107 protein-coding genes, 3 tRNA genes and 2 rRNA genes (1 of these 112 running past the window's edge) are annotated in these 115,343 nt (G+C 54.8%); 57 read left to right on the forward strand and 55 right to left on the reverse strand.

Annotated elements, in window-relative coordinates:
- Window positions 1-73 precede the first annotated feature (73 nt).
- From rrf (BFG58_RS12335) to rrf (BFG58_RS12345), 3 genes are all read left to right on the forward strand, one after another.
- A 5S ribosomal RNA gene (gene rrf, locus BFG58_RS12335) occupies window positions 74-189 on the forward strand.
- 14 nt (window positions 190-203) lie between these two features.
- Window positions 204-279, forward strand: a tRNA-Thr gene (locus BFG58_RS12340).
- A gap of 43 nt (window positions 280-322) precedes the next feature.
- Window positions 323-438 (forward strand): 5S ribosomal RNA (gene rrf / locus BFG58_RS12345).
- 106 nt (window positions 439-544) lie between these two features.
- Here the strand turns inward: rrf (BFG58_RS12345) and BFG58_RS12350 are convergent.
- The 7 genes from BFG58_RS12350 to BFG58_RS12380 all read right to left on the reverse strand — a co-directional run bounded on the left by BFG58_RS12350 (window position 545) and on the right by BFG58_RS12380 (window position 9,962).
- Window positions 545-1,303, reverse strand: a complete 759-nt coding sequence (locus BFG58_RS12350; RefSeq protein ID WP_014171880.1) for an amino acid ABC transporter ATP-binding protein — start codon at window positions 1,301-1,303, stop codon at window positions 545-547.
- A gap of 7 nt (window positions 1,304-1,310) precedes the next feature.
- The gene (locus BFG58_RS12355; protein ID WP_023309439.1) at window positions 1,311-2,414 is read right to left on the reverse strand and encodes an amino acid ABC transporter permease; all 1,104 of its coding nucleotides are present in this window, start codon (window positions 2,412-2,414) and stop codon (window positions 1,311-1,313) included.
- 9 nt (window positions 2,415-2,423) lie between these two features.
- Complete coding sequence (locus BFG58_RS12360) at window positions 2,424-3,605, reverse strand: amino acid ABC transporter permease (RefSeq protein WP_069719888.1); 1,182 nt, start codon at window positions 3,603-3,605, stop codon at window positions 2,424-2,426.
- 67 nt (window positions 3,606-3,672) lie between these two features.
- The gene (locus BFG58_RS12365; protein WP_047071242.1) at window positions 3,673-4,698 is read right to left on the reverse strand and encodes an amino acid ABC transporter substrate-binding protein; all 1,026 of its coding nucleotides are present in this window, start codon (window positions 4,696-4,698) and stop codon (window positions 3,673-3,675) included.
- Between the two features lie 473 nt (window positions 4,699-5,171).
- Window positions 5,172-5,393, reverse strand: a complete 222-nt coding sequence (locus tag BFG58_RS12370) for a lipoprotein (protein WP_008502867.1) — start codon at window positions 5,391-5,393, stop codon at window positions 5,172-5,174.
- A 304-nt stretch (window positions 5,394-5,697) separates the two neighbouring features.
- Complete coding sequence (locus BFG58_RS12375) at window positions 5,698-8,811, reverse strand: efflux RND transporter permease subunit (RefSeq protein ID WP_069719889.1); 3,114 nt, start codon at window positions 8,809-8,811, stop codon at window positions 5,698-5,700.
- Window positions 8,812-8,822: 11 nt separating this feature from the next.
- Window positions 8,823-9,962, reverse strand: coding sequence for an efflux RND transporter periplasmic adaptor subunit (locus BFG58_RS12380; RefSeq protein WP_069719890.1), 1,140 nt, complete (start codon window positions 9,960-9,962; stop codon window positions 8,823-8,825).
- Window positions 9,963-10,352: 390 nt separating this feature from the next.
- Here BFG58_RS12380 and envR point away from each other — a divergent pair, with 390 nt between their 5' ends.
- Window positions 10,353-11,072 carry an acrEF/envCD operon transcriptional regulator gene (gene envR / locus BFG58_RS12385; RefSeq protein WP_048028792.1) on the forward strand — a complete coding sequence of 240 codons (720 nt, stop codon included), beginning with the start codon at window positions 10,353-10,355 and terminating at the stop codon, window positions 11,070-11,072.
- On the opposite strand, the gene BFG58_RS12390 is transcribed toward envR, so the two are convergent.
- The 14 genes from BFG58_RS12390 to BFG58_RS12455 all read right to left on the reverse strand — a co-directional run bounded on the left by BFG58_RS12390 (window position 10,988) and on the right by BFG58_RS12455 (window position 23,907).
- Window positions 10,988-13,069 carry a bifunctional diguanylate cyclase/phosphodiesterase gene (locus BFG58_RS12390; protein WP_045910142.1) on the reverse strand — a complete coding sequence of 694 codons (2,082 nt, stop codon included), beginning with the start codon at window positions 13,067-13,069 and terminating at the stop codon, window positions 10,988-10,990. The two genes, envR and BFG58_RS12390, sit on opposite strands and share 85 nt — an antisense overlap.
- A gap of 139 nt (window positions 13,070-13,208) precedes the next feature.
- Window positions 13,209-13,373 carry a DUF2556 family protein gene (locus BFG58_RS12395; RefSeq protein WP_008502862.1) on the reverse strand — a complete coding sequence of 55 codons (165 nt, stop codon included), beginning with the start codon at window positions 13,371-13,373 and terminating at the stop codon, window positions 13,209-13,211.
- A gap of 177 nt (window positions 13,374-13,550) precedes the next feature.
- A complete protein-coding gene (gene fis, locus BFG58_RS12400) occupies window positions 13,551-13,847 on the reverse strand; it encodes a DNA-binding transcriptional regulator Fis (RefSeq protein ID WP_000462905.1) in 297 nt (98 codons plus the stop codon).
- A gap of 23 nt (window positions 13,848-13,870) precedes the next feature.
- Window positions 13,871-14,836, reverse strand: coding sequence for a tRNA dihydrouridine synthase DusB (gene dusB / locus BFG58_RS12405; RefSeq protein WP_008502861.1), 966 nt, complete (start codon window positions 14,834-14,836; stop codon window positions 13,871-13,873).
- Window positions 14,837-15,166: 330 nt separating this feature from the next.
- Window positions 15,167-15,907 (reverse strand): carbonic anhydrase, encoded by a 741-nt coding sequence (locus tag BFG58_RS12410; protein WP_069719891.1) that lies wholly within the window; start codon window positions 15,905-15,907, stop codon window positions 15,167-15,169.
- 128 nt (window positions 15,908-16,035) lie between these two features.
- Window positions 16,036-16,917: a 50S ribosomal protein L11 methyltransferase gene (gene prmA, locus BFG58_RS12415; RefSeq protein ID WP_045910140.1), complete on the reverse strand. Its 882-nt coding sequence runs from the start codon at window positions 16,915-16,917 to the stop codon at window positions 16,036-16,038.
- Between the two features lie 11 nt (window positions 16,918-16,928).
- Window positions 16,929-18,380, reverse strand: a complete 1,452-nt coding sequence (panF, locus tag BFG58_RS12420; protein WP_032650448.1) for a sodium/pantothenate symporter — start codon at window positions 18,378-18,380, stop codon at window positions 16,929-16,931.
- Window positions 18,370-18,612 (reverse strand): YhdT family protein, encoded by a 243-nt coding sequence (locus BFG58_RS12425; protein WP_069719892.1) that lies wholly within the window; start codon window positions 18,610-18,612, stop codon window positions 18,370-18,372. The genes panF and BFG58_RS12425 overlap by 11 nt, the downstream gene beginning before the upstream one ends.
- A 108-nt stretch (window positions 18,613-18,720) precedes the next feature.
- Complete coding sequence (gene accC / locus BFG58_RS12430) at window positions 18,721-20,070, reverse strand: acetyl-CoA carboxylase biotin carboxylase subunit (protein WP_024906319.1); 1,350 nt, start codon at window positions 20,068-20,070, stop codon at window positions 18,721-18,723.
- Between the two features lie 10 nt (window positions 20,071-20,080).
- Window positions 20,081-20,545 carry an acetyl-CoA carboxylase biotin carboxyl carrier protein gene (gene accB, locus BFG58_RS12435; RefSeq protein WP_013098992.1) on the reverse strand — a complete coding sequence of 155 codons (465 nt, stop codon included), beginning with the start codon at window positions 20,543-20,545 and terminating at the stop codon, window positions 20,081-20,083.
- Between the two features lie 21 nt (window positions 20,546-20,566).
- Complete coding sequence (aroQ, locus tag BFG58_RS12440) at window positions 20,567-21,019, reverse strand: type II 3-dehydroquinate dehydratase (protein ID WP_024906320.1); 453 nt, start codon at window positions 21,017-21,019, stop codon at window positions 20,567-20,569.
- Window positions 21,020-21,253: 234 nt separating this feature from the next.
- Entirely contained in the window at window positions 21,254-21,853 is a 600-nt protein-coding gene (gene msrQ / locus BFG58_RS12445) for a protein-methionine-sulfoxide reductase heme-binding subunit MsrQ (protein WP_024906321.1), read from the reverse strand.
- A complete protein-coding gene (gene msrP, locus BFG58_RS12450; protein WP_045910138.1) occupies window positions 21,854-22,855 on the reverse strand; it encodes a protein-methionine-sulfoxide reductase catalytic subunit MsrP in 1,002 nt (333 codons plus the stop codon).
- A gap of 77 nt (window positions 22,856-22,932) precedes the next feature.
- The gene (locus BFG58_RS12455) at window positions 22,933-23,907 is read right to left on the reverse strand and encodes an MDR family oxidoreductase (RefSeq protein ID WP_069719893.1); all 975 of its coding nucleotides are present in this window, start codon (window positions 23,905-23,907) and stop codon (window positions 22,933-22,935) included.
- 182 nt (window positions 23,908-24,089) lie between these two features.
- Here BFG58_RS12455 and csrD point away from each other — a divergent pair, with 182 nt between their 5' ends.
- From csrD to tldD, 8 genes are all read left to right on the forward strand, one after another.
- The gene (csrD, locus tag BFG58_RS12460) at window positions 24,090-26,030 is read left to right on the forward strand and encodes an RNase E specificity factor CsrD (protein WP_063622563.1); all 1,941 of its coding nucleotides are present in this window, start codon (window positions 24,090-24,092) and stop codon (window positions 26,028-26,030) included.
- Window positions 26,031-26,311: 281 nt separating this feature from the next.
- Window positions 26,312-27,355, forward strand: coding sequence for a rod shape-determining protein MreB (mreB, locus tag BFG58_RS12465; RefSeq protein WP_000913396.1), 1,044 nt, complete (start codon window positions 26,312-26,314; stop codon window positions 27,353-27,355).
- A gap of 62 nt (window positions 27,356-27,417) precedes the next feature.
- A complete protein-coding gene (gene mreC, locus BFG58_RS12470) occupies window positions 27,418-28,434 on the forward strand; it encodes a rod shape-determining protein MreC (RefSeq protein ID WP_032650442.1) in 1,017 nt (338 codons plus the stop codon).
- Window positions 28,434-28,922 (forward strand): rod shape-determining protein MreD, encoded by a 489-nt coding sequence (mreD, locus tag BFG58_RS12475; protein WP_023309399.1) that lies wholly within the window; start codon window positions 28,434-28,436, stop codon window positions 28,920-28,922. The genes mreC and mreD overlap by 1 nt, the downstream gene beginning before the upstream one ends.
- Window positions 28,923-28,931: 9 nt before the next feature.
- Window positions 28,932-29,525, forward strand: a complete 594-nt coding sequence (locus tag BFG58_RS12480) for a nucleoside triphosphate pyrophosphatase (RefSeq protein ID WP_045910135.1) — start codon at window positions 28,932-28,934, stop codon at window positions 29,523-29,525.
- Window positions 29,515-30,984, forward strand: coding sequence for a ribonuclease G (gene rng, locus BFG58_RS12485; RefSeq protein ID WP_008502847.1), 1,470 nt, complete (start codon window positions 29,515-29,517; stop codon window positions 30,982-30,984). Before BFG58_RS12480 ends, rng begins: the two co-directional genes overlap by 11 nt.
- A gap of 41 nt (window positions 30,985-31,025) precedes the next feature.
- Window positions 31,026-34,829: an AsmA2 domain-containing protein YhdP gene (gene yhdP / locus BFG58_RS12490; RefSeq protein WP_069719894.1), complete on the forward strand. Its 3,804-nt coding sequence runs from the start codon at window positions 31,026-31,028 to the stop codon at window positions 34,827-34,829.
- Window positions 34,830-34,913: 84 nt separating this feature from the next.
- On the forward strand, window positions 34,914-36,359 hold the full coding sequence (tldD, locus tag BFG58_RS12495; protein ID WP_045910133.1) for a metalloprotease TldD: 1,446 nt from the start codon (window positions 34,914-34,916) through the stop codon (window positions 36,357-36,359).
- A gap of 47 nt (window positions 36,360-36,406) precedes the next feature.
- Here tldD and BFG58_RS12500 read toward each other — a convergent pair whose 3' ends face one another.
- Complete coding sequence (locus tag BFG58_RS12500) at window positions 36,407-37,021, reverse strand: YagU family protein (RefSeq protein WP_023331418.1); 615 nt, start codon at window positions 37,019-37,021, stop codon at window positions 36,407-36,409.
- A gap of 219 nt (window positions 37,022-37,240) precedes the next feature.
- The gene (aaeR, locus tag BFG58_RS12505; RefSeq protein ID WP_023309395.1) at window positions 37,241-38,167 is read right to left on the reverse strand and encodes an HTH-type transcriptional activator AaeR; all 927 of its coding nucleotides are present in this window, start codon (window positions 38,165-38,167) and stop codon (window positions 37,241-37,243) included.
- 179 nt (window positions 38,168-38,346) lie between these two features.
- On the opposite strand from aaeR, the gene aaeX reads away from it, so the two are divergent.
- The 5 genes from aaeX to BFG58_RS12530 all read left to right on the forward strand — a co-directional run bounded on the left by aaeX (window position 38,347) and on the right by BFG58_RS12530 (window position 43,326).
- Window positions 38,347-38,550: a p-hydroxybenzoic acid efflux pump operon protein AaeX gene (aaeX, locus tag BFG58_RS12510; protein WP_003860416.1), complete on the forward strand. Its 204-nt coding sequence runs from the start codon at window positions 38,347-38,349 to the stop codon at window positions 38,548-38,550.
- A gap of 7 nt (window positions 38,551-38,557) precedes the next feature.
- Entirely contained in the window at window positions 38,558-39,490 is a 933-nt protein-coding gene (aaeA, locus tag BFG58_RS12515) for a p-hydroxybenzoic acid efflux pump subunit AaeA (RefSeq protein WP_023309394.1), read from the forward strand.
- A gap of 5 nt (window positions 39,491-39,495) precedes the next feature.
- Window positions 39,496-41,463 (forward strand): p-hydroxybenzoic acid efflux pump subunit AaeB, encoded by a 1,968-nt coding sequence (gene aaeB / locus BFG58_RS12520; RefSeq protein ID WP_045910132.1) that lies wholly within the window; start codon window positions 39,496-39,498, stop codon window positions 41,461-41,463.
- Between the two features lie 90 nt (window positions 41,464-41,553).
- Window positions 41,554-43,008 (forward strand): NAD-dependent succinate-semialdehyde dehydrogenase, encoded by a 1,455-nt coding sequence (locus BFG58_RS12525; RefSeq protein WP_032664520.1) that lies wholly within the window; start codon window positions 41,554-41,556, stop codon window positions 43,006-43,008.
- A gap of 45 nt (window positions 43,009-43,053) precedes the next feature.
- On the forward strand, window positions 43,054-43,326 hold the full coding sequence (locus tag BFG58_RS12530) for a barstar family protein (RefSeq protein ID WP_008502839.1): 273 nt from the start codon (window positions 43,054-43,056) through the stop codon (window positions 43,324-43,326).
- Window positions 43,327-43,387: 61 nt separating this feature from the next.
- Here BFG58_RS12530 and yhcN (BFG58_RS12535) read toward each other — a convergent pair whose 3' ends face one another.
- From yhcN (BFG58_RS12535) to argR, 3 genes are all read right to left on the reverse strand, one after another.
- Window positions 43,388-43,654, reverse strand: coding sequence for a peroxide/acid stress response protein YhcN (gene yhcN / locus BFG58_RS12535; protein WP_008502838.1), 267 nt, complete (start codon window positions 43,652-43,654; stop codon window positions 43,388-43,390).
- A 110-nt stretch (window positions 43,655-43,764) separates the two neighbouring features.
- Window positions 43,765-44,028, reverse strand: a complete 264-nt coding sequence (yhcN, locus tag BFG58_RS12540) for a peroxide/acid stress response protein YhcN (RefSeq protein WP_045910130.1) — start codon at window positions 44,026-44,028, stop codon at window positions 43,765-43,767.
- 374 nt (window positions 44,029-44,402) lie between these two features.
- Window positions 44,403-44,873 (reverse strand): transcriptional regulator ArgR, encoded by a 471-nt coding sequence (gene argR / locus BFG58_RS12545; RefSeq protein WP_008502836.1) that lies wholly within the window; start codon window positions 44,871-44,873, stop codon window positions 44,403-44,405.
- A 397-nt stretch (window positions 44,874-45,270) separates the two neighbouring features.
- On the opposite strand from argR, the gene mdh reads away from it, so the two are divergent.
- A complete protein-coding gene (gene mdh, locus BFG58_RS12550) occupies window positions 45,271-46,209 on the forward strand; it encodes a malate dehydrogenase (protein WP_045910129.1) in 939 nt (312 codons plus the stop codon).
- A gap of 56 nt (window positions 46,210-46,265) precedes the next feature.
- On the opposite strand, the gene degS is transcribed toward mdh, so the two are convergent.
- From degS to zapG, 3 genes are all read right to left on the reverse strand, one after another.
- Window positions 46,266-47,333 (reverse strand): outer membrane-stress sensor serine endopeptidase DegS, encoded by a 1,068-nt coding sequence (gene degS / locus BFG58_RS12555; protein WP_008502834.1) that lies wholly within the window; start codon window positions 47,331-47,333, stop codon window positions 46,266-46,268.
- A gap of 91 nt (window positions 47,334-47,424) precedes the next feature.
- A complete protein-coding gene (gene degQ, locus BFG58_RS12560; protein WP_045910128.1) occupies window positions 47,425-48,792 on the reverse strand; it encodes a serine endoprotease DegQ in 1,368 nt (455 codons plus the stop codon).
- Window positions 48,793-48,963: 171 nt separating this feature from the next.
- On the reverse strand, window positions 48,964-49,362 hold the full coding sequence (zapG, locus tag BFG58_RS12565; RefSeq protein ID WP_008502832.1) for a Z-ring associated protein ZapG: 399 nt from the start codon (window positions 49,360-49,362) through the stop codon (window positions 48,964-48,966).
- Between the two features lie 189 nt (window positions 49,363-49,551).
- Between zapG and zapE the strand changes: the two genes are divergently transcribed.
- The 10 genes from zapE to BFG58_RS12625 all read left to right on the forward strand — a co-directional run bounded on the left by zapE (window position 49,552) and on the right by BFG58_RS12625 (window position 59,065).
- Entirely contained in the window at window positions 49,552-50,676 is a 1,125-nt protein-coding gene (zapE, locus tag BFG58_RS12570; protein WP_069719895.1) for a cell division protein ZapE, read from the forward strand.
- Between the two features lie 302 nt (window positions 50,677-50,978).
- Window positions 50,979-51,407: a 50S ribosomal protein L13 gene (gene rplM / locus BFG58_RS12575; RefSeq protein WP_003860434.1), complete on the forward strand. Its 429-nt coding sequence runs from the start codon at window positions 50,979-50,981 to the stop codon at window positions 51,405-51,407.
- A 15-nt stretch (window positions 51,408-51,422) separates the two neighbouring features.
- Window positions 51,423-51,815 (forward strand): 30S ribosomal protein S9, encoded by a 393-nt coding sequence (gene rpsI, locus BFG58_RS12580; RefSeq protein ID WP_003860436.1) that lies wholly within the window; start codon window positions 51,423-51,425, stop codon window positions 51,813-51,815.
- Between the two features lie 308 nt (window positions 51,816-52,123).
- The gene (gene sspA, locus BFG58_RS12595) at window positions 52,124-52,762 is read left to right on the forward strand and encodes a stringent starvation protein SspA (protein ID WP_025756674.1); all 639 of its coding nucleotides are present in this window, start codon (window positions 52,124-52,126) and stop codon (window positions 52,760-52,762) included.
- Between the two features lie 5 nt (window positions 52,763-52,767).
- Window positions 52,768-53,265: a ClpXP protease specificity-enhancing factor gene (gene sspB, locus BFG58_RS12600; protein WP_045355426.1), complete on the forward strand. Its 498-nt coding sequence runs from the start codon at window positions 52,768-52,770 to the stop codon at window positions 53,263-53,265.
- Window positions 53,266-53,712: 447 nt separating this feature from the next.
- Complete coding sequence (locus BFG58_RS12605) at window positions 53,713-54,393, forward strand: DUF1120 domain-containing protein (RefSeq protein ID WP_069719896.1); 681 nt, start codon at window positions 53,713-53,715, stop codon at window positions 54,391-54,393.
- Between the two features lie 120 nt (window positions 54,394-54,513).
- On the forward strand, window positions 54,514-55,218 hold the full coding sequence (locus BFG58_RS12610) for a fimbria/pilus chaperone family protein (RefSeq protein WP_045910125.1): 705 nt from the start codon (window positions 54,514-54,516) through the stop codon (window positions 55,216-55,218).
- Between the two features lie 15 nt (window positions 55,219-55,233).
- Window positions 55,234-57,648, forward strand: coding sequence for a fimbrial biogenesis outer membrane usher protein (locus tag BFG58_RS12615; RefSeq protein ID WP_069719897.1), 2,415 nt, complete (start codon window positions 55,234-55,236; stop codon window positions 57,646-57,648).
- Entirely contained in the window at window positions 57,645-58,205 is a 561-nt protein-coding gene (locus BFG58_RS12620; RefSeq protein ID WP_069719898.1) for a hypothetical protein, read from the forward strand. Before BFG58_RS12615 ends, BFG58_RS12620 begins: the two co-directional genes overlap by 4 nt.
- 185 nt (window positions 58,206-58,390) lie before the next feature.
- Window positions 58,391-59,065: a DUF1120 domain-containing protein gene (locus tag BFG58_RS12625; RefSeq protein ID WP_069719899.1), complete on the forward strand. Its 675-nt coding sequence runs from the start codon at window positions 58,391-58,393 to the stop codon at window positions 59,063-59,065.
- 65 nt (window positions 59,066-59,130) lie between these two features.
- Here BFG58_RS12625 and gltD read toward each other — a convergent pair whose 3' ends face one another.
- Window positions 59,131-60,549, reverse strand: coding sequence for a glutamate synthase subunit GltD (gene gltD, locus BFG58_RS12630; protein WP_069719900.1), 1,419 nt, complete (start codon window positions 60,547-60,549; stop codon window positions 59,131-59,133).
- Between the two features lie 9 nt (window positions 60,550-60,558).
- Window positions 60,559-65,019 (reverse strand): glutamate synthase large subunit, encoded by a 4,461-nt coding sequence (gene gltB / locus BFG58_RS12635; protein ID WP_069719901.1) that lies wholly within the window; start codon window positions 65,017-65,019, stop codon window positions 60,559-60,561.
- A 687-nt stretch (window positions 65,020-65,706) separates the two neighbouring features.
- Between gltB and BFG58_RS12640 the strand changes: the two genes are divergently transcribed.
- Window positions 65,707-66,648, forward strand: coding sequence for a TIGR01212 family radical SAM protein (locus BFG58_RS12640; RefSeq protein ID WP_139125313.1), 942 nt, complete (start codon window positions 65,707-65,709; stop codon window positions 66,646-66,648).
- Here the strand turns inward: BFG58_RS12640 and BFG58_RS12645 are convergent.
- Window positions 66,628-68,130 (reverse strand): helicase HerA-like C-terminal domain-containing protein, encoded by a 1,503-nt coding sequence (locus BFG58_RS12645; protein ID WP_069719902.1) that lies wholly within the window; start codon window positions 68,128-68,130, stop codon window positions 66,628-66,630. The genes BFG58_RS12640 and BFG58_RS12645 overlap by 21 nt on opposite strands.
- A 137-nt stretch (window positions 68,131-68,267) precedes the next feature.
- Between BFG58_RS12645 and BFG58_RS12650 the strand changes: the two genes are divergently transcribed.
- Window positions 68,268-69,908: a dihydroxyacetone kinase subunit DhaK gene (locus tag BFG58_RS12650; protein ID WP_069719903.1), complete on the forward strand. Its 1,641-nt coding sequence runs from the start codon at window positions 68,268-68,270 to the stop codon at window positions 69,906-69,908.
- Between the two features lie 43 nt (window positions 69,909-69,951).
- Here BFG58_RS12650 and BFG58_RS12655 read toward each other — a convergent pair whose 3' ends face one another.
- The 5 genes from BFG58_RS12655 to pepA form a co-directional block, all read right to left on the reverse strand.
- The gene (locus BFG58_RS12655; RefSeq protein ID WP_045910117.1) at window positions 69,952-70,971 is read right to left on the reverse strand and encodes an NAD(P)-dependent alcohol dehydrogenase; all 1,020 of its coding nucleotides are present in this window, start codon (window positions 70,969-70,971) and stop codon (window positions 69,952-69,954) included.
- Window positions 70,972-71,054: 83 nt separating this feature from the next.
- Window positions 71,055-71,558 carry a GNAT family N-acetyltransferase gene (locus tag BFG58_RS12660; protein WP_008502817.1) on the reverse strand — a complete coding sequence of 168 codons (504 nt, stop codon included), beginning with the start codon at window positions 71,556-71,558 and terminating at the stop codon, window positions 71,055-71,057.
- A gap of 123 nt (window positions 71,559-71,681) precedes the next feature.
- The gene (locus BFG58_RS12665) at window positions 71,682-74,537 is read right to left on the reverse strand and encodes a valine--tRNA ligase (RefSeq protein ID WP_069719904.1); all 2,856 of its coding nucleotides are present in this window, start codon (window positions 74,535-74,537) and stop codon (window positions 71,682-71,684) included.
- On the reverse strand, window positions 74,537-74,980 hold the full coding sequence (holC, locus tag BFG58_RS12670) for a DNA polymerase III subunit chi (RefSeq protein ID WP_025912557.1): 444 nt from the start codon (window positions 74,978-74,980) through the stop codon (window positions 74,537-74,539). The genes BFG58_RS12665 and holC overlap by 1 nt, the downstream gene beginning before the upstream one ends.
- Before the next feature lie 119 nt (window positions 74,981-75,099).
- Window positions 75,100-76,611 carry a leucyl aminopeptidase gene (gene pepA / locus BFG58_RS12675; RefSeq protein WP_024906344.1) on the reverse strand — a complete coding sequence of 504 codons (1,512 nt, stop codon included), beginning with the start codon at window positions 76,609-76,611 and terminating at the stop codon, window positions 75,100-75,102.
- Between the two features lie 266 nt (window positions 76,612-76,877).
- Between pepA and lptF the strand changes: the two genes are divergently transcribed.
- From lptF to mtgA, 5 genes are all read left to right on the forward strand, one after another.
- Window positions 76,878-77,978, forward strand: coding sequence for an LPS export ABC transporter permease LptF (gene lptF, locus BFG58_RS12680; protein ID WP_045910115.1), 1,101 nt, complete (start codon window positions 76,878-76,880; stop codon window positions 77,976-77,978).
- Window positions 77,978-79,060, forward strand: a complete 1,083-nt coding sequence (lptG, locus tag BFG58_RS12685; protein ID WP_045910114.1) for an LPS export ABC transporter permease LptG — start codon at window positions 77,978-77,980, stop codon at window positions 79,058-79,060. The genes lptF and lptG overlap by 1 nt, the downstream gene beginning before the upstream one ends.
- Window positions 79,061-79,195: 135 nt before the next feature.
- Complete coding sequence (gene arcB, locus BFG58_RS12690; RefSeq protein WP_045910113.1) at window positions 79,196-81,529, forward strand: aerobic respiration two-component sensor histidine kinase ArcB; 2,334 nt, start codon at window positions 79,196-79,198, stop codon at window positions 81,527-81,529.
- 232 nt (window positions 81,530-81,761) lie between these two features.
- Window positions 81,762-82,415 carry an isoprenoid biosynthesis glyoxalase ElbB gene (gene elbB / locus BFG58_RS12695; protein ID WP_048029292.1) on the forward strand — a complete coding sequence of 218 codons (654 nt, stop codon included), beginning with the start codon at window positions 81,762-81,764 and terminating at the stop codon, window positions 82,413-82,415.
- Entirely contained in the window at window positions 82,412-83,137 is a 726-nt protein-coding gene (gene mtgA, locus BFG58_RS12700; protein ID WP_069719905.1) for a monofunctional biosynthetic peptidoglycan transglycosylase, read from the forward strand. The genes elbB and mtgA overlap by 4 nt, the downstream gene beginning before the upstream one ends.
- A 41-nt stretch (window positions 83,138-83,178) precedes the next feature.
- Here mtgA and npr read toward each other — a convergent pair whose 3' ends face one another.
- From npr to BFG58_RS12755, 11 genes are all read right to left on the reverse strand, one after another.
- Entirely contained in the window at window positions 83,179-83,451 is a 273-nt protein-coding gene (npr, locus tag BFG58_RS12705; protein WP_003861872.1) for a PTS phosphocarrier protein NPr, read from the reverse strand.
- Window positions 83,448-84,302, reverse strand: a complete 855-nt coding sequence (gene rapZ, locus BFG58_RS12710) for an RNase adapter RapZ (RefSeq protein WP_045910110.1) — start codon at window positions 84,300-84,302, stop codon at window positions 83,448-83,450. The genes npr and rapZ overlap by 4 nt, the downstream gene beginning before the upstream one ends.
- A gap of 45 nt (window positions 84,303-84,347) precedes the next feature.
- Window positions 84,348-84,839 carry a PTS IIA-like nitrogen regulatory protein PtsN gene (gene ptsN, locus BFG58_RS12715; protein WP_008501443.1) on the reverse strand — a complete coding sequence of 164 codons (492 nt, stop codon included), beginning with the start codon at window positions 84,837-84,839 and terminating at the stop codon, window positions 84,348-84,350.
- Between the two features lie 82 nt (window positions 84,840-84,921).
- A complete protein-coding gene (hpf, locus tag BFG58_RS12720) occupies window positions 84,922-85,209 on the reverse strand; it encodes a ribosome hibernation promoting factor (RefSeq protein WP_013098943.1) in 288 nt (95 codons plus the stop codon).
- A gap of 22 nt (window positions 85,210-85,231) precedes the next feature.
- Window positions 85,232-86,665: an RNA polymerase factor sigma-54 gene (rpoN, locus tag BFG58_RS12725; protein ID WP_045910109.1), complete on the reverse strand. Its 1,434-nt coding sequence runs from the start codon at window positions 86,663-86,665 to the stop codon at window positions 85,232-85,234.
- Between the two features lie 47 nt (window positions 86,666-86,712).
- Window positions 86,713-87,438: an LPS export ABC transporter ATP-binding protein gene (gene lptB / locus BFG58_RS12730; protein WP_008501446.1), complete on the reverse strand. Its 726-nt coding sequence runs from the start codon at window positions 87,436-87,438 to the stop codon at window positions 86,713-86,715.
- A 6-nt stretch (window positions 87,439-87,444) separates the two neighbouring features.
- Entirely contained in the window at window positions 87,445-87,999 is a 555-nt protein-coding gene (gene lptA / locus BFG58_RS12735) for a lipopolysaccharide ABC transporter substrate-binding protein LptA (protein WP_020883526.1), read from the reverse strand.
- On the reverse strand, window positions 87,968-88,543 hold the full coding sequence (lptC, locus tag BFG58_RS12740; protein WP_024906353.1) for an LPS export ABC transporter periplasmic protein LptC: 576 nt from the start codon (window positions 88,541-88,543) through the stop codon (window positions 87,968-87,970). Before lptC ends, lptA begins: the two co-directional genes overlap by 32 nt.
- On the reverse strand, window positions 88,540-89,106 hold the full coding sequence (gene kdsC, locus BFG58_RS12745; protein WP_008501449.1) for a 3-deoxy-manno-octulosonate-8-phosphatase KdsC: 567 nt from the start codon (window positions 89,104-89,106) through the stop codon (window positions 88,540-88,542). Before kdsC ends, lptC begins: the two co-directional genes overlap by 4 nt.
- 14 nt (window positions 89,107-89,120) lie before the next feature.
- Window positions 89,121-90,107, reverse strand: a complete 987-nt coding sequence (gene kdsD / locus BFG58_RS12750; protein WP_008501450.1) for an arabinose-5-phosphate isomerase KdsD — start codon at window positions 90,105-90,107, stop codon at window positions 89,121-89,123.
- A 13-nt stretch (window positions 90,108-90,120) separates the two neighbouring features.
- Complete coding sequence (locus tag BFG58_RS12755; RefSeq protein ID WP_045334591.1) at window positions 90,121-91,098, reverse strand: calcium/sodium antiporter; 978 nt, start codon at window positions 91,096-91,098, stop codon at window positions 90,121-90,123.
- A 227-nt stretch (window positions 91,099-91,325) separates the two neighbouring features.
- Between BFG58_RS12755 and mlaF the strand changes: the two genes are divergently transcribed.
- From mlaF to murA, 7 genes are all read left to right on the forward strand, one after another.
- Complete coding sequence (gene mlaF / locus BFG58_RS12760; RefSeq protein WP_008501452.1) at window positions 91,326-92,138, forward strand: phospholipid ABC transporter ATP-binding protein MlaF; 813 nt, start codon at window positions 91,326-91,328, stop codon at window positions 92,136-92,138.
- Window positions 92,139-92,145: 7 nt separating this feature from the next.
- Complete coding sequence (mlaE, locus tag BFG58_RS12765) at window positions 92,146-92,928, forward strand: lipid asymmetry maintenance ABC transporter permease subunit MlaE (RefSeq protein WP_010436044.1); 783 nt, start codon at window positions 92,146-92,148, stop codon at window positions 92,926-92,928.
- A gap of 4 nt (window positions 92,929-92,932) precedes the next feature.
- Window positions 92,933-93,481 carry an outer membrane lipid asymmetry maintenance protein MlaD gene (gene mlaD / locus BFG58_RS12770; protein WP_008501455.1) on the forward strand — a complete coding sequence of 183 codons (549 nt, stop codon included), beginning with the start codon at window positions 92,933-92,935 and terminating at the stop codon, window positions 93,479-93,481.
- Window positions 93,482-93,499: 18 nt separating this feature from the next.
- The gene (gene mlaC / locus BFG58_RS12775; protein WP_045910107.1) at window positions 93,500-94,135 is read left to right on the forward strand and encodes a phospholipid-binding protein MlaC; all 636 of its coding nucleotides are present in this window, start codon (window positions 93,500-93,502) and stop codon (window positions 94,133-94,135) included.
- Window positions 94,135-94,428, forward strand: coding sequence for a lipid asymmetry maintenance protein MlaB (gene mlaB, locus BFG58_RS12780; RefSeq protein WP_048028841.1), 294 nt, complete (start codon window positions 94,135-94,137; stop codon window positions 94,426-94,428). Before mlaC ends, mlaB begins: the two co-directional genes overlap by 1 nt.
- A gap of 126 nt (window positions 94,429-94,554) precedes the next feature.
- Window positions 94,555-94,809: a BolA family iron metabolism protein IbaG gene (gene ibaG / locus BFG58_RS12785; RefSeq protein WP_008501458.1), complete on the forward strand. Its 255-nt coding sequence runs from the start codon at window positions 94,555-94,557 to the stop codon at window positions 94,807-94,809.
- Window positions 94,810-94,859: 50 nt separating this feature from the next.
- Window positions 94,860-96,119: a UDP-N-acetylglucosamine 1-carboxyvinyltransferase gene (murA, locus tag BFG58_RS12790; RefSeq protein ID WP_045910105.1), complete on the forward strand. Its 1,260-nt coding sequence runs from the start codon at window positions 94,860-94,862 to the stop codon at window positions 96,117-96,119.
- 61 nt (window positions 96,120-96,180) lie between these two features.
- Here the strand turns inward: murA and sfsB are convergent, their stop codons facing one another.
- Together sfsB and ispB are read right to left on the reverse strand one after the other, a co-directional pair.
- Entirely contained in the window at window positions 96,181-96,468 is a 288-nt protein-coding gene (gene sfsB / locus BFG58_RS12795) for a DNA-binding transcriptional regulator SfsB (RefSeq protein ID WP_048028843.1), read from the reverse strand.
- 229 nt (window positions 96,469-96,697) lie between these two features.
- Window positions 96,698-97,669, reverse strand: a complete 972-nt coding sequence (gene ispB, locus BFG58_RS12800) for an octaprenyl diphosphate synthase (protein WP_008501461.1) — start codon at window positions 97,667-97,669, stop codon at window positions 96,698-96,700.
- Between the two features lie 257 nt (window positions 97,670-97,926).
- On the opposite strand from ispB, the gene rplU reads away from it, so the two are divergent.
- From rplU to cgtA, 4 genes are all read left to right on the forward strand, one after another.
- Window positions 97,927-98,238, forward strand: a complete 312-nt coding sequence (gene rplU, locus BFG58_RS12805) for a 50S ribosomal protein L21 (RefSeq protein WP_003025032.1) — start codon at window positions 97,927-97,929, stop codon at window positions 98,236-98,238.
- A 19-nt stretch (window positions 98,239-98,257) separates the two neighbouring features.
- Window positions 98,258-98,515 (forward strand): 50S ribosomal protein L27, encoded by a 258-nt coding sequence (rpmA, locus tag BFG58_RS12810; RefSeq protein ID WP_004385076.1) that lies wholly within the window; start codon window positions 98,258-98,260, stop codon window positions 98,513-98,515.
- Window positions 98,516-98,611: 96 nt separating this feature from the next.
- A complete protein-coding gene (locus BFG58_RS12815) occupies window positions 98,612-99,577 on the forward strand; it encodes a DMT family transporter (protein WP_069719906.1) in 966 nt (321 codons plus the stop codon).
- A 15-nt stretch (window positions 99,578-99,592) separates the two neighbouring features.
- Window positions 99,593-100,768, forward strand: coding sequence for an Obg family GTPase CgtA (cgtA, locus tag BFG58_RS12820; protein WP_021242261.1), 1,176 nt, complete (start codon window positions 99,593-99,595; stop codon window positions 100,766-100,768).
- Between the two features lie 33 nt (window positions 100,769-100,801).
- On the opposite strand, the gene pmrB is transcribed toward cgtA, so the two are convergent.
- The 3 genes from pmrB to dacB are packed head-to-tail and all read right to left on the reverse strand — an operon-like array spanning window position 100,802 to window position 103,940.
- Window positions 100,802-101,845 carry a two-component system sensor histidine kinase PmrB gene (gene pmrB / locus BFG58_RS12825; protein WP_069719907.1) on the reverse strand — a complete coding sequence of 348 codons (1,044 nt, stop codon included), beginning with the start codon at window positions 101,843-101,845 and terminating at the stop codon, window positions 100,802-100,804.
- Complete coding sequence (pmrA, locus tag BFG58_RS12830) at window positions 101,842-102,504, reverse strand: two-component system response regulator PmrA (protein WP_024906362.1); 663 nt, start codon at window positions 102,502-102,504, stop codon at window positions 101,842-101,844. Before pmrA ends, pmrB begins: the two co-directional genes overlap by 4 nt.
- Before the next feature lie 2 nt (window positions 102,505-102,506).
- On the reverse strand, window positions 102,507-103,940 hold the full coding sequence (gene dacB / locus BFG58_RS12835; protein ID WP_021242259.1) for a serine-type D-Ala-D-Ala carboxypeptidase: 1,434 nt from the start codon (window positions 103,938-103,940) through the stop codon (window positions 102,507-102,509).
- Window positions 103,941-104,170: 230 nt separating this feature from the next.
- On the opposite strand from dacB, the gene greA reads away from it, so the two are divergent.
- Entirely contained in the window at window positions 104,171-104,647 is a 477-nt protein-coding gene (gene greA / locus BFG58_RS12840) for a transcription elongation factor GreA (protein WP_014171793.1), read from the forward strand.
- A gap of 151 nt (window positions 104,648-104,798) precedes the next feature.
- On the opposite strand, the gene yhbY is transcribed toward greA, so the two are convergent.
- The gene (yhbY, locus tag BFG58_RS12845) at window positions 104,799-105,092 is read right to left on the reverse strand and encodes a ribosome assembly RNA-binding protein YhbY (protein WP_003861814.1); all 294 of its coding nucleotides are present in this window, start codon (window positions 105,090-105,092) and stop codon (window positions 104,799-104,801) included.
- 127 nt (window positions 105,093-105,219) lie between these two features.
- On the opposite strand from yhbY, the gene rlmE reads away from it, so the two are divergent.
- From rlmE to BFG58_RS12875, 6 genes are all read left to right on the forward strand, one after another.
- Entirely contained in the window at window positions 105,220-105,846 is a 627-nt protein-coding gene (gene rlmE, locus BFG58_RS12850; protein ID WP_003861812.1) for a 23S rRNA (uridine(2552)-2'-O)-methyltransferase RlmE, read from the forward strand.
- A 102-nt stretch (window positions 105,847-105,948) separates the two neighbouring features.
- A complete protein-coding gene (ftsH, locus tag BFG58_RS12855) occupies window positions 105,949-107,883 on the forward strand; it encodes an ATP-dependent zinc metalloprotease FtsH (protein ID WP_013098921.1) in 1,935 nt (644 codons plus the stop codon).
- 98 nt (window positions 107,884-107,981) lie between these two features.
- Complete coding sequence (gene folP / locus BFG58_RS12860; RefSeq protein WP_069719908.1) at window positions 107,982-108,830, forward strand: dihydropteroate synthase; 849 nt, start codon at window positions 107,982-107,984, stop codon at window positions 108,828-108,830.
- Window positions 108,823-110,160, forward strand: a complete 1,338-nt coding sequence (gene glmM, locus BFG58_RS12865; protein WP_021242257.1) for a phosphoglucosamine mutase — start codon at window positions 108,823-108,825, stop codon at window positions 110,158-110,160. The genes folP and glmM overlap by 8 nt, the downstream gene beginning before the upstream one ends.
- A 223-nt stretch (window positions 110,161-110,383) precedes the next feature.
- Entirely contained in the window at window positions 110,384-110,716 is a 333-nt protein-coding gene (secG, locus tag BFG58_RS12870) for a preprotein translocase subunit SecG (protein WP_023309338.1), read from the forward strand.
- A 9-nt stretch (window positions 110,717-110,725) separates the two neighbouring features.
- A tRNA-Leu gene (locus BFG58_RS12875) sits at window positions 110,726-110,812 on the forward strand.
- Window positions 110,813-110,998: 186 nt separating this feature from the next.
- On the opposite strand, the gene argG is transcribed toward BFG58_RS12875, so the two are convergent.
- A complete protein-coding gene (gene argG / locus BFG58_RS12880; RefSeq protein WP_014833433.1) occupies window positions 110,999-112,345 on the reverse strand; it encodes an argininosuccinate synthase in 1,347 nt (448 codons plus the stop codon).
- A 287-nt stretch (window positions 112,346-112,632) separates the two neighbouring features.
- On the opposite strand from argG, the gene BFG58_RS12885 reads away from it, so the two are divergent.
- From BFG58_RS12885 to infB, 4 genes are all read left to right on the forward strand, one after another.
- A tRNA-Met gene (locus BFG58_RS12885) sits at window positions 112,633-112,709 on the forward strand.
- 207 nt (window positions 112,710-112,916) lie between these two features.
- Entirely contained in the window at window positions 112,917-113,369 is a 453-nt protein-coding gene (gene rimP / locus BFG58_RS12890; protein WP_014833432.1) for a ribosome maturation factor RimP, read from the forward strand.
- Between the two features lie 28 nt (window positions 113,370-113,397).
- Complete coding sequence (nusA, locus tag BFG58_RS12895; protein WP_003861798.1) at window positions 113,398-114,900, forward strand: transcription termination factor NusA; 1,503 nt, start codon at window positions 113,398-113,400, stop codon at window positions 114,898-114,900.
- Window positions 114,901-114,924: 24 nt separating this feature from the next.
- Window positions 114,925-115,343, forward strand: the 5' portion of a protein-coding gene (infB, locus tag BFG58_RS12900; RefSeq protein ID WP_045910098.1) for a translation initiation factor IF-2. 2,269 nt of this gene lie beyond the right edge of the window; 419 of the gene's 2,688 nt are visible here — the first part of the coding sequence; the start codon lies at window positions 114,925-114,927; the stop codon falls past the right edge of the window.

The raw sequence follows: 115,343 nt of genomic DNA on the forward strand, positions 1-115,343 counted from the left end.
TTACAACGCCGAAGATGTTTTGGCGAAGAGACGAACAATCAAAATTCAGCCTGATACAGATGAACAGAATTTGCCTGGCGGCTTTAGCGCGGTGGTCCCACCTGACCCCATGCCGAACTCAGAAGTGAAACGCCGTAGCGCCGATGGTAGTGTGGGGTCTCCCCATGTGAGAGTAGGGAACTGCCAGGCATCAAATTTAGCGTGCTGATATGGCTCAGTTGGTAGAGCGCACCCTTGGTAAGGGTGAGGTCCCCAGTTCGACTCTGGGTATCAGCACCACTTTATACTTAGGTTAAAGTTCGGCAAGAAGTAAAAGAATTTGTCTGGCGGCTTTAGCGCGGTGGTCCCACCTGACCCCATGCCGAACTCAGAAGTGAAACGCCGTAGCGCCGATGGTAGTGTGGGGTCTCCCCATGTGAGAGTAGGGAACTGCCAGACATCAAACAAGTGAAGAGGCCATCCGAAAGGATGGCCTTTTTGCGTTATGATTCTCGTGAAAACGGTAGGCCCGGTAAGCGCAGCGCCACCGGGCAAAAACACCAGATTAATGAATCACCTGCGACAGGAATGCTCGCGTACGTTCTGACTTCGGATGCGCAAAGAACTCATCCGGCGGCGCCTGCTCAACAATCTCCCCACGGTCCATAAAGATCACCCGGTCGGCTACAGTTCGCGCAAAACCCATCTCATGCGTCACACACAGCATAGTCATGCCGGATTGTGCCAGCCCAATCATGGTATCCAGAACCTCCTTCACCATTTCCGGATCGAGAGCTGATGTCGGTTCATCAAACAGCATAATTTTCGGTTTCATACACAGTGAACGGGCGATAGCCACACGCTGCTGCTGGCCACCCGATATCTGGCCTGGGAACTTATTCGCATGCTCAGCGATACGTACACGCTCCAGGTAGTGCATTGCCAGCGCCTCGGCTTCCTTTTTCGGCATCTTCCGTACCCAAATCGGTGCAAGCGTACAGTTCTGCAGAACGGTCAGGTGCGGAAACAGATTAAAGTGCTGAAAGACCATTCCCACTTCCTGACGCACGCGTTCGATATTGCGGATATCTTCATTTAGCTCGATACCATCAACCACGATGCGTCCTTGCTGATGCTCTTCAAGATGGTTAATGCAGCGAATGGTTGTGGATTTCCCGGATCCGGAAGGGCCGCACAGGACAATGCGTTCGCCCTGCTTGACCTTGAGATTAATGTCCTTCAGGACATGAAACTGTCCGTACCATTTGTTCACGTTTTCCAGCGTAATCATCGCGTCGGCGGGTGTCATAGTTATTTGGCTCATATTTTCCTCAGTGCGGTGTACGCCCGGTGTTAAAGCGCTTTTCCAGATGCTGGCTGTAGCGCGACATGCTAAAACAAAAGATCCAGTAGATCAGGGCAGCAAAGACATATCCTTCGGTGGACATGCCCAGCCAGACAGGGTCAACGGTTGCCTGCTGCACGCTGCTAAAGAGATCGAACAATCCGATGATGATCACCAGGCTGGTATCCTTGAAGAGGGCAATGATCGTGTTGACCAGGCCCGGGATGACCAGCTTGAGTGCCTGGGGAAGAATGACCAGCCCCTGCGTTTTCCAGTAGCCGAGCGCCAGTGATTCTGCCGCTTCGTACTGGCCTTTAGGCAACGCCTGCAGACCTCCGCGCACAACTTCTGCAACATAGGCGGACTGGAAGAGAATTACCCCGACCAGGGCACGGATCAGTTTGTCGATCGTTGTGCCTTCAGCCATAAACAGCGGCAGCATGACCGACGACATAAACAGGACGGTGATAAGCGGTACGCCGCGCCAGAACTCAATGAAGATAACGGAGAGCACGCGGACGATCGGCATTTTTGAACGTCGTCCCAGAGCAAGTAGAATCCCCCACGGCAGAGCACCGGCTATCCCCACTGATGCGATAATCAACGTCAGCGTCAGCCCGCCCCACTGACGAGTTTCAACGCGTTCCAGTCCCAGAAAACCGCCATACAGCAGCACCCAGACAATAATCGGATAAACCACCGCCCAGACGGCAATATAGCGTCCACGGTGAGGCAGCTTTTTCCAGAACATGACTGCGACAGAGAGCAGGCCGATAACCAGCGCCAGATTAATCCGCCAGCGCTGTTCATGCGGATACAACCCATACATGAACTGACCGAAGCGTTCATGGATAAACACCCAGCAGGCACCGGCTTTTGTACAGTCTGCCCGGGTTGAACCGACCCAGTTGGCCTGTAAAAACGCCCAGTTCAGCAGGGGAGGAATCAACTCCCACATGAGCCACAGGCAGACAATCGTCAGCAGGCTGTTACTCCAGCTGGAGAACAGATTCTTGCGCGCCCAGAGAATGAAACGTCCACCTGTCGAGTTGGCAGGGCGCGAGGAGTGCGACAGTATCGCTTTTGTCATCATAAATCCTTAGCGCTCGACCAGTGCTATACGACGGTTATAGAGGTTCATCAGCAGTGAAATTACCAGGCTGATGATGAGATAAACAGACATGGTGATGGCGATGGTTTCAATGGCTTGTCCGGTCTGGTTAAGCACGGTTCCGGCGAAGAGTGACACCATATCGGGATAACCAATGGCAGCGGCCAGCGACGAGTTTTTGACAATATTAAGATACTGGCTGGTCAGCGGCGGAATGATGACCCGTAAAGCCTGCGGGATGATGACCTGGCGAAGCGTCACGGTATGCGGTAATCCCAGTGAGCGTGCCGCCTCGTGCTGTCCGTAAGGTACGGCCTGGATCCCGGCACGGATAATCTCGGCAATAAACGCGGACGTATAAATCGACAGCGCCAATGTCAGAGCTGCCAGTTCGGGAATTAATACCATCCCGCCCTGAAAGTTGAAGCCCCGCAGATGGGGAATGTCCCAGTGCAGTGCGGCCCCAAACAGCCAGTGAGCCACCAGCGGCAGGCTAACGAACAGGACGACAGCCGTCGGCCAGGTTCTGCGAAGCTGGCCGGTTTTGATCTGATGCGTGCGGTTAAAACGGAATACCCCAACAGTGAGAGCAAGCGCGATCGCAATCGCGCCGATAAAAGCGTACAGTCCTTCGCCCGGCAGAGGAGAAGGAATGGATAGCCCACGGTTGCTCAGGAAGAAAAGCTCAAACGCGTCGACGGCCTGACGGGGGCCGGGTAGGTTACGCAATACGGCAAAATACCAGAAGAAGATCTGCAGGAGCGGGGGGATATTGCGGAACGTTTCAATATAAACAGTCGACAGCTTCCGCAGGAGCCAGTTTTCAGAAAGACGCGCCAGACCAATAAAGAAGCCCAGTATCGACGCGAAGACGATACAAAGCGCCGATACCAGCAGCGTATTCAGTAAACCGACCACGAACACGCGTCCATACGTGTCACCTTCCTGGTAATCAATAAGATGCTGAACAATGCCAAATCCCGCGCTGCGATCTAAAAACGCGAAACCGGAGGTAATGCCGCGATTATTCAGGTTGGTGATGGTGTTATGGATGAGATACACGGCGATGAGAACAACCGCAACAATAGCAATAATCTGGAATAGCCAGGCGCGGACCGCGGGATGAGAAAAGGATAGCGATCCTTTTACGGCTGAGCGGCGATGGGACATAAAGAAACCTCAGTAACCATGACTCTGGAGTGGGCACTGCCGGAGCAGTGCCCGTTACAGCTATGACTTAACGTACTGGTGGTGCGTACTGAATACCGCCGTTGTTCCAGAGATTGTTCTGGCCGCGTTTGATCTTCAGCGGGCTTTCCGATCCCACGTTGCGTTCAAAGATCTCAGAGTAGTTGCCCACCTGTTTGATGATGTTGTAGGCCCACTTGTTATCCAGCTTCAGATCCTTGCCGAAATCACCTTCTGTACCCAGCAGGTGTGCCATATCCGGGTTGGATGGTTTAGCCGCTTTCTCATCCACGTTTTTCGAGTTGATACCCATCTCTTCTGCGTTCAGCATGGCAAACAGCGTCCAGCGAACAATGGAGAACCAGTCTTCATCGCCACGACGTACCACTGGTCCGAGAGGTTCTTTGGAGATCACTTCAGGCAGAACAATCCATTCTGCAGGATTGCTCAGCTTAATGCGTAAGGCATACAGCTGTGACTGGTCAGAGGCCAGCGTGTCGCAACGGCCGGATTCCAGCGCTTTGGCCGACTCATCCGAGCGGTCGAATGTCACTGGCGTGTATTTCATGTTATTTGCTTTGAAATAATCGGCGACGTTCAGCTCGGTATCGGTGCCCGCCTGAATACAAACGGTGGCGCCATCCAGCTCTTTGGCGCTTTTCAGGCCCGCTTTATTGTGGGTCAGGAAGCCGATACCGTCATAATAGGTCACGCCCGTGAATGACATCCCCATCCCTGCGTCGCGGGAGGAAGTCCAGGTGGTATTACGGGAGAGCATGTCAACCTCACCGGACTGCAGCGCCGTAAAGCGTTCTTTCGCCGTCAGCGGGGTATATTTTACTTTGCTGTCATCACCAAAAACGGCGGCAGCAACGCCACGGCAGACGTCCACATCGATACCGGTAAATTTGCCGTTCGCATCGGCATAAGAGAAGCCAGGCAAACCGTCACTGATACCGCATTGAACAAAACCTTTCTTTTTAACGGCATCCAGTGTCGTTCCCGCATGGGCTTGACCGGCTACGGCAAACATCATGCCTGCAGCGGCCAGGCTGGCTATCATCGTCTTTTTCATAATGCATCCTGTGTGGCGAAATTTATCGTTATAGAGGCGTTTTTAAACGCTTTACCTGTCTGTGGCGTTGGCCAACGTTTATAAAGCAAACGTAATGCCAGTTTTGCGTTCGACAAAATAAGAGATGAGTGAACGCTTAATGCTGAGTGTAGACAGGCTTAAATAAAACGAGCGCCCTGAAACGGTGCGAAATTACAACCTGTGCCACAAATTGGAGCAAAAGTTTTGAGTCGCGTCAGGAAAAAGACAAGATAGTTTCCAGCGTGAATATTGGCAGGGTAGTCAATAATATTAATGTGTGAAAATCATCACAATAGAACCGGTAATTTAAATGAGTATACGAAAAAGATGTGACTGGTTTCAGGATGAAATGAACAGCGCGAATAAATACGGGGCTATTTTTTTACTTATTTGAAAATAGTGCACTGATTAAAAGCAAAAGCGCGGCCAGAGCCGCGCTTTCTTAACAGCTGTTACTTCGTCAGGGCAACAATACCCAGCGTCAAACCTGCCACTGCGGCAGCACCGCCGGCGATAGCACCCGCAGTTTCCCAGTTATCCTGGGTGGTGCCTTTCATGCAGGTATTGGTATGAACCAGTCGGCCCTGGTCGTCGTAAACCGGTACACATGGAGAGTCGTGCGCGCAACCAGCAAGCAGCGCAGCGAGTAGTGCAACGGAAATGAATCTTTTCATGATGTTACCTCAATATTATTTCTCATCCGCTATAAAGCCAGGAGGGCAATTAACGAACTGGAGGTTATTTTACCACCGGGGTAAGTCCGCGTTACACGAGGAATAATCTCAAATTATGTAGTTTGTAAAAATCGTGGAGAAAAGTCGGTTTCAGGACGAATTAATGGAGACATTATGAAGCTGCAAGAGAGTATTTTTACTTAATGCAAATCATCGTATTTTTAACATTAGTTTTGCTTAATGCCTAATTCATTGTTTATGTTAAAAATAAAAAAGGCACGCGAGGTGCCTTTTTAGGGAAATGTTAATCTTTATGACGGGTAAAGCGTCGACGGACCACCACAAAGAAGACGGGTACGAAGAAAATCGCCAGCAGCGTTGCGGAAAGCATTCCCCCCATCACGCCCGTACCGACGGCGTTTTGCGCACCGCTCCCGGCTCCGGAGCTGATCACCAGCGGCATGACGCCCAATATAAAGGCCAGAGACGTCATCAGGATCGGTCGAAGGCGCATCCTTGACGCTTCAAGCGTGGCCTCAATGATGCCTTTACCCTCTTTCTCCATCAGGTCCTTAGCAAATTCGACGATCAAAATGGCGTTTTTCGCTGACAGACCAATCGTGGTCAGCAGGCCGACCTGGAAATAGACGTCATTGTTTAACCCGCGCAGCGAGGCTGCGAGAAGCGCCCCGATGACCCCCAACGGCACAACCAGCATGACGGAGAACGGAATGGACCAGCTTTCATACAGCGCCGCCAGACACAGGAACACCACGATCAGTGAGATGGCGTACAGTGCAGGCGCCTGGTTACCCGAAAGTCGCTCCTGGTAAGACATTCCCGTCCAGTCATAACCGATGCCGGAAGGCAGTTTTGCCGCGAGGCTTTCCATCATAGCCATGGCTTCGCCGGTACTTTTACCCGGGGCTGATTCGCCGAGGATCTCCATCGAAGGCATTCCGTTATAGCGCTCCAGACGAGGTGAACCGTAAACCCAGTGAGCGTTGCTAAAGGCTGAGAACGGCACCATTTCCCCGTTCGCACTGCGCACGTAAAGGTTGTTAATATCTCCTGGCAACATACGGAATTTTGCATCAGCCTGGACGTAGACCTTTTTCACGCGCCCATGATCGATAAAGTCATTCACATAGGTGCCGCCTAAGGCTGTCGAAATCGTCTGGTTGACGTCAGAAAGACTGATGCCCAGCGCCTGGGCTTTCTCCTGGTCGACGTCCAACTTGAACTGTGGCGTATCCTCCAGACCGTTAGGACGCACGCGTACCAGCAGGTCGGGGTGCTCTTTCACCATGCCGAGCAGCTGGTTACGCGCCTGCGTCAGCTGGGTATGTCCGAGGTTAGCCTGATCGATCAGTTCAAAGTCGAAGCCCGTGGCGGTACCCAGCTCAATAATGGCGGGCAGGTTAAACGGGAAAACAAGGCCGTCTTTAATCTGACTGAAGGCTTTCGTCGCACGACCCACAATCGCCTCGACCCCATTTTGTGCCCCAGGACGCTCCTCCCAGGGTTTCAGGCTGATGAAGGCAATACCGGAGTTCTGGCCCTGGCCACTAAAGCTAAAGCCGTTTACGGTAAAGACGGATTCAACATTCGCCTTCTCTTTATTCAGGTAGTAGTCCTGAACCTGGTCGAGGACCTGCTGAGTACGCGTCTGGGTTGCCCCCGCAGGAAGTTGAACCATCGTCATAAACACCCCCTGATCCTCTTCGGGGAGGAAGGAGGTGGGTAAGCGCAGGAAGAGCACCGCCATCCCACCGACAATAATGACGTATACCACCAGATAGCGCCCGGTTTTGCGCAAAATACCGCTCACGCTATTACTGTAGTGCTCCACGCTCTTATCAAAAAGCGCATTAAACCAGCCGAAGAAGCCCCCTTTTTTCTCATGATGATCGGCGGATACGGACTTAAGCAACGTTGCACAGAGTGCAGGCGTCAGGATTAGCGCAACCAGTACGGACAATGCCATCGCGGAAACGATAGTTAGCGAGAACTGGCGATAGATCGCCCCCGTCGAGCCGCCAAAAAAGGCCATCGGGATAAAGACCGCCGAGAGCACCATGGCGATCCCCACCAGCGCACCCTGAATCTGCCCCATCGACTTCTGCGTGGCCTCTTTCGGCGGCAGCTTGTCCTCGACCATGACGCGTTCAACGTTCTCGACGACGACAATAGCGTCATCAACCAGCAGGCCTATCGCCAGCACCATGCCGAACATTGTCAGGGTATTGATGGAGAAACCGAACGCCGCCAGAACCGCGAAGGTACCCAGCAGAACGACCGGAACCGCAATCGTCGGGATGAGCGTTGCCCGCAGATTTTGCAGGAACAGGTACATGACCAGGAAGACGAGAACGATCGCCTCAAACAGGGTCTTCACCACTTCGTGGATGGAGATTTTCACAAACGGCGTGGTGTCATAGGGGTAGACGACTTTGAGCCCCTGCGGGAAGAACGGCTGCAGTTGTGCCAGCTTGCTCTTGATGGCTGCTGCCGTATCCAGCGCATTGGCCCCGGTTGCCAGCTTAATCCCCAGGCCGGTTGCTGCCTGCCCGTTGATTTTCGTCACCATGTTGTAGTTTTCGCCACCCAGCTCAATGCGAGCCACGTCCTTCAGATGCACCATCGAGCCGTCCTGGTTCACCTTGAGCGTCACGCGACCAAACTCTTCCGGTGATTTCAGGCGGGTTTGCGCGATGATCGAGGCATTCAGCTGTTGTCCCGGGATGGACGGCGTCCCGCCCAACTGGCCTGCCGCTATCTGGTCGTTCTGCGTTTTCAGCTGGTTGATGATATCCAGCGGCGTCAGCTGGTATTTGTTCATAGCATTGCTGTCGAGCCAGATACGCATCGCATACTGGGCGCCAAACAGCTGCACGTCACCGACGCCAGACGTTCGGCTGATGGCATCTTTGACGTTCGAGGCGACATAGTCGGAGATGTCATCCTGCGTCAGGTTTTTGTTGTCTGATACAAAACCGGCAACAAGCAGGAAGCTGCTGCTGGACTTCTCAACGCCAATCCCCTGCTGCTGCACCTCTTGCGGCAGCAGCGGCATGGCGAGCTGCAGCTTGTTCTGCACCTGCACCTGGGCGATGTCCGGATCGGTTCCGGACTCGAAGGTCAGGGTGATCGTGACGTTACCCGCTGAATCGCTGGTGGAGGACATATACATCAGGTTATCAATACCGTTCATGTTCTGTTCGATAACCTGGGTCACGGTATCCTGTACCGTCTGGGCATCTGCTCCCGGGTAGGTCGCGGATATCGCCACGGCGGGAGGTGCAATGGTCGGATACTGTGCGACGGGAAGTTTGAGAATGGCCAGTCCGCCTGCAATCATCAAAATGATGGCAAGTACCCAGGCGAAAACCGGTCTCTGAATAAAGAAATTAGCCATGTCGTCGTCCCTTAACTGGCCGGAGCGGTGGTGGTATCAGGCGTAGCGACGACGGTTACGCCCGGTCTGACCTTCTGTAGTCCGCTGACAATCACGCGGTCACCGTTTTTCAGCCCTTCCGTTACCAGCCAGCGGTCGCCAATCGCCTGTGGCGCAACGACGGTGCGAGACTCAACCTGATTTTTATCGTTCACCACCATCACGGTGGCATCGCCTCGCGGTGTGCGGGTCACGCCTTGCTGGGGAACCAGAATCGCATCCGGCTGCGTACCTTCATCAATGCGGGCGCGAACGAACATACCGGGTAACAGCAGATGTTGAGGATTCGGGAAAATGGCGCGTAGGGTAATCGAGCCGGTACTTTCATCCACCGTGACGTCGGAGAACTGCAATGTGCCTTTCAGTGGATAGGGCTGCCCGTTCTCCATCAGTAGCTCAACGCTGCTGGCGGTATCGCCTTTTTGCAGGCTCGTCTGCTTCAGACGCATAAAATCATTACTGGACTGGGTCACATCAACGTAAATCGGATCAAGCTGCTGGACCGTTGCCAGCGCCGCGGTTTGTCCGTTCGTCACGAGCGCGCCTTCCGTCACGCTGGATTTGCCGATGCGGCCATCGACGGGAGACGTCACTTTGGTATAGGCAAGATTGATGCGTGCACTTTCAACGCCCGCTTTGGCGGCGACGACGCTGGCATCTGCCTGCTGGGCCGTGGCGACGGCCTGGTCATACTCTTGCTTGCTAACATACTGTGTGCCGACCAACGGGAGATAACGTTTCACCGTCAGGTGCGCAATATTGGCCGCCGCCTGGGCCTTCGCCAGCTCGCCTTTCGCGTTATCGTAAGCCGCCTGATAGGTTGCAGGATCAATCTGATAAAGCGAATCCCCGGCTTTTACATCGCTGCCTTCCGTGAAGTTGCGGCGCAGGATGATACCGCTAACCTGCGGACGAACCTCTGCTACGCGGAACGCATCAGTTCTGCCCGGGAGTTCAGTGGTGACAGCCAGCGGTGCGCTTTTCACAATATGCACGCTGACCTGGGGGGCCTGCGGATGTTGCGGTTGGTTTTCCTGGCCATCGCATCCTGAGAGCAGTACAGCGCAGACAATGAAACCGGCTAAAGGTAAGCGTCTGAAATGATTCGTCATTACTGGTCCTTTAAATACCCGGAAACCGATATTTGGCGTGAATCGGTAGCAGGGGCAGCGGGATAAAAAAATAAAATGTAGCTGCGTATAATAATGAGGGTATTTAATGTTTTTTAATTTATAAGTGCGAATGACAAGGTCTGAGCGGAAAAATAAGAATCAGGCTCGGTTTATTTCTCCGTCATCTTCCGGCAAGCTAATCAGTTAAATAGCGCTTAACGTGATTTAATTATTCATGTTGTGAATTTAAACTTAAATATGTATTTAGCTAAGCTATAAATTAAGAAGATTGACTTTTTTTGTGCAAAATTAAAACGGAATTTGGTGAATACTTTCTTTCTCCTGACCCCTGTGTTACGTATAAATCTTGTGAGTAGCGAGTAGTTGTCTATGGCGCGTAAAAAGAAAGAAGAAGCTCAACAAACCCGGCAGCAGCTGATTGAGGCGGCTATCGGGCAGTTTGCGACGCGTGGCGTAGCCAACACGACGCTGACGGACATCGCGGATGCCGCAAAGGTTACGCGCGGTGCCATTTACTGGCACTTCACCAGTAAAGCCGAAATATTTAATGCCATCTGGGAGCAGCAATTACCGCTTCGCGACATTATTCGCGACCGGCTTTCCCTTTCCGAAGGTGATGATCCATTGTTAATACTTCGTGAGCAATTTATTACTGCGCTGCAGTATATTGCGCGTGAGCCCCGACAATGTGCCCTTTTACAAATTCTGTATCACAAATGTGAATTTAGCAGTGATATGATTTCTGAGAGTGAGATAAGAAAACGGATTGGATTCAATTATGACACGCTGCGTGCCACGCTGGAGGCCTGTATTTCACGTAACATCATTTCGCCAAAGGTAAATGTTGATCTGACCCTGATCATATTCCACGGTTTTTTTAGCGGAATCATTAAAAACTGGTTAATGAATAACGACAGTTTCAATCTTTTTCAGCAGGCTCCCGCCCTGGTCGATAGCATTCTGGCGACACTGCCTGTCATTCGCGTATCGCCTCATGATGATGCTTACAGCTCAGCGCCAGGTAACATTTCTCCTCGCGCGCAAAGTGCCTCAATGGTTTGCGCGCTGACGGGTTTACCTAACAGATAACCCTGAAGGGTGTTGCAACCCAGCTCGGTTAAAAAGGCTTGCTGTGCTTCGGTTTCCACACCTTCAGCCACGACTTTCAGGTTGAGTGTTTTGGCGAGGGCCACAATCGCTGAGACAATGGTGGCATCCTCGCTTTCCCCGCTTAGCTCTTTCACAAACGCCCTGTCGATTTTCAATTCACAGGCCGGTAAGCGCTTGAGGTACAGCAGGCTCGAATATCCGGTACCAAAGTCATCAATGGAGGCCTTTACGCCCGCTTCCGTCAGCTCTGTCAGCACCCGTACACTTTCATCCGGGTTGCTCATTGCCGTGGTTTCCGTCACTTCCAGGATCAACATTTCTGGTGGCACATGATGAAGTGCCAGGCAGTTGAGAACCGTGTTGACCAGCGAAGGCTGTTCAAACTGCAGCGTCGACAGGTTTACCGCCATTGACCAGCTTTGATGTCCCTGAAGATGCCATTCACGCAGCTGGCGACAGGCTTCATTAATTACCCAATTGCCGATAGGGATAATCAGCCCCGTTTTCTCCGCCAGCGGCAGGAAAAGGTCCGGGGTCAGTAACCCCTGCTTGGGATGCTGCCAGCGCAATAACGCCTCAAATCCAAGGATTGGGCCGGCGGGAGCGTGGAATTTTGGCTGGTACAGCAGGCGTAGCTCATTGCGATCGATCGCCATCCACAGATCGTTCATCAACTGAAGATGGGTCTGCGCCAGCGTATTCATCGAGGGCTGGAAAAAGTGGTAACCGTTCCGGCCCATGTGCTTGGTATGGTACATCGCCGCGTCGGCGTTAAACATGAGCTCACGTTCGGTTTTGCCGTCGTGAGGATACAGCGCGATCCCAATGCTGAGGGTCACCACCAGTTCATAGTGGTCGAGGTTGAACGGGCTATCGATCGCGCGCACCAGCGAATTCGCCAGCGATGCCGCATCGTCCGGGCCTTCTCCCTCGGCCAGCAGAACAAACTCATCACCGCCGATACGTGCCAGGGTGAACTGGCCCTTCAGGAGATGCAGCAGACGCTCCGTAACGGCAATCAGCAGCTTGTCACCGACATCATGGCCGTAAGCGTCATTGATGGCTTTAAAACCGTCGAGATCCATGAACATCAGGGCGAAATGGGTCCCTTCACGATCGGCTTTGCTGATGGCCTGATCGAGTCGATCTTCCAGCAGGATACGGTTGGGCAGACGCGTCAGGGTATCGTGCAGGGCCAGTTGTGCGAGTTCCCGGTTAGCTTCTGCAAGTGACGAGGCCAGAAGGGCGGTACGTGCCTGAAGGCGGGCATCCAGCATCGATACCAGCAGGGTAATCCCAAGAATAGAGAGCGCGACGACGCTAACCAGCACCGCCAGCCAGCTCCCGTTGATACCCTCATGGTGAACCATTGTGGACATCGGAAACTGTGCGGCTTTCATCCCGGCGTAATGCATCCCGGCAATGGCAATGCCCATGGTGATGGCGGCACCCGTGCGCATCAGCACGACCTGAGCGGCATCGTGACGCAGGCGGAAGGTCAGCCATAATGCAGCGAGTGAAGCGGCAAGCGCAATGGCGACCGAAATGGCCACCCAGACCTTGTCCCAGATAATCCCGGGCATCACCTCCAGCGCAGCCATGCCGGTGTAATGCATGGCAACAATACCGCTTCCCATCACCAGCGCACCGGGCAGCAGACGGCGCAAGCGTAACCGATCGCAGCTAACGAGCCAGAGCGCAAATAGTGACGACCCCACGGCGATGACCATCGATAACACCGTCAGGGTGGCGTTGTAGCTCATGCTCATGGAGAGGTCCATCGCCAGCATGCCGATAAAATGCATGGCCCACACGCCTATGCCCATTGCAATACCGCCACCAGCCAGCCAGACGCGGGCAGCGACGCCCTGACTCCCGGCGACACGTGCCGCCATATTCAGTGCGGTATATGCGGCAAGAATGGCGACAACAAAGGAGAGGACAACAAGGATATGGTTGTATTGGCTGACCAGCATGGACGGTTCTACTCGAGTGTGAGGTTACGCTAGAGCGGTTGAGAAGGGCGAGACATTATCACCGTCGGGTAATGGCTCAAAGGGATTTAAATCCCCGTTTTTAGTGGGTAATAACGGGGGGACTTGCGCAATCAGGCGATTAGTCGAGCTCTGAGCAGTTCACGAGTTTCAGGGGATTCACGGAGTTCATATTGCGACACTTATCGGTTTCGGTGCTCATCAGTTCAATCCACTGCATCAGGAGTGCATCGAAAATCAGAACGGAGATTGCAAAGACAACCAGCCACCAGTATTTACGAATCATTGTGTCATTCCGCGAGAAGAGCGCCAGTAGAGTGGGGGAAATATACACCAAAAGCAGCGGTTTTAAAGCGGGATAAGCGAAGGTTTACAAAGCGTTGACGGACTGAAGCAGGAAATAAAAAAGGCGCTTCCCCATGCCGAAGAGCGCCTTTTTAAACAAGCATTTAACTGATTAGTATCAGTTCATGCCGTATTTTTTCAGTTTCTTACGCAGAGTACCACGGTTGATACCCATCATCAGCGCAGCGCGGGTTTGGTTACCGCGGGTGTATTGCATCACCATGTCCAACAGTGGCTGTTCAACTTCAGCCAGTACCAGCTCATACAGGTCATTAACATCCTGACCGTTCAGTTGAGCAAAATAGTTCTTCAGTGCCTGTTTAACCGAGTCACGCAGGGGCTTTTGAGTTACCTGGTCCTGAGAGTTAACGGTAGAAACGGTCAGTACGTCAGAATTTACGCGTTGTTCGAACATAGTTCTGTCAGCTCTTTATTTCATTACGCAAGATTTTCGAAGTATGCCTCCAACGCCTCCAGCTGTTCGCTGGCATCCTCTATGGCGTTGAATGTGCGCCGAAACTGGTCATCTGGAGCGTGCTCCTGGAGATACCAGGAAACGTGTTTACGCGCAATTCGGTACCCTTTCGCCTGACCGTAGTGGTCATGCAGTTCCCGAACATGCGAACAAAGCAAGCGCTTAACCTCTGCCAGAGGCAGTGGAGCAAGCAGCTCTCCAGTGTCCAGATAATGCTGGATTTCCCGAAAGATCCAGGGTCTTCCCTGAGCGGCACGTCCTATCATCAGAGCATCAGCTCCCGTATAGTCGAGCACAGCTCTGGCTTTAAGCGGGTCAGTTATGTCGCCATTCGCGATAATCGGAATGGAAACTTTCTGCTTAACTGCCCGAATGCTGTCGTATTCAGCTTCACCGTTGAACAAACAGGCGCGCGTGCGTCCATGAATGGTCAGGGCCTGAATGCCACAGTCTTCGGCCAGTTGGGCAATCTCTACACAGTTACGGTGTTCCGGCGACCAACCCGTGCGAATCTTTAACGTAACAGGAACGTCCACTGCGCTGACAACCGCCGTCAGGATAGCTTTCACCTGGTCGGGGTATTGCAGAAGGGCTGAACCTGCAAGCTTGCGATTCACTTTTTTGGCCGGGCACCCCATATTGATATCAATAATCTGGGCACCACTTTCCACGTTGATACGCGCGGCATCTGCCATCTCTTCAGGCACGCTTCCGGCAATTTGCACGGTGCGAATACCCGGTTCATCAATGTGCACCATCCGAAGGCGGGATTTATCGCTTTCCCAAACCTGCGGGTTAGACGACATCATCTCGGATACGGTTAAACCGGCTCCCATCTCATAGCACAGCGTCCTGAACGGCCGGTCGGTAATACCTGCCATAGGGGCTGCGATCAGGCGATTTCTAAGCTGGTGGTGTCCGATGCGCATGAGTTAAGAAATGACCATACTGTGACTGCAAGGCGGCGTATATTACGCATTTTTTGCACGAGATGAAAGGCCAAACTTTGAACAATCCACTGTTGTAGATCAAGGAATCGCCGCTCAATCTTTCCGTTAAGAATTATTCACTATTTAAATCATTATGTTATGTGGGAATGGCTATTTTATGGGCGCTTACAATTTCCCGTAACTTCTCATCATTTCTGAATAAACGGCTTACCTCAGCGGGATAATCTGCTGTTTTTAGCAGCAGATTTTCCCTCTTCTTTGCGATCTGCGTCGCATTTTAGAACATGATCTTAAGGCTCAGGATGGGCGTTATTCGACCACAACACGCCCATGCAGAGACTGTACCGGACGGTTATTATCGTGATGCATGGTATGAGTAAATTTCTCAAGCTGTTCTGCTGAGACGGTTAACGGCTGTTTGAGCACGATCCAGGTGACCCCTTCAGAACACGGTGGCGTGGTCAACGAGCCACTAAAGCGCCAGTAGGTTTTCACCTTTGGCAGCAGTTTGTTCAGGTTGAGATCCTTCTCAAGGGTTACGTTCTGTTCAGCCTGCTGCGGCATCACGCTCCACAGCTTTTCCAGCTCCGGATTTGCAGCACCTTTATCAAACATGACGGCCACCACGGCCAGCTCACCCGCGCTGTTTTTATGTACCAGATGCATCTCCATCGCGTACTTTTTGCCGTGCACGGTGTTTTCGCTCGGCGCATGGAAGTGGAACTGCTGTAGCGTCCAGGTTTGCTTGTCCAGGGTGATCGTGTTGCGGGTATCTGCCTTTTCGCTGGCCTGGATGGTATGGCCATTGTTTGTCAGCCCCACGGGGCCATCAATGTAGTGCGTTTTAAGCGGGGAGAGATGGGCGTTAGCGGTTGAATCAATATTAATTGGAGACTGGTTCATTCCGCTTTGACAGGTCTTGTAAGCCTCGTCCAGTTCGCCCCAGTGTTCCGGTGAATCTTCCCCTTCGTAGCTCCAGTGTGACGCAAATGCTGAAGCCGAAACCATGCTCAGCGCCAGCAGCGCTGCCTTGCCTGTAATGTGTTTCATCATATTCTTCCGGTGAATTTTTATAATACAAATCAACATGATTTGTGTGGTTATTTTACCGAAGAATGGCAGAGGGAGAGAGGATTATCAGTGGGAGAAAGGCGTGGTCAGATGACCACGCCAAATGCTTATTTTTTACGACCGGTAATACGACACCACTCTTCTTTCTCCACCACCGGGTCGAGAGTGAAAAGATCGGCGTAGGCGTCGCACACGCTGTCCGCCTGGCTTGCCAGGATACCCGAAAGCCCCAGCAGACCGCCCTCAACGGGCAGCACGCTGATTAACGGGGCCAGCTCACGCAGTGGGCCTGCCAGAATGTTTGCGACCACCACGTCGGCTTTCATGGCTTCTGGCTGCGCATCCGGCAGATACAGCTCCAGACGATCGGAAACGCCGTTACGCTCGGCGTTGTCGCGGCTGGCCTGAATGGCCTGCGGATCGATATCGATCCCGATGGCTTTAGCCGCACCCAGTTTCAGGGCGGCAATCGCGAGGATCCCGGATCCACAGCCGAAGTCGATCACCGTCTTACCGTCCAGATCGAGACCATCCAGCCACTGCAGGCACAGGGACGTCGTGGGATGGGTGCCGGTACCAAACGCCAGACCCGGATCGAGCATGACGTTAACCGCGTTTTCATCAGGAACCTCACGCCAGCTCGGGCAGATCCACAGGCGTTTGCCGAACTGCATCGGGTGGAAGTTATCCATCCACTCGCGTTCCCAGTCTTTGTCTTCCAGCTGTTCGATTTTGTGCGCAAACCCAGCGCCCAGCAGAGGGTGGTTTTCCAGAATCGCGACGACCTCTTTCATGTCGGTTTCAGCATCAAACAGGCCGATAACGTCGGTATCACCCCACAGGCGTGTTTCGCCCGGCAGAGGCTCAAAGACCGGCGTGTCATGCGTGTCCTGGAAGGTGATAGAGACCGAGCCGGCCTCCATCAGCGCATCGCTCAGTTCCTCGGCGTTAGCGCCGGTTGTGTTCAGTTTTAGTTGGATCCACGGCATGGCAAAACTCTTTATTTATCAGTAGAAATCATAGCGGGCTGTGGGACGGGCTGACCAAAACGGTTCCCCACCACAAACGCCAGTAAACTTAGCAGTAACGAAGGCACAATCGGATGGAAGCCCAGGTACTGAATCTTAAACGTTGCGAGGACGGCGTACAGCACACCGCCGACAATCATGCCGCTCAGCGCGCCCGCCGCGTTTGCACGCTCCCAGTAGAGCCCTAACACCAGCGGCCACAGGAATACCGCTTCAAGCCCACCAAACGCCAGCAGGTTCAGCCAGATGATCATCTCCGGCGGGCGCCATGCGGCTAACATCATCAGAATGCCGAGCACCAGCGTGGTCCAGGTCGAGATGCGTTTCAGCTTTTGCTCATTATGCATTTTAGCCGGACGCGCGCTAAGCCACAGATCTTTGATGATAGTGGCGGAAGCCTGCAGCAGGTGCGCGTTAACGTTAGACATGATGGCCGCCATCGGTGCAGCAAGGAACAAACCTGCGGCCCACGGGGGCAGGACCTGCACCATCAGCGTAGGGATCACCTGATCCGGCACGGTCAGGTGAGGTAGTACGGCCCGCCCCAGCGCGCCCGCCAGATGCATACCCAGCATCAGCAGCGCGACAACGACGGTACCAATCACAATTCCCCGATGAACGGCTTTGCTGTCTTTATAGGAGATACAGCGCACGGCGGTGTGCGGCAGACCGATAACCCCGAAGCAGACCAGCACCCAGAAGGAGGTCATAAACGCGGGCGTCAGGATATCATCAGCACCATGAGGGCTGACCAGTTTAGGATCGATCTGCTCCAGCGTTTGCACCGCATTGTGTAATCCACCGGCCGCGTAGATGACGCCGACCAGCAGCACAAGGGTGCCTATCAGCATCACCATGCCCTGCATGGTGTCGTTCAGCACACTGGCGCGGAAGCCGCCAAACGCGGTGTACAGCGCAATTGTGATCCCGAAGATGAGCAGCCCGGTCTCGTACTTAATACCCGCTGCCGTTTCCAGCAGGCGCGCGCCGCCAATAAACTGAACGGCAATGGCGCCGACGAAGGCGACAATCAGGCTGATACTGGCAATCCAGACCACCGCGCGGCTCTGATAACGCGCCTGCAGCATATCGTTTAGCGTAATGGCGTTATAGCGGCGAGCGAGTATGGCAAATTTTTTGCCCAGAATACCCAGTGACAGCCAGATCGTGGGCACCTGGATCATGGCCAGCAGTACCCAGCCCAGCCCGTATTTATACGCCGCGCCCGGCCCGCCAATGAACGAACTGGCGCTCACGTACGTGGCGGTCAACGTCATCGCCAGCACAAACCCGCCCATCGAACGGCTGCCGAGGAAATATTCGCTCAGGAACGATCCGGTACTGCGTTTGCGCATGGCATAGAAAGAGAGGCCAAAAACCACGATCAAATAGACAACCAGTACGGTGATGATTTCAGTTTGCATCACTGTCCTCCAGCGGGAAATCGCGGAAGATAAAGCGCACCATTAGCCAGCTCAGCAAAATGAAAATCAACGGTACCAGCAGACACGCCATTTCAAACCAGTGCGGCAGGCCGGTGATACCGGAGGCTGAGCTCGGTAAGTAAGCAGTTACTAACCATGCGGCGAGATAGAGAAGGGTCAGCCACAGCGCCCAGCGCGCTTCTTTATGGGCCTGAACAAAACGTTTGTCCATTTTTTGTCCCTTGTGGATGAAGAAAGCGGGGATTGTACATGATGAGGCTTTCCAGGCCCCAGAAATAAAAAAGGCCGGATAATCCGGCCTTTTCGTGCGCGCGCAGTCTTACTTCTCGTTAAGACCGAGTTTCTTCTCGAGATAGTGGATGTTGGTTCCACCATTCTGGAAGTGCTCGTCGCTCATGATACGCATCTGCAGATCAACGTTGGTTTTGATACCGTCGATGATCAGCTCCTGCAGGGCGTTCTTCATGCGGGCAATTGCCACGTCACGGTTTTCGCCGTAGCAGATGAGCTTGCCGATCATTGAGTCATAGTACGGCGGTACGGTGTAACCGGCGTAGATATGAGACTCCCAACGCACACCAAAACCACCCGGCGCGTGGAAACGCGTGATTTTACCCGGGCTTGGCAGGAAGGTGTTCGGGTCTTCGGCGTTGATACGACACTCGATCGCATGGCCTTTCACCACAACTTCTTCCTGCTTGATGGAGAGCGGCTGGCCTGCAGCGATACGCAGCTGTTCTTTGATCAGGTCAACGCCGGTGATCATTTCGGTAACCGGGTGTTCAACCTGAATACGGGTATTCATTTCGATGAAATAGAACTCGCCGTTTTCGAACAGGAACTCAAAGGTACCCGCCCCGCGATAGCCGATATCGACACACGCTTTGGCGCAACGCTCGCCGATGTAGCGACGCAGTTCCGGGGTAATACCCGGTGCTGGCGCTTCTTCGACCACTTTCTGGTGACGACGCTGCATGGAGCAGTCACGCTCTGCCAGATAGATCGCGTTACCCTGACCGTCAGCCAGCACCTGAATTTCGATGTGGCGTGGGTTTTCCAGGTATTTTTCCATGTATACCATGTCATTGCTGAAAGCGGCTTTCGCTTCAGCTTTGGTCATGGAGATGGACTGCGCCAGGTCGGCATCGCTACGCACAACGCGCATACCGCGACCGCCGCCGCCGCCGGACGCCTTGATGATAACCGGGTAGCCAATGCGTTTAGCATGAGCACGGTTAGCATCCATGTCGTCGGTCAGAGGGCCGTCAGAGCCTGGTACGGTTGGCACACCGGCTTTTTTCATCGCGGTGATTGCAGACACTTTGTCGCCCATCAGGCGGATGGTGTCGGCTTTCGGACCGATGAAGATGAAGCCAGAGCGTTCAACCTGCTCAGCAAAGTTGGCGTTCTCAGAGAGGAAGCCGTAACCCGGATGAATTGCCACCGCGCCGGTGATTTCAGCGGCGCTGATGATAGCCGGGATGTTCAGATAGCTTTTTACGGACGGAGCCGGGCCAATACAGACCGTCTCATCCGCCAGCAATACGTGTTTTAAATCGCGATCCGCGCTTGAGTGCACCGCGACGGTCTTGATGCCCAGTTCTTTACAGGCACGAAGAATACGCAGAGCAATCTCGCCGCGGTTGGCGATAACAATTTTATCCAGCATGTTCGCCTCGTTACTCGATGACGACCAGCGGCTCGTCAAATTCAACCGGCTGACCACTTTCGACCAGAATCGCTTTCACAGTACCTGATTTGTCTGCTTCGATCTGGTTCATCATTTTCATCGCTTCAACGATGCACAGGGTATCGCCTACGTTGACTTTCTGACCCACTTCGATGAACGCCTTCGCGTCCGGGCTCGGGGTGCGGTAGAAAGTACCAACCATTGGGGAACGTACGATGTGACCACTGATTTCTGCTGCAGCGGCAGGTGCGGCTTCAGTTGCTGCTGGCGCAACGGCTGCGGAGAGCGCAGGCTGCTGCACTGGCGCAGCATAAGCCTGCTGCATTACCGGGAAGCTAGCGGCTGGGGCTGCACGGCTGATGCGTACAGACTCTTCGCCTTCAGAAATTTCCAGTTCGGAGATGCCTGATTCTTCAACCAGCTCGATCAGTTTTTTAATCTTACGAATATCCATGAGTGGGTTCCGTACTCTTGTTTAGTGTGATTGTGACAAGCGTTTTACCGCTGTCTGTAAAGCGTATGAATAGCCGTCAGCGCCCAGTCCACAGATAACGCCAGCAGCGATATCTGACAGATACGAATGGTGGCGGAACGGCTCTCGGGCGTGCACGTTACTCAGGTGGATCTCGATAAACGGGATACTCACCGCGAGCAGTGCGTCGCGGATAGCAACACTGGTGTGCGTAAACGCGGCCGGATTGATCAGGATATAGTCCACATTGTCTTTAGCCTGATGAATACGGTCGATGATTGCGTACTCCGCATTCGACTGAAAATGATCCAAATCCACATTCAGTGACGCTGCTTCCGTTCCCAGACGGTTAACAATTTCACTCAATGTCAGCGTGCCGTACTTCTCTGGCTCACGGGTTCCGAGCATGTTCAGGTTCGGTCCGTTCAAAACTAAGATATGGAACTTATCAGTCATTATGCCGCTATCTCCTGCGATTTTCGGGTAAAAAACAAAATATACCTTCGAAACGCAAATGTCACCTTTTCAGAGGCTTAAAACCGCTGTCAGGCGAACCAAGGTCGCACATTATAACGATTTCATAGCATTTAGCAGCTAAATACTGGTCTTATCAGGGAAGATTATCAACCGCTATCCGAAAAAGATTTGCGGTTGACGGGGAATATGCGGGAAAACGCACAGTTTCGCGCACTATCGCAACCACTGGCGGAACTTCTTGTAACGCCATGCTAAAAGCGCCACGGCGGCCAGTGCGTACAGGACCGGCTGCGGGGAGAGGATCTTCACCGACCACAGGTAATGAATGGGAGCGAGGATCGCGACAAGATAGACGAAGTTGTGCAGCAGCTGCCAGCGCCTGCCCAGTTTTCGCTGTGCATATTGCGTGGAGGTCAGCGCTAACGCCAGTAAAATCACCCAGCTCACAATACCCAGCGTCAGATAAGGGCGTGTCACCAGTTCGCGGCCAAGCAGTGCCAGATTGTTAATTCCCAGCTCCAGCAGGGCATAGCTGGTGAGATGCAGCGTCGCCCAGGCAAAACACCATAGCCCTAACAGCCGACGGGTGCGTATCAACAGTGGCTGTTTAGCGTAGCGCGCCAGCGGCGAGACGAGCAAGGTGGCCAGCAAAAATTTCAGAGCCATCCGACCGGTAAAATGCTGGATATCCTTGGCCGGGTCGGCGCTAAAGAGCCCCTGGCTGGCGGCCCAGAACAGCCATATAAAAGGAAGCAGCCCGGCCAGATGCAGAAGCACTTTCAGCCAGGTAATCTGTTTTGCCGTTAAACGCACTCAGAAGTTCTCCCGTAAATTGAGGCCACGGTACAGCGAGGCCACTTCATCCGCATAACCGTTAAACAGCAGCGTGGGCTGACGCTTCACGTCCAGCGCACCGCCGGAACCGATAAACCGCTCGGTCGCCTGCGACCAGCGCGGGTGATCCACATGCGGGTTCACGTTGGCGAAGAAACCGTATTCGTCCGGGGCCGCCAGATTCCAGGTGGTAGGCGGGCGCTCGCGGGTGAGCTTAATGCTGACGATGGACTTAATTCCTTTGAAACCGTATTTCCACGGTACGGTTAAACGAATGGGGGCACCGTTCTGCGGCGGAAGCGCCTTGCCGTACACGCCGACGGTCAGCAGGGTAAGCGGGTGCATCGCCTCATCGAGGCGTAACCCTTCCACATACGGATACTCAAGCCCGCCGCCAATAAACCGGTCTTTTTGTCCAGGCATCTCGTCCGGCGCATAGCGCGTCTGGAAGGCGACATATTTTGCGTTGCTGGTGGGCTCAACCATCGCCAGTAATTTATGCAGCGGGAAGCCAATCCAGGGCACCACCATCGACCAGGCTTCCACACAGCGCATACGGTAGATACGCTCTTCGAGCGGGAAACGGGTGGTCAGATCGTGATGATCCAGCGTCAGAGGTTTCGCCACTTCGCCATCAATCTTCAGCGTCCACGGATCGGTTTTGAGGCTACCGGCGTTGGCGGCAGGATCGGCCTTGTCGAGACCAAATTCGTAGAAGTTGTTGTAGCCGGTGACTTTATCTTCTGGCGTAAGCGCGAGTTTGTTCTGCCATTGGGCGGGTTTCGTAAAGGTGAGCGGGGCGCCGGAAGGGGCCTTCGGCCGATCGTTGCCTTTAAACCAGTCGAGCAGGTCGGCGTGTGCTGCCGGCGAGAGCGAGAGCGCGGTGGCGCTGATGCCAAGCATTTTCAGGATCTGGCGGCGCTGTAACATAAAGACAGACTCAGACGTTACGTCGGCTTCCGTCAGTTTTCGGTTTTTCATGGCATCCTCCGTCATGCGTTTTCCTAAGCATGACGGAGGAGAGGGATTCGCGCGAATATGTCACGAAAATTTGAAGATTAGGCGATTTTCACCAGCGCGCGACCGTGGAACTGGTTGTCCATGATCTTACTGGCATAGTCCGGTGCCTGGCTGAGCGTAATCTCCGTGGCGCTCCGGGTGTAGAAGGATTCCGGCAGGTCGCGTACCAGACGTTCCCATGCCTGCGCACGGCGAGCCGCTGGGGTCATCACGGAATCCACACCCTGCAGGCGGACGTTACGCAAAATAAATGGCATCACGGTGGTGGGCAGGGCAAATCCGCCCGCCAGTCCGCAGGCAGCCACGCAGCCGCCGTAGTTCATCTGCGCCAGGACTTTTGCCAGCACCTTATCACCGACGGTATCTACCGCGCCTGCCCAGACCTGTTTTTCCAGCGGACGGGGTTCAGCGAATTCGTCACGGCTGAGAATGCGGTTTGCACCGAGCTGGCGCAGGTAATCGTGGGTGCTTTCACGACCGGAAACCGCCGCGACCTGATAGCCCAGTTTATGCAGTAGCGTCACTGCCGTGCTCCCCACGCCCCCGCTGGCACCGGTGACGACAATTTCGCCCGATTCAGGGCGGATGCCCGCCTCTTCCAGCGCCATCACGCACAGCATCGCGGTAAAGCCTGCCGTGCCGACGATCATCGCTTTGCGGCCATCCATGCCTTTCGGCATCGGTACCAGCCAGTCGCCCTTCACGCGCGCCTGCGTGGCCAGCCCGCCCCAGTGATTTTCACCTACGCCCCAGCCGGTGAGCAGCACCTGCTGGCCCGGGTGGAAGCGCGGATCCTCGCTGGTATGAACCCGGCCCGCAAAATCAATACCTGGCACCATAGGGAAATTTCGGATGATTTTACCCTTACCGGTAATCGCCAGCGCATCTTTATAATTTAAACTGGACCAGTCGATGTCGACGGTTACTTCGCCTTCCGGCAGGCGACTCTCTTCTACCGCCTGCACTGAGGCAAGCGTTTTGCCGTCCTGCTGTTCTAAGATCAAAGCCTGCATACGGGGTCCTCTCGACTCATATGATTGGAAAATAATTTCTGAAGACTATACTCGCTCAGGGAAACGCAGTGCCGATTTAACGCAATAAATTGCCAGATACACCCGATTTGGTAGTATGCCGCATTCGAAATGCAAGTTAGCGCTTACTCGCTACCCCATCAACCCACGGAGTAATCTCAAGGATGCGATTAACGACGAAGTTCTCAGCTTTTATCACCTTGCTGACGGGGCTTACCATTTTTGTCACCCTTCTGGGCTGCTCTCTGAGCTTTTACAACGCCATTCAGGACAAACTGGTCAACCGGGTGCAGTCCGTCGCGTCGGTGATTGATACGCGTCTGCTGACGACGCCGCTACCGGCGCTCACCCGTGAACTCGATGAGTTGATGGTACCTGTTGATATTGTTCAAATCGACATTCAGCAGGGAAAGCATCGTGTGTTAAGCCATGAACGGCCGGGAGGTTATCGGCCTGCGGGCGTGGTGAGTCAGTACCGGGAAGTGACGGTGCATTCCCTGAAAAATCCGGGGATGACCATCCACATGGTCTACCTCGATCCGATGGCCAGCTATTTCCGTTCCATGATGACCACCGCGCCGCTCACCGTGGCGGTGGCGTTTATCGTCCTGCTGATCTTTCTCGCGGTCCGCTGGCTGCGCCGCCAGCTCTCCGGACAGGAGCTGCTGGAGATGCGCTCCGTGCGGATCCTTAACGGTGAGCGCGGCCCGCAGGTGCGAGGTTCCGTCCACGAATGGCCGTCACGCGCCAGCAGTGCGCTGGATACGCTGCTCTCGGAAATCCAGTTTGCCAGCGACCAGCGCAGCCGTATGGATTCGCTGATCCGCTCCTATGCCGCCCAGGATAATAAAACTGGCCTGAACAACCGCCTTTTCTTTGATAATCAGCTCGCCACGCTGCTCGACGATTCGGAAAAAGTGGGGACGCACGGGGTGGTGATGATGATTCGCCTGCCTGACTTTGATCTCCTGCGCGATACCTGGGGACAGCGGGCCGCGGAAGAAAATCTCTTTACGCTGATCAACCTGCTCTCCACCTTTATTATGCGCTACCCGGGTGCGCTGCTGGCCCGCTATCACCGCAGCGACTTTGCCGTGTTGCTGCCGCACCGAACGCTGAAAGAGTCGGAAAGCATCGCCAGCCAGCTGCTGAAGGCGGTGGATGCGCTGCCGCAGAGCAAAATGCTCGACAGGGACGATATGGTCCACATGGGGATCTGCGCCTGGCGTGGCGGGCAATCGACAGAACAGGTGATGGAACATGCGGAAGCGGCCACCCGCAACGCCGTGTTGCAGGGCGCGAACGGATGGGCGGTTTATGATGACTCCCTGCCGGAAAAAGGGCGCGGTAACGTGCGCTGGCGAACGCTGATTGAGCAAATGCTGAGCCGCGGCGGACCGCGTATTTATCAAAAACCCGCGGTCATGAAAAACGGCAACGTTCACCACCGTGAACTGATGTGCCGTATTTTTGACGGTACGGAAGAGGTTATCTCGGCGGAATATCTGCCGATGGTCCTGCAATTTGGTCTGTCCGAGGAGTATGACCGCCAGCAAATTACCCGGTTAATTCCGTTTTTATCTTTCTGGCCGGAAGAGAGCCTGGCGCTGCAGGTCACCGTGGAGTCGTTAATACGCCCACGTTTTCAGCGCTGGCTACGTGATACATTAATGCAATGCGAAAAATCGCAACGCAAACACATTATTTTTGAACTTGCTGAGGCCGATGTAGGTCAACACATCAGCCGGTTACGTCCGGTGGTACGTTTGATCAATGCGCTCGGTGCGCGTGTCGCGGTGACGCAGGCAGGTTTAACGCTGGTCAGTACCGACTGGATTAAGGCGCTGGATGTGGAGTTATTAAAGCTACATCCAGGGCTGGTAAGGAATATTGAGAAGCGTACGGAAAACCAGCTGCTGGTACAGAGTCTGGTAGAAGCATGCAAGGGAACGCGAACACAAGTATTTGCTACGGGCGTGCGCTCCAGAGGGGAATGGCAGATGTTAACAGAGCGCGGTGTCATGGGTGGTCAGGGGGATTTTTTTGCTGCCTCTCAACCGCTTGACACCAACGTGAAAAAATATTTGCAAAGATACTCTGTTTGACCTGCCGTTTACGCTGTTTTCACGTAGAATATCGCGCCTGTAGCTTTGAGTATGTCGAGCAAAAAGCCAGTGAACGACCTTAACGGGTTACAAACGTCAGTGGGGAACGCTACTGTTTACTCAGCCCTGAGGGAGTCAGGGGATGATTTTGTAACATCAGGAAACGTACTGCACAAATTTTCACCGTTGCAGATGATTTTTGCGCCTTGTCGCTGCTGCGTGTGGTTGGTAAAGTAAGCGGATTTTGTTTTCCGCCCCAGCTTTCAGGATTATCCCTTAGTATGTTGAAAAAATTTCGTGGCATGTTTTCCAATGACCTGTCCATTGACCTGGGTACTGCGAATACCCTTATTTATGTAAAAGGACAAGGCATCGTATTGAATGAGCCTTCCGTTGTGGCCATTCGTCAGGATCGTGCAGGCTCGCCGAAAAGCGTGGCCGCTGTGGGTCATGACGCGAAGCAGATGCTGGGTCGTACCCCTGGCAACATCGCCGCTATTCGCCCAATGAAAGACGGCGTTATCGCCGACTTCTTCGTGACTGAAAAAATGCTTCAGCACTTCATCAAGCAGGTTCACAGCAACAGCTTCATGCGTCCAAGCCCGCGTGTTCTGGTGTGTGTGCCGGTTGGCGCAACCCAGGTAGAGCGTCGCGCAATTCGTGAATCTGCCCAGGGTGCTGGTGCGCGTGAAGTGTTCCTGATTGAAGAGCCAATGGCGGCGGCAATCGGTGCAGGTCTGCCTGTGTCTGAAGCGACCGGTTCCATGGTGGTGGATATCGGTGGTGGTACCACTGAAGTGGCCGTTATCTCTCTGAATGGCGTGGTGTACTCCTCTTCCGTACGTATCGGTGGTGACCGCTTCGACGAAGCCATCATTAATTATGTACGCCGTAACTACGGCTCTCTGATCGGTGAAGCCACCGCAGAGCGTATCAAACACGAAATCGGCTCTGCGTATCCGGGCGATGAAGTGCGTGAGATCGAAGTACGTGGCCGTAACCTGGCTGAAGGTGTGCCACGCGGTTTCACCCTGAACTCCAACGAAATTCTGGAAGCACTGCAGGAACCACTGACGGGTATCGTGAGCGCGGTAATGGTCGCGCTGGAACAGTGCCCACCAGAGCTGGCGTCCGATATCTCCGAGCGCGGTATGGTTCTGACCGGTGGTGGTGCGCTGCTGCGTAACCTCGACCGCCTGTTAATGGAAGAGACAGGTATTCCTGTCGTAGTTGCAGAAGATCCACTGACTTGCGTCGCCCGTGGTGGTGGCAAGGCGCTGGAAATGATCGACATGCACGGCGGCGATTTGTTCAGCGAAGAGTAGTCGAGTTTGAGAGGGTAGCAATTTGCTACCCTTTCTCTCTGACGCGAGAATACGCATAGCCTATGAAGCCAATTTTTAGCCGTGGCCCATCGCTACAGTTTCGCCTCATTCTGGCGGTTCTGGTTGCGCTTGGGGTCATTATTGCCGATAGCCGCCTCGGTACGTTCAGCCAGATCCGAACGTACATGGATACCGCCGTCAGTCCTTTCTACTTTATATCCAATGGTCCCCGTGAACTGCTCGACTCCGTTTCTCAAACGCTGTCTTCACGTGACCAACTCGAACTCGAAAACCGGGCATTACGTCAGGAACTGTTGCTGAAAAACAGCGAACTGCTAATGCTGGGGCAATACAAGCAGGAAAATGCGCGTCTGCGTGAACTGCTCGGCTCGCCGCTGCGTCAGGATGAGCAGAAAATGGTCACTCAGGTGATCTCCACCGTGAACGACCCTTACAGCGATCAGGTTGTGATCGACAAAGGGAGCGTGAACGGGGTGTATGAAGGTCAGCCTGTTATCAGTGATAAAGGCGTCGTGGGCCAGGTGGTTGCCGTGGCCAAACTGACCAGCCGCGTGCTGCTGATTTGTGATGCCACGCATGCGCTGCCGATCCAGGTGCTGCGCAACGACATCCGCGTGATTGCGGCCGGGAACGGCTGTACGGATGACCTGCAGCTGGAACACCTGCCGGCCAACACGGATATCCGCGTGGGCGACGTGCTGGTGACCTCCGGTCTGGGTGGCCGCTTCCCTGAAGGCTATCCGGTTGCGGTGGTCTCTTCGGTGAAGCTGGATACGCAGCGTGCCTATACCGTGATTCAGGCGCGTCCAACCGCCGGTTTGCAGCGTCTGCGCTATCTGCTGCTGCTGTGGGGCGCCGATCGTAACGGGGCTAACCCGATGACGCCTGAAGAGGTGCATCGTGTGGCAAATGAACGTCTGATGCAGATGATGCCGCAGGTTCTCCCGCCTGCGGATTCCATGGGGCCGCCTGCGCCAGTCCCGGCGCCGGCAACCGGGTTAACGCAGCCGCTGCCGGATGCGCCGCCACCGCCTAAACTCTCTTCGGGAGGGCAGTAGTGGCAAGCTATCGTAGCCAGGGACGCTGGGTCATCTGGCTCTCGTTTCTCATTGCACTGTTGCTGCAAGTGATGCCCTGGCCGGATGACATTCTCGTTTTCCGGCCAAACTGGGTATTGCTCATTTTGCTCTACTGGATCCTTGCCCTGCCGCATCGCGTAAATGTCGGCACAGGTTTTGTGATGGGTGCCATACTGGATCTCATTAGCGGCTCAACGCTTGGCGTACGCGCCTTGTCCATGAGCATTATTGCGTACCTCGTCGCACTCAAATTCCAGCTCTTCCGTAACCTTGCGCTCTGGCAACAGGCCCTGGTTGTGATGTTGTTGTCGCTCGCTGCGGATATCGTTGTTTTCTGGGCAGAGTTTTTAGTGATCAACGTCTCTTTCCGACCGGAAGTGTTCTGGAGTAGTGTAGTAAACGGTGTGCTCTGGCCATGGCTGTTCCTGCTGATGCGTAAGGTTCGCCAGCAGTTTGCTGTGCAATAAAAGGTTTCTATGACGTCTTTGTATCTCGCTTCCGGCTCCCCGCGCCGTCAGGAACTCCTGACGCAGCTAGGGGTCTCTTTTGAACGCATCGTGACCGGCATTGAAGAAAAACGTGCTGAGGGTGAAAGTGCTCAACAGTACGTGTCACGTCTGGCGCGGGAGAAAGCGCAGGCGGGCGTGGCCAGTGTGCCACGCGATCTCCCTGTGCTGGGGGCAGATACCATCGTTATCCTGAACGGTGAAGTGCTGGAGAAACCGCACGACGCCGATCATGCAGCGCGCATGCTGCGCAAGCTGTCCGGACAAACGCATCAGGTGATGACGGCCGTCGCGCTGGCCGATCGCCAGCACGTGCTGGACTGCCTGGTGGTGACGGAAGTGACCTTCAGAGTACTTACCGACGACGACATCGCCGCTTATATTGCCAGCGGTGAACCGATGGATAAAGCAGGTGCATACGGTATTCAGGGGCTGGGTGGCTGTTTTGTCAGGAAGATTCATGGCAGCTATCACGCCGTAGTCGGCTTACCGCTGGTGGAAACGTATGAGTTGCTGAGCAATTTTAACTCACTGCGTGAGGGAAGGGATAATTATGACGGCTGAATTGTTGGTAAACGTAACGCCATCGGAAACCCGTGTGGCCTATATTGATGGTGGCATTCTTCAGGAAATTCATATTGAGCGTGAAGCGCGGCGCGGAATAGTAGGCAATATCTACAAAGGTCGTGTCAGTCGTGTACTACCGGGTATGCAGGCGGCTTTTGTAGATATTGGACTCGATAAGGCGGCATTTTTACATGCCTCCGATATCATGCCGCACACCGAGTGCGTCGCGGGCGAAGAGCAAAAGCAGTTTGCCGTGCGCGACATTTCTGAACTGGTGCGTCAGGGACAGGATCTGATGGTGCAGGTGGTGAAAGATCCCCTCGGCACCAAAGGCGCCCGTCTGACCACCGATATCACCTTACCTTCCCGCTATCTGGTCTTTATGCCCGGCGCGTCGCATGTGGGCGTCTCACAGCGTATTGAGAGCGAAAGCGAGCGCGAGCGTCTGAAAAAAGTGGTCAGCGCCTACTGCGATGAACAGGGCGGATTTATCATCCGTACCGCCGCGGAGGGGATCAGCGAGGAAGACCTGGCGTCGGATGCGGCTTACCTGAAGCGCGTCTGGACAAAAGTGATGGAGCGTAAAAAACGCAACCAGACCCGCTATCAGCTCTATGGTGAGCTGGCGCTGGCGCAGCGCGTTCTGCGTGACTTTGCCGACGCGCAGCTCGACCGCATCCGCGTGGACTCTCGCCTGACGTATGAAGCGTTGCTGGAGTTTACCGCCGAATATATCCCGGAGATGCCAGGCCTGCTGGAGCACTACACCGGGCGTCAGCCGATCTTCGATCTCTATGATGTCGAAAACGAGATCCAGCGTGCCCTTGAGCGTAAGGTTGAGCTGAAGTCCGGCGGCTATCTGATCATCGATCAGACCGAAGCGATGACCACCGTCGATATCAACACCGGTGCGTTCGTCGGCCATCGCAACCTGGATGACACCATTTTCAACACCAACATCGAAGCCACGCAGGCGATTGCGCGCCAGCTTCGTCTGCGCAATCTGGGCGGCATTATCATCATCGACTTCATCGATATGAGTAATGAAGACCATCGTCGCCGCGTGCTGCACTCGCTTGAGCAGGCCCTGAGTAAAGATCGTGTGAAAACCAGCATCAACGGCTTCTCACAGTTGGGGCTGGTGGAAATGACGCGTAAGCGTACCCGCGAGAGCGTGGAGCATGTGCTGTGTAATGAATGCCCAACCTGCCATGGACGCGGAACGGTAAAGACGGTTGAGACCGTCTGTTACGAGATCATGCGTGAAATTGTGCGTGTGCATCATGCCTACGACTCCGACCGTTTTCTGGTCTATGCTTCCCCTGCGGTGGCTGAAGCGCTGAAAGGCGAAGAGTCACACGCGCTGGCGGAAGTGGAAATCTTTGTCGGCAAACAGGTAAAAGTACAAATTGAACCGCTCTATAACCAGGAGCAGTTTGACGTCGTGATGATGTAAGCGCAGTACGCTGCGTGACGAATGCTGACAAGGAGAGATGCGTGAGGCGATTGCCGGGGATTTTATTGCTTACAGGGGCAACGCTGGTCGTGATTGTCGCGTTGCTCGTGAGCGGGCTACGCCTCGTTTTACCGCATCTGGACAGCTGGCGTCCGCAGCTGCTGGCGAAAATCGAATCCACTACCGGCGTGCCGGTGAACGTCAGCCAGGTCAGCGCTAACTGGCAGAATTTTGGCCCGACGCTCGATGTCCGGGATATCAACGCCAGCCTGAAAGATGGCGGCTACCTGAAAATCAAACGCGTGACCCTGGCGCTGGACGTCTGGCAAAGCCTGCTGCATCTGCGCTGGCAGTTTCGCGATCTCACCTTTTATCAGCTCCAGTTCCTGACCAATACGCCGCTGTCTGGCGGCGATAGCGGTCAGGGTCTTGAAGCCAACCGCTTCAGCGATCTTTTCCTCCGCCAGTTCGATCATTTCGATCTGCGCGACAGCGAAGTGAGCTTTATTACCCTTTCCGGCCAGCGCGCCGAGCTGGCGATCCCGCAGCTGACCTGGCTCAACGGTAAGGATCGGCACCGCGCCGAGGGGCAGGTCAATCTCTCAAGCCTGAACGGCCAGCACGGCGTGATGCAGGTGCGTATGGATCTGCGCGACGATGACGGCCTGTTAAATAACGGCAAAGTCTGGCTGCAGGCCGACGATGTGGACGTCAAGCCGTGGCTGGGCGACTGGCTCCAGCAAAATATGCAGCTGGAAACGGCCCGCTTCAGTCTTGAAGGCTGGTTGACCCTGACGAAAGGCGAATTTGCCAGCGGCGATATCTGGCTCAAGCAGGGAGGCGCGAGCTGGAAAGGTGAAAACCAGCAGCATCAGCTTTCCGTCGATAACCTCACCGCGCACGTGACGCAGGAGAAAGAGGGCTGGCAGTTTGCCATTCCCGATACGCGCATCACGATGGACGGCAAGCCGTGGCCGCGCGGTGCGCTGACGCTGGCCTGGATGCCGGAGCAGGACGTTGGCGGCACGGCCAGTAAACGCAGCGACGAGCTGCGTATCCGTGCCAGTAACCTGGATTTGGCCGCTATTGAAGGGCTGCGCTCGATGGCGGCAAAGCTCTCTCCTGACCTGGGCGAGATCTGGCTGGCTACGCAGCCGAGCGGAAAGATTGATTCTCTGGCGCTGGATATCCCGCTTCAGGCGACGGAAAAAACCCGTTTCCAGGCGACATGGAAAGATCTTGCCTGGAAGCAGTGGAAGCTGTTGCCGGGTGCGGAGCACTTTAGTGGCAAGCTGGAAGGCAGCGTGGAGAACGGCAGGCTGACGGTTGATATGCACGACGCCAAAATGCCTTACGAGACGGTCTTCCGCGCGCCGCTGGAAATCGAACAGGGCAACGCAGTGCTTAACTGGCTCCGTAACGACAAGGGTTTCCAGCTCGATGGCCGGCATATCGACGTCAAAGCGAAAGCGGTGCATGCGCGCGGCGATTTCCGCTATTTGCAGCCTGAAGGGGATGAGCCGTGGCTGGGGATTCTGGCCGGGATCAGTACCGATGACGGCTCCCAGGCCTGGCGCTATTTCCCGGAAAACCTGATGGGGAAAGCGCTGGTAGACTATCTGAGCGGTGCGATTCAGGGCGGTCAGGCGGATAATGCCACGCTGGTTTACGGCGGTAATCCCCATCTGTTCCCGTACAAACATAATGAAGGTCAGTTCCAGGTTCTGGTGCCGCTGCATGACGCCACTTTCGCGTTCCAGCCGGGCTGGCCCGCGCTGAAAAACCTGGATATCGAACTTAATTTCCTCAATGACGGCCTGTGGATGAAGTCCGACAGCGTGGCGCTGGGCGGCGTGACGGCCAGCAACCTGACGGCCAACATTCCGGACTACTCAAAAGAGAAGCTGCTGATTGATGCCGACATCAACGGTCCCGGCCAGGCGGTGGGACCGTACTTTGAGGAGACTCCTCTCAAAGAGTCGCTGGCCGCGACGCTTCAGCAGCTCCAGCTTGATGGTGATGTGAATGCTCGCTTACATCTTGATATCCCGCTGGACGGTGAGATGACCACCGCGAAAGGCGACGTCCGTCTGAAGAACAACAGTCTGTACATCAAACCCCTTGAGAGCACCCTGAAAAATCTCAGCGGGCAGTTCAGCTTTGAGAACGGTAACCTGAAGAGCGAGCCGCTTACCGCCAGCTGGTTTAATCAGCCCGTGAATATCGACTTCACGACCACAGAGGGTGAAAAGGCGTATCAGGTGGCCGTCAATCTCGACGGCAACTGGCAGCCAGCGCGAATGGACGTCCTGCCGAAGCCGATTGAGGCGTCCGTGGAGGGCGCGGTCGCCTGGAAAGGTAAAGTGGCAATAGACCTGCCTTATCACGCGGGCGCGCAGTACAAGGTCGACATCACGGGCGATCTGAAAAACCTTCACAGCCAGCTGCCTGCGCCGCTGGATAAACAGTCTGGACAGCCGCTGCCGGTGAAGCTGAACGTGGATGGCAACCTGAACAGCTTCGCGCTGACCGGCAGCGCGGGCGGGACGAACCATTTCAACAGCCGCTGGTTGCTTAACCGCAAGCTCACCCTCGACAAAGCCATCTGGACGACGGATAGCCGCTCCACGCCACCGCTGCCGGAGCAGGCGGGCATTGAGCTGAATCTTCCGCCGATGGACGGTGCAGAGTGGCTGGCGCTGTTCCAGAAAGGCGTTGGGCAAAACGTCGATGAAACCGCCCAGTTCCCGCAAGCCCTTACCGTACGCACGCCGTCGCTAATGCTCGGCGGGCAGCAGTGGAACAACCTGAGCATCGTCTCACAGCCTGGCGCTAACGGTACGAAGGTGGAAGCCCAGGGCAGAGAGATCAACGGTACGCTGACCATGCGCAATCACGCGCCGTGGCAGGCGGCGATCCGCTACCTCTACTACAACCCGGCAAGCGCCGCGAGCGGGAAAGACAAACCGGCTGCGACGTCGCCGCTGAGTCAAATCTCCCGCGTCGATTTTAGCGGCTGGCCCGATCTCCAGCTGCGCTGTGCAGAGTGCTGGCTGTGGGGGCAGAAATATGGCCGCATCGACGGTGATTTTGCCATCCAGGGAAACACGCTTACGCTCTCGGGCGGCCTGGTTGATACCGGCTTCGGCCGCATGACGGCGGGCGGGGAATGGGTGAATAATCCGGGCGAGCAGCGGACGTCCCTCAAGGGCGACATTAAAGGCAACAAACTGGATGCAGCAGCCAATTTCTTTGGCATCAGCACGCCGCTGCGCGGTTCATCATTTGACGTTAATTACGATCTTCACTGGCGCGACGCACCGTGGAAGCCGGATGAGGCCTCGCTGAACGGCATTCTGAAAACCCACTTCGGCAAAGGTGAGATCGCCGACGTGAGCACGGGGCGCGCCGGGCAGATCCTGCGCCTTCTCAGTTTTGATGCGCTGCTGCGCAAGCTGCGCTTCGATTTCAGCGATACCTTCAGCGAAGGGTTCTACTACGATTCCATCCGCAGTACGGCGTGGATCAAGGACGGCGTTCTGCATACGGACGATACGCTGGTGGATGGCCTGGAAGCGGACATTGCCATGAAAGGCTCCGTTAACCTCGTGCGCCGCGAGCTGGATATGGAAGCCGTGGTGGCACCGGAAATTTCCGCGAGCGTGGGCGTTGCGGCGGCCTTTGTGGTGAACCCGATTGTCGGTGCGGCGGTGTTTGCCGCCAGCAAAGTGCTGGGGCCGCTGTGGAGCAAGGTCTCCATTCTGCGCTACCGCATTACCGGTCCGATCGATAAACCGCAGATTAACGAGGTGCTGCGCCAGCCGCGCAAAGATGCACAGCAATGATTTGACGTGGGCAGGTAATTGCCTCACTCTCAATAAATACGATCTTTATACCGCCACGGGCGGCAACGAACGAGTAGCAATACGATGAGTCTGAACCTGGTAAGTGAACATTTGCTCGCAGCGAACGGCCTGAGCCATCAGGACCTGTTCTCCATTCTTGGTCAACTGACCGAACGCCGTCTCGACTACGGCGACCTTTATTTCCAGTCGAGCTATCACGAATCCTGGGTTTTAGAAGACAGCATCATCAAAGATGGCTCTTACAACATTGACCAGGGCGTCGGCGTCCGCGCCGTCAGCGGCGAGAAAACCGGTTTTGCCTATGCGGATCAGATTAGCCTCGCCGCACTTGAGCAGAGCGCGCAGGCGGCGCGCACCATTGTGCGTGATACCGGTGATGGACGTGTGAAAACGCTGGGAGAAGTGCAGCACTCTGCGCTCTATACCAGCATCGATCCGCTGCAGAGCATGAGCCGTGAAGAGAAGCTGGATATCCTGCGTCGCGTGGACAAAGTCGCCCGCGCGGCGGACAAACGCGTGCAGGAAGTTTCTGCCAGCCTGAGCGGTGTGTATGAACTGATTCTGGTGGCGGCAACGGACGGCACCCTGGCGGCTGATGTCCGTCCGCTGGTGCGTCTTTCCATCAGCGTGCAGGTCGATGAGGACGGCAAACGCGAGCGCGGCTCAAGCGGCGGCGGCGGTCGTTTTGGCTATGACTGGTTCCTGGGCGACGTTGACGGTGAAGCGCGCGCTGACGCGTGGGCAAAAGAAGCCGTGCGCATGGCGCTGGTGAATCTGAATGCCGTCGCGGCACCGGCGGGGTCATTCCCGGTGGTGCTGGGAGCCGGCTGGCCGGGCGTGCTATTACACGAGGCGGTGGGCCACGGTCTGGAAGGCGATTTTAACCGTCGCGGGACGTCCGTGTTCAGCGGTCAGATCGGGCAACTCGTTTCCTCTGAGCTGTGCACCGTGGTGGATGACGGCACCATGCTTGATCGTCGTGGCTCGGTGGCTATCGACGATGAAGGTACGCCAGGTCAGTACAATGTGCTGATTGAAAACGGCGTGCTGAAAGGCTACATGCAGGACAAACTCAACGCGCGCCTGATGGGCGTTGCGCCGACGGGCAACGGACGTCGCGAATCTTACGCGCACCTGCCGATGCCGCGCATGACCAATACGTATATGCTGCCGGGCAAATCCACGCCGCAGGAGATTATCGAATCCGTTGATTACGGTATCTTTGCGCCAAACTTTGGCGGCGGCCAGGTGGACATCACCTCCGGTAAGTTTGTCTTCTCTACCTCAGAAGCGTACCTGATTGAGAAGGGCAAAGTGACCAAAGCGGTGAAAGGTGCGACGCTAATTGGCTCCGGTATTGAAGCCATGCAGCAGATCTCGATGGTCGGTAACGATCTGAAGCTGGATAACGGCGTGGGCGTCTGCGGTAAAGAGGGCCAGAGCCTGCCGGTGGGCGTGGGCCAGCCAACGCTGAAAGTGGACAACCTGACGGTAGGCGGCACAGCCTGACCTGAATCGGCATAAAAAAATGGCGCTACTGATGTAGCGCCTTTTTTTTAACGTAAGTTACCCAGCGGGATCTCCGGATCCGGCTCGTGTGTGATGCGGTTACGCAAGTCACGACGAATAATTTCGATCGACCAGAACCAGACCAGATGGCCTACGATCTCTGAAACGTGTTCATACCACGGCAGCTCAAACAGCGGCGGCGTCAGCCCCATCAGCGGGAAGGAGATCATATGCACAAAGAGCTGAGCTAACGCACCCGCCAGCAAACCCTGCCAGAGTTTAATTTTCGGGAAGACTTCAGCCACGACACAATAGCCAACAGCGAAGACGATTGAGAAAATAATATGCGTCACGCCAACCCAGTTAAATATATGTCCGGCAAATGTATAAACTGCCGCGTTAGGATCAACAACGCCCAGCCAGTCGCGTAAAAATACATAGGGAGGGTTTAAAAAATTGCGGGAACAGTCAATCTGGCTTGCGGCTCTTATTAATTGCTCGGGTCCACATGCGCCGGTGAATAAGTCGGAGGGGCTGCGTGGCGGAAGCGGTACTTCGGCTCCCCATTTGACAAACGCGGAGACAATCCCTGCAATTAAACCGATGAACGCGGCGAGTCCATAGCGCCTGCGTGAAGGCGGTGTTTGTTCAAATAGATTCATTTCTTTTCCTTGTTTAACGTCATCCTGCGGAATACATTTTATTATTCATATCAGCAACAAATTAATAACAGTCTGACGAGCAGACTGCATATAAAGTAATGGGCTGGCGGCAGCAGTGTCAATTCTCTATTCCTGATAGTGGCGAAGGAATATTCCTGAATCAACAAGGGATTCATCCTGGGAATATTCATTGCCCCTATGCATTCAGAAATAAATTGATTATTCCTTTCTTCTTCCTCGCATCCCCTGAAACAGCTCCGCCACGTCCACAAAATACTCGGTCAGATAGTTAATACATACCTGGACTTTCAGCGGAAGCTTGTCTTTTTCGGTATACAGGGCGTACACCGGACGCGGATCGGACTGGTAGCGCGGGAAGAGGATCTCCAGCACGCCGCTGTTGATCTCGTTGATCACCCACATCAGCGGCACGTAGGCGATCCCGGCGCCGGCTACCAGCCAGCGCGAAATGGTCATCGGATCGTTGGTGACAAACCGTCCCTCCGGCAGCAGCCGGGTGGAGATCCCCTCCGGGGCAATCAGCTCAAATTCATTGTCGGGCCGCACGCTGTACTCCAGCCACGAGTGGTTGGTGAGGTCGGCGGGTTTCTCCGGCACACCGTACTGGGCCAGATAGCTCTTCGAAGCGCAGACGACCATCGGCATGCTGCCCAGCCGACGCGAGAACAGGCTGGAATCCTGCAGCGCGCCGACGCGGATCACCACGTCCAGGCCGTCGGCAATCAGATCCGGCGCCGGGATGCCCGTCACCAGATTAACGGTAAGCCCGGGATACTCTTTCAGCATATCCGCCGTCATGGCAGCGAGAACATTTTGTGCCATAGTTGAAGAACACCCGATGCGCAGCGTGCCGATGGGGGTGTTGTTAAAGGCGTAGAGCTGTTCGTGAACATCCTGCACTTCCAGCAGCATACGGCGACAGCCCTGATAGTAAATTTTGCCCGCTTCCGTCAGCCCAATGCTGCGGGTACTGCGGTTGAGCAGCTTGACCTGAAGCTCATCTTCCAGTTTAGACACCGTCTGGCTGATGGATGAGACGCTCATCTGAAGCTGGCGTGCAGCGGCGGTAAAAGAGCCCAGTTCAACCACTTTGGCGAAGACTGACATGCGTTTTAAACGTTCCATTGTTCACTCTGGCTTAAAAGTGATTTAGATCACATATTATAGATAACAGCATAACAGTTACGTTAATATATTATTTATTACATAACGGCTGCGCCATTCTCGCCCGGCGTTTCTTGCTCTCCTGCGATGGCGTGCGCTAAAAAATTCTGAAGCCTGCACTCTCTCTAATCAAGGTCAACATGAGTCTGTTTCCCGTTATCGTGGTGTTCGGTTTGTCCTTCCCACCGATATTTTTCGAGCTTCTTTTATCACTGGCGATCTTCTGGCTGGTGCGCAAGGTGCTGGTCCCTACCGGGATCTACGATTTCGTCTGGCACCCTGCATTGTTCAATACCGCGCTGTATTGCTGCCTGTTCTACCTGATATCGCGCATGTTTGTCTGAGGTTGATGTGAAAACGCTAACAAGAAAAATCTCCCGCACTGCCATCACCATGGCGCTGGTTATCCTCGCCTTCATCGCTATTTTCCGCGCCTGGGTCTATTACACCGAATCACCGTGGACGCGTGATGCACGCTTCAGCGCCGATGTGGTAGCGATCGCCCCTGACGTGGCCGGTCTTATCACGGCGGTCAACGTACACGATAACCAACTGGTGAAAAAAGATCAGGTTCTGTTCACCATCGACCAGCCTCGTTACCAGAAAGCACTGGAAGAGGCGGAAGCGGACGTGGCCTATTACCAGGCGCTGGCTGCGGAGAAACGCCGCGAAGCTGGCCGTCGTAACCAGCTTGGCGTTCAGGCAATGTCCCGTGAAGAGATTGATCAGTCCAACAACGTGCTGCAAACCGTGCTGCACCAGCTGGCGAAAGCACAAGCAACGCGCGATCTGGCGAAGCTCGATCTGGAGCGTACCGTGATTCGCGCACCGTCTGATGGCTGGGTGACCAACCTTAACGTCTATGCCGGGGAGTTTATTACCCGTGGCTCAACCGCCGTGGCGCTGGTGAAACAGAACTCCTTCTACGTACTCGCCTATATGGAAGAGACCAAGCTGGAAGGCGTACGTCCGGGCTACCGGGCAGAAATCACGCCGCTGGGCAGCAACCGCGTGTTTAAAGGTACCGTCGACAGCGTCGCCGCAGGGGTGACTAACTCCAGCAGCTCGAACGATGCAAAAGGGATGGCAACGGTGGATTCCAATCTCGAGTGGGTGCGTCTGGCCCAGCGCGTGCCGGTCCGTATCCATCTGGACGAACAGCAGGGCAACCTGTGGCCTGCAGGTACCACGGCGACGGTGGTGATTACCGGTGAAAAAGATCGGGATGCCAGCCAGGACTCGTTCTTCCGTAAAATCGCCCACCGTCTGCGCGAGTTTGGTTAATCGCTATGGGCATCTTTTCCATCGCCAGCCAGCACATTCGCTTCGCCGTGAAGCTGGCGTGTGCCATTGTGCTGGCGCTGTTTGTTGGCTTTCACTTCCAGCTTGAAACCCCTCGCTGGGCAGTGCTGACGGCTGCGATTGTCGCGGCGGGCCCGGCCTTTGCTGCGGGTGGGGAACCCTATTCAGGCGCGATCCGCTATCGCGGGATGCTGCGTATCATCGGGACGTTTATCGGCTGTTTCGCGGCGCTCACCATTATTATTCTGATGATCCGCACGCCGCTGCTGATGCTGATGGTGTGCTGTATCTGGGCGGGCTTTTGCACCTGGATCTCGTCTCTGGTGAAAGTGGAGAACTCCTACGCCTGGGGGCTGGCGGGCTATACCGCGCTGATTATTATCATCACCATCCAGTCCGAGCCGCTGCTGGCTCCGCAGTTTGCGGTGGAGCGGTGCAGCGAAATTGTCATTGGTATCGTGAGTGCGATTGTCGCGGACCTGCTGTTCTCCCCGCGCTCCATCAAGCAGGAAGTCGACCGTGAGCTTGACGCGCTGATTGTCGCTCAGTACCAGCTGATGCAGCTCTGCATCAAGCACGGCGACAGCGAAGAGGTGGATAAAGCCTGGAGCGGGCTGGTTCGCCGCACGCAGGCGCTGGAGGGGATGCGCAGCAATCTCAATATGGAGTCGTCACGCTGGGCCCGCGCTAACCGTCGTCTGAAAGCTCTTAATACGGTCTCGTTAACGCTGATTACCCAGGCATGTGAAACCTATCTGATACAGAACACGCGCCCGGAAGCGGTCACCGATACCTTCCGCGAACTGTTCGCCGAGCCGGTGGAAACGGTGCAGGACGTGCACAAGCAGCTGAAGCGTATGCGCAGGGTGATCGCCTGGACAGGGGAGCGCGACACGCCGGTAACCATCTACACCTGGGTCGGCGCCGCGACGCGCTACCTGCTGCTGAAACGCGGCGTGATCGGAAATACCAAAATCAGCGCGGCGGAAGAAGAGGTGCTGCAGGGCGAAGTGGTGATCAAGGCGGAATCCGCCGAGCGCCATCACGCGATGGTTAACTTCTGGCGTACGACACTCGCCTGTATGCTCGGCACGCTGTTCTGGCTGTGGACGGGCTGGACGTCCGGCAGCGGCGCGATGGTGATGATTGCCGTCGTGACCGCACTGGCGATGCGTCTGCCTAATCCGCGTATGGTCGCCATTGATTTCTTGTACGGCACCATTGCCGCCCTGCCGATAGGCGCGCTCTACTTTCTGGTCATCATCCCGTCGACGCAGCAGAGCATGCTGCTGCTCTGTATTAGTCTGGCGGTGATGGCGTTCTTTATCGGCATTGAAGTGCAAAAGCGACGTCTGGGATCGCTGGGGGCGCTGGCGAGTACGATTAACATCATCGTGCTCGATAACCCGATGACCTTCCATTTCAGCCAGTTCCTCGACAGTGCGTTAGGTCAGCTGGTGGGCTGTTTCCTGGCAATGATGGTGATTCTGCTGGTCCGCGATAATTCGCAGGCAAGAACGGGCCGCGTGCTGTTGAACCAGTTTGTGTCGGCCGCCGTGTCGTCGATGACAACCAACACCGCGCGCCGTAAAGAGAACCATCTGCCCGCGCTCTACCAGCAGCTGTTTTTACTGCTGAACAAGTTTCCGGGCGATATCGGTAAGTTCCGGCTGGCGCTGACCATGATCATTGCACACCAGCGTCTGCGTAACGCACCGGTGCCGATCAACGACGATCTGTCGGCCTGGCACCGCCAGCTGCGTCGTACCGCTGACCACGTGCTTTCTGCCAGCAGTGATGACAAACGACGTCGCTACTTTACGCAACTGCTTGAAGAGCTGGATATCTACCAGGAGAAGCTTAAAACCTGGGAAGCGCCGCCTCAGGTGACCGAGCCGGTAGGACGGCTGGTGTTTATGCTGCATCGCTACCAGAATGCCCTCACGGATAGCTGACCGAAGTAAAAAAACCGACGCCAAAAGCGTCGGTTTTTTTGTGGCTATACTTATTCCAGCACGTTCTTACATTTCAGGAAGGGAGGACACATGACGACCCAGGCGCTTCAGGATCACATCCTTTTTCAGACCGGTTATCTGGTCAACGGAATCTGGAAAACGCTGGACACGACCTTCGATGTGCTTAACCCCGCAACCGGGGAAGTCATCGCGAAAGTGGCAAAAGCGGGTAAAGCACAAACCGAAGACGCTATCGCAGCGGCCACCAAAGCCTTCCCGGCCTGGCGTGCCAAAACCGCGAAAGAGCGCTCGGCGATTCTTTATCGCTGGTACGAACTGATCATTGAGAATAAAAGCTGGCTCGGGCAGTTAATGACCACCGAGCAGGGTAAGCCGCTGAAAGAGGCCGAAGGCGAGGTGGAGTACGCTGCCAGCTTTATCCAGTGGTTTGCCGAAGAGGCCAAGCGCGCGAACGGTGAAATTATTCCGCCGATCAAACCCGGCTCGCGCATTCTGGCGACCCGTGAACCCATTGGCGTGGTCGCGGCGATAACACCGTGGAACTTCCCGATGGCCATGCTCACCCGCAAGTTAGGCCCGGCGCTGGCAGCAGGGTGTACCGGGGTGATCAAACCAGCCAATAACACGCCGCTCAGTGCTTTTGCGCTGCTTACCCTGGCAAAACAGGCTGGCGTGCCCGATGGCGTGCTCAACGCCGTGGCCGGGAATACGCATGAAATCAGCGATGCGATCATGGCAAGCCGCGACGTGCGTAAAATCTCCTTTACCGGCTCGACCTCCGTCGGCAAAACGCTGGTGCGTAATGCTGCCGAAACCATGAAGAAAGTCTCGATGGAGCTGGGGGGAAATGCCCCGTATATCGTTTTTGAGGATGCAGACATCGACGCGGCGGTGAAGGGGGCGATTGCCAATAAGTTCCGCAATGCCGGGCAGGTCTGCGTCAGCGTGAACCGTTTTTATATTCAGGAAACCGTCTACGACAAGTTTGTAAATAAACTTGCTGATGCCGTGAAGGCGCTCAAGGTGGGGAATGGCCTTGACGAGGGCGTTGTCGTTGGGCCGCTGATTGAATCTGCTGCGGTCGACAAGGTGCGTGAGCATGTCGACGATGCCGTCTCACGGGGGGCAACCGTACTGGCAGGGGGTAAGCCCCATCCGCTTGGCGGGAATTTCTGGATGCCAACCGTGCTGGGCGACTGCCATGAAGGCATGAAGCTGGCAGAAGAAGAGACCTTTGGCCCGGTTGCGGCATGTTTCCGTTTCACCTCGGAAGATGAAGTTATCCAGCGCGCCAACAACACGCCCTATGGGCTGGCGGCTTACTTCTACACCCAGAATCTCTCACGTGTTTTCCGCGTTTCCCAGGCGATCGAGAGTGGGATGATCGGCATTAACGAATGTGCCGTCTCCACGGAACTGGGGCCCTTTGGCGGCGTAAAAGAGTCTGGCCTGGGTCGTGAGGGCTCCGTGCTGGGCCTGGAAGAGTACCTGGAAGTGAAAACCCTTCACATCGGGGGATTATAATAGACAGGGCGGCATCTGCCGCTCGCCTGGACTGGGTGGCTGGCAATGAAAACCTATACTTTTGATTTTGACGAGATCGACAGTCAGGAAGACTTCTACCGCGAATTTATCCGGGTGTTTGATCTTGAACGGGAAAGCGTGACGAATCTGGATACGCTATGGGACGTGGTGACCGGGAGTCTGCTGCCGCTACCGCTGGAAATTGAGTTCATCCATTTGCCCGATAAGCTACGCAGACGCTTTGGCGCACTGATATTACTGTTCGATGAAGCGGAAGAAGAGCTGGAAGGGCAGCTGCGTTTTAACGCGCGGCACTGAATGAAAAAAGCCCCTGACCATGAGGCCAGGGGCAAGTCGTATGATGAGATACGACGAGGGTTTATTTATACAGTTCTGCAGTTGCATGCCAGTGGTCACCCTGATTCAGTTCGGTGACGCGATAGCTGCTGGCACCCGCTTTTTCAGCTTTGGCAGCCAGTTCGTGACGGATATCCATCGGAGAACCGGTAACAGACGTCACGGAGATGCTGCCCATAGGCTGCAGATTTTGTGCCTGGTCGGCATTCACCTGCTGTACGGCTGCGCTTGCGCCGAAAGAGAGAACAGATGCCAGACCGAGGGTTGCGATGATCAATTTGGTTTTCATAGTCTTTACTCCTGAATAGGGTTTTTGCTCAACGGCGAGAAGGGTTGAACCGCTATTTTTATGCCTGGTGACGTTGAGTGGAGATTTACGTTTTCAGTTATTGCTCAAACTTATTTGTACAGCTCAGCGGTGGCGTGCCAGTGGGCACCAGAACGCGCTTCGATGATGCGGTAGGATGACGCACCCTTTTCTTCCGCTTTTTTGTTCAGCATCTCACGCATGTCCATTGGCGATGTGCCGACCGCGCCGACAGAAACCGTACCGATGGTCTCGCGTGATTGCGCCTGATCAGCATTGATAGCGTCAGCCGCGAAAGCACCGAATGACAGGACAGACAGGACGCTCAGCGCCGCTACAGTTGATTTGATTTTCATGATTTTTACCTCGTCGAATTTTTAGTGGGGTCTTGTTTCGTGACCCTCATCACAAAATTAAGTATACACTAATAACGGTAAAAATTAATACCAGACTAATGGTTTCTATTGTTATTACGTGTTAACCACTCAGTTTTTTATAACCAAATTGCATAATATTGGGCATTTTTTGCGCATTTATGTTGGTTATATCTAATAAAATCATATGGATATCAGCTTTTGATTTTTTGTGCGATTTTTTGATTTAGCATTCACCAGATGAATGTTAATGGGTGGTAAAAAGCACTATTTGTCAAAGTCAGGGGCAGTGGAAAAGAGGGGGAAACGGCGTGGGGGCAGAACGATCCCCGCAGCGGCGCTACGGGGAAAGGGGATTAGAGTTCCTGTTCGAACAGAACCAGAATCGCTTCGTGGAGATCTTTAACGGAGAAACCGCTAGCCGGCGTGGTAAAGATGGTGTCATCGCCGGCGATAGTCCCGAGGATGCCTTCTGTTTTACCCAACGAGTCCAGCATGCGGGCAATCAGCTGTGCGGCCCCAGGGCTTGTGTGGATCACCACAACGGCGTCGTTGTAGTCGATATCCAGAACCAGATTCTTCAGCGGGCTGGAGGTGGTCGGCACGCCAAGTTCCGCCGGCAGGCAATAGACCATCTCCATCTTGGCGTTACGGGTACGCACCGCGCCAAATTTCGTTAACATGCGGGAGACTTTCGACTGATTGATGTTATCGAAGCCTTGTTCCTGCAGCGCCTGAACAATTTCTCCCTGAGAACTGAATTTCTCTTCTTTAAGTAGCGCTTTAAACGCCTTGACTAATTCTTCTTGCTTAGACGAGCTTCGCATAAGTCACCCGGAATATGACGATAGAAACAACATTATTATGCATGTGGATGAATTTTTATGCAAATTATCTACTCAGCGCCAGGCTGAAATAATGTTATGAAAGGGAGTGATTTTATCAGAATTCGTTATCAGAAAACATGCCTGGGTCACGCCGCGCAAATAAGCTTAAAAGTAAATTAAATGTTATCAAAATGATGTTGTTTTGGTGGTGGGGCAGGGTGTATTGTAACCACCTCTTAATTCGTCGCCGTCTGTCGTCAGAGCGTCTTCTGAAGAGAGATAAAGTCGCGTGACCTCAAATTCTTTAGCTACGAAAATTGTAATTATTTACTTGCTGAATTATGGTCGCCGCAACGGATTTACAGATACTTAAGTTAACCATAATAAGGAGTTTAGGATGAAAGTCGCAGTCCTCGGCGCTGCTGGTGGTATCGGCCAGGCGCTTGCCCTACTACTGAAAACCCAACTGCCTTCAGGCTCAGAACTCTCCCTGTACGATATTGCTCCGGTAACCCCAGGTGTGGCGGTTGACCTGAGCCACATACCAACTGCTGTAAAAATCAAAGGCTTCTCCGGTGAAGATGCGCGTCCTGCACTGCAGGGTGCCGACGTGGTGCTGATTTCTGCAGGCGTGGCGCGTAAGCCAGGCATGGATCGTTCAGACCTGTTCAACGTCAACGCGGGCATCGTGAAAAACCTGGTGCAGCAGATTGCAGAAATCTGCCCGAAAGCATGCATCGGTATCATCACTAACCCGGTGAACACCACCGTTGCTATCGCGGCAGAAGTGTTGAAGAAAGCGGGCGTTTACGACAAAAACAAACTGTTCGGCGTAACCACGCTGGATATCATCCGCTCCAACACCTTCGTTGCTGAGCTGAAGGGCAAACAGCCAACAGAAGTGGAAGTGCCGGTCATCGGCGGTCACTCTGGCGTTACCATCCTGCCTCTGCTGTCGCAGATCCCAGGCGTGAGCTTCACAGAGCAGGAAGTGGCTGACCTGACCAAACGCATCCAGAACGCGGGCACCGAAGTGGTGGAAGCGAAGGCGGGTGGCGGTTCTGCAACTCTGTCTATGGGCCAGGCGGCTGCACGTTTCGGTCTGTCACTGGTTCGCGCGCTGCAGGGCGAGAAAGGCGTTGTTGAATGCGCTTACGTTGAAGGCGATGGCGAACACGCTCGCTTCTTCTCTCAGCCGCTGCTGCTGGGTAAAAATGGTATCGAAGAGCGTAAATCCATTGGCAAGCTGAGCGCGTTTGAACAACACGCGATGGAAGGCATGCTGGATACGCTGAAGAAAGATATCACCCTGGGTGAAGAGTTCGTTAACAAGTAATACGAACCGTCTCCCGGCAAAAAAACGGAGCTTATCGCTCCGTTTTTTTATGCCTGTCAGTTCGTTGCCGGGTATTCCTGAATGGTGACTTGCAGCGTCAGTTTCTTATCGTTGCGCATGACTTCAACTGGGATGATAGAGCCCGGGCGAATTTCTGCCACCTGGTCCATCGTCTCCAGCGCAGAAACCGCTGGCGTGCCGTTGACCGACACAATGACGTCATTGACCTGAATCCCCGCGTTGGCCGCCGGACCCCCTGGCGCCACCTCGTTCACCACGATGCCCTGGATCTGATCGATACCGCCACCCTGGGTATGCATCGGCGCAATTTCGCGGCCACCGATACCGATATAGCCGCGGATCACGCGTCCGTCGCGGATCAGCTTATCCATAATTTTGGTCGCCAGCTGGAACGGAATGGCAAAGCCGATCCCTTCCGGCGTCTCACCGTCGTTACTCTTATCGAACGACAGGGTGTTGATGCCCATCAGTTCGCCCAGCGAGTTAACCAGCGCACCGCCGGAGTTACCGTGGTTGATGGAGGCATCGGTTTGCAGGAAGTTCTGCCGCCCGGAGGGGTTCAGACCAATACGGCCGGTCGCGCTGATGATCCCCTGAGTGATGGTCTGGCCCAGGTTGTAAGGGTTACCAATCGCCAGGACGACGTCGCCTATATGCGGGGTACGTTTACGGTTGATCGGGATGACCGGCAAACCGCCCGTGGCGTTAATCTTCAGGACGGCGAGGTCGGTCAGGCTGTCAGAGCCAACGAGTAATGCCTCAAACACGCGGCCATCCTGCAGGGCGACGATGATCTGGTCGGCATCGTTTATCACGTGCTTGTTGGTAATAATGTAGCCGCGCTCGTCCATGATCACGCCGGAGCCGAGGGTGCGGATCTCCAGCTGGTTGTGGGCTGAGGTATTCAGGCCACGGTTATAGACGTTAACCACGGCAGGTGCGGCTCGGCGGACGGCCTGATTATAAGTGGCCGGTGTTTCATCCGTGCTATCGAACTGGGGAGCCGACAGTTTATTGAACTGACGTAAAGACGGCAGCGCCAGCAGCAGCAGGCCAGCGACAATCAAACCGATGACAATAGAACGTAAGAGCTTTAAAAGCATGATGCGCGTGTCGTTAAAAAAGGAACGATTTGCAGCATAACATGAGTTATCCGGACATCACACGCAGCGGTGATGTCCGGGTCGCAAATGCTTAGCGCAACAGAATATAGATAGACTCATTGCCGCGCATGACCTGCAGGGCAATAACCGCTGGTTTACTCTCCAGCACCTTGCGCAGTTCGGCAATGGACTGCACGCGATTGCGGTTTACGCCAATGATCACATCTTCCTGATGCAACCCGGCCTGAGCAGCAGGGCTGCTCTTTTCAACGGTGTCGATGCGAATGCCTTTCGTACCGTCCTTCAGCTGTCCATCGCTCAGCGTCGCACCCTGCAGCGCCGGGGCGATCAGCTCCGCACTGGCAGAGGAGGAGGTGCTCTTATCCAGCGTCACTTCAACGTTCAGCGGTTTACCGTCACGGATCAGACCCAGCTTCACTTTGGCGCCGGGTTCGGTGGTGGCTATCCGCGAGCGCAACTCGGCAAAGCTGCTCAGCGGCTTGTCGTTGAGGCTGACGATCACATCGCCCGATTTAATACCTGCTTTTGCCGAGCCGGAGTTAGGCAGCACTTCACTGACAAACGCCCCGCGCTGTACGTTGATGTTGAACGCTTTTGCGATATCCGCGCTCATCTCCATACCTTTAATACCCAGCAGCCCGCGTTTGATTTCACCAAACTGGATGAGCTGCTGTGCCAGCGTTTTGGCCATATTGCTGGGAATCGCAAAACCGATCCCAATGCTGCCGCCGCCCGGGGCCAGAATCGCCGTGTTGATCCCAATCAGCTCACCGTTAAGGTTGAGTAATGCCCCGCCGGAGTTCCCGCGGTTAATTGAGGCATCGGTCTGGATAAAGTTTTCCAGCCCTTCCAGATTGAGGCCGCTACGTCCCAGCGCGGAGACGATCCCGGAGGTGGCGGTTTGCCCTAAGCCAAAGGGGTTGCCTACGGCGACGGCAAAGTCGCCGACGCGCAGTTTGTCGGAATCCGCGATGGCAATCTGGGTCAGGTTGCTCGGGTTTTGCACCTGCAGCAGCGCGATGTCGCTCTGGTCATCGCCGCCAATCAGTTTGGCATCAAATTCACGGCCATCGTTTAGCTGGACGCTGATTTTATCGGCCTGGCTGATGACATGATTGTTAGTCAGAATATAGCCTTTTGCCGCATCGATAATGACGCCAGACCCCAGGCCTTCAAAAGGCTGGGCCTGCTGGTCGGGAGACTCATCGCCAAAATACTTCTTCAGTTCTTCAGGGACGCGTTGGCTTTGTACCGCCGTGCCTTCAACCTGAACGCTGACGACCGCAGGCAACACTTTTTCCAGCATGGGTGCAAGGCTTGGAATGGCAGCCTGGCCAGGCACCTGGGAGGGAATGGCGGCAAATACAGGAACGGACGCCGAGAGAGATAACCCGACACTTAACGCGATAGCGCTCAACAGCTGATTTTTTTTCTTCATCGATGTTGACTCTCGTAACCTGGAATAAAGGAAAAACGGCCCCAAAAACACGTTGATGTTATTGAATTTTAAACCGCTGAACAATGAGGTGTTTAACTAAATGATAGCTGGGGTCATGAAGAAAGGACGGGCGCAATCGCTGCGCCCGTAAAATAAATTCAGGTTGTGCGATTAATCGCGTTTTACACCGCCACGCAGCAGGCCGGACGCGCCGTCTGAATAGTCGCGAGGCATCTGAACGGGCGCCTGATCGTTACCGGCCTCAGAGTCTGCCAGACGGTTGCGGAACGGGTTGGTTTCCGCCGTCATTTCCGGCAGCAGGCTGCTGGAGCTTTTTGCCATATGCTGATACAGCTGGCGATAGTCGGTCGCCATGTTGTCCAGCAGCTCGGCGCTACGGGCAAAATGGCTGACCAGCTCTTCACGATACTCTTCCAGCTCGGCTTTGTTCTTTTCCAGTTCGTACTGCAGTGACTGCTGCTGACGCAATTTGCGATTACCGAAACGCATGGCCACAGCACCAATGACGATGCCGACGACTAAACCGATTAGCGCATATTCCCAGGTCATGAACTTCTCCCGTTGTCTTGTTGTTCCGTAGGGTGTTGGCTCGGCTCCTGCCTGTGCCTGATAATGCCACTATAACCGCTATTTCCGTAGAAGTGGAATCCTGACGTATCATCGCGTAGTGTAGAACGGCCTTTTTTTCATCAGTCACGTCTGCTGGTGAGCGTTAATTGAAGGAATAACAATAAGATTATGCAAAACCTGTCCCCTGCATCGCGATATCAACTGGCCCTTAACGAGGGTACCCATCAGCCGGATGACGTTCAACGTGAGGCGGTAAGCCGTCTGGAGATGATTTATCAGGAACTCACGGCCAAACCCGCTGAAACCGAACAGAATGGCGGGCTAAAGGCGGCATTTGGGCGGTTGCTCGGAAAAAAAGCGCCACAGGTTCACGCGCCGGTGCGCGGTTTATATATGTGGGGCGGGGTCGGTCGCGGAAAAACCTGGCTGATGGACATGTTCTACCAGAGCCTGCCGGGGGAGCGTAAACAGCGTCTGCACTTCCACCGCTTTATGCTGCGGGTACATGAAGAGTTGACTGCGCTGCAGGGTAAAAGCGATCCGCTGGAGATTGTGGCCGACCGGTTCAAGGCGGAAACGGACGTGCTCTGCTTCGATGAATTTTTTGTGTCTGACATCACCGATGCCATGCTGTTAGGCGGCCTGATGAAGGCGTTATTTGCCCGCGGGATTACGCTGGTGGCCACGTCGAATATCCCGCCGGACGAGCTGTACCGCAACGGCCTGCAGCGGGCACGCTTCCTGCCCGCCATCGACGCCATTAAGCAGCACTGCGACATTATGAATGTTGATGCCGGTGTCGATTATCGTCTGCGCACGTTAACCCAGGCGCACCTGTGGCTCTCGCCGTTAAATGCAGAGACCACCCGCGAGATGGATACACTCTGGCTGGCGCTGGCGGGAGCAAAACGCGAGCACGCCCCGGAACTTGAGATTAACCATCGTCCGTTGCCTACGCTCGGCGTTGAAAACCAAACGCTGGCGGTCTCCTTTACGACGCTCTGTGTCGATGCTCGTAGCCAGCACGACTACATTGCGCTTTCGCGTCTGTTCCACACCGTGATGGTGCTGGATGTGCCGGTGATGACGCGGTTGATGGAGAGCGAGGCGCGGCGCTTCATTGCGCTGGTGGACGAGTTTTATGAGCGCCACGTCAAGCTGGTGGTCAGCGCCGAGGTTCCTTTATATGAGATCTACCAGGGCGAGCGGCTGAAGTTTGAGTTCCAGCGCTGCCTGTCTCGTCTGCAGGAGATGCAGAGCGAGGAATACCTGAAGCTGGAGCATATGCCGTAACAAATGCCACCCTCTCCCTGAGAAGGGAGCCTTGTAGGCCGGGTAAGGCGCAGCCGCCACCCGGCATTTTCAGCCGCCTCGAAAAACCCATTCCAAATCACATTTAAGGGTCGATCTTTGACCTCAACTTCTCTATAATCTTGCGACCCCACGTTACGAGAAGGTTTTTTTCCCGAAACTTTCTATGTGTCGGCATGAGCTATTCGAAGGGGTAGGTTTGCCGGACTTTGTCGTGTGAACCTCAACTGACTAAACGTTTGGGTGTTCACCAACGTGTAACTTATTATTTGGGTAAGCTTTTAATGAAAACTTTTACAGCTAAACCAGAAACCGTACAGCGCGACTGGTATGTTGTTGACGCGACCGGTAAAACTCTGGGCCGTCTGGCTACTGAACTGGCTCGTCGCCTGCGCGGTAAGCACAAAGCGGAATACACTCCGCACGTTGATACCGGTGATTACATCATCGTTCTGAACGCTGATAAAGTTGCTGTAACCGGCAACAAGCGTACTGACAAAATGTACTACCACCACACCGGCCACATCGGTGGTATCAAAGAAGCGACCTTTGAAGAGATGATTGCTCGCCGTCCTGAGCGTGTGATTGAAATCGCGGTTAAAGGCATGCTGCCAAAAGGCCCGCTGGGTCGTGCTATGTTCCGTAAACTGAAAGTTTACGCAGGCAACGAGCACAACCACGCGGCACAGCAACCGCAAGTTCTTGACATCTAATCGGGATTATAGGCAATGGCTGAAAATCAATACTACGGCACTGGTCGCCGCAAAAGTTCCGCAGCTCGCGTTTTCATCAAACCGGGCAGTGGTAAAATCGTAATCAACCAGCGTTCTCTGGAACAGTACTTCGGTCGCGAAACTGCCCGCATGGTAGTTCGCCAGCCGCTGGAACTGGTTGATATGGTAGAAAAACTGGATCTGTACATCACCGTTAAAGGTGGTGGTATCTCCGGTCAGGCAGGTGCGATCCGTCACGGTATCACCCGCGCTCTGATGGAGTACGACGAATCCCTGCGTTCTGAACTGCGTAAAGCTGGCTTCGTTACTCGTGACGCGCGTCAGGTTGAACGTAAGAAAGTGGGTCTGCGTAAAGCACGTCGTCGTCCACAGTTCTCCAAACGTTAATCCATTCTGCTTACGCAGAACGATTGGCGAAAAACCCGCTTCGGCGGGTTTTTTTATGGATAATGCGCAGGTTATCCACAATATCCATGCATATATCTTCTCTTTTTCCACATTTCCAGAATCCCCTCACCACAAAGCCATCAAAATCTGGTAAACTATCATCCAATTTTCTGCCCAAATATCGGTGAATACTCGATTTTTGTTCGATTCTTGAACAATGTGTCTTCTCTGGGATGGGCGATACAACATCTGGCTGGCCCCTGTTGGGCTGGTAGCAGTAAAAATTCTGAATATACCTGGAGGTTTTCATGGCTGTCGCTGCCAACAAACGTTCGGTAATGACGCTGTTTTCTGGTCCTACTGACATTTATAGCCATCAGGTTCGTATCGTGCTGGCCGAGAAGGGTGTCAGTTTTGAGATCGAGCATGTGGAAAAGGATAACCCGCCTCAGGATCTGATCGATCTCAACCCGAGCCAAAGCGTACCGACGCTGGTGGATCGCGAGCTGACCCTGTGGGAATCCCGTATCATTATGGAATATCTGGATGAGCGTTTCCCACATCCGCCGCTGATGCCTGTTTACCCTGTTGCGCGTGGTGAAAGCCGCCTGTACATGCAGCGTATCGAGAAAGACTGGTATTCGCTGATGAACGTGATTACCAGCGGATCCGCTGCCGAAGCCGACGCTGCGCGTAAGCAACTGCGTGAAGAGCTGCTGGCAATCGCCCCGGTGTTTGGTCAGAAGCCGTTCTTCCTGAGCGATGAGTTCAGCCTGGTAGACTGCTACCTGGCACCGCTGCTGTGGCGTCTGCCAACCCTGGGCGTAGAGTTCAGCGGTCCTGGCGCGAAAGAGCTGAAAGGCTACATGACTCGCGTATTCGAACGCGACTCTTTCCTGGCATCTTTAACTGAACCGGAACGTGAAATGCGTCTCGGCCGAGGCTAATGACTGTGGAAATGTCACAACTTACCCCACGCCGTCCGTATCTGCTGCGCGCCTTCTATGAATGGCTGCTGGATAACCAGCTCACGCCGCACCTGGTTGTGGATGTGACGTTGCCGGGCGTGCTTGTTCCAATGGAATACGCACGTGACGGACAGATCGTACTGAACATCGCCCCGCGCGCGGTGGGTAACCTGGAACTGGCGAACGATGAAGTGCGCTTCAACGCGCGTTTCGGCGGCGTACCGCGTCAGGTTTCCGTGCCGCTGGCCGCTGTGCTGGCTATCTACGCCCGTGAAAACGGGGCGGGTACTATGTTTGAGCCGGAAGCGGCGTATGATGAAGAGGTTGCCAGCCTGAATGATGACAATGCATCTGATGAGCGCGAAAGCGACACGGTGATGTCACTTATCGATGGCGACAAACCCGATCATCACGACGACAATGACCCTGATGACGATCCGCCTCCGCGCGGTGGTCGCCCGGCGCTACGCGTCGTCAAATAAATCCCTTTGTTGTCCGTTTATAAAAGCCAGTGATTCACTGGCTTTTTTCTTTATATCCATCAACCGCTGCAACATTTTTAAATAAGCATTGTTTATATCTCTTATTTCTTTATTGTCTGGTTAATAATTAACTAGATTTATAAATGGTGTGAATCAATGAGGTGTAAAGTAATATCAAAGCGCTGAGAAAAGTAAAGTTAAATTCAGAGTAGTATTCTTTTTTTGATGTTAATCTCTTTTTTAAATGGGTAATTCCTTAATAAATTAAGGAAAAGATCAGTTTTTCGTTATCCTTAATAGAATCGTTAATTTTGCTAAATTGCATGTATTTATAAAAACAATACTATGTGCACATGCTGACAAGCATGACGACAATCAGTAACTGGTAAAGGTATTTATCATTACTAGATTAAATATTGCAATTACTCATATGTTAAGGATTAACAAGTGAAAAAAGTTTTACTCGCGACTGCGCTTTCTCTGTGTGTGACATCAGCATTTGCTGCAGACCCTTCAGCGGTACTGAAGGTTAAAGGTACGCTGACCAATGCAGCATGTACACCCGTTCTGAGCAACGGTGGTACTGTTGACTACGGTACAATCAAGCTGGGCGATCTGAGTGCGACTGCAACCAACCAGTTGGGCCAGAAAAATATCGACCTGACCATTAACTGCACTGCGGCAACAAAAGTGTCCTGGAATATGGTAGACGACCGCGTGGATTCTAACGCGAACCTGACTGTAACAAACGGTCAGTTTGGTGGTGGCTCTCAAGGTAGCGGCACTGGCCAAACTTACGGTGTGGGCAAAACCGAAGGTGGCGTTAACATCGGTACTTACGCTATGTTTGTTAAAGCAGACAGCGTAACGGCTGATGGTGCTGCGGCAGATCCAATCTATCAGCAGAACGCAACGGGTAACTGGACCAAAACCACCAATGGTTCTACTCAGGGCAGCCATATTCGTGACTTCACCGTCGCGTCTACGGGTACTCTGGACCCGCTGGCTTTCCAGACCGCGACCTTCCCACTGGTGACCTCACTGGCTGTTCAGAACACCGCAACTCTGGCGATTACCGATGATACTCAGCTTGACGGTCAGTTGACCATCAGCCTGCGTTATCTGTAAGACTTTATTGAGTAAAAGTAATTTTAAAATAATCCAGAGAGTGAATGTTCTGCATTTACTCTCTTTTTAACAGCGCGATAAACATGGAATGTTCTGTTGGGCTATCAAGGAGATAATATTATGCAATGCGTAAAATCGAATATATTTAAAACACTTTTCACCCTCGCTTTATTTTCTACCCATTTTGCAGTACATGCAGAAGGTATGGTGCCGGAAACCAGCCTGCTGATTATTGATGAAGCCACGCACAGCGGTACCATCAACGTAAAAAATACGGATTCACACCCATCCCTTTTATATACGAACGTGGTTGACCTGCCGGATGATCAGGGGCTTAAGCTGATCGTCACGCAGCCTGTAGTTCGCCTTGAACCCGGTCAAACGCAGCAACTTCGTTTTATTTTGCAAAGCAAGCAACCGCTGGACGTTGAGCATTTCAAACGCGTAACGTTTGACGGCATTCCGCCAAAAAATGACGATAAAAAAATTAAAATTGGTATTAACATCCGCCAGGATATTCCAGTGCTAATACGCCCGGCTACGCTGGGGGTTGTGACGGACGCATGGAAATACCTCAAATGGTCAACCGTCGGGTCGTCTGTAAAAGTCACCAACCCAAGTAAGTACGTTGTCCGTCTGGCGCAAAAAGTCGTATTACAGCCTTCAGGCGCAAACGCCACGCTTTCCAAAACTTACCTTCTGCCAGGTGAGACGATGACGGCTGCGTTGAATAAAACAACCAGTGGTGACAGCCACGTTAAATTTTTCCCGGCCAGCCGCTATGGCGTTGAAGTGCCGAGCTTTACCTCTGAATTAAATAAATAAAATAGGGATAAAACGGTGAATAAAAAAAGCCGTATTGCACTTTGTGTCCGCGCAGTTCTCTGCGGCACCTTGCCTCTGATGATGTTTGACTCCGCTTCCGTACTCGCAAGGGAAGTGACGTTTGATACGGGAGTAATGAAAACGCTGGGGTTAACGAGCGATTTGAACCATTACTTCGCTGAAGCACCGCGTTTTCTGCCCGGAACCCATTCCGTGAACGTCAAAGTGAATGGTGAAGATCGCGGCATGGCCGCCGTCCGTTTCGATAAGGACGGCGTGCTGTGTTTTGATAACGATCTGCTTGATTTCGCCGGTCTTATGCCGGTTCCGCTGAAGGCAGGCGAGGCGTGCCATGACATCCGTGACGATTACCCGAAAGCGGTGATCAACGCGTTGCCAAACCAGGAAGCCGTTGAGTTATACCTGCCGCCTGAAGCGGTAAACAGCCTGTCGTCGGATATCCGAAACTTCCAGCACGGCGGTGCCGCCGGGATGCTCAACTATTCGCTGTTTAGTACCCGTAACGAATATGGCGGTAGCGACAATTCCCGCTATTCGCAGGCCAATCTGGAAGCGGGTTTCAACGCTTTTGACTGGTCGCTTCGCAGTAATTACATCCTGACGGATGACAATGGCAAGAAAAATGCCGACAGCATTTACACCTACGCGGAGCATGTTTTTGTCCCGCAGAAGTTAACCATGCAGGTCGGTGAAATTAACGCCCTGTCTAATGTGTTGAGCGGCATACCCATTACCGGCATCCAGCTTATGCCGACCAACGGGCTGACAAGAGACGGTAGCGGCGTCAGCGTGTCCGGCATTGCCCGTTCTTCCCAGGCTCGCGTGGAGATTCGCCAGAATAATCAGCTGATTTTCAGTACGCTCGTGCCCGCGGGGCCATTTACGCTGGATGACGTCCCGATTGCGCGTAACAACGTCGATTTGGACGTTTCCGTCGTGGAGTCTGACGGCTCAACGAATCACTTTATTGTTCCTGCAGCTGCCGTGAAGCAGCGCAACCTTTCACGCCCGCAGGGGCTTACCGTGTCAGCGGGTCAGGTGCGCAGCATCGACAGCGACTACAGCGATCCGCTGGTGATGAACGTGTCCGACGGCTGGCGCATTTTCCCGTGGATGAACCTTCTGGCCTCCGGTACTGCGGCTCAGGATTACCAGGCGGCTGGCGGTCGCACCGATTTTCTGATCAACGACCTCTGGTCTGTTTCCACGACGGTTGCGGCAAGCCAGGAATCGTTTGGTGACAGCAACAGTGGCCTTAAAACCGAGCTGGGAAGCGACCTTACGCTTTCCTCCCATGTCTCGCTTTCCACCAGCGCGACGCACTACAGCGGCGGCTATCGTGAGATGGCAGAAGCAATGGACGACGATTACCAGGGATACGATAACGCCTATTCCGGCAGCGTACATTTTTCATCCGATCTGGCAGGCGTTTTCTCAGCAGGCTTCAACTACAACCAGAGCAGCGGGGACTATGAAGATTCCCGCTATCTGCTTCTGTCGTGGGGTAAGACGTTCAAATATGCCAGTGTGACTGCCAACTGGCAAAGCGCTGTGGGCAACGTCGATGACGACCAGGATGATGAAATGCTGTACATCAACGTCAGCATTCCATTGAGTCCAGGGCAATCTGTGAGCACCTACATGCGCAAGCAGGGCGACAATACCACTTACGGTGTCGCCAACAGCGGCTCGCTGGGCGACAACACGCACTACTATATCGCCGCGGATCGTGACCAGTCCTCCAGTGATAATAGCTTCAACGGTAACATTAACACCAACCTGCACTATACCCAGCTGAGCGTGGGTGGCGGCACCAGCGGTGATAATCAGCGTAACTATAACGCCACCCTGGCGGGCGGCATCGCTATGCACAAAAATGGCGTGACGTTCTCGCCGTATGCGATTCGCGAAACCTTTGCCATTGCCAGACTGAGCGAGAAGAAAAGCGGGGTAGAAATCGCCACGCCACAGGGTACGGTCTGGACCGATGCCTGGGGGCAGGCGGTCGTACCTTCGCTTAACGAGTGGCGCAATTCGCGTATTGAAGTGGATGCCAACAAGCTGCCGCAGAATATGACGCTGGCAAACGGCACCCGATATATCGCCGCAGGTCACGCTTCAGTCAGCGAGCTTGACTTCAGGGTGCTAAACAGCCGTCGCGTGATGCTGCGTATGAAGCAAGCCGATGGTCAGCCGCTGAAAAAAGGGCTGACGATCGTGGATGAGAAGGGCAACTACATTGTTACGGTCGTTGATGATGGTCATGTCTTTATCAACGATGCGGATCAGCTATCGGCGCTCTACGCCATGGATGCCAACAACAATCGTCTGTGCAAACTCGATTTCGCTCTTCCAGAGAAACGCGATGAAGATGCCTTCTATGAAGAAGTAAACGGAGTATGCCGATGAATTATCAACAAACAGTTGGATTAACCGCGCTGGGGATACTTTTCTTCGCGGCGACTGCACATGCGGAAGATTGCCAAATAACGCTCTCGCAGCCAGTGGTGGATTACCACGAAATGCGCCGAGATAATATCGATAAAACCCAGCAGAACTGGCACAAAATGGCGGACCGTACCCTCAACGTTAACGTTTACTGTCCGCAGCCGCAGCAAATGGCGGTGTTGCTGCAGGGGACGGCAGGCGATAAAGGGCGCTTCACATTCGGCCAGTCTGGCGGGATGGCGGTGAAAATCGATGAGATGACCGTCGATGGTAAAAATTTTACCGTCGGTAAAACGGTCGACCAGCTCAATTTTACTCCGCAAAGCGGCACCCCTTCGCCGTTTTATGTGCGTAATAATGAAGCGGTTATTGCGGTTGATAATAATCAGGTGCCTTCAGGCCAGCAGATGAATTTCCGGGTGACGCTATCACCCGTGCTGGATGACAATGCGTTTAGCCGCATCACCGATCAAACCGCACTGGAAAGTGATTTAACCTGGACCCTGCTGACGAAGTAGCGGTTCGGGTAATAAATAAAAATCATGAAGAGAAAATAAGCTTCATTATTTTTATGGTCGATGAAATGAATATTTTTATCCTTTCTGATAAGTGAATGCGTTGGGAGGAAAGATATATATTCATTTAACGGCATGAATGCCGTAATTGGTTTGTTATAAATAGATTAAACGTTAAGGATTAACGAATGAAAAAAGTATGGCTTGCAACTGTTCTGTCTCTTTGTGTCTCTTCTGCATTTGCAGCTGACCCGAGCGCCGTTTTGAAGTTAAAAGGTACGTTAACTAATGCGTCCTGTACCCCAACGCTGAGCGGCGGTGGCACCATTGACTACGGCACCGTCAATCTGGGCTCGCTGAGCGCCACCGCAGTTAACCAACTGGGACAAAAAGACTTCTCCCTGACGATTAACTGCCAGGCGCCTGTCAAAGTGGGCTTTAGCGTGAATGATGACCGTAGCGGCACGGCGGCGAATGTGGTCGTTAAAAACGGTACCGTAGCCGGTGTTGACGTCCTCCAGCCGGTAAACCTGTTTGGCGTGAATACCACGGCAGGCAACGTGAAGATTGGTAACTACAGCATGTTTGTTAAAACCGACAGCATAACGGCGGATGGTAACGCAGTCGGGGCGACCTATAGCTCTGATAATGGAACGTCCTGGTCTAACGTGGGTTCGCTGATGCAGAATAACGCCAGTGAAATTGTGACTGTTGCAACCACCGGAGAAACGGCACCATTGGCCTTTACTCAGGCCGTTGTACCAATGGCTATTTCGCTTGCGATTCAGGACACCACGACGCTGGCAATTACCGATGATACTAGCATTGATGGGCAGGCAACTTTTACGCTGAAATATCTGTAATTTATATTTTAATTACGCTTTATTTAGCAAAGGGAATAAACTGGAAGGTTTATTCCCTTTTTTTCTTACACTTCCAGGTAATTCAGTATACCGTCAGCCGCCTTGCGGCCTTCGGCAATCGCCGTCACCACCAGGTCGGAACCGCGAACGATATCGCCACCGGCGAAGATTTTCGGGTTGCTGGTCTGGAACGCGTTATCGCTACCTTCTGGCGCAATAATACGGCCTTGTGAATCCAGCTCAACGCTATGCTTCGCCAGCCATTCCATGCTGTGAGGACGGAAACCGAACGCCATCACCACGGCGTCGGCCGGGATCACGTGTTCAGAACCGGCCACGATCTCGGCGCGACGACGGCCTTTCGCATCCGGTGCGCCCATCTCGGTACGCGCCATCTTCACGCCGCTCACTTTACCGTTGGCATTCACTTCAATACCCAGAGGCTGGATGTTGAACTGGAACTCCACGCCCTCTTCACGCGCGTTTTTCACTTCGCGCTTAGAGCCCGGCATGTTCTCTTCGTCACGACGGTAGGCGCAGATCACGTGTGCCGCATTCTGACGAATGGAGGTACGCACGCAGTCCATCGCGGTATCACCGCCGCCCAGCACAACCACGCGTTTGCCTTCCATGCTGACGAAAGGCTCATCGGCGGTTTCGCCGTAGCCCATGATCTGCTTGGTGTTGGCAATCAGGAACGGCAGCGCGTCGTACACGCCCGGCGCGTCTTCGTTCTCCAGACCGCCGCGCATGGACTGATAGGTGCCCACGCCCAGGAACACGGCGTCGTAATCCTTCAGCAGGTCGTCGAGCTGCACGTCGCGGCCCACTTCCACGTTCAGTTTGAACTCAATGCCCATGCCGGTGAAGATTTCGCGGCGACGGGTCATGACCTCTTTTTCCAGCTTGAAGGCCGGGATACCGAAGGTCAGCAGGCCGCCGATCTCCGGATGACGGTCAAAGACCACCACCTTCACGCCGTTGCGGGTCAGCACGTCCGCACAGGCCAGGCCCGCCGGGCCCGCACCGATAATCGCCACGCGCTTGTCGGTTTGCTTCACGCCGGTCATGTCCGGACGCCAGCCCATCTCAAACGCTTTATCATTGATGTAGCGCTCGATGTTGCCGATGGTCACCGCGCCGAACTCGTCGTTCAGCGTACAGGAACCTTCGCACAGACGGTCCTGAGGACACACGCGGCCGCACACTTCCGGTAGGGTGTTGGTCTGGTGAGAGAGCTCGGCGGCTTCGAAAATACGTCCTTCGTTGGCCAGCTTCAGCCAGTTCGGGATGTAGTTGTGTACCGGACATTTCCATTCGCAGTAAGGGTTACCGCAGGACAGGCAGCGGTCTGCCTGTGCTTTGGCCTGGCCTTCTGAAAACGGCTCGTAGATTTCAACAAATTCAATTTTACGGATCTTCAGCGGTTTCTTTGGCGGATCAACACGCTGCAGGTCGATAAACTGGTATACGTTCTGGCTCATCTGAATTCCTTACTGCGCCTGCACGCGCAGCTCTGCTGCGCTACGACTACGGTGACCCAACAGGGCTTTAACATCGCTGGACTTCGGCTTAACCAGCGCGAATTTCGCAGAGAACGCCGGCCAGTTCGCCAGGATCTCTTCGCCGCGCGAAGAACCGGTATGCTGCACGTGTTCGGTAATCAAACCGCGCAGATGTTCTTCGTGGATAGCCAGCGTGTCAACGTCCAGCACTTCCACCAGCTCCGGGTTCACGCGTTTGCGGAACTCACCGTCTTCATCCAGGACGTAGGCAAAACCACCCGTCATGCCTGCGCCGAAGTTCACGCCGGTTTTACCCAGAACGCAAACAATCCCGCCCGTCATGTATTCACAACCGTTATCGCCAATGCCTTCCACCACGGTGATGGCACCGGAGTTACGCACCGCAAAACGCTCGCCCGCACGACCTGCTGCGAACAGACGACCGCCGGTCGCGCCGTACAGGCAGGTGTTACCGATAATGCTGGCTTCATGGCTGCGGAAGGCTGAGCCGACAGGAGGACGCACCGCCAGCAGACCACCCGCCATGCCTTTGCCGACGTAGTCGTTGGCATCGCCGGTCAGGTACAGCTCAACACCGCCTGCGTTCCACACGCCGAAGCTCTGACCCGCGGTACCGCTGAAGTGCGCGGTAATCGGATCGGCCGCCAGCCCCTGGTCACCGTGCGTTTGCGCGATGTAACCGGAGAGGGAGGCACCCACGGAACGGTCGGTGTTGCGGATATCAAACCAGAACGTTTTGCTCTGCTTGTCGTCCACATACGGCTTCGCCTGCTGCAACAGCTGCGCGTTCAGCACGCCGTTATCGAACGGCGGGTTGTTCTCGGTGCAGTAGACCGCTTTGCCAGGATGCGGCTGCGCGGTTTCCAGCAGCTTGCTCAACTCCAGCTTCTGCTGCTTGGCGGTGAAGCCTTCCAGCTCTTTCAGCAGGTCGGTGCGGCCAATCAGGTCTACCAGACGCTTCACGCCCAGCTGCGCCATCAGCTCGCGGGTTTCGCGGGCGATGAACTCAAAGTAGTTGGTCACTTTGAACGGCAGGCCGTGATAGTGGTTCTTACGCAGCTTCTCGTCCTGGGTTGCAACGCCGGTTGCGCAGTTGTTCAGGTGGCAAATACGCAGGTATTTACAGCCCAGCGCGACCATTGGACCGGTACCGAAACCGAAGCTTTCCGCACCGAGGATCGCCGCCTTGATAATGTCGAGGCCAGTTTTCAGACCGCCATCCACCTGCAGGCGGATCTTATGACGCAGACCGTTAGCCACCAGCGCCTGCTGGGTTTCCACCAGGCCAAGCTCCCACGGACAGCCTGCATATTTCACGGAGGAGAGCGGGCTTGCACCGGTACCACCGTCATAACCCGCGATGGTGATAAGGTCCGCATAGGCCTTCGCCACGCCGGTCGCGATGGTGCCGACGCCCGGTTCGGAAACCAGCTTCACGGAGATCATCGCCTTCGGGTTGACCTGCTTCAGGTCGAAAATCAGCTGCGCCAGGTCCTCGATAGAGTAGATATCGTGGTGCGGCGGCGGGGAGATCAGCGTCACGCCCGGTACCGAGTAGCGCAGTTTGGCGATGTACGGCGTGACTTTATCACCCGGTAACTGACCGCCTTCGCCCGGTTTCGCACCCTGAGCGACCTTAATCTGAATCACGTCGGCGTTGACCAGGTACGCTGGCGTCACGCCAAAGCGGCCGGATGCCACCTGCTTGATACGAGACACCTTGTTGGTGCCGTAACGGGCCGGATCTTCACCGCCTTCGCCGGAGTTAGAGTTACCGCCGATGCTGTTCATGGCTTCCGCCAGCGCTTCGTGGGCTTCCGGGCTCAGGGCACCGATGGACATCGCCGCGGTATCGAAGCGTTTAAACAGTTCGGATGCCGGCTCAACGTCGTCAATGCTGACCGCTTCATCACCCGGATTCAGGGCAATGAGGTCGCGCAGCGTTGCCGCCGGACGGTTGTTCACCAGCTCAGCATACTGCTGATAATCACGGTATTCGCCGCTCTGAACCGCCTGCTGCAGCGTGCGCACCACGTCCGGGTTGTAGGCGTGGTATTCGCCGCCGTGAACGTATTTCAGCAGACCGCCCTGATCCAGCGGCTTACGTGCCAGCCAGGCGCGTTTGGACAGGTTCACCAGATCCTGCTGGAAGTCAGCAAAACCGGCGCCGCCGATGCGGCTGACCACGCCCTGGAAGCAGAGGTTGGCGACTTCGTCATGCAGGCCGACCGCTTCAAACAGCTTCGAGCAGCGGTAGGAGGCAATGGTCGAGATGCCCATTTTGGACATGATCTTGTACAGACCTTTGTTGATGCCGTTACGGTAGTTCAGCATCACCGCGCGGTAATCTTTGTCGATCGCGCGTGTATCCACCAGACGGGCCAGCGTTTCGTAGGCCAGGTACGGATAGATCGCCGTCGCGCCAAAGCCCAGCAGCACGGCAAAGTGGTGCGGATCGCGCGCGCTTGCGGTTTCAACAATGATGTTGGCGTCGCAGCGCAGGCTCTTATCGACCAGACGCGTCTGGATAGCGCCCACCGCCATCGGGGCCGGTACCGGCAGACGGTTTTTCGCGATGTTGCGGTCGGACAATACCAGCAGCACGGTACCGTTACGCACCATCTGTTCGGCTTTGTCACACAGCGCATTCACCGTCTCTTCGAGGCTCGCCTCGTTCACGTCGAAGGTAATATCGAGCGTGTCGGCGCGGTAATGCTCCTCTTTCATGGTGGTGAGCTGTTTGAAATCGGAGTACAGCAGGATCGGCGATTTAAAGGTCAGACGGTGCGCCTGGCCTTCGGCCTCGCAGAAGACGTTCATCTCGCGACCGATGCTGGTGGCCAGCGACATCACGTGTGCTTCACGCAGCGGATCGATTGGCGGGTTAGTCACCTGCGCGAACTGCTGACGGAAGTAGTCATAGATGATGCGCGGCTGGCTGGAGAGCACGGCAAACGGGGTATCGTCACCCATCGAGCCGACCGCTTCCTGGCCGTTTTCACCGAGCACGCGGATGACGGAGTCCAGCTCTTCCGCGCTGTAGTTAAATTGCTTCTGGTAGCTGGCGAGGGTGTCATCGTCCAGCTCGCGGCTGCCCACTTCTTCGTCCGACAGATCTTCAAACGGCACCAGACGACGCACGTTTTTCTCCATCCACTCTTTGTACGGGTGGCGGCTCTTCAGATCGTTGTCGGTTTCGGCAGAGTGCAGGATGCGCCCACCGCGGGTGTCGATCACCATCAGCTCGCCCGGACCGACGCGGCCTTTCTCAACCACTTCGTCTGGCTGGTAATCCCAGATGCCGACTTCAGAGGCACAGGTGATGAGCTTGTCTTTGGTGATGACGTAGCGCGCCGGACGCAGACCGTTACGGTCCAGGTTACAGGCGGCAAAACGACCGTCGGACATGACGATGCCCGCCGGACCATCCCACGGCTCCATGTGCATGGAGTTAAAGTCGAAGAACGCGCGCAGCTCAGGATCCATATCCGGGTTGTTCTGCCAGGCTGGCGGCACGAGCAGACGCATAGCACGCACGATATCCATCCCGCCCGCCAGCAGCAGTTCCAGCATGTTATCCATCGAGCTGGAGTCCGAGCCGGTTTCGTTCACGAACGGCGCGGCATCGTGCAGATCGGGGATCAGCGGCGTCTGGAATTTATAGGTACGGGCGCGGGCCCACTGGCGGTTACCGGTGATGGTGTTGATCTCGCCGTTGTGCGCCAGATAGCGGAACGGCTGAGCCAGCGGCCAGCGTGGTACGGTGTTGGTGGAGAAGCGCTGGTGGAACAGGCAAATGGCCGATTCCAGACGCAGGTCCGCCAGGTCCAGGTAGAAGCGCGGCAGGTCAGCCGGCATACACAGACCTTTATAGATGTTCACCAGGTTAGAGAGGCTACAGACGTAGAACTCTTTATCGTCCTGGAGACGTTTTTCAATGCGGCGGCGGGCAATAAACAGACGGCGTTCCATATCACGCGGACGCCAGCCCGCAGGCGCGTTGACGAAAATCTGTTCAATACGAGGCAGCGAGGAGAGGGCGATTTCACCGAGCACCCCTTCGTTGGTTGGCACATCGCGCCAGCCGACAATCGACAGGGTTTCACGCTGAAGTTCTTCTTCGACGATGCGGCGTGAGGCGGCAGCCTTTTCAAGATCCTGATTCAGGAACAGCATGCCGACAGCGTAGTTTTTGGCTAAACGCCAGCCGCGCTCTTCCGCCACGATGCGGAAGAAACGATCCGGTTTTTGCAGCAGCAGGCCGCAACCGTCGCCGGTTTTACCATCGGCAAGGATGGCGCCACGGTGCTGCATACGGGCCAGTGCGTGAATAGCAGTACGCACTACCTTGTGGCTAGGTTCGCCTTCTATGTGGGCGATCAGGCCGAAACCACAGTTATCCTTCTCAAGGGATTTATCGTACAACATATCAGTGAACCTCCCCAGGCTCGTCGGGCTTCCCACTGAACTTTACCGTGGCGCACAGGCACAGAAAGAGCATGGCGACGGGGTTTGCGTTTCATACGCGGACCTCGCATTCGCCCTCTTTTTCATCCTTTCGCGCAGGTAAACAAGTTTGAGGACTTGCTTCAGAGGGAATCTCAATTACTGCATAAATATGATGAGCAGGCCGCTCATCCAGAAAGCTTCCAGCGGATTTCCAACTTATCGGGAATTGGTACACAGGTCAAATGGCAATCTTATTTATACAAAAATGTGCTAAAGAGGGATTATCTAATTGTATTTAAAGGTTATTTAACTAGTTTTACATTGATTGAATGCCCTGAAAGAGCGCAGCGGAGTGTGATCTGACTCACTATATGAAAGCGGTATTATCAATGTAGCGTGCTGAATAGCGGTTTTATAGCAGAATAATAATCTGGCATTGTCTGCAAACCCGCATAAACACACTGTTTTTCAGTGCTGGCGCTATAAATGAAAAAAACAATCAGAACATAAGGAAAAGTAATCACGTACGGCGTGAATGAAATTGCAGTAATCCTGAGTATTTATTCATATAGATAAAGGCCGTCCAGGGCGATTGATCCAGGTCATCGCCGACAGAGGCTAAAAATGGCAGGCTTGTCCCCTTTCTCCGGGACGGTCTATCAGATTATGCAGTTACAGAAATTAGTCAATATGTTTGGTGGGGATCTTTTGCAGCGGTACGGGCAAAAGGTTCATAAGCTGACGCTGCACGGCGGGTTTAGCTGCCCGAATCGCGACGGCACCATCGGGCGCGGCGGCTGCACCTTCTGTAACGTCGCGTCGTTTGCCGATGAAGCGCAGCAGCACCATTCTATCGCTGAGCAGCTTGCCCACCAGGCCAGCCTGGTGAACCGCGCGAAGCAGTATCTGGCCTATTTTCAGGCTTATACCAGCACGTGGGCGGAGGTGCAGGTACTGCGTTCGATGTATCAGCAGGCCGTCAGCCAGGCCAGTATCGTTGGGCTGTGCGTGGGAACGCGCCCGGACTGCGTACCGGACGCGGTGCTGGACCTGCTCAGCGAGTACAAAGAACAAGGCTACGAGATCTGGCTGGAGCTGGGCTTGCAAACGGCACATGACAAAACGCTGCACCGAATTAACCGTGGGCATGATTTTGCCTGCTACCAGCGCACCACGCGCCTGGCCCGCGAGCGCGGGCTGAAGGTCTGTTCGCACCTGATTGTTGGGTTACCCGGCGAAGGTCAACAGCATGGCCTTGAAACGCTGGAAAGGGTCGTTGAAACCGGCGTGGACGGCATCAAGCTGCATCCGCTGCACATCGTGAAAGGCAGCATTATGGCGAAAGCCTGGGAGGCCGGGCGGTTAAGCGGTATCGAGCTTGAGGACTATACGGTGACGGCGGGGGAGATGATTCGCCACACGCCACCGGAGATTGTCTACCACCGCATCTCGGCCAGCGCCCGCCGCCCAACGCTTCTGGCACCGCTGTGGTGTGAGAACCGCTGGACGGGGATGGTGGAAATAGACCGCTACCTGCAGGAGAACGGCGTACAGGGTTCGGCGCTGGGCCGCCCGTGGGTTCCCCGTTTACCTGCGACGGCCGCTTAACAAACTCCCCAGCATGCCGCGCACGATCTGATTGGTGACCTGTCGGGCTGCGCTTTTCGCCATGGTCTGCACCACGCCATCGCGCTTGCCGCCGCGCGGCCCGGTGCTGCCGAATAGAATGTCTTTGAGCCCACCGAGAATGCCGTCATCCACGGCGACTGATTGCCCTTTAGCGGCAGGTGCATCCTGCGATTCCGTTGTCGCCTGGACCCCTTTTTGCAGCATCTCGAACGCGGACTCGCGATCCACCTCGTCTTCATATTTCCCGTAAACCGGAGAGTGGTTAATCAGGCCGTTGCGCTCATCGTCGGTCACCGGCCCCATGCGCGAGCAAGGTGCAATGACCATGGCGCGTTCCACCACGGACGGGCTGCCCTTCGCATCGAGGAACGAGATCAGCGCTTCACCGGTGCCTAACGCCTGAATCGCCGCTTCGGTATCAAAGGCAGGGTTGGCGCGCATGGTTTGCGCGGCGGCTTTCACCGCTTTCTGATCTTTCGGCGTGAAGGCGCGCAGGGCGTGCTGTACGCGGTTACCAAGCTGACCCAGCACGTTATCCGGGATATCTGACGGGTTTTGCGAGACAAACCAGACGCCGACGCCTTTGGAGCGGATCAGGCGGATAACCTGTTCGATCTTATCCAGCAATACCTGAGGTGCATCGTTAAACAACAGATGCGCTTCGTCAAAGAAGAACACCAGCTTCGGTTTTTCCAGATCGCCTGCTTCGGGTAATTGTTCATAGAGTTCGGAGAGCATCCACAGCAGGCTGGCGGCGTAGAGTTTCGGCATCTGGTAGAGCTTCTCTGAGCTCAGGATGTTGATAATGCCTTTGCCACTGCTGTCGGTGCGCATCCAGTCTTTGATATCCAGCATGGGTTCACCAAAGAAATGTTCAGCGCCCTGTTGCTCAAGCGTCAGTAGCCCGCGCTGAATAGCGCCCACCGAGGCGCTGCTGATGTTGCCGTACTGGTTCTGGAAGGATTTGGCGTTATCGCCGATGTACTGCGTAATGGCGCGCAGATCTTTGAAATCAAGCAGCAGTAGCCCCTGGTCATCGGCAATGCGGAAGATAATATTCAGCACGCCGGACTGCACGTCGTTGAGGTTAAGCAGACGGGCCAGCAGCAGCGGGCCAAGATCGGAGACGGTGGCGCGTACCGGGTGGCCTTTTTCACCGAAGATGTCCCACACCACCACCGGGTTACCGTGCGGCGTCCAGTCCGTGATGCCAATATTCTTCAGCCGTTCGAGCAGTTTTTCAGAGGCCGTCCCTTCCTGAGCCACACCGGTTAAATCGCCTTTTACGTCAGCCATAAAGACTGGTACGCCAATCTCCGAAAGCGACTCCGCCAGCTTTTGCAGGGTGACGGTTTTCCCCGTCCCGGTCGCGCCGGTGATCAGACCGTGACGGTTCGCCATCGCGGGCAGTAAATAGAGCTCTTTTTCCAGCGTCCGGGCAATTAACAATGGTGTACTCATGATGCGCTTCCTCTCTTAGTCTTGGGTGGAGTATAGGCAACCTGATAGCAATTTGGTTGAGTAAATTCCTGACTTTGCGGCGCATTATCCAGCGCGGACTATGCTTTTGCATACGGTTCACAAAATAGTGGGAAACTATGTCCAGATTCTTCTTTAACGATCGCAAACAGCTGGTCAACGATGCCATTGAAGGCATACTGCTTTCTGCGCCACATGCCAATCTCGTCAAGCTTGATATCGATCCGGCCATCAGGATCGTCGCACGCGGCGACTGGGACAAAAGCCGCGTGGCGGTGATCTCCGGCGGCGGCTCAGGCCACGAACCCGCACACGCCGGGTTTGTCGGCAAAGGGATGCTGACGGCGGCAGTGTGCGGCGATCTATTTGCCTCGCCGAGCGTAGATGCGGTGCTGAATGCCATTGTCGCGGTCACGGGCGATCGCGGCTGTCTGCTGATCGTCAAAAACTACACCGGCGACCGCCTGAACTTTGGCCTGGCGGCCGAAAAGGCCAAACGCTACGGCCTGAAGGTGGAGATGGTGATTGTGGCAGACGATATCGCGCTGCCGGATAACAAGCAGCCGCGCGGTATTGCCGGTACGGCACTGGTGCACAAGATTGCGGGCTATGCGGCGGAGCAGGGGAAATCGCTGAGCGAGGTGCGGGATATTGCGCAACAGGCCTGCGATAACCTCTGGAGCCTGGGCGTGGCGATGCAAACCTGCAACCTGCCGGGCAGCGACGATGAAGAGGGGCGCATTAAACAAGGCCATGTCGAGCTGGGCCTGGGCATTCACGGCGAGCCCGGGGCTTCCGTGGTAGATACGCAAAACAGCAAAGCCATTATCGACACTCTGGTGACGCCGTTAAGCGCGCAGGCGGGTAAGGGGCGTTTTGCGGTGCTGATTAACAATCTTGGCGGCGTATCGGCGCTGGAGATGGCGCTGCTGACCAAAGAGCTGGCGCATTCTGCGCTGAAAGAGAGTATCGCGTACCTGATTGGCCCTGCGCCGCTGGTCAGCGCGCTGGATATGAAAGGCTTTTCTCTGACGCTGCTGAAGCTCAACGATTTCTTCGAAAAGGCGATTCACGCCGACGTCGAGACGCTGGGCTGGCAGAAGCCCGTCGCGTTTGCGCCACTGCGTACCGTGACGCATAGCGCCATTCATGACCGTGTGGAGTATACCCCCTCTGACAATCCGCAGGTGCGTGCGTTTGTCTCCTCCGTGTCGACAACGCTGATCCAGCTGGAAAACCGCCTGAACGCGCTGGATGCCAAGGTGGGAGATGGCGATACCGGCTCTACTTTTGCGCAAGGGGCGCGGGATATTGCGCAGCGCCTGGAGGAGAACGCGCTCCCGCTTAATGACGTGTCTAAGCTGCTGCTGCTGGTTGGCGAGCGGCTGGCTACGGTGATGGGCGGATCGAGCGGGGTGCTGATGTCGATCTTCTTTACCGCGGCCGGGCAAAAGCTTCACGATGGTCAGACGCTCCCGGAGGCCTTGCTCAGCGGACTTGCGCAGATGAAGCAGTACGGCGGAGCGGATCTTGGCGATCGCACGCTGATCGATGCGCTGCAACCGGCGCTGGAGGCGTTACAGAAAGGCAATATTCAGGCGGCAGCGCAGGCCGCGCAGCAGGGCGCAGAAGCAACGTCGAAAATGGCGAAAGCCGGCGCGGGACGCTCGTCGTATGTCAATAAAGAGAACCTGGATGGGGTGATGGATCCGGGAGCGGTCGCGGTAGCGGAAGTATTTAACGTATTGGCGCAGCAGTGAAAGTAGGCCGGGTAAGGCGAAGCCATTACCCGGCACTGTCACATCAGAAATCTGCTTTCAACACCACGCGGTAACGGGCTTTGCCGTCGCGCACGTGCTGGATCGCTTCGTTGATTTTCGACATCGGATACAGTTCGGTGGTCGGCGCCACTTTGGTGCGTCCGGCGAATTTCATCAGTTTGCGCAACTCGTACGGCGTACCGGTTGCAGAACCGGATATGCTGCGATCCCCGCCGATCAGGGTAAACGCCGGAACCGGCAGCGGCTTCATCACCGCACCCACGGTGTGGAAGTTACCGCCGTAGGCCAACGCTTCAAAGTACGGCTGCCAGTCGAGATCGACGTTAACGGTGTTGATGATCAGGTCAAACTGGCCCGCCAGCGCGTTCAGCGCTTGCGGATCGCGGCTGTTCACCACTTTATCCGCCCCCATAGCCAGCACTTCTTTCTCTTTCGCCGGGTTCGAGCTGAACGCCGTGACTTCACAGCCCATCGCGTGCAGCAGCTTAATGGCAATATGCCCCAGCCCGCCGATACCGATGACGCCGACGCGGCTGGTGGCGGTGATATGGTGCATCAGCAGCGGTTTGAAGACGGTGATACCACCACACAGCAGCGGGCCGGCGGATTCGATATCAATGCTTTCCGGCAGCGGGATAACCCATTGCCAGTCGGCGCGCAGTTTATCGGCAAAACCGCCTTTGTTCAGAATGGTGGGAACGGCGCCTTCGAGGCAGTTGATCTGATTGCCGCTGATACAGGCATCGCAGTGACCACAGCTGCGCGCTGTCCAGCCAATGCCTACGCGCTGGCCCACTTTCAGCCCTTTGTCCTGCGCGGCGCTACCGAGCGCCACGACGCGGCCAATGACTTCGTGTCCGGCAACCAGCGGATAGCTGGAGAAGCCCCATTCGTTATCGATCATCGAGAGATCCGAGTGGCAGATCCCGCAGTAATCAACCTGTACTTCGACGTCTTCTGCTTTTAGTTCGCCCGCATCGTACTCGTACAGCTCAAGTTCTGCACCCGCCTGCAGTGCGGCGTAGCTTTTTATCTTCGACATCGTGTTTCCCCCGTTGTGGTGTGAACTGAGAGTGTAGAGCATTCAGTTTACAGCCGCTTAACAGAAGAGGGCAGGAACGAAAGTTACAGACTTTTCAGCATCCTGACTTCGCAATCAACGTGGCCGGTACAGCCCAGCGGCGCATCGATATGCTCAAAGCCCAGATGTTCATACAGGCCGATGGCCTCTTTGAGGAAGGCGGTCGTTTCCAGGTAGCAGCGGGTAAAGCCCTGCTTGCGCGCGTGGTCCAGCGCCATCAGCGCCAGCTTTTTGGCCAGTCCTTGTCCGCGTGCCGTTGGCAGGAAATACATTTTTTGCAGTTCGCAGATATCCGGCTCGCTGCAGCTGAGGGGCGCCACGCCGCCGCCGCCGACTACCTGGCCGTTCTGCTCGATGACCCAGTAGGCATGACCAGGCTGGCTGTAGAGCTGGAAAAGCGCGTCCAGATTCGGGTCGGCAACCGTGTAGCCCTTGTCAGCCGTCAGGCCATATTCGGCAGAAACGGTGCGAATAACGGCGGCGATAGCCGGGTTATCCTGCTCAGCGATCCGGCGCATCGTCGTCGCGACGGGGGTAATCACGCTCATAGCATTACTCATTACAAAAATTGACACATAACTGCTGTTAATAGCACCGCAGAAAGGGGAGTGCAAGCGAGGAGTTTTCAGGAAGGTTACCCCTTACGCCCTGAAGCGTAAGGGGTAAAAGCATTACAGGGCAGCGATAACCGCCTGCTGCTCAATCAGCTTGGTCTTCGCATCGGCGAAGGCAACCAGACGCTCACGCTCTTTCGCGATGACCGCTTCCGGCGCGCGGGCAACAAAGCCTTCGTTCGCCAGTTTGCTTTCGATTTTGCCAATTTCCACGTCGACTTTCGCCACTTCTTTCGCCAGACGAGCCAGCTCGGCGTCTTTGTCGATCAGACCTGCCATCGGGATCAGCAGCTCGGCACCGTCGATGATTTTGGTCACGGAAACCGGACCTTTATCATCCGCAGGCAGCACGGTGATGCTTTCCAGACGCGCCATGGTTTTCAGGAAGGTGTTGTTCTCGGTGACGCGACGAATAGCCGCTTCGCTGCAGCCGCGCAGCAGCAGCTCCAGCGGTTTGCCCGGGGCGATGTTCATTTCAGCACGAATGTTACGTACCGCCACGATCGCCTGCTTCAGCCACTCGGTATCCGCAGACGCCGCTTCATCGACTTTCGCCGCATCGAATGCCGGGAACGGTTGCAGCATGATGGTGTCGGCGTTGATGCCTGCAATCACCTTCACGCGCTGCCAGATGGTCTCGGTGATGAATGGAATAACCGGGTGCGCCAGGCGCAGTAGGCCTTCCAGAACGGTAATCAGCGTGTTGCGCGTACCGCGCAGCTCTGCCTCAGTGCCGCCGTTCATGACCGGCTTCGCCAGCTCCAGATACCAGTCACAGAACTGGTTCCAGGTGAATTCATACAAAATGCCCGCTGCGATGTCGAAGCGGTAGCTGTCCAGCGCCTCGCGGAACGCTTTCACCGTCTGGTTGAATTCCGCCAGGATCCAGCGGTCAGCCAGGGAGAGAGTCATCTCGCCGCCGTTGAAGCCGCAATCCTGATCTTCGGTGTTCATCAGCACGAAGCGGCTGGCGTTCCACAGCTTGTTACAGAAGTTACGGTAACCTTCCAGACGCTTCATGTCCCAGTTGATGTCACGACCGGTCGAGGCCAGTGCCGCCAGGGTGAAACGCAGGGCGTCGGTACCGTGAGCCTCAATCCCGTTCGGGAACTGCTTCTCGGTGCGCTTGCGGATTTTCTCCGCCAGCTGCGGCTGCATCATGTTGCCGGTGCGTTTTTCCAGCAGCTCTTCCAGAGAGATACCATCAACCATATCCAGCGGGTCGATGACGTTACCCTTGGATTTGGACATCTTCTGGCCTTCGTCGTCGCGGATCAGACCGGTCATGTAGACGGTATGGAACGGAACCTGCGGCTTGCCGTCTTCGTCTTTGATGAAGTGCATGGTCATCATGATCATGCGGGCAATCCAGAAGAAGATAATGTCGAAGCCGGACACCATCACGCTGGTTGGGTGGAACTGACGCAGCGCGTCGGTGTTTTCTGGCCAGCCGAGGGTGGAGAAGGTCCACAGCGCGGAGGAGAACCAGGTATCCAGCACGTCTTCGTCCTGACGCAGGGCAACGTCTGCGCTCAGGTTGTTTTCCTGACGCACTTCATCTTCGCTGCGGCCAACGTAAACGTTGCCGTCGTTGTCGTACCATGCCGGGATACGGTGACCCCACCACAACTGACGGGAGATACACCAGTCCTGAATATCGCGCATCCAGGAGAAGTACATGTTTTCGTACTGCTTCGGTACGAACTGAATGCTGCCGTTTTCAACCGCTTCCACAGCCGGTTTCGCCAGCACGTCGGCACGCACGTACCACTGGTCGGTCAGCATGGGCTCGATAACCACGCCACCACGGTCGCCGTACGGCACGGTCAGGTCGTGAGGCTTGATCTCTTCCAGCAGGCCCAGTGCGTCAACGGCAGCCACAATCGCTTTACGCGCGGCAAAGCGTTCCAGCTTCTGGAACTCGGCCGGGATGTCGCTGGAATAAACGTCGGATTCGTTGCCTTTGGTGTCGTACACTTCTGCGCTTTCGCGGATATCGCCGTCGAAGGTCAGAATGTTGATCATCGGCAGGGCGTGACGACGACCCACTTCATAGTCGTTGAAGTCGTGCGCCGGGGTGATTTTCACGCAGCCGGTGCCTTTTTCCATGTCGGCGTGTTCGTCGCCCACAATCGGAATACGGCGGTTTACCAGCGGCAGCAACACGAATTTGCCAATCAGATCTTTATAACGCGGATCTTCCGGGTTAACGGCCACGCCGGTATCGCCCAGCAGGGTTTCCGGACGGGTGGTCGCGACCACCAGGTAATCTTTACCGTCGGCGGTTTTTGCGCCGTCGGCCAGCGGATAGCGGATATGCCACATGGAGCCCTTGGACTCGCGGTTTTCCACTTCCAGGTCAGAAATTGCGGTGCGCAGTTTCGGATCCCAGTTGACCAGGCGTTTGCCACGGTAAATCAGGTCTTCTTTGTACAGACGGACGAAGACTTCTTTCACGGCGTTGGAGAGGCCTTCATCCATGGTGAAGCGCTCGCGCTCCCAGTCCACGGAGTTGCCGAGGCGGCGCATCTGGCGGGTAATCGTGCCGCCGGATTCCGCTTTCCACTGCCAGATTTTGTCGATGAACGCATCGCGACCGTAGTCGTGGCGGGTTTTCCCTTCTTCAGCGGCAATTTTACGCTCAACCACCATCTGGGTCGCGATACCCGCGTGGTCAGTCCCCGCCTGCCACAGGGTGTTTTTACCCTGCATGCGCTGGTAGCGGATCATGGTGTCCATGATGGTCTGCTGGAAAGCATGACCCATATGCAAACTGCCGGTGACGTTCGGCGGCGGGATCATGATGCAGAAGGACTCTTTGCTTTCGTCGCCGTTAGGCTTGAAATAGCCCTGCTGTTCCCAGTGCTCGTAAAGCGGCTGTTCGATATCGCGTGGGTTATATGTCTTTTCCATTATTTCCAGGTTGCCGTATTCAGGTTAAAACCAGCCAGGCGGTACGCTTTATAGCGTTCGCGCGCCAGTTGTTTCAAAGATTCTTCGTAAGGGACAAAGTCTACCACTTCTGTGAAAGCGGTGGCAAAATCTGCAAAATCTATCCGCAGGCTAATCAGAATGTCGCGCGCGCTGCTGTTGCGCTTTTGCGGCCAGGCAATTTCAACCGGTGCTCCGCCGCGTGGCCCTTCGCCTGACAGGTTATGCGGAACAAAACTCTCCGGCGGGCGAGCCCACAGCGCTTCATCGAGACGAATGGCCTGCTGCTCATCTTCACAGGCGATCAACACGCGTTTGCCTGCGCGCCAACGTTCTGCGGCAATTTCACACACCAGCTGTTCGACGGCGCTGAGGCCCTCCTGATGGGTGTCGTTGTCCAGAAGGTAGAACGTTGCATTCTTCATATATGGGGCTTCTTAGTTTTGGATTCAAATGCAAAGCCGGGTGGCGCTTCGCTTACCCGGCCTACGGTTGAATGACGTTGTAGGCCGGGTAAGGCGAAGCCGCCACCCGGCATTTTATATCATTCGTCGCCGTTAAAACCCGCACGATTGAGCAGGAACTGCGACAGCAGCGCTACCGGACGACCGGTTGCGCCTTTGGCCTTGCCGGAGCGCCATGCGGTACCCGCGATATCCAGGTGCGCCCAGTTGTACTTACGGGTGAAGCGCGCCAGGAAGCAGCCCGCGGTGATCGCCCCGCCAGGACGTCCGCCGATGTTCGCCATATCCGCGAAGTTAGACTCCAGCTGCTCCTGATATTCGTCACCCAGCGGCAGACGCCATGCGCGGTCACCGGCCTGCTCCGAGGCGCCAATCAGCTCGTGCGCCAGTGGATTGTGGTTCGACATCAGGCCGGTAATGTGGTGGCCCAGCGCAATCACACAGGCGCCGGTGAGCGTGGCGACGTCAATGACCGCTTCAGGTTCGAAGCGCTCAACGTAGGTCAGCACATCGCAGAGTACCAGACGGCCTTCGGCGTCGGTGTTCAGTACTTCTACGGTCTGGCCGGACATGGTGGTCAGGACGTCACCCGGACGATAAGCGCGACCTCCAGGCATGTTTTCGCAGCCCGCCAGAACGCCGATCACGTTGATGGGCAACTGAAGTTCCGCGACCATGCGCATGACGCCGTAAACCGCCGCCGCGCCGCACATGTCATACTTCATCTCGTCCATGCCTTCGGCAGGCTTGATGGAGATACCGCCGGAATCGAAGGTCAGGCCTTTACCGACCAGCACGACAGGGCGCGCGTCTTCGGCCGGGTTGCCCTTGTACTCGATGACGGACATCAGGGATTCGTTCTGCGAGCCGTTACCGACTGCCAGGTAAGAGTGCATTCCCAGCTCTTTCATCTGCTGTTCGCCGATGACGCGGGTAATGACGTTTTTGCTGTAGGCGTCGGCCAACTGACGTGCCTGAGAGGCCAGGTACGCCGCGTTACAGATGTTGGGTGGCATGTTGCCGAGATCTTTAGCCGCTTTAATGCCGGCAGCAATCGCCAGACCGTGCTGGATCGCGCGTTCGCCGCTGGTCAGTTCGCGGCGGGTTGGCACGTTGAAGACCATTTTACGCAGCGGACGACGCGGCTCGCTTTTATTGGTCTTCAGCTGATCGAAGCTGTACAGGCTCTCTTTTGCCGTTTCGACTGCCTGACGCACTTTCCAGTAGGTATTACGCCCTTTAACGTGCAGCTCGGTCAGGAAGCAGACGGCTTCCATTGAACCGGTATCATTCAGCGTATTGATTGTTTTCTGAATCACCTGCTTATACTGACGTTCATCCAGCTCGCGTTCTTTGCCGCAGCCAATCAGCAGAATGCGCTCTGAGAGTACGTTCGGAACATGGTGCAGTAACAGCGTCTGCCCAGGTTTGCCTTCCAGTTCGCCACGGCGCAGCAGGGCGCTAATATAGCCGTCACTGATTTTATCGAGTTGCTCGGCGATCGGGGAGAGTCGGCGTGGTTCAAAGACGCCCACAACGATGCAGGCACTCCGCTGTTTCTCCGGGCTACCGCTTTTTACACTGAACTCCATGCACTACGCTCCTGAATCTTAAAGACAACGGCGGCTGCTACGGATAGAATTGAAACCTTTCGTAACTCATGTCCGCTGTTGTGGTGACTTCGTGTTAATCTTACGTTACTACGGTTTCGACACGTCAGAAAAAGTCCTGAAGCGTGAATCCGCCGGATGTTTTAATCTTAGCGATGATTTCGACGACTCAAGAGAATAAATGACGTTTAAGCCATGAAACAAGCGATTTTCCAGCAAAGAGACGGGTTTTTACGGGCGTATTTAAAGTGATAATCATAAGATATCTGGTGCGGGAGACGCTCAAAAGCCAACTGGCGATCCTCTTCATCCTGCTGCTGATTTTTTTCTGTCAGAAGCTGGTTAAGATCCTCGGTGCGGCCGTTGACGGCGAAATTCCAACAAATCTGGTGCTTTCCCTGCTTGGTTTAGGGATCCCGGAAATGGCGCAGCTTATCCTGCCGCTAAGTCTTTTCCTTGGCCTGCTCATGACGCTTGGGAAACTCTATACCGAGAGTGAAATCACGGTGATGCATGCCTGTGGCCTGAGCAAAGCGGTCCTGGTGAAAGCCGCCATGATACTGGCGCTGTTCACGGGGATCGTTGCGGCGGTGAATGTGATGTGGGCGGGCCCCATGTCTTCCCGCCATCAGGACGAAGTGCTGGCCGAAGCGAAAGCCAACCCCGGCATGGCGGCGTTAGCCCAGGGGCAGTTCCAGCAGGCAACCGACGGAAACTCCGTGCTGTTTATTGAGAGCGTTGACGGCAGTAAATTCAACGATGTCTTCCTGGCGCAGCTGCGACCTAAAGGTAACGCGCGTCCTTCCGTGGTGGTGGCAGATTCCGGTCAGCTGGCTCAGCGCAAAGATGGTTCTCAGGTCGTGACGCTGAACAAAGGCACCCGTTTCGAAGGCACCGCGATGCTGCGTGACTTCCGCATTACGGATTTCCAGAACTATCAGGCCATTATCGGCCATCAGACGGTGTCGCTCGATCCAACGGATACCGAGCAAATGGACATGCGTACCCTCTGGAATACCGATACCAACCGCGCGCGCGCTGAGTTCCACTGGCGTATTACGCTCGTCTTCACCGTGTTTATGATGGCGCTGATTGTCGTTCCGCTGAGCGTGGTGAACCCGCGTCAGGGACGCGTGCTCTCTATGCTGCCGGCGATGCTGCTTTACCTGATCTATTTCCTGCTGCAAACCTCGATTCGCTCCAACGGCGCGAAGGGCAAGCTGGATCCCATGGTCTGGACGTGGTTCGTCAACAGCCTGTACATCTTACTGGCGCTGGGGTTAAACCTGTGGGATACGGTGCCTGTGCGCCGCATACGTGCCCGATTCTCGCGTAAAGGAGCCATCTAATGCAGGCGTTTGGCGTTCTTGATCGCTATATCGGTAAAACCATTTTTACCACCATCATGATGACGTTGTTCATGCTGGTGTCGCTCTCCGGCATTATCAAATTTGTCGATCAGCTGAAAAAAGCCGGGCAGGGGAGCTATGACGCGCTGGGCGCGGGGATGTATACCCTGCTCAGCGTGCCGAAAGATGTGCAGATCTTCTTCCCGATGGCGGCCCTGCTGGGGGCACTGCTGGGGCTGGGGATGCTAGCGCAGCGCAGCGAGCTGGTCGTTATGCAGGCCTCGGGTTTTACCCGCATGCAGGTCGCGCTGTCGGTAATGAAAACCGCCATCCCCCTGGTGTTGTTGACCATGGCGATTGGCGAGTGGGTCGCGCCGCAGGGCGAACAGATGGCGCGTAACTATCGTGCTCAGGCGATGTACGGCGGCTCACTGCTCTCGACTCAGCAAGGTTTATGGGCGAAAGACGGTAAAAACTTCGTCTACATCGAACGGGTGAAGGGGAATGATGAACTGGGCGGAGTGAGCATCTACGCTTTCGATGACCAGCGCCGTCTGCAGTCCGTTCGCCACGCCTCTTCGGCGAAGTTTGACGCCGAACATAAGCAGTGGCGGTTGTCCCAGGTTGATGAATCTAACCTGACCGATCCGAAACAGATTACGGGTTCTCAGACGGTAACCGGTACGTGGAAAACCAACCTGACGCCCGATAAGCTCGGCGTCGTGGCGCTGGATCCTGACGCGCTCTCCATAAGCGGTTTGCACAACTATGTGAAATACCTGAAGTCGAGCGGACAGGATGCGGGACGCTATCAGCTCAACATGTGGAGCAAAATCTTCCAGCCGATGTCCGTGGCGGTAATGATGCTGATGGCGCTGTCGTTTATCTTCGGCCCGTTGCGCAGCGTGCCGATGGGGGTTCGCGTCGTGACCGGCATCAGCTTCGGCTTTGTGTTCTACGTGCTCGATCAGATCTTCGGTCCGCTGACGCTGGTTTATGGCATTCCGCCGATTATCGGTGCGCTGCTGCCAAGCGCCAGCTTCCTCCTGATCAGTCTCTGGCTGCTGTTGAAACGCTCCTGATTGACCTTACCTCGCTTCCGGTTGCCCGGGAGCGAGGCTAATCTCCTGTTTCACCCCGCACTTTTTCTCACAACCTTCAACGTCCCGCCGCGAATTTGAGTATTATTGAGCGATAACGTCGTGAAGGGATCCTCTATGAAGCAAATTCGAATGCTTGCCCAGTATTACGTCGACCTGATGATGAAGCTTGGGCTGGTGCGTTTTTCCATGCTGCTTGCGCTGGCGCTGGTCGTTCTGGCCATTGTCGTGCAAATGGCGGTTACCATGGTTCTGCATGGTCAGGTCGAGAGTATCGACGTCATCCGCTCCATCTTCTTTGGCTTGCTCATTACGCCCTGGGCGGTCTATTTCCTTTCCGTAGTGGTTGAACAGCTGGAAGAGTCCCGTCAGCGTCTGTCTAAGCTGGTGGATAAACTGGAAGAGATGCGCGAGCGCGACCTGAAGCTCAACGTCCAGCTCAAAGACAACATTGCGCAGCTGAATCAGGAGATTTCAGATCGTGAGAAGGCGGAGGCCGAGCGTCAGGCCACCCTGGAGCAGCTGAAAATTGAAATGAAAGAGCGCGAGGTCACGCAGATCCAGCTTGAGCAGCAATCCTCCTTCCTGCGGTCGTTCCTGGATGCGTCGCCGGATCTGGTGTTCTACCGTAATGAAGATAAAGAATTTTCCGGCTGTAACCGGGCGATGGAGTTGCTTACCGGGAAAAGCGAGAAGCAGCTGATTCACCTGAAGCCGCAGGACGTTTACTCTGAAGAGGCGGCGGCCAAGGTCATGGAGACCGACGAAAAAGTCTTCCGTCATAACGTCTCGTTGACCTATGAACAGTGGCTGGATTACCCGGACGGACGCAAAGCCTGCTTTGAGATCCGTAAGGTGCCCTACTATGACCGTGTGGGCAAACGCCACGGCCTGATGGGCTTTGGCCGCGACATTACCGAGCGTAAGCGCTACCAGGATGCCCTGGAGCGCGCCAGCCGCGACAAGACCACTTTTATCTCCACCATCAGCCACGAGCTGCGTACGCCGCTCAACGGCATTGTCGGGCTGAGTCGTATTCTGCTGGATACCGACCTGACCGCAGAGCAGGAAAAATACCTCAAGACTATCCATGTCTCAGCGGTCACGCTGGGTAATATCTTCAATGATATTATTGATATGGATAAGATGGAGCGCCGTAAAGTTCAGCTTGATAACCAGCCGGTTGATTTCACCAGCTTCCTTGCCGATCTGGAAAACCTGTCCGGCCTGCAGGCGCAGCAGAAGGGCCTGAGCTTTGTTATGGAGCCCACCCTGCCGCTTCCGCATAAAGTGGTGACTGACGGCACGCGACTGCGCCAGATCCTGTGGAACCTGATCAGCAACGCGGTGAAATTCACCCAGAAGGGGCAGGTGGCGGTGCGTATCCGCTATGACGAAGGCGACATGCTGCACTTCGAGGTAGAGGACTCCGGAATTGGTATTCCGCAGGAGGAGCAGGACAAGATCTTTGCCATGTACTACCAGGTGAAAGACAGCAACGGCGGGAAACCGGCGACCGGAACAGGCATTGGCCTGGCGGTCTCTAAACGTCTGGCGAAGAGTATGGGTGGTGATATCACCGTAGCCAGCCAGCCGGGCAAAGGGTCAACCTTCACGCTGACGGTCCATGCGCCAGCGGTGGCGGAAGAGGTAGAAGATACCTTTGAAAATGATGATATGCCGCTGCCAGCCCTGCACGTCCTGCTGGTGGAAGATATTGAGCTGAACGTGATCGTGGCGCGCTCGGTGCTGGAAAAACTGGGCAACAGCGTGGATGTCGCGATGACCGGCAAAGCCGCGCTGGAGATGTTTAAACCCGGCGAATACGATCTTGTTCTGCTGGATATTCAATTACCGGATATGACCGGGCTGGATATCTCGCGCGAGTTGACGCGTCAGTACGCGGCCGACGAACTGCCGCCGCTGGTTGCCCTGACGGCAAACGTGCTGAAAGATAAAAAAGAGTATCTCGATGCCGGTATGGACGATGTACTCAGCAAGCCGCTGGCGGTGCCTGCTCTGACCGCTATGATCAAAAAGTTCTGGGATACCCATGATGAAGAGGAGAGCACCATGACGTCTGTTGATAGCGCAAAAGCCCAAACGATACTCGATACCGCGATGCTGGAGCAGTATATCGATCTGGTGGGGCCGAAACTGATTACCGACGGTCTGGCCGTGTTCGAAAAAATGATGCCGGGCTATCTGAGCGTGCTGGAATCCAACCTGACGGCCCGTGACCAGAAGGGGATCGTGGAAGAAGGACATAAAATCAAAGGTGCAGCCGGCTCTGTTGGTTTACGCCACCTGCAGCAGCTGGGGCAACAGATTCAGTCGCCTGATTTACCTGCATGGGAAGATAACGTGGGTGATTGGGTTGAAGAGATGAAGCAAGAGTGGCAAAACGATGTGGCGGTGCTTAAAGCCTGGGTTGACACCAGAAAAAAATGACCCCGGATTAACCGGGGTGCGCGAATACTGCGCCAACACCAGGGAAATCGTGGCTGCGCCTGTTTTTAAACGTTATTTTCGAAAGGGCGCTGCCTGAAAAATTTAGGCCGCACGCAGATAAGATAGCAAATCTTAAATGGTTTGTTACATGAATCAGTGAAATGTGTGAAGCATAGCGTTTTAATCAAAATTATTAATGTGCTTCAGCAAGTTGCAGAAAAGGATTGTCATGATGAAAAAGATTGGTGTCGTGCTCAGCGGATGTGGTGTTTACGATGGTTCTGAGATACACGAAGCCGTCATTACGCTGCTGGCCCTGGCTAAGCAGGGAGCAGAGGTGATTTGTTTTGCGCCGGACAAAAATCAGGCGGATGTGATTAACCATCTGACCGGTGAACCAATGGCGGAAACCCGTAACGTGCTGATTGAAGCCGCACGTATTGCGCGAGGTGATATCCATCCTCTTATTCAGGCTGACGCCGCAGAGCTTGATGCGCTCATTGTGCCGGGTGGATTTGGCGCGGCCAAAAATCTCAGTACCTTTGCTGCGCAGGGCGCGGAGTGTCAGATCGATCCTCATCTCAAAGCGCTGTCGCAGGCTATGCATGCGGCAGGGAAACCGCTGGGCTTTATCTGTATCGCACCGGCGATGTTGCCTAAGATTTTTGATTTCCCGCTGCGCCTGACCATCGGGACGGATATTGATACCGCGGAGATCGTCGAGGAAATGGGGGGCGAACACGTTCCGTGCCCGGTGGATGACATTGTGGTTGATGAAGATAATAAAATTGTCACCACGCCGGCCTATATGCTGGCGCAGAATATTGCAGAAGCGGCTACGGGAATCGAAAAGCTGGTCGCCCGCGTGCTGGTGCTGGCTGAATGAGTCGTCAATCCGGCGCAGGTGCGTGGGTAAAACGTACTTTATTGCGCATCGTTCTGGTGCTGGCGGTGTTTTGGGGCGGTGGACTCGCCCTGTTCAGCATTATGCCGGTCCCGTTCTCCGCCGTGATGGTTGAGCGTCAGCTCGGTGCGTGGCTCAGCGGTGATTTCAGCTATGTTGCCCATTCTGACTGGGTAAGCATGGACGAGATCTCGCCGTTCATGGGGCTGGCGGTCATCGCAGCGGAGGATCAGAAATTCCCGGAGCACTGGGGATTCGATGTGGCCGCGATTGAGAAGGCGCTGGCGCATAACGAACGTCATGAAAACCGCGTGCGTGGCGCGTCAACGTTGTCGCAGCAGACGGCCAAAAATCTGTTTCTGTGGGACGGCCGCAGCTGGGTGCGAAAGGGGCTGGAAGCGGTATTAACCCTGGGCATGGAAACGGTCTGGAGCAAAAAGCGCATTCTGACCGTGTATCTCAACGTTGCCGAGTTTGGCGACGGGGTATTTGGTGTCGAAGCCGCATCACAACGCTATTTTAATAAACCCGCCAGCAAGCTGAGCATGTCGGAGGCGGCGCTGCTCGCGGCTGTTTTGCCTAATCCCCTCCGTTTTAAAGCCAGTGCCCCATCAGGATACGTGCGTAGCCGTCAGGCGTGGATCATGCGCCAGATGCGTCAGTTGGGAGGAGAAGGGTTTATGGAGAGCAACAAACTTATGTAGGGCGGGTAAGCGCAGCGCCACCCGCCTGAAGGGGAGAGACCTTAATCTTCGTCGAACCCCGCGTTAAACAGCGCAATCACCGCCGCCAGCGCTTCCTCTTCCTGAGGGCCGGTGGCTTCGACTTCAATCTGACGCCCTTTGGCGGAATCCAACATCAGCAGCGCGATCACGCTGTTCGCTTCCGCTTCGGTACCTTCGTCATTCCGCAGCAGAACTTCTGCATCGAAACCCTGCATCAGCTCAAACAGCTTCATCGCCGGGCGCGCATGCATGCCCAGCTTATTGGTGATCTCAACGGTCTGTTTTACGGTCATGTTTTACGTTTTTCCAGCGTGCGATGACGGGACTGAACGTTCTTCCCGCGCGAGCGGAAATAGTCGGCCAGCTGTTCGGCGATATAAACCGAACGATGTTTACCGCCGGTACAGCCAATCGCTACCGTCAGGTAGCTACGATTGTTTGTCTCCAGCATAGGTAACCATAGCTCAAGGTAGCTTCGCGTCTGGTAGATAAAATTGTGAACTTCTGTGTGCCTGTCGAGGAAGGCCGCGACGGGTTTATCCAGACCGGTCATAGGACGCAGTTTCGGATCCCAGTGCGGGTTCGGCAGGAAGCGCACGTCGAAAACATAATCCGCATCGATCGGGATACCGTGCTTGAAGCCAAAGGATTCGAACACCATCGTCAGTTCGCGCTCGCGTTTACCCAACAACCGGGTACGCAGCATTTCAGCCAGCTCGTGAACGGACATCTCAGAGGTGTCGACAATCAGGTCGGCACGAGAACGCAGCGGCTCCAGCAGATCGCTCTCTTCATCGATAGCACTCTCCAGAGAGAGGTTCTTACTGGAAAGCGGGTGCAAACGACGGGTATCGCTGTAGCGGCGGATCAGGGTATTACGGTCTGCATCAAGGAACAGCAGCTGCGGCGAGAATGCGTCGGGCAGGTTACTCATGGCCTGTTCGAAGATCTCTGGCGATTCAGGCATGTTACGAACGTCGATACTGACGGCGGCCGAGGTTTGTCTCTCCGCCAGCGTACGGGCCAGTTCGGGCAACAACACGACCGGCAGGTTATCGACGCAGTAAAAACCCATGTCTTCCAGCGCGCGCAGAGCAACGGATTTCCCCGACCCTGAACGGCCACTGACAATCATCAGCACCATGTTCCGTTTCTCCTCAGGACAACAGATGTGAAGGCCATCTCCTGGTTATGCATCATCCTGATTGCCTTCTGCTTCAGTGATAATTTGATAGAGCTCTTCATCACTTTGAGCCGAGCGTAGTCGACGGCAAATGGTTTTGTCAGCCAGACGCTTGGCGACCAGCGACAGCGTATGCAGATGGGTTTTCGTCTGGTCAGCAGGCACCAGCAGCGCGAAGAGGAGATCGACGGGCTGGTTATCAATGGCATCGAAGGCGATCGGTGTTTCAAGCTGCACAAACACACCGACGGCACGCAGGGTATCCTCTTCCAGTTTGCCATGCGGGATCGCGATGCCGTTGCCGATACCGGTACTGCCCATCTTTTCACGGGTCAGAATCGCTTCGAACACCACCTGCGGCGGCAGGCCCAGCTGTTTTGCGGCCAGTTCACTGATGATCTCCAGCGCACGTTTTTTGCTCTGGCAGTGAACCGCACTGCGGGTACATTCCTGGTTAAGGACATTGCTCAGTTGAAGAGCGGAATCGTTGTTCATCATAATTTCACCTAAGCGCTAACTGTACAAATGGCCTGTTGTGTTTCACAACAGGCCGTCCTGCACCCGTTAACTGCCCGGACAATTAGTGTTGTTTCAGTTTATCTTTATGTTTATTGAGCTGTCGCGCAAGCTTATCAATCAAGCCGTCGATAGCAGCGTACATGTCTTGCCCTTCCGCACTGGCATGCAGTTCACCCCCGTTAACATGCAGGGTGGCATCCGAGATATGAGTCACTTTCTCCACTTTCAACACAATATAGACCTGATTGATCCTTTCGAAATACTGCTCGAGTTTTGCAAACTTCGTGTTCACAAAGTCGCGTAAAGCCTCAGTAATTTCGACGTTTTGTCCAGTGATGTTGAGCTGCATAGTGTCTTCCTTATCGGTTGTGTCAGACCAGCTGTTTACGCTGGTTGGACGGCGGAATGGATAAAGACTCTCGATACTTCGCAACAGTACGACGTGCCACCATAATACCCTGATCGGACAGCATGGTGGTTAACTTACTGTCGCTTAGCGGCTTCGCGGGGTTCTCCGCGGCGATCAACTTCTTCACCAGGGCACGAATGGCCGTGGACGACGCTTCGCCGCCGCCCTCGGTATTCACATGGCTGGAGAAGAAATACTTAAGCTCAAAAATACCGCGTGGACTGTGCAGATACTTCTGCGTGGTGACACGGGAAATGGTTGATTCATGCATCTCGACGGCCTGGGCGATATCCGCCAGCACCATCGGTTTCATATACTCTTCACCCTGCTCAAAGAACGCCTGCTGCTGTTCGACAATGCAGCGGCTGACGCGTAGCAGCGTATCATTTCGGCTCTCCAGACTTTTGATCAGCCATCGCGCTTCCTGCAAATTGCTACGAATATATTGATTGTCCGAGTCGTTACGCACGCTGGTGCACATGGAGGCATACTGCTGGTTGATTTGCAGGCGAGGGATACTGTCAGAGTTCAGTTCAACGACCCAGCGGCCGTTATTTTTTCTGACCAGCACATCCGGGATCACGTACTCGGGTTCGCTGGTCTGGATCGACTGACCGGGGCGCGGATCGAGCGACTGGATCAGATTCACCGCTTCTTTCAGCACCTCTTCTTTCAGGCGCGTGACGCGCATCAGGGTGCGGAAATCGTGGTTCGCCAGCAGATCAAGATGATCGCTGATGATTACGCGCGCCTCGTCGAGCCATGGCGTCTCTTTGCTGAACTGAGAAAGCTGGATCAGCAGGCAGTCGCGCAGATCTTTTGCGGCTACGCCTACCGGATCGAAACGCTGGATGCGCTTCAGAACGGCTTCAACTTCCTCAAGCTCAATCTCGTCGTCGCCCATGCTTTCCAAAATATCGTCCAGCGTGACGGTCAAATAGCCAGTGTCGTCAACGGCATCGACAATTGACGTGGCAATCGCGCGGTCGGTATCGGAGAAGGGGGTGAGTTCCACCTGCCACATCAGGTAATCCTGCAGCGACTGGGTGGTTTCTCCCTGATAGACCGGTAGCTCATCGTCCTGGTAGTCTGCACGCGTACCGGAAGGGGTGCCGGCGGTGTAGATTTCATCCCAGCTGGCATCCAGCGGAAGCTCGTCGGGCATCTCTTTTTGTTCGAGTGCATCCGCGGTATCGAGCGCTTCTGTATCCTGCGATTGCTGGGTATCTACCTCGTCATGAAGATCGGTTTGTTCCAGCAGGGGGTTGCTGTCCAGCGCCTGCTGGAGCTCCTGCTGAAGTTCTAACGTGGACAGTTGCAACAGGCGAATTGCCTGCTGTAGCTGCGGCGTCATCGCCAGTTGTTGGCTGAGCCTTAATTGCAAACCTTGCTTCATGTTCAGAGCATTTTTCTCCGGTTCGGCGTTACGTTACCTCTACCCTATCAGAGTCTGAAGTCTTCCCCAAGATAGACGCGCTTAACATGATCGTCTTCGAGGATCTGCTGCGGCGTACCGTGGGCGATCAGATTGCCCTGGCTCACAATATAGGCGCGTTCACACACGGCCAGCGTTTCACGCACGTTGTGGTCGGTGATCAGTACGCCAAGCCCGCTGTCGCGCAGGTGTTCAATGATACGTTTGATGTCGATAACGGAGATCGGGTCAACGCCCGCAAACGGTTCATCCAGCAGGATAAATTTCGGGTTTGCGGCCAGCGCACGCGCAATCTCAACACGACGGCGTTCGCCCCCGGAGAGTGCCTGACCGAGGCTGTCGCGCAGATGCTCGATGTGGAACTCTTCCATCAGCTCGTTGGCACGATCCTGACGCTGTTCGTTGGTCAGATCGTTACGAATTTGCAGGACCGCCATCAGGTTGTCGTAAACGCTGAGACGACGGAAAATGGAGGCTTCTTGCGGTAGATAGCCGATCCCGCGACGCGCGCGCGCGTGGAGCGGCAGAAGGCTGATGTCTTCATCGTCAATGATAATGTTGCCGGCATCGCGCGGCACAATACCCACGACCATGTAGAAGGTTGTCGTTTTACCCGCACCGTTCGGGCCTAGCAGCCCCACGATTTCGCCGGAGTTAACGGTCAGACTGACATCTTCTACGACACGGCGGCCCTTATAGGCCTTCGCGAGATTTTTTGCAGTTAATGTTGCCATAACGAATTAGTTACTCTTCTTCTGTGCCGGGGCCTGGCCCTTGCCTTTATCCTGCAGCTGCGACGGAACCAGAACGGTGGTGACGCGTTTGCCTTTCTCGCTGGAGGCCTGCATTTTTTGCTCTTTAACCAGATAGGTAATCTGGTCGCCGGTAATGTTGCTGTCCAGCTGTTCCAGATAGGCATTTCCGGTCAGGATGACCAGGTCCTTCGCCAGCTCATAGTGCATGTGCGTGGCGCGGCCTTTCACCGGCTTGCCGTTGTCCTGCATCTGGTAGAAGGTCGCCGGATTACCATAGCCATCGATAATCTCTTTGCCCTGCTCGCCACCCGGACGGGTCACGACCACTTTGTCGGCGTTGATTTTGATGGTGCCCTGGGTCATGACGACGTTACCCGTGAAGGTGACGACGTTACCCTGCATATCGAGAGACTGGGTGTCGGACTCGATATGGATCGGCTGGTCGGTATCGCCCGTTACAGCAAGCGCGGGGAGACTGGTCGCCAGCATCGCGCTGGCGATAATTACTTTAAGGCTGAGTTTGTTTGTTTTGAATTTCATAGGAGGTTCTAACCTTTTCAATCAGCTCGGCGTTCTTGCTGCGTAAGTTCCCGCGCATTCTCAAACCGCTGGAATTAAATGTTGTGCCATACAGTGTGACCAGATCCTGCGACGTCACGTCCTGGGTTACCAGGTTGATCTGGGCATTATCCGTCGTAATTTTTCGCAGTTGCGAGTCGGCGGTCAGGGCGTTGACTTCAACGTGACCATACAGATAAAGCATACGGTCATTTGTCAGTTTTGCCCGATCTGACTTAATTGACCACGTCGGAACTTTGTCCTTATCAAAGGTGGTCATGACAGGCTGGGTAAACCACGAAATACCGTCATCTGAAAAATATTCAACATGCTGGGCAATCAGGCGATAGTTCAGCGCGCCTTCCGGGCTGTAGACCACGGTGTCGCTGTGATCGCTTTTATAGGTTGGATCGTTATTGTTGATCACTTCCGTTTGCGTATCGTCGCGATCGGCAAGGTTCACGCCAATCAATACCAGTGCGACAAGCGAAAGCAAAATGATAATCCAACGTCTGGTTTTACTCATATCGATTGCCCTTTGGCCTCATCAAGCTTGCCCTGCGCCAGCAGAAGCAGATCGCAGACTTCACGGACAGCGCCGCGGCCACCGTTGATGTGGGTAACGTAGTCGGCGCGCGGGATCAGCAACGGATGCGCATCGGCAACGGCGATGCTCAGCCCAACTTCAGCCATCACGGGCCAGTCAATCAGGTCGTCCCCGACGTAGGCCACGTTTTCCGGCGCGATAGCCAGTTTACCCAGTAAATCATTGAACGCCGCCATCTTATCGGACTGGCCCTGATACAGATGGGTAATACCTAAGGTTTCACAGCGGTCTTCTACCAGTTTAGCGTTTCGCCCGGTGATGATCGCCACCTCAATCCCCGAGGTGAGCGCACAGCGGATACCGTAGCCATCGCGAACGTTAAACGCCTTCAGCTCTTCACCATTATTGCCCATGTAAATCAGGCCGTCGGAGAGGACCCCATCCACATCCAAGATCAGCAGACGAATGTTTTCCGCCTTTGCCATCATCTGTGTACTGACCGGCCCATAACAGGTTGCAAGGGATGCACCCGCATTACTCATTGTCTTATCCTTCATTACACTACGCCTGCGCGCAGCAGATCATGCATATGTACCACACCCAGCAACTGGTCGCCATCGGCAACCATAACGGAGGTGATATGGCGGGACTGCATCAGGTTCAGCACGTCCACGGCCAGCGTACCCGGACGGACGCGGATGCCGCCGGGCGTCATCACATCGGCAATACCGAGCGTGCGGACATCGACACCCATATCGAACACGCGACGCAGGTCGCCATCGGTGAAGATCCCCTGAATTTTCATAAGATCGTCGCACACGACCGTCATCCCCAGATTCTTGCGGGTGATTTCCAGCAGCGCATCACGCAGGGAGGCTTCTTTACTGACGTGAGGGATCTCATCCCCGGTGTGCATAATATCGTTTACCCGCAGCAGGAGCTTGCGCCCCAGCGCGCCGCCCGGGTGGGACAGCGCGAAATCTTCCGGCGTAAAGCCACGGGCTTCAAGCAGCGCCACGGCAAGCGCATCGCCCATAACCAGTGCCGCGGTGGTGCTGGAGGTCGGCGCCAGGCCGAGCGGACAGGCCTCTTTGGGAACCTTCACGCACAGGTGAATATCGGCTGCGCGCGCCATGCTGCTTTCCGGACGGCTGGTCATGCAAATCAGCGGCACCTGCAGTCGCTTCAGTACCGGGATCAGCGCCAGGATTTCATTGGACTCACCGGAGTTGGAGAGCGCGATGACGATATCCTGCGGCGTGACCATACCCAGGTCCCCGTGCGCGGCTTCCCCCGGGTGGACAAAGAAGGACGAGGTGCCGGTACTGGCAAAGGTTGCCGCCATTTTGCGTCCAATGTGGCCGGACTTGCCCATCCCCATCACCACGACTTTGCCGGCACAGTAGAATATCTTCTCACATGCCAGACTAAAATCCTGATTTATGTACTGATCTAACTGCGCCAGACCTTCACGTTCAATCTCCAGAACGTCTTTGCCTGCTTTCTGAAAGTCAAAACCCGGCTGCAATTCTATTTGCGACATAATGCGTTTCCGTTTACCCAGAGAGAAGAGGCGAGAGCCAGTACAGCATCGCCATCCATACGATAAATCCACCCGTCAGCAGCGCGCCTGCGCCTTTACCGATCTGTCGTTGCCGCCGCCAGCAGAGCAGGGCAAAAATCACGCTGACCAGCAACATCACGCCGTAATCACGTGAGAACGCCAGGGGATTAAAGGGCCCTGGCGAAATCAGGGCTGGCAGGCCCATCACAATGGCGATATTAAAAATGTTAGAGCCGATGATATTACCAATGGCAATGTCATCCTCACCTTTACGGGCCCCCGCAATGGCGGTGGCCAGCTCCGGCAGGCTGGTGCCGATGGCAATCACCGTCAGGCCAATGGTCAGCTCGCTGATGGCAAAATAGTTCGCCAGCACCGTCGCGTTATCCACGACCATGCGCGTTGCCATCGGCATGATGATCAGCGCGACGCCCAGCCAGAGCAGGGCAACAGGCAGCGTGCCTTCTCGTGGAAGCTCGGCGACCTGCTCACGCGTGAGGCTATCCTGACCCTGCTTTTCAGCCTGACGGGCGATTTTAACACTATACAGCAGCCAAATAACGGCCAGCGCCAGCAAGAAAATGCCGTCGCTGTAGCTCAGTACGCCATCGTAAAATACGCACCCTGCCAGCAGGCTTACGAGTAACATTAGCGGCAATTCACGGCGCAGAACATCAGAATGCACGCGAAATGGATGGAGCAGCGCGGCCAGGCCCAAAATCAATAAAATATTGACGATGTTAGAGCCAATCGCGGTGCCGACTGCCAGGTCTACCTGGCCATGCAGCGATGCCGAGACAGAGACGATGATTTCAGGAAGTGACGTTCCTACGCTGACCACGGTCATCCCGATGACGACAGGCGGTACGCCACTCAGGCGACACAGGATAGATGCAGCAAACACTAAACGGTCAGCACTGTAGACCACCAATAGTAAACCAATTATTAACAGTGCTGTTGCTAAAAGCATCAAAAGTCCTTTCTTCAGGTATACTCGTCGGTCCATTGCTCCGGAATGGCTGGACTGCATACAGTCTGAGGCGTAACGAATTCCTAATTTTGACTTTATGCGCCGGAAAAGTAAAACAAATGCCAGCTTTCGCTAACCTCTACGGTTATTATTCTGTAAAAATGCTGAGTTTAGGGCTGATTCAGGCTACATGCCTTAACGTGAGCAGGATAAGAAAGGAACCATAAATGAGCCAAACCATGGCGAATTTAGTCGATGTCCGCGGGGTGAGTTTTTCTCGCGCCAACAGATTGATATTTGATGATATTTCGTTGACCGTGCCGCGTGGCAAGATCACTGCCATCATGGGGCCGTCCGGGATCGGTAAAACGACCCTGCTTCGCCTTATTGGCGGGCAGATCCCACCGGATAGCGGTGAGATCCTCTTTGATGGCGAAAACATCCCGGAGATGTCACGCTCGCGCCTGTATACTGTTCGCAAACGCATGAGCATGCTCTTTCAGTCGGGGGCCTTGTTCACCGACATGAACGTCTTTGATAACGTGGCCTATCCGCTGCGCGAGCATACCAGCCTGCCGCCTGCGCTGCTGAAAAGCACGGTGATGATGAAGCTTGAAGCCGTCGGGCTGCGGGGCGCCGCGAAACTGATGCCTTCGGAGCTGTCCGGCGGGATGGCGCGTCGTGCCGCGCTGGCGCGCGCCATCGCACTAGAACCTGATTTAATCATGTTCGACGAACCGTTTGTCGGGCAGGATCCCATCACGATGGGCGTGCTGGTGAAGCTCATCTCTGAACTGAATAGCGCGCTTGGCGTCACCTGCATTGTGGTGTCTCACGATGTACCTGAAGTGCTGAGCATTGCCGATTACGCCTACATCGTAGCGGACAAAAAGATCGTCGCACACGGTAGCGCCCAGGCGCTGCAGGAAAATTGCGATCCACGCGTGCGGCAGTTCCTTGACGGTATTGCCGATGGCCCTGTGCCGTTCCGCTACCCGGCGGGCGACTATCGTGACGATTTACTGGGAATAGGGAGTTAAGCCACTCATGCTGTTAAATGCGTTGGCCGCTCTCGGACACCGTGGCATAAAAACCATCAGGACGTTCGGGCGTGCCGGATTGATGTTATTCAACGCGCTGGTCGGCAAGCCGGAATTCCGTAAGCACGCGCCGCTATTGGTGCGGCAGCTTTATAATGTCGGCGTGCTGTCGATGCTCATCATCATTGTCTCCGGTCTGTTTATCGGGATGGTGCTGGGTCTGCAGGGCTACCTGGTGCTGACAACCTACAGTGCGGAAACCAGCCTCGGGATGCTGGTGGCGCTCTCGCTGCTGCGTGAACTGGGGCCCGTTGTGGCGGCGCTGTTGTTCGCCGGTCGCGCGGGGTCAGCCTTAACCGCTGAAATTGGCCTGATGCGCGCGACTGAGCAGCTCTCCAGCATGGAGATGATGGCGGTCGATCCGCTGCGTCGCGTGATTTCGCCGCGTTTCTGGGCGGGGGTTATCTCTTTACCGCTGCTGACGATACTGTTTGTCGCCGTGGGTATCTGGGGCGGTTCGCTGGTTGGCGTGCACTGGAAAGGCATTGACGCCGGTTTCTTCTGGTCTGCCATGCAGGACGCCATTGACCTGCGAATGGATCTGGTTAACTGCCTGATTAAGAGCGTGGTATTTGCCATTACGGTTACCTGGATTGCATTGTTTAATGGTTACGATGCGATTCCGACGTCGGCGGGCATTAGCCGCGCTACTACACGTACAGTCGTTCATTCGTCGCTGGCCGTACTGGGTCTGGATTTTGTGCTCACCGCACTGATGTTTGGGAATTGAGTTCATGCAAACGAGAAAAAATGAAATTTGGGTCGGTGTATTCCTGCTGCTGGCGCTGCTGGCCGCGCTGTTTATCTGCCTGAGAGCGGCAGATATCACGTCTGTACGCACCGAGCCGACGTATCGCATCTATGCCACCTTCGATAACATCGGCGGGCTGAAGGCGCGTTCACCGGTCCGTATTGGCGGCGTGGTGATCGGCCGCGTATCTGACATTACGCTGGATGAGAAGACCTATCTGCCGCGCGTCGCGATGGATATCGAAGAGCGTTACAACCACATTCCGGACACCAGCTCCCTGTCTATCCGGACTTCCGGTCTGCTGGGCGAACAATATCTGGCGCTTAACGTCGGTTTTGAAGACCCCGAGCTGGGAACGACTATCCTTAAGGACGGGAGCGTGATCCAGGACACCAAGTCCGCCATGGTGCTGGAAGATATGATTGGTCAGTTCCTTTACAACAGTAAAGGGGATGATAAAAAGTCTGACAATGCCCCTGCGCAGAGTGAAGACCATACCAATGCCGCGCCGACCCCAGGTGCTGCGAATTAATATCAGGAGAAGTCATTCATGTTTAAACGACTGTTAATGGTTGCCATGCTGGTCATCGCCCCTCTCACCGCGGTGCACGCGGCGGATCAGAGTAACCCGTACAAACTGATGGACGAGGCCGCGAAGAAAACCTTCGATCGTCTTAAAAACGAGCAGCCTAAGATTCGTGCTAATCCTGATTACCTGCGTGACGTGGTTGACCAGGAGTTGCTGCCGTACGTGCAGATTAAATATGCGGGAGCGCTGGTGCTGGGCCGCTATTACAAAGACGCGACCCCGGCGCAGCGTGAAGCCTATTTTGCCGCTTTCCGTGAATACCTGAAGCAGGCTTATGGTCAGGCGCTGGCGATGTACCACGGTCAGACCTATCAGATCGCCCCGGAGCAGCCGCTGGGTGATGCGACCATCGTCCCTATTCGCGTAACGATCAACGATCCTAACGGCCGTCCGCCGGTGCGTCTGGATTTCCAGTGGCGTAAAAACAGCCAGACCGGCCACTGGCAGGCGTATGACATGATCGCCGAAGGCGTAAGCATGATCACCACCAAACAGAACGAGTGGAGTGACCTGCTGCGCACCAAGGGGATTGATGGCCTGACCGCGCAGCTGCAGTCCATTGCTCGTCAGAAAATCACGCTGGACGAGAAGAAGTAATGTCACAGCAACTCAGCTGGTCGCGTGAAGGCGAGACGTTAAAGCTGTCCGGTGAGCTGGATCAGGATCTGCTGAACCCCTTATGGGATAAACGCCATGAGGCCATGCAGGGCGTGACGCTCATTGACTTAACTGACGTCACGCGGGTGGATACGGCAGGCGTTGCGCTGCTTGCCCATCTGGTTGCGGTAGGGAAAAAGCAGGGGGCGAGCGTCACGCTTCGCGGCGCGAGCGAGAATGTCGTGACCCTTGCGCAGCTCTACAATCTCCCTCAGGACGTATTGCCTCGTTAATATTTTCAGTGCGTTACTTCCGAAAGCCCTGACAGTTTCATCGTCGGGGCTTTTTGCTTGTTTAAGACGACGCCACTTTGCTCTAAGATGTTGGGCTTGTTTTCACTATCAGATGATTAAGAACCCATGGAAAATCATGAAATCCAGACAGTGCTGATGAATGCACTCTCCCTTCAGGAAGCCCACGTCACTGGCGATGGCAGTCACTTCCAGGTTATTGCTGTGGGTGAGATGTTCGACGGTATGAGCCGTGTGAAGAAACAGCAGGCTGTGTACGCGCCGCTGATGGAATATATTGCGGATAACCGCATCCACGCCCTGTCGATTAAAGCGTTCACCCCGCAAGAGTGGGCACGCGATCGCAAACTAAACGGTTTTTGAGCTGAGGGCGACAGGCCCGCAGCACGGTTGAATTTATAAGAGAGCACACAATGGATAAATTTCGTGTACAGGGGCCAACGCGTCTCCAGGGCGAAGTCACAATTTCTGGCGCGAAAAACGCCGCGCTGCCCATCCTCTTTGCTGCGCTGCTCGCGGAAGAGCCGGTAGAGATTCAGAACGTACCGAAGCTGAAAGATATCGACACCACCATGAAGCTGCTCACCCAGTTGGGCACGAAAGTCGAGCGTAACGGTTCCGTCTGGATCGATGCCAGCAAGGTGAACAACTTCTCTGCGCCTTACGATCTGGTGAAAACCATGCGTGCTTCCATCTGGGCGCTTGGCCCGCTGGTGGCGCGTTTCGGTCAGGGTCAGGTTTCGCTGCCGGGCGGCTGCGCCATCGGTGCGCGTCCGGTTGACCTGCACATCTTTGGTCTGGAAAAACTGGGCGCAGAGATCAAGCTGGAAGAAGGCTACGTTAAAGCGTCCGTCAATGGTCGTCTGAAAGGCGCGCACATTGTTATGGACAAAGTGAGCGTAGGCGCAACGGTAACCATTATGTCTGCGGCAACGCTGGCAGAAGGGACCACTATCATCGAAAACGCCGCGCGCGAACCGGAAATTGTGGATACCGCCAACTTCCTCGTGGCGCTGGGTGCGAAGATCTCCGGTCAGGGTACCGACCGTATCACCATCGAAGGCGTTGAGCGTCTGGGCGGGGGTGTCTATCGCGTACTGCCGGACCGTATCGAAACCGGTACCTTCCTGGTCGCTGCCGCGATCTCTGGCGGGAAGATTGTTTGTCGCAACGCACAGCCTGATACGCTGGATGCGGTGCTGGCGAAACTGCGTGATGCCGGTGCGGATATCGAAATCGGTGAAGACTGGATCAGCCTCGATATGCATGGACAGCGTCCAAAAGCGGTCAATGTGCGTACGGCGCCACACCCGGCGTTCCCAACGGACATGCAGGCGCAGTTCACCTTGTTGAACCTGGTCGCCGAAGGGACTGGCTTCATCACTGAAACCATTTTCGAGAACCGCTTTATGCACGTACCGGAGCTGATCCGCATGGGTGCACGTGCTGAGATCGAAAGTAATACCGTGATTTGCCATGGCGTTGAGACACTGTCCGGCGCTCAGGTGATGGCAACCGATCTGCGTGCGTCTGCCAGCCTGGTGTTGGCGGGTTGTATCGCGGAAGGTACAACGATCGTGGATCGTATTTATCACATCGATCGTGGCTATGAGCGTATCGAAGATAAACTGCGCGCGCTGGGTGCCAATATCGAGCGTGTGAAGGGCGAGTAATCGTTCCGGCAGCCCCCTGCCAGACATGACCGGGGGGTTGCTGTTCCTGTCAAAAAACGCGTTATTCCTGCGGTTCTTTTTTTACTTTTCTCTGGCGAATCATACGCGATCTGTCGATAAATTCATGGGTAACGGGATCGTGGTAGCGCGAAGGCCAAATCACCCACGGATGCGTATCCAGCGCCGTCGCGATAATTAATTCTCCTTTTGGCCAGGGGCGGGTGAGGGCGTTTGCCAGAGTTGAAGAACTCAGTCCATGGCGGCGGGACTCTGCTGCCAGTGAAGTGCCTCTTTTGCGCAGTGCGGCAATAATATCAGCCGTGTGCCAGTCGATAAATTTCGTATCCATAACGCCGTCCTTAAGTTCGGATTCACCTACGCCGTTTCTTCTGAAACGACGGGTTTACTATACCCATTTCGAACTCTTGTTCTAAAAAGTTCGCGTTACTTGAAGGAATATTCAGAATAAGACACGGCTTTATTCATGCGGTCTCTAAACCGATGAATTTACGTGAATGCGGAATTTACGGGTGTGTACTGGAATCTCCCCGCCAGGAACGCGGGGAGAGAAAGCAAGGTTAACGGTCGCGCTGAACGGCGATGTGGGCAAGACCAATCAGTGCCTCGCGCCATGGGCTGTCGGGAATGACCTGGAGTGCTTCGATGGCTTTGTCGGCTTCTTCTTCCGCACGCTGACGCGTCCATTCCAGCGAGCCGCAGATCGCCATGGTTTCCAGCACGGGTTCCAGAAGATGGCGGCCATTTCCCTGCTCAATCGCTTCACGGATCATTTTCGCCTGATCGGCCGTTCCGTTACGCATGGCGTGGAGCAGCGGCAGGGTCGGTTTGCCTTCGTTCAGGTCATCGCCAACGTTTTTGCCGAGCGTTTCGCCGTCCGCACTGTAGTCCAGCAGATCGTCAATCAGCTGGAAGGCTGTGCCCAGATAGCGGCCATAGTCCTGCAGGCCTTTTTCCTGTGCTTCGGTACAGCCAGCCAAAATGCCGGAACACTGGGCCGCCGCTTCAAACAGACGCGCGGTTTTGCTGTAGATGACGCGCATGTAGTTTTCTTCGGTGATGTCCGGGTCGTTGACGTTCATCAGCTGCAGCACTTCGCCTTCAGCAATGACGTTTACGGCTTCGGACATCACCTCCAGCACTTTCAGGGAACCCAGGCTGGTCATCATCTGGAAGGCGCGGGTATAGATAAAATCCCCCACCAGGACGCTGGCGGCGTTCCCGAACGCGGCGTTAGCCGTGGCTTTGCCACGACGCATATCCGATTCATCCACCACATCGTCGTGCAGAAGCGTCGCCGTGTGGATAAATTCGATGAGCGCTGCGATAGTGATGTGGGCATTTCCCTGATAACCAACGGCTCTGGCAGCCAGAATGGCAATCATCGGACGAATGCGTTTACCGCCGCCGCTGACAATGTAATAGCCCAACTGATTGATCAGCTGAACGTCAGAGTTGAGTTGCTCCAGGATTGCTGCATTCACACCCGCCATATCTTGCGCGGTTAACTCGTTGATTTTTTCTAAATTCATCGCAAAAGCCGGGCTTTTTATCCTGTTGATCCCATCTTCAATGGGGTAACGAAGGGTTTCGGTTTATCAATAGTAGTGCTGATTGTACTGAAAAAACGGCTCAGATAAACGTTACCGTACGTGTTGTGTTTTTTTTCTTCATGTATTGACGGTAGCACTTGTCAAAGGCTCGCGTTTTGCGTAATATTCGCGCCCTATTGTGAATATTTATAGCGCACTCTGATTCATACGAGGACGTGCGCGGAAGCGGAGTTTATATGTACGCGGTTTTCCAAAGTGGTGGTAAACAACACCGAGTAAGCGAAGGTCAGACCGTTCGCCTGGAAAAGCTGGACATCGCAACTGGCGAATCTGTTGAGTTCGCAGAAGTTCTGATGATCGCAAACGGTGAAGAAGTCAAAATCGGCGTTCCTTTCGTTGATGGCGGCGTTATCAAAGCTGAAGTTGTTGCACACGGTCGTGGCGAGAAAGTTAAAATCGTTAAGTTTCGTCGTCGTAAGCACTACCGTAAGCAGCAGGGCCACCGTCAGTGGTTCACTGATGTGAAAATTACTGGCATCAGCGCCTAAGACCTGAGGAGAGATTTAAATGGCACATAAAAAGGCTGGCGGCTCCACACGTAACGGTCGCGATTCAGAAGCTAAACGCCTGGGCGTTAAGCGTTTCGGTGGCGAATCCGTTCTGGCGGGTAGCATCATCGTTCGTCAACGTGGTACCAAATTCCACGCTGGCAACAACGTAGGTTGCGGTCGTGACCACACTCTGTTTGCTAAAGCAGACGGTAAAGTGAAATTTGAAGTTAAAGGCCCGAACAACCGTAAATACATCAGCATCGTTGCTGAGTAAGGTTTTCTCGGTCCGGTAACGGATTAAAGCCCCGCAACCTGTTGCGGGGCTTTTTACATTGGAAACCCGGTAATTTTTTCTGTAGGGAAAACGGGCATGAAGCAGCAGGCCGGCATAGGAATTCTTTTGGCGCTCACAACCGCAATGTGCTGGGGTGCGCTGCCAATTGCAATGAAGCAGGTACTGGAAGTGATGGAGCCGGCTACGGTGGTCTTTTATCGCTTTCTGATGGCAAGCATCGGCCTTGGGGCGATTCTGGCCATCAAAGGTAAGCTTCCACCCTTGCGGCTCTTCCGTAAACCGCGCTGGCTGGTGCTGCTGGCTATCGCGACGGGCGGTCTGTTCGGTAACTTCATCCTGTTCAGCTCTTCCCTGCAATATCTCAGCCCCACGGCGTCGCAGGTGATTGGTCAGCTTTCGCCGGTGGGCATGATGGTCGCCAGCGTCTTTATCCTCAAGGAGAAGATGCGCGGTACGCAGATTATCGGGGCGAGCATGCTGTTGTGCGGTCTGGTGATGTTCTTCAACACCAGTCTGATCGAGATTTTTACCCGCCTGACGGATTACACATGGGGTGTCATTTTCGGTGTGGGGGCAGCAACGGTCTGGGTGAGCTATGGTGTCGCGCAAAAGGTGTTATTGCGTCGGCTTGCCTCACAGCAGATCCTCTTTTTGCTGTACACTTTGTGTACAATAGCATTGCTGCCATTAGCGAAGCCGGGCGTAATTTCCCAGCTTAGCGACTGGCAACTGGCGTGCCTCATTTTTTGTGGGCTGAACACGCTGGTCGGTTATGGCGCGCTGGCCGAAGCGATGGCGCGCTGGCAGGCAGCACAGGTGAGCGCATTAATCACGCTTACTCCGCTGTTTACGCTGTTATTTTCAGATTTGTTATCAATGGCCTGGCCCGATGTCTTCGTCAGACCGATGCTCAACCTGTTGGGTTATCTCGGTGCGTTTGTCGTGGTTGCGGGCGCGATGTATTCCGCCATTGGTCATCGTCTCTGGGGACGTTGGCGCAAAAATGAAGCGGTTGTAGTAGTCCCCCGCTCAGGCGAATGAGTTACGGAGAGTAAAATGAAGTTTGTTGATGAAGCGACGATCCTGGTCGTGGCTGGTGATGGCGGCAACGGTTGCGTGAGCTTCCGCCGTGAAAAGTATATCCCTCGTGGCGGTCCTGATGGCGGCGACGGTGGGGATGGTGGTGACGTGTGGCTGGAGGCGGATGAGAACCTCAACACGCTGATCGACTACCGTTTCGAAAAATCCTTCCGCGCTGAACGTGGTCAGAACGGCCAGAGCCGTGACTGTACCGGGAAACGCGGTAAAGACGTCACCATTAAAGTGCCGGTCGGTACGCGTGTGATTGACCAGGGGACGGGTGAAACCATGGGTGACATGACCAAACACGGTCAGCGCCTGATGGTGGCGAAAGGCGGCTGGCACGGTCTGGGTAACAGCCGTTTCAAATCTTCCGTTAACCGTACGCCGCGTCAGAAAACGATGGGTACGCCGGGCGATAAGCGCGACCTGCAGCTGGAGCTGATGCTTCTGGCTGACGTGGGCATGCTGGGTATGCCAAACGCGGGTAAATCGACGTTTATTCGCGCCGTCTCTGCAGCCAAGCCAAAAGTGGCGGACTATCCATTTACCACGCTGGTACCAAGCCTGGGCGTTGTCCGTATGGATAACGAGAAGAGCTTTGTGGTTGCCGATATTCCGGGTCTGATTGAAGGCGCCGCGGAAGGGGCGGGTCTGGGTATTCGCTTCCTGAAACACCTTGAGCGCTGCCGCGTGCTGCTGCACCTTATCGATATCGATCCTATCGACGGTTCCGATCCGGTTGAAAACGCCCGCATCATCGTTGGCGAGCTGGAAAAATACAGCGAAAAACTGGCGAATAAACCACGCTGGCTGGTCTTTAACAAGATCGACCTGATGGACAAAGCCGAAGCGGAAGCAAAAGCGAAAGCCATTGCTGAAGCGATGGGTTGGGAAGATAAGTACTACCTGATCTCTGCGGCAAGCCAGGTCGGCGTGAAAGATCTGTGCTGGGATGTGATGACCTTCATCATTGAGAACCCAATTGTTCAGGCGGAAGAAGTCAAACAGCCTGAAAAAGTCGAATTCATGTGGGATGACTACCACCGCCAGCAGCTCGAAGAGCTGGAAGCGGAAGAAGACGATGAAGACTGGGACGATGACTGGGATGAAGACGACGAAGAAGGCGTCGAGTTCATCTACAAGCACTAATTGCTGTTCAAAGCCCCCGTTATGGGGGCTTTTTTATTCCAGCGTTGCGGGCAGCCAGCAGCTGGCGATTAAACCGCCTTCAGCGCCATTCTCAAGCGTCAGCCTGCCGTGGTGGAGCTGGACGATGCGCTGCACGATGCTCAGGCCCAGACCGCTGCCTCCGTAGCGCTGGTCAAGACGGCGGAATGGCTCGGTAATGGACTGCCGGTGCGCTTCATCAATCCCCGGCCCCTGATCGATAACGCTGATCTGCGTCCCGCCGTCGACCTCGGTTAATGTCACTGTAATCGTTGTCCCTGTCGGGCTGTAGCGCCCGGCATTCTCCAGCAGGTTGCGCAGCATCAGGCGCAGGAGAACGGCGTCTCCCTGAACCGTGAGCGCGCTTTTAGCGGGCCAAATCACCGTATGCTCTTTGGCTTCATGCCCAAGGCCGAGAGGTTCGATGATATTTTCCGTCCAGCTCACGGTTTCGTAGTGGCCGCTCGCCATTGCCTGTCCGGCACGGGCCAGCATCAGCAGCTGTTCGACGGTATGCATGAGCTGATCGATACGGCTAACCAGCGTGGCGGCCTGAGGCGCACCTGACTGCGACATCAGCTCCAGATGGAGCCGGATACCGGCCAGAGGCGTTCTCAGTTCGTGTGCGGCGTCTGCGGTGAAGAGACGCTCCTGTTGAATGGTGCTATCCAGCCGGGCCAGCAGCTGGTTCAGGGAGGTCGTCACCGCGCCAATTTCTTCCATGTCGGAATACATAGGAAGCGGGGTTAAGTTATCGGCTGAGCGGTTAGCGAGGCTGTCGCGGAGCTTATTCAGCGGCCGGGTTATCCAGGTGACGGCCCAGAAGGAGAAGAACAGGGTAAAACCGACCATCACCAGGGAAGGGACCAGCAGCGAGGCAATCGCTTCGCGGATCTCTTTCTCAACGTGATTATTGCGCGCTTTCGCTGACAGCGTTTCGTTGACCAGAAAACCAATCTGTTCACGGCTTTCATGCCACAGCCAGATGACGCTTATCAGCTGGAAAAATAACAGAATGACCGCCAGCAGCACCATCAAACGCCGACGCATGCTGTTCATTTCTGGCTCTCCAGACGGTAGCCGACGCCGCGAACGGTTTTGATCCTGTCTTTGCCAAGCTTACGCCGCAGGTTATGAATATGGACCTCAAGGGTATTTGACCCGGGATCGTCCTGCCAGGAGTAGATATCCTGCTGGAGCGTTTCTCGGTGTACCGTTTGCCCGCTGCGCATAATCAGACGCGTAAGCAAGGCGAACTCTTTTGGCGTCACCTCTACGGCCTGATCCTGGCGCAGCACCTGCTGGGTTTGCAAATTCAGCGTTATATCGCCGTCGGTCAGTAAGTTATCACTATGGCCCTGATAGCGGCGAATCAACGCTCGTACACGAGCCTGCAGCTCCGCGAGCGCAAAAGGCTTCACCAGGTAATCGTCTGCGCCTGCATCGAGGCCGGTGATACGGTCTTCAATGGCATCACGTGCCGTCAGGATCAATACCGGGTTGGCGATGCCGCGACGTCGCCACTGGCTGAGCAGCGTGGCGCCGTCTTTATCCGGCAAGCCCAAATCGAGGATCACCAGGCTGTATTCGCCGCTCTGGATCAGGGCATCCGCCTCTGCTGCGGTGCCTGCACAGTCGAGAGCATACCCTTCATTGGCCAGCCCCAGCGCCAGCCCTTCCTGCAATAACAGATCGTCTTCAACTATAAGTAGTTTCATCGCTAGTTATTCTGGTAGATGTCCTTATAAAGCCTGCTTTCGAAGCGAACCAGCGGAATACGACGATTGCGCTGGTCGGTCGGTTCGACGGCATAGCCGGAAAGATACTGCACGAATGCCATGCGCTGTCCGCTGGCGGTAGTGATGAAGCCTGCAAGATTATAAACCCCCTGCAGTGAGCCTGTTTTCGCGGAGACTTTGCCATCCACGCCCGCGGCGTGAAGCCCTGCGCGGTACTGCAGTGAACCGTCATGCCCGGCCAGCGGCAGCATTGAAATAAAGTTTAGCTCAGTGTCATGTTGTGCAATGTACTGAAGCACCTGCATCATCGTGGCCGGAGAGATCAAATTATGGCGCGATAGTCCGGAGCCATCGACGGCGATGGTATTACCCAGATCGATCCCCGCCTGCTGGCGCAGGATCTGCCGAACCGCGTCTGAACCCGCGCGCCAGGTTCCCGGCACGCCGAAACGGGCGTGACCAATCATGCGGAACACCGTATCGGCAATCATGTTGTCCGACTTTTTCAGCATTATTCGCAGTAAATCGTGCAGCGGCGCAGACTGTTTGCTGGCGATGACCGTGCCGGGCTGGTTGACCTGCGTCTGACGAAGCAGGGTACCAGAATAGGTTATTCCCGCTTGTTTCAGCTCATCTTTCAGAATGGCGCCTGCATAGCTTGCGCCATCCTGTATCGCAAAGGCCAGCGGCAGCGGATCGGCGCGCTGTGTCAGGCAGCCGGTCAGCGTGAAGCGGTTAAGATCGCCTGGCACCACATCCAGTTCGCAGTACTGTGCATCAGGAGAGCCCTTGGCCAGCGTGCGAACCTGGCTAAACATGGTGACCGGGTAGTAGGACGCTATGCGGATAAACGCTAAATCATCCGGCTTTGGCGCACTGTAAAGCGAAACCGAGAAACAGTTGCGGTCAACAATCGCGGCGGCGGGCGGGGCGCTAAAGCACTGCGTCATGTCGTTCCACGGCCAGCCCGGGGCTTTATCGTGACTGGCAAAGATGGAGGTATCGATCAGCACATTGCCGTCAATTTTCTGCACGCCGGTTTTTTTCAGCACCGCAACCATATTGCGGATATCCTGGCGTTTAAAGGTCGGATCGCCGCCAAAACGGGCGATAAGATCGCCTTTCAGTTCGCCACCCTCGACGTTACCTTTGGTTTCAAGAGTGGTCGTAAAACGGAAGTCAGGCCCGAGCTGGAGCAGGGCGGCGAGGGCGGTGATCACCTTTTGGGTACTGGCAGGCAGCGCCATCTGTTGACTGTGATAGTCAATCTCGGGAGCCTGTGCGCCAACCTTCTGCACCATCAGGGCGAGGTTCGCGCCTGCGGGAAGCTGATTAATGTACTCATCAACATTCGCGGCCTGAGCGGTGAACGTTATACTGGTAGTCAATCCGATGATAAAACTGGAAAATCGCATAATCTCGCGCTAACAACCCGAAAACAAACCGTCATACTACGGTGCATGGCACTGCAAAGTAAACGATGACCCATAGTGAACTTCGCGGTAAAATGCGTATCAAATTGAAAAATTGCTGCTGACCTGGGGCATCGCTCCCGGGTCGGTTTTCTTTTTGCTTCTTGCCCGCTTAAAGGGGGGCAGGAGCAGGGAACACTGCTCCCAACAGGAATGTTTAAGAGGTATAACAAATGCAAGCTATTCCGATGACCTTACGTGGTGCCGAAAAACTGCGCGAAGAGCTGGATTTCCTGAAATCCGTGCGTCGTCCTGAAATCATCGCCGCTATCGCGGATGCGCGCGAGCATGGCGACCTGAAAGAGAATGCTGAATACCACGCCGCGCGTGAGCAGCAGGGCTTCTGTGAAGGGCGTATTAAAGATATCGAAGCAAAGCTGTCCAATGCACAGGTTATCGATATCACTAAGATGCCGAATAATGGCCGTGTGATCTTTGGTTCTACCGTTACCGTGCTGAACCTGGACAACGACGAAGAGCAGACCTATCGCATCGTGGGTGATGATGAAGCTGACTTCAAACAGAACCTGATTTCGGTGAACTCGCCGATTGCTCGCGGCCTGATTGGCAAAGAGCAGGACGATGTTGTCACCATCCGCACCCCTGGCGGTGAAGTAGAATACGAAATTATTAAGGTTGAATACCTGTAATTCGCTTCTCTACTAAGATGTTGATACATTGTAAAGAAAAGAAAAAGGCCGCGTAGCGGCCTTTTATCAACTCAAGGAGCATGGCATTTTGCTCGCCTGCTGACAGAAATCCCTCGTTTCACACAGAAAATGTGTTTAATTCAGGATATCCTTAACGTGGCAGCGAGATTTTACGCTCTTTAGACGGGCGGTAGAGCACCAGCGTTTTACCGATGACCTGTACATTACAGGCGCCGGTTTCGCGCACGATGGCTTCCACGATCAGGTTTTTAGTGTCTCTGTCTTCAGAGGCGATTTTCACCTTGATCAGCTCGTGGTGTTCCAGCGCTTGTTCAATCTCGGCAAGCACCCCTTCGGTCAAACCATTGTTGCCAAGCATCACTACAGGCTTGAGCGGATGTGCCAGACCTTTAAGGTGCTGTTTTTGTTTAGTACTCAGATTCATCGTATATTTTTGCTTACGTTGGGATTGAAAACGGTTCATTCTACCGCCATCTCCCTTATATCGCCAAATAGCTGCGTAGAAATTTACGTCACAGGCAAGCAACGATGAACCAGGACGGAAATGTTAAATGACAGGTAAAAAGCGTTCTGCCAGCTCCAGCCGCTGGCTCCAGGAACACTTTAGCGATAAATATGTTCAACAGGCACAGAAAAAGGGGTTGCGTTCCCGTGCCTGGTTTAAACTTGATGAAATACAGCAAAGTGACAAACTTTTTAAGCCGGGGATGACGGTTGTTGACCTCGGTGCGGCACCTGGCGGATGGTCCCAATATGCGGTAACGCAGATCGGCGGAACGGGCCGAATCATCGCGTGCGATCTTTTACCAATGGATCCCATCGTCGGTGTCGACTTCCTTCAGGGCGACTTTCGTGATGAATTAGTGCTGAAAGCGTTACTCGATCGTGTAGGTGACAGTAAGGTCCAGGTTGTCATGTCAGATATGGCACCAAATATGTGCGGAACACCGGCGGTGGATATCCCCCGCGCCATGTATCTGGTGGAGCTAGCGTTAGAAATGTGTCGTGATGTACTAGCGCCTGGTGGTAGTTTTGTTGTGAAGGTGTTTCAGGGCGAAGGTTTCGAGGAGTATCTTAAGGAAATTCGCTCCCTGTTTGCGAAGGTCAAAGTTCGTAAGCCGGACTCTTCCCGGGCCCGTTCCCGTGAAGTGTATATTGTAGCGACCGGGCGAAAATGATAACCGGGAGATTTCAGACGAAAGTTTGAATGAAACTGGATATAGAGTATCCTGACGCTGTTTTTAACACAGTTGTAATATGAGGTTAATCCCTTGAGTGACATGGCGAAAAACCTAATACTCTGGCTGGTCATTGCCGTTGTGCTGATGTCAGTATTCCAGAGCTTTGGGCCCAGCGAGTCGAATGGCCGCAAGGTGGATTATTCTACCTTCCTGCAGGAGGTCAATCAGGACCAGGTTCGCGAAGCGCGTATCAACGGACGTGAGATCAACGTTACCAAGAAAGATAGTAACCGTTACACGACTTACATCCCGGTGAACGATCCTAAGCTGCTTGATAACCTTCTGACTAAAAACGTCAAGGTGGTAGGTGAGCCGCCAGAAGAACCAAGCCTGCTGGCTTCTATCTTCATTTCCTGGTTCCCGATGCTGCTTCTTATCGGCGTCTGGATCTTCTTTATGCGCCAGATGCAGGGCGGCGGTGGCAAAGGTGCCATGTCGTTCGGTAAGAGCAAGGCGCGTATGTTGACGGAAGATCAGATCAAGACCACTTTTGCGGACGTTGCCGGGTGTGACGAAGCGAAAGAAGAGGTCGGTGAACTGGTTGAATACCTGCGTGAGCCGAGCCGTTTCCAGAAACTGGGCGGTAAAATCCCGAAAGGCGTGCTGATGGTTGGCCCTCCGGGTACCGGTAAAACCCTGCTGGCGAAAGCCATAGCGGGTGAAGCGAAGGTGCCGTTCTTTACTATTTCAGGTTCTGACTTCGTCGAAATGTTCGTGGGTGTTGGTGCATCTCGTGTGCGTGACATGTTCGAGCAGGCCAAGAAGGCAGCACCGTGCATTATCTTCATCGATGAAATCGACGCCGTAGGCCGCCAGCGTGGCGCAGGCCTGGGTGGTGGTCACGATGAACGTGAACAGACGCTGAACCAGATGCTGGTTGAGATGGACGGCTTCGAAGGTAACGAAGGTATCATCGTTATCGCGGCGACTAACCGTCCGGACGTTCTTGACCCGGCGCTGCTGCGTCCAGGCCGTTTCGACCGTCAGGTTGTTGTCGGTCTGCCGGATGTTCGCGGTCGTGAACAGATTCTGAAAGTTCACATGCGTCGCGTACCGCTGGCACCCGACATCGACGCGGCAATCATTGCGCGCGGTACTCCGGGCTTCTCCGGTGCGGATCTCGCTAACCTGGTCAACGAAGCTGCACTGTTTGCCGCTCGTGGTAACAAGCGCGTCGTGTCGATGGTGGAGTTCGAGAAAGCGAAAGACAAGATCATGATGGGTGCGGAACGTCGCTCCATGGTGATGACGGAAGCGCAGAAAGAGTCCACGGCTTACCACGAAGCCGGTCACGCGATTATTGGTCGTCTGGTGCCGGAACACGATCCTGTGCATAAAGTGACGATTATTCCGCGCGGTCGTGCGCTGGGTGTGACCTTCTTCCTGCCTGAAGGCGACGCGATCAGCGCCAGCCGTCAGAAGCTGGAAAGCCAGATCTCAACCCTGTACGGCGGTCGTCTGGCCGAAGAGATTATCTACGGTCCGGAACATGTTTCTACCGGTGCGTCGAACGACATTAAAGTGGCGACAAACCTGGCGCGTAACATGGTGACTCAGTGGGGCTTCTCCGACAAACTCGGTCCGCTGCTCTATGCAGAGGAAGAGGGCGAAGTGTTCCTGGGCCGCTCCGTGGCAAAAGCGAAACATATGTCCGATGAAACGGCTCGTATCATCGACCAGGAAGTGAAAGCGCTGATTGAACGTAACTACGGTCGCGCGCGTCAGATCCTGAATGACAACATGGACATTCTGCATTCCATGAAAGATGCGCTCATGAAATATGAGACCATCGATGCACCGCAGATTGACGACCTGATGGCGCGCCGCGAAGTGCGTCCGCCAGCAGGCTGGGAAGACCCAGGCGCTTCCAATAACTCTGACAACAATGGCACCCCGCGTGCGCCGCGTCCGGTTGATGAACCGCGTACGCCAAACCCGGGCAACACCATGTCAGAACAGTTGGGCGATAAGTAAGTCACTGCTGTTGAAGCGTTTGTCTGTAACTCAAACCCTGGAGCTTGCTCCGGGGTTTTTCATTTCTGTTTAACCATTTAGATATCAGGGATTTCGCCATGAAATTATTCGCTCAGGACTCGCATCTCGATCTTTCACATCCCCATGTGATGGGGATCCTGAATGTTACCCCTGACTCCTTCTCTGACGGTGGCACGCATAACACGCTTATCGAGGCGGTTAAGCACGCGAATTTAATGATCAATGCGGGTGCCACCATCATTGATGTTGGCGGCGAATCGACGCGTCCCGGTGCGGCGGACGTGTCTGTGGAAGAAGAGCTGGCGCGCGTGGTGCCGGTCGTTGAAGCTATCGCGCAGCGGTTTGAAGTGTGGATCTCCGTTGATACCTCCAAACCGGAAGTGATCCGTGAAGTGGCGAGAGTGGGCGCTCACATTATCAATGATATTCGTTCACTTACCGAACCGGGGGCGATTGAGGCGGCTGCGGAAACCGGGCTGCCGGTTTGCCTGATGCATATGCAGGGGCAGCCGAAAACCATGCAGGACGCGCCGAAGTATGACGATGTCTTTGCCGATGTAAGCCGCTTCTTTATTGAGCATATCGAACGCTGTGAACGTGCAGGTATCCCAAAAGAGAAATTGCTGCTCGACCCGGGGTTCGGTTTCGGTAAAAATCTCTCCCACAACTATGCGCTGCTTGCGCGCTTATCGGAATTTCATCACTTTGGCCTGCCGCTGCTGGTGGGGATGTCGAGGAAATCGATGATTGGCCAGTTGCTGAATGTAGGCCCGAGCGAACGCCTTAGTGGCAGCCTGGCCTGCGCGGTGATTGCGGCGATGCAGGGTGCGCACATCATTCGTGTCCATGACGTCAAAGAAACAGTAGAAGCCATGCGTGTGGTGGAAGCCACACTGGCAGCGAAGGAAAACAAACGCTATGAGTAATCGTAAATATTTTGGTACCGACGGTATACGCGGGCGCGTAGGCGATGCTCCCATCACCCCTGATTTTGTCCTGAAGCTCGGCTGGGCTGCCGGTAAGGTTCTGGCGCGTCATGGCTCACGTAAAATTATCATCGGTAAAGACACCCGTATTTCCGGCTATATGCTGGAATCCGCGCTGGAAGCGGGTCTGGCGGCGGCTGGACTGTCCGCTTCTTTTACAGGCCCAATGCCAACGCCTGCGGTCGCGTATCTGACGCGCACCTTCCGTGCGGAAGCGGGGATTGTTATCTCGGCCTCTCATAACCCGTTCTACGACAACGGCATTAAATTCTTTTCTATTGATGGCACCAAGCTGCCGGATGAGGTGGAAGAAGCCATTGAAGCTGAAATGGAAAAAGAGATCACCTGTGTTGATTCCGCAGAGCTGGGTAAAGCGAACCGTATCGTTGATGCGGCGGGTCGCTATATCGAATTCTGTAAAGGCACCTTCCCGAATGAGCTGAGCCTGGCGCACCTCAAAATTGTGGTGGACTGCGCAAATGGCGCGACCTACCACATCGCCCCGAATGTCTTCCGCGAGCTCGGTGCGAAAGTGATCGCCATTGGCTGTGAGCCGGATGGTCTGAACATCAACGAGCAGGTCGGTGCGACGGACGTTCGTGCCCTGCAGGCGCGCGTTCTGGCAGAAAAAGCCGATCTGGGCATTGCGCTGGACGGCGACGGTGACCGCGTGATCATGGTTGATCACGAAGGTAACAAGGTCGACGGCGACCAGATCCTCTACATTATTGCGCGTGAAGGTCTGCGTCAGGGTCAGCTGCGCGGCGGTGCGGTCGGGACGCTGATGAGTAACATGGGCCTGGAACTGGCGCTGAAACAGCTCGGTATTCCGTTCGTTCGCGCGAAAGTGGGTGACCGCTATGTGCTGGAAAAATTGCAGGAGAAGGGCTGGCGTATCGGCGCGGAGAACTCAGGTCACGTGATCCTGCTCGACAAAACCACCACCGGTGACGGTATTGTGGCCGCGCTGCAGGTGGTTGCCGCGATGGCGCGCAACCATATGAGCCTGCACGATCTGTGCAGCGGCATGAAAATGTTCCCACAGATTCTGGTCAACGTACGTTTCACTGCCGGCAAAGGCGACCCGCTGGAAAATGAGAACGTGAAAGCGGTGATGGCTGACGTTGAAGCGGCCCTCGGCAGCCGTGGACGCGTGCTGCTGCGTAAGTCTGGTACCGAACCGCTGATCCGCGTAATGGTGGAAGGCGAAGACGAAGCGCAGGTAACCGAATTTGCGCACCGTATTGCGGATGCCGTAAAAGCTGCATAATCTTGCACGCTAAATGTTTAAAAAGGCAGCGTTTGCCGCCTTTGTTTTAAGCAATTAATGGCTTTTTGCTGTTTTTTTCCGCAGTTGATACAATGCGTCGAAAATGCCCTTGCGAAGGTGATTCGCTTTGGTTAGTATTCACACCCGCTTCAGTGGGAAACAAAAATCCTGCTAATTGGTCGAAGCATTGGTATGCGGCAAATCCGCAAGGAACAGGTTGATTATGTACGAAGCTCTTTTAGTTGTTTTCCTTATTGTAGCCATCGCTCTCGTAGCGCTGATTATGCTGCAGCAAGGTAAAGGCGCTGATATGGGAGCCTCCTTCGGAGCAGGCGCTTCCGGTACGCTGTTTGGTTCAAGTGGTTCTGCGAACTTCATGACCCGCACTACGGCGATTCTGGCTACGCTGTTCTTCATCATCAGCCTGGTGCTTGGCAATATCAACAGCAACAAGACCAGCAAAGGAAGCGAGTGGGAAAACCTGAGCGCGCCAGCAAAAACTGAGCAGACTCAGCCAGCTGCACCGGCTAAGCCAACCAGCGATATCCCGCACTAAGTATTCTGTACCGAGGTGGTGGAATTGGTAGACACGCTACCTTGAGGTGGTAGTGCCCTAACGGGCTTGTGGGTTCGAGTCCCATCCTCGGTACCAATATTCCAGAATAAAGACGTCGAAAGACGTCTTTTTTTTCGTCTGTAAATTATGTGTAGTTTTTCGTAGGCCCGGTAAGCGCAGCGCCACCGGGCAAAATGGCGGGTGGCGCTGCGCTTACCCGCCCTACGAAAGGCCAAATAAAAAAGGCGTCCCCAGGACGCCTTTTGCATGCTACATCAGCGATTATTTCTTATCGCTGTGCTCCAGGTTTTCAACCTGCGGCAGGCCGTTACCTGAACTGGCTGACAGCAAACCGTTCTCAACATAGTTGAACAGCTTCTCACGAGTATCGGTGATGTCCAGGTTACGCATGGTCAGCTGGCCAATACGATCGTCCGGTGAGAACACGGATTCACCTTTCTCCATGGTCAGACGCTCTGCTTTATAGGTCAGGTTGTCAGACACGGTGTTCAGAATGGAGTAGTCGTTACCGCGACGCAGTTCCAGGGTTACTTCACCGGTGATTGCACTCGCCACCCAACGCTGCAGCGCATCACGCAGCATCAGCGCCTGCGGATCGAACCAGCGGCCCTGATACAGCAGTTTGCCCAGCTGACGGCCGTGAGAGTGATACTGCTCAATGGTGTCTTCGTTGTGAATGCCGGTCAGCAGACGCTCGTAAGCGATGTGCAGCAGCGCCATCCCCGGGGCTTCATAGATACCACGGCTTTTCGCTTCGATGATACGGTTTTCAATCTGATCGCTCATGCCCAGACCATGACGACCGCCGATGCGGTTTGCTTCCAGCATCAGCTCCACATCGTCAGAGAAGGTTTTGCCGTTCAGCGCAACCGGATGACCGCGTTCGAAACGAACGGTCACTTCTTCTGCCGGGATCTTCACGTTCTCGTCCCAGAACTTCACGCCCATGATTGGGTTAACGATCTTCACGCTGGAGTTCAGGAATTCCAGGTCTTTCGCTTCGTGCGTCGCACCCAGCATGTTGGAGTCGGTGGAGTAAGCTTTCTCGACTGACATCTTATAGTCAAAACCGCAGGCGATCATAAACTCGGACATTTCATGACGACCACCCAGCTCGTCGATGAAGTCGGTATCCAGCCACGGTTTGTAAATCTGCAGTTCGGCGTTGGTCAGCAGGCCATAACGATAGAAACGTTCGATATCGTTTCCTTTATAGGTGCTGCCGTCACCCCAGATGTTAACGCCGTCTTCTTTCATGGCGGCAACCAGCATGGTGCCGGTCACCGCACGGCCCAGCGGAGTGGTGTTGAAATAGGTCAGGCCGCCGGTGGTGTTATGGAATGCACCACACTGAATCGCCGCGATACCTTCCGCGACCAGTTGCTTACGGCAGTCAATCAGGCGCGCGTTCTCAGCACCATACTCTTTCGCGCGACGAGGAATGGCATCATAATCGTCCTCATCCGGCTGACCCAGGTTCGCAGTATAGGCATACGGAACCGCTCCCTTCTGGCGCATCCACAGCAGTGCAGCGCTGGTATCCAGGCCACCTGAGAAAGCGATGCCAATACGTTGTCCTACCGGAAGATGCTTGAGAATCGTCGTCATAGAATAAAACCCTGCTTGATTGACTGATTAGAGACCGCTTTCGCTCTCTTGTGCATTTTTATGCAAAATAAGTGAGTATTCATTTAATCATCTTTTGGCGAAGACCGGAAGAGACTCGTGCGTTTTTTGTAAAAATTTTGGTCTGATCGATCTGGCGGAAGTCGCCTTGACAGGTGGGGTCAACTATCAATATACTAAACGCCGATTTTACGTCCCGTCTTCGGTACCAAATCCCAGCATTATTTGCAAATTCTGTCCAAAACGCGTAGAATTTGCCACGTTTCAGGCGCGGGGTGGAGCAGCCTGGTAGCTCGTCGGGCTCATAACCCGAAGGTCGTCGGTTCAAATCCGGCCCCCGCAACCACTTTCCCATAAAGTTCTTTTTCAAATATACTGTGAAGACTTAGAGCCTTCGTAGCTGGATTTGAAAAAATTCTTTAGGAAAGTGCTCCAGGCCACAGTTGTGGCTATAGGGTTCAGTTATCTAAAGCCCCGATTTATCGGGGTTTTTTGTTATCTGACTACAGAATAACTGGGCTTTACGCCCTTTTTTTATGTCTTGGGGGTGGGCTTGTCCACATTAGAGCAAAAATTAACAGAGATGATTACTGCACCGGTCGAAGCACTGGGCTACGAACTGGTCGGCATCGAATTCGTTCGCGGCCGTACATCGACGCTGCGCATCTATATTGATAGTGAAGATGGCATCAATGTTGATGATTGTGCTGATGTCAGCCACCAGGTGAGTGCGGTTCTTGATGTTGAAGACCCAATTACCGTTGCGTACAACCTGGAAGTTTCCTCACCTGGCCTCGATCGCCCGATGTTCACGGCCGAGCACTATGTGCGCTTTACCGGTGAAGAAGTGGCTCTCGTTCTGCGTATGGCCGTACAGAACCGCCGTAAATGGCAGGGAATTATCAAAGCCGTTGATGGTGAAATGATCACGGTGACAGTCGAAGGCAAAGATGAAGTGTTCGCGCTGAGTAATATCCAGAAGGCGAACCTGGTTCCCCACTTTTAACAGTCTGGATTGAGGTGAAAAGCCCGCGATGAACAAAGAAATTTTGGCTGTTGTTGAAGCCGTCTCCAACGAGAAATCACTGCCGCGTGAGAAGATTTTTGAAGCGCTGGAAAGTGCACTGGCTACAGCAACCAAGAAAAAATACGAACAAGAGATCGATGTTCGCGTAGAAATCGATCGTAAAAGCGGTGACTTCGATACATTCCGTCGTTGGGTAATCGTTGAAGAAGTGACCCAGCCGACCAAAGAGATCACGCTGGAAGCCGCCCGTTTTGAAGACGAAAGTCTGAACGTGGGTGACTACGTTGAAGATCAGATTGAATCTGTGACCTTCGACCGTATCACCACCCAGACCGCTAAACAGGTTATCGTGCAGAAAGTGCGCGAAGCCGAGCGCGCGCTGGTTGTCGATCAGTTCCGCGATCAGGAAGGCGAAATCATCACCGGCGTGGTGAAGAAAGTGAACCGCGACAACATCTCCCTGGAGATCAAATCCGAAGGATTGCCGGGTAACGCTGAAGCCGTGATCCTGCGTGAAGATATGCTGCCGCGTGAAAACTTCCGCCCAGGCGACCGTATTCGCGGTGTTCTGTACGCCGTTCGCCCTGAAGCGCGTGGTGCACAGCTCTTCGTGACCCGTTCTAAACCAGAAATGCTGGTAGAACTGTTCCGTATCGAAGTACCGGAAATCGGTGAAGAAGTTATTGAGATTAAAGCGGCGGCTCGCGATCCGGGCTCCCGTGCGAAAATTGCGGTGAAAACCAACGACAAGCGTATCGACCCGGTCGGTGCTTGCGTCGGTATGCGCGGTGCGCGTGTCCAGGCAGTTTCTACTGAGCTGGGCGGCGAACGTATTGATATCGTTCTGTGGGATGACAACCCGGCGCAGTTCGTGATCAACGCAATGGCTCCGGCTGATGTGGCGTCTATCGTTGTTGACGAAGACAAACACACCATGGATATCGCTGTTGAAGCGGGCAACCTGGCGCAGGCAATCGGCCGTAACGGTCAGAACGTACGCCTGGCGTCACAGCTGAGCGGCTGGGAACTCAACGTCATGACCGTTGATGACCTGCAGGCTAAGCATCAGGCTGAAGCCCATGCGGCGATCGATACCTTCACGAAATACCTGGATATTGACGAAGACTTCGCCACTGTTCTGGTTGAAGAAGGTTTCTCTACGCTGGAAGAACTGGCCTATGTGCCAATGAAAGAGCTGCTGGAAATTGACGGTCTGGATGAACCAACCGTTGAAGCCCTGCGTGAACGCGCTAAAAACGCACTGACCACCCTGGCACTGGCTCAGGAAGAAAGCCTTGGCGATAAGAAGCCGGCTGATGACCTGCTGAATCTGGAAGGTCTTGATCGTGCGATTGCGTTCAAGCTGGCTGCCCGTGGTGTTTGTACGCTGGAAGATCTCGCTGAGCAAGGCGTTGATGACCTGGCTGATATCGAAGGTTTAACCGACGAGAAAGCCGGCGAGCTCATCATGGCCGCACGTAATATTTGCTGGTTCGGCGACGAAGCGTAATAAACTGTAGCAGGAAGGAACAGCATGACTGATGTAACTGTAAAATCGCTGGCTGCTGAGATTCAGACCTCCGTGGACCGCCTGGTACAGCAATTTGCTGATGCAGGGATCCCGAAGTCCGCTGATGACTCGGTGACCGCGCAAGAAAAACAAACCTTGTTAACGCACCTGAACCGTGAACACGGCTCTACGCCTGACAAGTTAACGCTGCAGCGCAAAACGCGTAGCACGTTAAACATCCCTGGTACCGGTGGCAAAAGCAAATCGGTACAAATTGAAGTCCGCAAGACGCGCACCTTTGTAAAACGTGATCCGCAAGAGGCAGAACGCCTTGCTGCGGAAGAGCAGGCACAGCGTGAAGCGGAAGAACAAGCTCAGCGTGAGGCGGAAGCAGCCGCCAAACGTGAAGCAGAATTAAAAGCTGAACGTGAGGCCGCAGAAAA

It is taken from the genome of Enterobacter sp. ku-bf2 (assembly GCF_001742765.1).
GTDB classification, from domain to species: domain Bacteria; phylum Pseudomonadota; class Gammaproteobacteria; order Enterobacterales; family Enterobacteriaceae; genus Enterobacter; species Enterobacter quasiroggenkampii.

Coding starts and splice junctions, on each gene's coding strand:
- BFG58_RS12350 (WP_014171880.1), bottom strand. CDS start 1,303: ATGAGCCAAATAACTATGACACCCGCCGACGCGATGATTACGCTGGAA.
- BFG58_RS12355 (WP_023309439.1), bottom strand. CDS start 2,414: ATGACAAAAGCGATACTGTCGCACTCCTCGCGCCCTGCCAACTCGACA.
- BFG58_RS12360 (WP_069719888.1), bottom strand. CDS start 3,605: ATGTCCCATCGCCGCTCAGCCGTAAAAGGATCGCTATCCTTTTCTCAT.
- BFG58_RS12365 (WP_047071242.1), bottom strand. CDS start 4,698: ATGAAAAAGACGATGATAGCCAGCCTGGCCGCTGCAGGCATGATGTTT.
- BFG58_RS12370 (WP_008502867.1), bottom strand. CDS start 5,393: ATGAAAAGATTCATTTCCGTTGCACTACTCGCTGCGCTGCTTGCTGGT.
- BFG58_RS12375 (WP_069719889.1), bottom strand. CDS start 8,811: ATGGCTAATTTCTTTATTCAGAGACCGGTTTTCGCCTGGGTACTTGCC.
- BFG58_RS12380 (WP_069719890.1), bottom strand. CDS start 9,962: ATGACGAATCATTTCAGACGCTTACCTTTAGCCGGTTTCATTGTCTGC.
- envR (WP_048028792.1), top strand. CDS start 10,353: ATGGCGCGTAAAAAGAAAGAAGAAGCTCAACAAACCCGGCAGCAGCTG.
- BFG58_RS12390 (WP_045910142.1), bottom strand. CDS start 13,069: ATGCTGGTCAGCCAATACAACCATATCCTTGTTGTCCTCTCCTTTGTT.
- BFG58_RS12395 (WP_008502862.1), bottom strand. CDS start 13,373: ATGATTCGTAAATACTGGTGGCTGGTTGTCTTTGCAATCTCCGTTCTG.
- fis (WP_000462905.1), bottom strand. CDS start 13,847: ATGTTCGAACAACGCGTAAATTCTGACGTACTGACCGTTTCTACCGTT.
- dusB (WP_008502861.1), bottom strand. CDS start 14,836: ATGCGCATCGGACACCACCAGCTTAGAAATCGCCTGATCGCAGCCCCT.
- BFG58_RS12410 (WP_069719891.1), bottom strand. CDS start 15,907: ATGAAACACATTACAGGCAAGGCAGCGCTGCTGGCGCTGAGCATGGTT.
- prmA (WP_045910140.1), bottom strand. CDS start 16,917: ATGCCGTGGATCCAACTAAAACTGAACACAACCGGCGCTAACGCCGAG.
- panF (WP_032650448.1), bottom strand. CDS start 18,380: ATGCAAACTGAAATCATCACCGTACTGGTTGTCTATTTGATCGTGGTT.
- BFG58_RS12425 (WP_069719892.1), bottom strand. CDS start 18,612: ATGGACAAACGTTTTGTTCAGGCCCATAAAGAAGCGCGCTGGGCGCTG.
- accC (WP_024906319.1), bottom strand. CDS start 20,070: ATGCTGGATAAAATTGTTATCGCCAACCGCGGCGAGATTGCTCTGCGT.
- accB (WP_013098992.1), bottom strand. CDS start 20,545: ATGGATATTCGTAAGATTAAAAAACTGATCGAGCTGGTTGAAGAATCA.
- aroQ (WP_024906320.1), bottom strand. CDS start 21,019: ATGACTGATAAGTTCCATATCTTAGTTTTGAACGGACCGAACCTGAAC.
- msrP (WP_045910138.1), bottom strand. CDS start 22,855: ATGAAAAACCGAAAACTGACGGAAGCCGACGTAACGTCTGAGTCTGTC.
- BFG58_RS12455 (WP_069719893.1), bottom strand. CDS start 23,907: ATGCAGGCTTTGATCTTAGAACAGCAGGACGGCAAAACGCTTGCCTCA.
- csrD (WP_063622563.1), top strand. CDS start 24,090: ATGCGATTAACGACGAAGTTCTCAGCTTTTATCACCTTGCTGACGGGG.
- mreB (WP_000913396.1), top strand. CDS start 26,312: ATGTTGAAAAAATTTCGTGGCATGTTTTCCAATGACCTGTCCATTGAC.
- mreC (WP_032650442.1), top strand. CDS start 27,418: ATGAAGCCAATTTTTAGCCGTGGCCCATCGCTACAGTTTCGCCTCATT.
- BFG58_RS12480 (WP_045910135.1), top strand. CDS start 28,932: ATGACGTCTTTGTATCTCGCTTCCGGCTCCCCGCGCCGTCAGGAACTC.
- rng (WP_008502847.1), top strand. CDS start 29,515: ATGACGGCTGAATTGTTGGTAAACGTAACGCCATCGGAAACCCGTGTG.
- tldD (WP_045910133.1), top strand. CDS start 34,914: ATGAGTCTGAACCTGGTAAGTGAACATTTGCTCGCAGCGAACGGCCTG.
- BFG58_RS12500 (WP_023331418.1), bottom strand. CDS start 37,021: ATGAATCTATTTGAACAAACACCGCCTTCACGCAGGCGCTATGGACTC.
- aaeR (WP_023309395.1), bottom strand. CDS start 38,167: ATGGAACGTTTAAAACGCATGTCAGTCTTCGCCAAAGTGGTTGAACTG.
- aaeX (WP_003860416.1), top strand. CDS start 38,347: ATGAGTCTGTTTCCCGTTATCGTGGTGTTCGGTTTGTCCTTCCCACCG.
- aaeB (WP_045910132.1), top strand. CDS start 39,496: ATGGGCATCTTTTCCATCGCCAGCCAGCACATTCGCTTCGCCGTGAAG.
- BFG58_RS12525 (WP_032664520.1), top strand. CDS start 41,554: ATGACGACCCAGGCGCTTCAGGATCACATCCTTTTTCAGACCGGTTAT.
- BFG58_RS12530 (WP_008502839.1), top strand. CDS start 43,054: ATGAAAACCTATACTTTTGATTTTGACGAGATCGACAGTCAGGAAGAC.
- yhcN (WP_008502838.1), bottom strand. CDS start 43,654: ATGAAAACCAAATTGATCATCGCAACCCTCGGTCTGGCATCTGTTCTC.
- yhcN (WP_045910130.1), bottom strand. CDS start 44,028: ATGAAAATCAAATCAACTGTAGCGGCGCTGAGCGTCCTGTCTGTCCTG.
- argR (WP_008502836.1), bottom strand. CDS start 44,873: ATGCGAAGCTCGTCTAAGCAAGAAGAATTAGTCAAGGCGTTTAAAGCG.
- mdh (WP_045910129.1), top strand. CDS start 45,271: ATGAAAGTCGCAGTCCTCGGCGCTGCTGGTGGTATCGGCCAGGCGCTT.
- degS (WP_008502834.1), bottom strand. CDS start 47,333: ATGCTTTTAAAGCTCTTACGTTCTATTGTCATCGGTTTGATTGTCGCT.
- degQ (WP_045910128.1), bottom strand. CDS start 48,792: ATGAAGAAAAAAAATCAGCTGTTGAGCGCTATCGCGTTAAGTGTCGGG.
- zapG (WP_008502832.1), bottom strand. CDS start 49,362: ATGACCTGGGAATATGCGCTAATCGGTTTAGTCGTCGGCATCGTCATT.
- zapE (WP_069719895.1), top strand. CDS start 49,552: ATGCAAAACCTGTCCCCTGCATCGCGATATCAACTGGCCCTTAACGAG.
- rplM (WP_003860434.1), top strand. CDS start 50,979: ATGAAAACTTTTACAGCTAAACCAGAAACCGTACAGCGCGACTGGTAT.
- rpsI (WP_003860436.1), top strand. CDS start 51,423: ATGGCTGAAAATCAATACTACGGCACTGGTCGCCGCAAAAGTTCCGCA.
- sspA (WP_025756674.1), top strand. CDS start 52,124: ATGGCTGTCGCTGCCAACAAACGTTCGGTAATGACGCTGTTTTCTGGT.
- BFG58_RS12610 (WP_045910125.1), top strand. CDS start 54,514: ATGCAATGCGTAAAATCGAATATATTTAAAACACTTTTCACCCTCGCT.
- BFG58_RS12620 (WP_069719898.1), top strand. CDS start 57,645: ATGAATTATCAACAAACAGTTGGATTAACCGCGCTGGGGATACTTTTC.
- BFG58_RS12625 (WP_069719899.1), top strand. CDS start 58,391: ATGAAAAAAGTATGGCTTGCAACTGTTCTGTCTCTTTGTGTCTCTTCT.
- gltD (WP_069719900.1), bottom strand. CDS start 60,549: ATGAGCCAGAACGTATACCAGTTTATCGACCTGCAGCGTGTTGATCCG.
- gltB (WP_069719901.1), bottom strand. CDS start 65,019: ATGTTGTACGATAAATCCCTTGAGAAGGATAACTGTGGTTTCGGCCTG.
- BFG58_RS12640 (WP_139125313.1), top strand. CDS start 65,707: ATGCAGTTACAGAAATTAGTCAATATGTTTGGTGGGGATCTTTTGCAG.
- BFG58_RS12645 (WP_069719902.1), bottom strand. CDS start 68,130: ATGAGTACACCATTGTTAATTGCCCGGACGCTGGAAAAAGAGCTCTAT.
- BFG58_RS12650 (WP_069719903.1), top strand. CDS start 68,268: ATGTCCAGATTCTTCTTTAACGATCGCAAACAGCTGGTCAACGATGCC.
- BFG58_RS12655 (WP_045910117.1), bottom strand. CDS start 70,971: ATGTCGAAGATAAAAAGCTACGCCGCACTGCAGGCGGGTGCAGAACTT.
- BFG58_RS12660 (WP_008502817.1), bottom strand. CDS start 71,558: ATGAGCGTGATTACCCCCGTCGCGACGACGATGCGCCGGATCGCTGAG.
- BFG58_RS12665 (WP_069719904.1), bottom strand. CDS start 74,537: ATGGAAAAGACATATAACCCACGCGATATCGAACAGCCGCTTTACGAG.
- holC (WP_025912557.1), bottom strand. CDS start 74,980: ATGAAGAATGCAACGTTCTACCTTCTGGACAACGACACCCATCAGGAG.
- pepA (WP_024906344.1), bottom strand. CDS start 76,611: ATGGAGTTCAGTGTAAAAAGCGGTAGCCCGGAGAAACAGCGGAGTGCC.
- lptG (WP_045910114.1), top strand. CDS start 77,978: ATGCAGGCGTTTGGCGTTCTTGATCGCTATATCGGTAAAACCATTTTT.
- arcB (WP_045910113.1), top strand. CDS start 79,196: ATGAAGCAAATTCGAATGCTTGCCCAGTATTACGTCGACCTGATGATG.
- elbB (WP_048029292.1), top strand. CDS start 81,762: ATGAAAAAGATTGGTGTCGTGCTCAGCGGATGTGGTGTTTACGATGGT.
- mtgA (WP_069719905.1), top strand. CDS start 82,412: ATGAGTCGTCAATCCGGCGCAGGTGCGTGGGTAAAACGTACTTTATTG.
- npr (WP_003861872.1), bottom strand. CDS start 83,451: ATGACCGTAAAACAGACCGTTGAGATCACCAATAAGCTGGGCATGCAT.
- rapZ (WP_045910110.1), bottom strand. CDS start 84,302: ATGGTGCTGATGATTGTCAGTGGCCGTTCAGGGTCGGGGAAATCCGTT.
- ptsN (WP_008501443.1), bottom strand. CDS start 84,839: ATGATGAACAACGATTCCGCTCTTCAACTGAGCAATGTCCTTAACCAG.
- hpf (WP_013098943.1), bottom strand. CDS start 85,209: ATGCAGCTCAACATCACTGGACAAAACGTCGAAATTACTGAGGCTTTA.
- rpoN (WP_045910109.1), bottom strand. CDS start 86,665: ATGAAGCAAGGTTTGCAATTAAGGCTCAGCCAACAACTGGCGATGACG.
- lptB (WP_008501446.1), bottom strand. CDS start 87,438: ATGGCAACATTAACTGCAAAAAATCTCGCGAAGGCCTATAAGGGCCGC.
- lptA (WP_020883526.1), bottom strand. CDS start 87,999: ATGAAATTCAAAACAAACAAACTCAGCCTTAAAGTAATTATCGCCAGC.
- lptC (WP_024906353.1), bottom strand. CDS start 88,543: ATGAGTAAAACCAGACGTTGGATTATCATTTTGCTTTCGCTTGTCGCA.
- kdsC (WP_008501449.1), bottom strand. CDS start 89,106: ATGAGTAATGCGGGTGCATCCCTTGCAACCTGTTATGGGCCGGTCAGT.
- kdsD (WP_008501450.1), bottom strand. CDS start 90,107: ATGTCGCAAATAGAATTGCAGCCGGGTTTTGACTTTCAGAAAGCAGGC.
- BFG58_RS12755 (WP_045334591.1), bottom strand. CDS start 91,098: ATGCTTTTAGCAACAGCACTGTTAATAATTGGTTTACTATTGGTGGTC.
- mlaF (WP_008501452.1), top strand. CDS start 91,326: ATGAGCCAAACCATGGCGAATTTAGTCGATGTCCGCGGGGTGAGTTTT.
- mlaE (WP_010436044.1), top strand. CDS start 92,146: ATGCTGTTAAATGCGTTGGCCGCTCTCGGACACCGTGGCATAAAAACC.
- mlaD (WP_008501455.1), top strand. CDS start 92,933: ATGCAAACGAGAAAAAATGAAATTTGGGTCGGTGTATTCCTGCTGCTG.
- mlaC (WP_045910107.1), top strand. CDS start 93,500: ATGTTTAAACGACTGTTAATGGTTGCCATGCTGGTCATCGCCCCTCTC.
- mlaB (WP_048028841.1), top strand. CDS start 94,135: ATGTCACAGCAACTCAGCTGGTCGCGTGAAGGCGAGACGTTAAAGCTG.
- ibaG (WP_008501458.1), top strand. CDS start 94,555: ATGGAAAATCATGAAATCCAGACAGTGCTGATGAATGCACTCTCCCTT.
- murA (WP_045910105.1), top strand. CDS start 94,860: ATGGATAAATTTCGTGTACAGGGGCCAACGCGTCTCCAGGGCGAAGTC.
- sfsB (WP_048028843.1), bottom strand. CDS start 96,468: ATGGATACGAAATTTATCGACTGGCACACGGCTGATATTATTGCCGCA.
- ispB (WP_008501461.1), bottom strand. CDS start 97,669: ATGAATTTAGAAAAAATCAACGAGTTAACCGCGCAAGATATGGCGGGT.
- rplU (WP_003025032.1), top strand. CDS start 97,927: ATGTACGCGGTTTTCCAAAGTGGTGGTAAACAACACCGAGTAAGCGAA.
- rpmA (WP_004385076.1), top strand. CDS start 98,258: ATGGCACATAAAAAGGCTGGCGGCTCCACACGTAACGGTCGCGATTCA.
- BFG58_RS12815 (WP_069719906.1), top strand. CDS start 98,612: ATGAAGCAGCAGGCCGGCATAGGAATTCTTTTGGCGCTCACAACCGCA.
- cgtA (WP_021242261.1), top strand. CDS start 99,593: ATGAAGTTTGTTGATGAAGCGACGATCCTGGTCGTGGCTGGTGATGGC.
- pmrB (WP_069719907.1), bottom strand. CDS start 101,845: ATGAACAGCATGCGTCGGCGTTTGATGGTGCTGCTGGCGGTCATTCTG.
- pmrA (WP_024906362.1), bottom strand. CDS start 102,504: ATGAAACTACTTATAGTTGAAGACGATCTGTTATTGCAGGAAGGGCTG.
- dacB (WP_021242259.1), bottom strand. CDS start 103,940: ATGCGATTTTCCAGTTTTATCATCGGATTGACTACCAGTATAACGTTC.
- greA (WP_014171793.1), top strand. CDS start 104,171: ATGCAAGCTATTCCGATGACCTTACGTGGTGCCGAAAAACTGCGCGAA.
- yhbY (WP_003861814.1), bottom strand. CDS start 105,092: ATGAATCTGAGTACTAAACAAAAACAGCACCTTAAAGGTCTGGCACAT.
- rlmE (WP_003861812.1), top strand. CDS start 105,220: ATGACAGGTAAAAAGCGTTCTGCCAGCTCCAGCCGCTGGCTCCAGGAA.
- ftsH (WP_013098921.1), top strand. CDS start 105,949: ATGGCGAAAAACCTAATACTCTGGCTGGTCATTGCCGTTGTGCTGATG.
- folP (WP_069719908.1), top strand. CDS start 107,982: ATGAAATTATTCGCTCAGGACTCGCATCTCGATCTTTCACATCCCCAT.
- glmM (WP_021242257.1), top strand. CDS start 108,823: ATGAGTAATCGTAAATATTTTGGTACCGACGGTATACGCGGGCGCGTA.
- secG (WP_023309338.1), top strand. CDS start 110,384: ATGTACGAAGCTCTTTTAGTTGTTTTCCTTATTGTAGCCATCGCTCTC.
- argG (WP_014833433.1), bottom strand. CDS start 112,345: ATGACGACGATTCTCAAGCATCTTCCGGTAGGACAACGTATTGGCATC.
- nusA (WP_003861798.1), top strand. CDS start 113,398: ATGAACAAAGAAATTTTGGCTGTTGTTGAAGCCGTCTCCAACGAGAAA.